The organism is Leifsonia tongyongensis (assembly GCF_010686705.1).
Lineage (GTDB): Bacteria > Actinomycetota > Actinomycetes > Actinomycetales > Microbacteriaceae > Diaminobutyricibacter > Diaminobutyricibacter tongyongensis.
In genome coordinates this window covers 283,837-398,430 of record NZ_JAAGWY010000002.1, presented here as the reverse complement: position 1 = coordinate 398,430, position 114,594 = coordinate 283,837, and the positions used below count along the sequence as shown (strand labels likewise).

General features: G+C 67.2%; 106 protein-coding genes and 1 tRNA gene (2 of these 107 cut by a window edge). 46 read left to right on the top strand and 61 right to left on the bottom strand.

All coding sequences use genetic code 11. The features are described 5' to 3' along the window. The 3 genes from G3T36_RS09875 to G3T36_RS09865 form a co-directional block, all read left to right on the top strand. Positions 1-112 carry the 3' end of a mechanosensitive ion channel family protein gene (locus G3T36_RS09875; protein WP_163289624.1) on the top strand. 707 nt of this gene lie to the left of the window's left edge, so the window shows 112 of its 819 coding nt (coding positions 708-819); its start codon lies beyond the left edge, outside the window; the stop codon is at positions 110-112. Between the two features lie 69 nt (positions 113-181). Continuing rightward, positions 182-2,011: a DEAD/DEAH box helicase family protein gene (locus G3T36_RS09870; protein WP_163289623.1), complete on the top strand. Its 1,830-nt coding sequence runs from the start codon at positions 182-184 to the stop codon at positions 2,009-2,011. Between the two features lie 142 nt (positions 2,012-2,153). Continuing rightward, positions 2,154-2,876, top strand: a complete 723-nt coding sequence (locus G3T36_RS09865; protein WP_163289622.1) for a VIT1/CCC1 transporter family protein — start codon at positions 2,154-2,156, stop codon at positions 2,874-2,876. Positions 2,877-2,887: 11 nt separating this feature from the next. On the opposite strand, the gene G3T36_RS09860 is transcribed toward G3T36_RS09865, so the two are convergent. From G3T36_RS09860 to G3T36_RS09830, 7 genes are all read right to left on the bottom strand, one after another. Further along, the gene (locus G3T36_RS09860; protein ID WP_163289621.1) at positions 2,888-6,364 is read right to left on the bottom strand and encodes an error-prone DNA polymerase; all 3,477 of its coding nucleotides are present in this window, start codon (positions 6,362-6,364) and stop codon (positions 2,888-2,890) included. Positions 6,365-6,397: 33 nt separating this feature from the next. Continuing rightward, positions 6,398-7,993, bottom strand: coding sequence for a DNA polymerase Y family protein (locus G3T36_RS09855; protein ID WP_163289620.1), 1,596 nt, complete (start codon positions 7,991-7,993; stop codon positions 6,398-6,400). Then, the gene (gene imuA' / locus G3T36_RS09850) at positions 7,993-8,739 is read right to left on the bottom strand and encodes a DnaE2-dependent mutagenesis accessory factor ImuA' (protein ID WP_338031536.1); all 747 of its coding nucleotides are present in this window, start codon (positions 8,737-8,739) and stop codon (positions 7,993-7,995) included. Before imuA' ends, G3T36_RS09855 begins: the two co-directional genes overlap by 1 nt. Positions 8,740-8,779: 40 nt before the next feature. After that, positions 8,780-10,423: an HNH endonuclease signature motif containing protein gene (locus tag G3T36_RS09845; RefSeq protein ID WP_163289619.1), complete on the bottom strand. Its 1,644-nt coding sequence runs from the start codon at positions 10,421-10,423 to the stop codon at positions 8,780-8,782. Between the two features lie 234 nt (positions 10,424-10,657). Then, positions 10,658-10,861, bottom strand: coding sequence for a cold-shock protein (locus G3T36_RS09840; protein ID WP_163289618.1), 204 nt, complete (start codon positions 10,859-10,861; stop codon positions 10,658-10,660). A gap of 223 nt (positions 10,862-11,084) precedes the next feature. Further along, positions 11,085-11,924, bottom strand: a complete 840-nt coding sequence (locus tag G3T36_RS09835; protein ID WP_338031535.1) for a DUF3097 domain-containing protein — start codon at positions 11,922-11,924, stop codon at positions 11,085-11,087. Between the two features lie 47 nt (positions 11,925-11,971). Further along, a complete protein-coding gene (locus tag G3T36_RS09830) occupies positions 11,972-12,262 on the bottom strand; it encodes a DUF6504 family protein (protein ID WP_163289617.1) in 291 nt (96 codons plus the stop codon). A gap of 125 nt (positions 12,263-12,387) precedes the next feature. Here G3T36_RS09830 and G3T36_RS09825 point away from each other — a divergent pair, with 125 nt between their 5' ends. Continuing rightward, positions 12,388-12,855 carry a DUF1707 SHOCT-like domain-containing protein gene (locus tag G3T36_RS09825; RefSeq protein ID WP_163289616.1) on the top strand — a complete coding sequence of 156 codons (468 nt, stop codon included), beginning with the start codon at positions 12,388-12,390 and terminating at the stop codon, positions 12,853-12,855. A gap of 24 nt (positions 12,856-12,879) precedes the next feature. Here G3T36_RS09825 and G3T36_RS09820 read toward each other — a convergent pair whose 3' ends face one another. The 3 genes from G3T36_RS09820 to G3T36_RS09810 form a co-directional block, all read right to left on the bottom strand. Next, a complete protein-coding gene (locus G3T36_RS09820; RefSeq protein WP_163289615.1) occupies positions 12,880-14,013 on the bottom strand; it encodes a VIT1/CCC1 transporter family protein in 1,134 nt (377 codons plus the stop codon). A gap of 192 nt (positions 14,014-14,205) precedes the next feature. Further along, complete coding sequence (locus G3T36_RS09815) at positions 14,206-15,204, bottom strand: helix-turn-helix transcriptional regulator (protein WP_163289614.1); 999 nt, start codon at positions 15,202-15,204, stop codon at positions 14,206-14,208. A gap of 24 nt (positions 15,205-15,228) precedes the next feature. Beyond that, positions 15,229-16,239 carry a cation diffusion facilitator family transporter gene (locus tag G3T36_RS09810; RefSeq protein ID WP_163289613.1) on the bottom strand — a complete coding sequence of 337 codons (1,011 nt, stop codon included), beginning with the start codon at positions 16,237-16,239 and terminating at the stop codon, positions 15,229-15,231. Between the two features lie 86 nt (positions 16,240-16,325). Between G3T36_RS09810 and G3T36_RS09805 the strand changes: the two genes are divergently transcribed. After that, positions 16,326-17,021 (top strand): response regulator transcription factor, encoded by a 696-nt coding sequence (locus tag G3T36_RS09805; RefSeq protein WP_163289612.1) that lies wholly within the window; start codon positions 16,326-16,328, stop codon positions 17,019-17,021. Further along, complete coding sequence (locus G3T36_RS09800) at positions 17,018-18,775, top strand: sensor histidine kinase (RefSeq protein ID WP_163289611.1); 1,758 nt, start codon at positions 17,018-17,020, stop codon at positions 18,773-18,775. The genes G3T36_RS09805 and G3T36_RS09800 overlap by 4 nt, the downstream gene beginning before the upstream one ends. Before the next feature lie 219 nt (positions 18,776-18,994). Here the strand turns inward: G3T36_RS09800 and G3T36_RS09795 are convergent. After that, a tRNA-Leu gene (locus G3T36_RS09795) sits at positions 18,995-19,079 on the bottom strand. A gap of 110 nt (positions 19,080-19,189) precedes the next feature. On the opposite strand from G3T36_RS09795, the gene G3T36_RS09790 reads away from it, so the two are divergent. Both G3T36_RS09790 and G3T36_RS09785 read left to right on the top strand, forming a co-directional pair. Further along, positions 19,190-20,503, top strand: coding sequence for a M20/M25/M40 family metallo-hydrolase (locus tag G3T36_RS09790; RefSeq protein WP_163289610.1), 1,314 nt, complete (start codon positions 19,190-19,192; stop codon positions 20,501-20,503). Between the two features lie 53 nt (positions 20,504-20,556). After that, positions 20,557-21,411 (top strand): undecaprenyl-diphosphate phosphatase, encoded by an 855-nt coding sequence (locus G3T36_RS09785; RefSeq protein ID WP_163289609.1) that lies wholly within the window; start codon positions 20,557-20,559, stop codon positions 21,409-21,411. 22 nt (positions 21,412-21,433) lie between these two features. Here the strand turns inward: G3T36_RS09785 and G3T36_RS09780 are convergent, their stop codons facing one another. Next, a complete protein-coding gene (locus tag G3T36_RS09780; RefSeq protein ID WP_193571146.1) occupies positions 21,434-22,357 on the bottom strand; it encodes a proteasome assembly chaperone family protein in 924 nt (307 codons plus the stop codon). Between the two features lie 100 nt (positions 22,358-22,457). On the opposite strand from G3T36_RS09780, the gene G3T36_RS09775 reads away from it, so the two are divergent. The 10 genes from G3T36_RS09775 to lnt all read left to right on the top strand — a co-directional run bounded on the left by G3T36_RS09775 (position 22,458) and on the right by lnt (position 32,777). Continuing rightward, complete coding sequence (locus tag G3T36_RS09775; protein WP_338031534.1) at positions 22,458-23,144, top strand: HAD family hydrolase; 687 nt, start codon at positions 22,458-22,460, stop codon at positions 23,142-23,144. Beyond that, entirely contained in the window at positions 23,141-24,193 is a 1,053-nt protein-coding gene (locus tag G3T36_RS09770; protein ID WP_163289607.1) for a tRNA (adenine-N1)-methyltransferase, read from the top strand. Before G3T36_RS09775 ends, G3T36_RS09770 begins: the two co-directional genes overlap by 4 nt. A gap of 6 nt (positions 24,194-24,199) precedes the next feature. Beyond that, the gene (locus G3T36_RS09765) at positions 24,200-25,207 is read left to right on the top strand and encodes an FKBP-type peptidyl-prolyl cis-trans isomerase (protein ID WP_163289606.1); all 1,008 of its coding nucleotides are present in this window, start codon (positions 24,200-24,202) and stop codon (positions 25,205-25,207) included. Positions 25,208-25,280: 73 nt separating this feature from the next. After that, the gene (locus G3T36_RS09760) at positions 25,281-26,276 is read left to right on the top strand and encodes a helix-turn-helix transcriptional regulator (RefSeq protein ID WP_420811040.1); all 996 of its coding nucleotides are present in this window, start codon (positions 25,281-25,283) and stop codon (positions 26,274-26,276) included. Further along, entirely contained in the window at positions 26,269-27,243 is a 975-nt protein-coding gene (locus tag G3T36_RS09755) for a helix-turn-helix transcriptional regulator (protein WP_163289604.1), read from the top strand. The genes G3T36_RS09760 and G3T36_RS09755 overlap by 8 nt, the downstream gene beginning before the upstream one ends. Before the next feature lie 10 nt (positions 27,244-27,253). Next, entirely contained in the window at positions 27,254-27,604 is a 351-nt protein-coding gene (locus G3T36_RS09750) for a hypothetical protein (RefSeq protein ID WP_163289603.1), read from the top strand. A gap of 4 nt (positions 27,605-27,608) precedes the next feature. Continuing rightward, positions 27,609-27,869, top strand: a complete 261-nt coding sequence (tatA, locus tag G3T36_RS09745) for a Sec-independent protein translocase subunit TatA (RefSeq protein WP_163289602.1) — start codon at positions 27,609-27,611, stop codon at positions 27,867-27,869. Between the two features lie 45 nt (positions 27,870-27,914). Continuing rightward, positions 27,915-28,667, top strand: coding sequence for a twin-arginine translocase subunit TatC (gene tatC, locus G3T36_RS09740; RefSeq protein ID WP_163290278.1), 753 nt, complete (start codon positions 27,915-27,917; stop codon positions 28,665-28,667). A gap of 56 nt (positions 28,668-28,723) precedes the next feature. Further along, positions 28,724-31,156: a DEAD/DEAH box helicase gene (locus tag G3T36_RS09735; protein ID WP_163289601.1), complete on the top strand. Its 2,433-nt coding sequence runs from the start codon at positions 28,724-28,726 to the stop codon at positions 31,154-31,156. A gap of 46 nt (positions 31,157-31,202) precedes the next feature. Further along, on the top strand, positions 31,203-32,777 hold the full coding sequence (lnt, locus tag G3T36_RS09730; protein WP_163289600.1) for an apolipoprotein N-acyltransferase: 1,575 nt from the start codon (positions 31,203-31,205) through the stop codon (positions 32,775-32,777). A gap of 37 nt (positions 32,778-32,814) precedes the next feature. Here the strand turns inward: lnt and G3T36_RS09725 are convergent, their stop codons facing one another. The 4 genes from G3T36_RS09725 to G3T36_RS09710 all read right to left on the bottom strand — a co-directional run bounded on the left by G3T36_RS09725 (position 32,815) and on the right by G3T36_RS09710 (position 35,586). Then, positions 32,815-33,180, bottom strand: a complete 366-nt coding sequence (locus tag G3T36_RS09725; protein ID WP_163289599.1) for an RNA polymerase-binding protein RbpA — start codon at positions 33,178-33,180, stop codon at positions 32,815-32,817. A 90-nt stretch (positions 33,181-33,270) separates the two neighbouring features. After that, complete coding sequence (locus G3T36_RS09720; protein WP_163289598.1) at positions 33,271-34,059, bottom strand: glycerophosphodiester phosphodiesterase family protein; 789 nt, start codon at positions 34,057-34,059, stop codon at positions 33,271-33,273. Then, the gene (locus G3T36_RS09715; protein ID WP_420811046.1) at positions 34,052-35,113 is read right to left on the bottom strand and encodes an SPFH domain-containing protein; all 1,062 of its coding nucleotides are present in this window, start codon (positions 35,111-35,113) and stop codon (positions 34,052-34,054) included. Before G3T36_RS09715 ends, G3T36_RS09720 begins: the two co-directional genes overlap by 8 nt. Positions 35,114-35,130: 17 nt before the next feature. Further along, the gene (locus G3T36_RS09710; RefSeq protein ID WP_163289596.1) at positions 35,131-35,586 is read right to left on the bottom strand and encodes an NfeD family protein; all 456 of its coding nucleotides are present in this window, start codon (positions 35,584-35,586) and stop codon (positions 35,131-35,133) included. A 128-nt stretch (positions 35,587-35,714) separates the two neighbouring features. Here G3T36_RS09710 and G3T36_RS09705 point away from each other — a divergent pair, with 128 nt between their 5' ends. Both G3T36_RS09705 and G3T36_RS09700 read left to right on the top strand, forming a co-directional pair. Beyond that, a complete protein-coding gene (locus tag G3T36_RS09705) occupies positions 35,715-36,494 on the top strand; it encodes an SDR family oxidoreductase (RefSeq protein ID WP_163289595.1) in 780 nt (259 codons plus the stop codon). Next, positions 36,481-38,481: a S9 family peptidase gene (locus tag G3T36_RS09700; protein WP_163289594.1), complete on the top strand. Its 2,001-nt coding sequence runs from the start codon at positions 36,481-36,483 to the stop codon at positions 38,479-38,481. The genes G3T36_RS09705 and G3T36_RS09700 overlap by 14 nt, the downstream gene beginning before the upstream one ends. Positions 38,482-38,555: 74 nt before the next feature. Here the strand turns inward: G3T36_RS09700 and G3T36_RS09695 are convergent, their stop codons facing one another. Further along, positions 38,556-39,182: an HdeD family acid-resistance protein gene (locus tag G3T36_RS09695; RefSeq protein WP_163289593.1), complete on the bottom strand. Its 627-nt coding sequence runs from the start codon at positions 39,180-39,182 to the stop codon at positions 38,556-38,558. Between the two features lie 241 nt (positions 39,183-39,423). Between G3T36_RS09695 and G3T36_RS09690 the strand changes: the two genes are divergently transcribed. Next, positions 39,424-39,684, top strand: coding sequence for a hypothetical protein (locus tag G3T36_RS09690; protein ID WP_163289592.1), 261 nt, complete (start codon positions 39,424-39,426; stop codon positions 39,682-39,684). An 80-nt stretch (positions 39,685-39,764) separates the two neighbouring features. Here the strand turns inward: G3T36_RS09690 and G3T36_RS09685 are convergent, their stop codons facing one another. Then, a complete protein-coding gene (locus tag G3T36_RS09685) occupies positions 39,765-40,781 on the bottom strand; it encodes an NADP-dependent oxidoreductase (RefSeq protein ID WP_163289591.1) in 1,017 nt (338 codons plus the stop codon). A gap of 319 nt (positions 40,782-41,100) precedes the next feature. Between G3T36_RS09685 and G3T36_RS09680 the strand changes: the two genes are divergently transcribed. Continuing rightward, positions 41,101-43,617: an Ig-like domain-containing protein gene (locus tag G3T36_RS09680; RefSeq protein ID WP_163289590.1), complete on the top strand. Its 2,517-nt coding sequence runs from the start codon at positions 41,101-41,103 to the stop codon at positions 43,615-43,617. Between the two features lie 39 nt (positions 43,618-43,656). Here the strand turns inward: G3T36_RS09680 and G3T36_RS09675 are convergent, their stop codons facing one another. After that, complete coding sequence (locus tag G3T36_RS09675) at positions 43,657-44,484, bottom strand: DeoR/GlpR family DNA-binding transcription regulator (RefSeq protein ID WP_338031532.1); 828 nt, start codon at positions 44,482-44,484, stop codon at positions 43,657-43,659. Positions 44,485-44,597: 113 nt separating this feature from the next. Between G3T36_RS09675 and melA the strand changes: the two genes are divergently transcribed. From melA to G3T36_RS09645, 6 genes are all read left to right on the top strand, one after another. Further along, positions 44,598-45,914, top strand: a complete 1,317-nt coding sequence (melA, locus tag G3T36_RS09670; protein ID WP_163289589.1) for an alpha-galactosidase — start codon at positions 44,598-44,600, stop codon at positions 45,912-45,914. Positions 45,915-46,121: 207 nt separating this feature from the next. After that, positions 46,122-47,003 carry an SIS domain-containing protein gene (locus tag G3T36_RS09665; protein ID WP_163289588.1) on the top strand — a complete coding sequence of 294 codons (882 nt, stop codon included), beginning with the start codon at positions 46,122-46,124 and terminating at the stop codon, positions 47,001-47,003. A gap of 100 nt (positions 47,004-47,103) precedes the next feature. Continuing rightward, positions 47,104-48,420, top strand: coding sequence for an ABC transporter substrate-binding protein (locus tag G3T36_RS09660; protein ID WP_163289587.1), 1,317 nt, complete (start codon positions 47,104-47,106; stop codon positions 48,418-48,420). Position 48,421: 1 nt separating this feature from the next. Beyond that, positions 48,422-49,321: a carbohydrate ABC transporter permease gene (locus G3T36_RS09655; protein ID WP_163289586.1), complete on the top strand. Its 900-nt coding sequence runs from the start codon at positions 48,422-48,424 to the stop codon at positions 49,319-49,321. Further along, positions 49,321-50,211, top strand: a complete 891-nt coding sequence (locus G3T36_RS09650; RefSeq protein WP_163289585.1) for a carbohydrate ABC transporter permease — start codon at positions 49,321-49,323, stop codon at positions 50,209-50,211. Before G3T36_RS09655 ends, G3T36_RS09650 begins: the two co-directional genes overlap by 1 nt. Then, entirely contained in the window at positions 50,208-51,149 is a 942-nt protein-coding gene (locus G3T36_RS09645; protein WP_163289584.1) for a carbohydrate kinase family protein, read from the top strand. The genes G3T36_RS09650 and G3T36_RS09645 overlap by 4 nt, the downstream gene beginning before the upstream one ends. A gap of 4 nt (positions 51,150-51,153) precedes the next feature. Here G3T36_RS09645 and G3T36_RS09640 read toward each other — a convergent pair whose 3' ends face one another. Next, a complete protein-coding gene (locus tag G3T36_RS09640; protein ID WP_163289583.1) occupies positions 51,154-51,768 on the bottom strand; it encodes a VOC family protein in 615 nt (204 codons plus the stop codon). 110 nt (positions 51,769-51,878) lie between these two features. Between G3T36_RS09640 and G3T36_RS09635 the strand changes: the two genes are divergently transcribed. The 4 genes from G3T36_RS09635 to G3T36_RS09620 all read left to right on the top strand — a co-directional run bounded on the left by G3T36_RS09635 (position 51,879) and on the right by G3T36_RS09620 (position 56,089). Further along, complete coding sequence (locus tag G3T36_RS09635; protein WP_163289582.1) at positions 51,879-52,529, top strand: 4a-hydroxytetrahydrobiopterin dehydratase; 651 nt, start codon at positions 51,879-51,881, stop codon at positions 52,527-52,529. Then, positions 52,505-53,491, top strand: a complete 987-nt coding sequence (locus G3T36_RS09630) for an alkaline phosphatase family protein (protein WP_163289581.1) — start codon at positions 52,505-52,507, stop codon at positions 53,489-53,491. Before G3T36_RS09635 ends, G3T36_RS09630 begins: the two co-directional genes overlap by 25 nt. 1 nt (position 53,492) lies before the next feature. Continuing rightward, entirely contained in the window at positions 53,493-54,353 is an 861-nt protein-coding gene (locus G3T36_RS09625) for an N-acyl homoserine lactonase family protein (protein ID WP_163289580.1), read from the top strand. 143 nt (positions 54,354-54,496) lie between these two features. Next, complete coding sequence (locus tag G3T36_RS09620) at positions 54,497-56,089, top strand: M23 family metallopeptidase (RefSeq protein ID WP_240148427.1); 1,593 nt, start codon at positions 54,497-54,499, stop codon at positions 56,087-56,089. Between the two features lie 15 nt (positions 56,090-56,104). Here the strand turns inward: G3T36_RS09620 and G3T36_RS09615 are convergent, their stop codons facing one another. Genes G3T36_RS09615 through G3T36_RS09605 form a run of 3 tightly spaced genes read right to left on the bottom strand, consistent with a single transcriptional unit; the run spans position 56,105 to position 59,119 of the window. Next, complete coding sequence (locus tag G3T36_RS09615) at positions 56,105-56,521, bottom strand: VOC family protein (protein WP_163289579.1); 417 nt, start codon at positions 56,519-56,521, stop codon at positions 56,105-56,107. 35 nt (positions 56,522-56,556) lie between these two features. Next, positions 56,557-57,699 (bottom strand): zinc-ribbon domain-containing protein, encoded by a 1,143-nt coding sequence (locus tag G3T36_RS09610; protein ID WP_163289578.1) that lies wholly within the window; start codon positions 57,697-57,699, stop codon positions 56,557-56,559. A 52-nt stretch (positions 57,700-57,751) separates the two neighbouring features. Beyond that, positions 57,752-59,119, bottom strand: a complete 1,368-nt coding sequence (locus G3T36_RS09605) for an amidase (RefSeq protein WP_205245047.1) — start codon at positions 59,117-59,119, stop codon at positions 57,752-57,754. Between the two features lie 116 nt (positions 59,120-59,235). Here G3T36_RS09605 and G3T36_RS09600 point away from each other — a divergent pair, with 116 nt between their 5' ends. The 3 genes from G3T36_RS09600 to G3T36_RS09590 are packed head-to-tail and all read left to right on the top strand — an operon-like array spanning position 59,236 to position 61,262. Then, positions 59,236-59,979, top strand: coding sequence for an SDR family oxidoreductase (locus G3T36_RS09600; RefSeq protein WP_163289577.1), 744 nt, complete (start codon positions 59,236-59,238; stop codon positions 59,977-59,979). Between the two features lie 28 nt (positions 59,980-60,007). Next, the gene (locus G3T36_RS09595; RefSeq protein WP_163289576.1) at positions 60,008-60,610 is read left to right on the top strand and encodes a DUF1214 domain-containing protein; all 603 of its coding nucleotides are present in this window, start codon (positions 60,008-60,010) and stop codon (positions 60,608-60,610) included. Between the two features lies 1 nt (position 60,611). Then, a complete protein-coding gene (locus G3T36_RS09590) occupies positions 60,612-61,262 on the top strand; it encodes a DUF1254 domain-containing protein (RefSeq protein WP_163289575.1) in 651 nt (216 codons plus the stop codon). Between the two features lie 21 nt (positions 61,263-61,283). Here the strand turns inward: G3T36_RS09590 and G3T36_RS09585 are convergent, their stop codons facing one another. Genes G3T36_RS09585 through trpD form a run of 5 tightly spaced genes read right to left on the bottom strand, consistent with a single transcriptional unit; the run spans position 61,284 to position 65,229 of the window. Beyond that, positions 61,284-61,730 (bottom strand): YdeI/OmpD-associated family protein, encoded by a 447-nt coding sequence (locus G3T36_RS09585; RefSeq protein ID WP_163289574.1) that lies wholly within the window; start codon positions 61,728-61,730, stop codon positions 61,284-61,286. A 10-nt stretch (positions 61,731-61,740) separates the two neighbouring features. After that, positions 61,741-62,484 carry a dihydroxyacetone kinase phosphoryl donor subunit DhaM gene (gene dhaM, locus G3T36_RS09580; protein WP_163289573.1) on the bottom strand — a complete coding sequence of 248 codons (744 nt, stop codon included), beginning with the start codon at positions 62,482-62,484 and terminating at the stop codon, positions 61,741-61,743. Next, positions 62,477-63,115 carry a dihydroxyacetone kinase subunit DhaL gene (gene dhaL / locus G3T36_RS09575; RefSeq protein ID WP_163289572.1) on the bottom strand — a complete coding sequence of 213 codons (639 nt, stop codon included), beginning with the start codon at positions 63,113-63,115 and terminating at the stop codon, positions 62,477-62,479. The genes dhaM and dhaL overlap by 8 nt, the downstream gene beginning before the upstream one ends. Before the next feature lie 48 nt (positions 63,116-63,163). Then, positions 63,164-64,165: a dihydroxyacetone kinase subunit DhaK gene (gene dhaK / locus G3T36_RS09570; protein WP_163289571.1), complete on the bottom strand. Its 1,002-nt coding sequence runs from the start codon at positions 64,163-64,165 to the stop codon at positions 63,164-63,166. 14 nt (positions 64,166-64,179) lie between these two features. Beyond that, complete coding sequence (gene trpD / locus G3T36_RS09565) at positions 64,180-65,229, bottom strand: anthranilate phosphoribosyltransferase (RefSeq protein ID WP_163289570.1); 1,050 nt, start codon at positions 65,227-65,229, stop codon at positions 64,180-64,182. A 102-nt stretch (positions 65,230-65,331) separates the two neighbouring features. Between trpD and ctaE the strand changes: the two genes are divergently transcribed. From ctaE to G3T36_RS09540, 5 genes are all read left to right on the top strand, one after another. Then, positions 65,332-66,000: an aa3-type cytochrome oxidase subunit III gene (ctaE, locus tag G3T36_RS09560; RefSeq protein WP_193571058.1), complete on the top strand. Its 669-nt coding sequence runs from the start codon at positions 65,332-65,334 to the stop codon at positions 65,998-66,000. A gap of 24 nt (positions 66,001-66,024) precedes the next feature. Next, complete coding sequence (qcrC, locus tag G3T36_RS09555; protein WP_163289569.1) at positions 66,025-66,873, top strand: cytochrome bc1 complex diheme cytochrome c subunit; 849 nt, start codon at positions 66,025-66,027, stop codon at positions 66,871-66,873. 37 nt (positions 66,874-66,910) lie between these two features. After that, positions 66,911-67,984 carry a cytochrome bc1 complex Rieske iron-sulfur subunit gene (gene qcrA / locus G3T36_RS09550; protein ID WP_163289568.1) on the top strand — a complete coding sequence of 358 codons (1,074 nt, stop codon included), beginning with the start codon at positions 66,911-66,913 and terminating at the stop codon, positions 67,982-67,984. Beyond that, on the top strand, positions 67,981-69,621 hold the full coding sequence (qcrB, locus tag G3T36_RS09545; protein WP_240148426.1) for a cytochrome bc1 complex cytochrome b subunit: 1,641 nt from the start codon (positions 67,981-67,983) through the stop codon (positions 69,619-69,621). Before qcrA ends, qcrB begins: the two co-directional genes overlap by 4 nt. A gap of 106 nt (positions 69,622-69,727) precedes the next feature. Then, the gene (locus tag G3T36_RS09540; protein WP_163289567.1) at positions 69,728-70,552 is read left to right on the top strand and encodes a putative RNA methyltransferase; all 825 of its coding nucleotides are present in this window, start codon (positions 69,728-69,730) and stop codon (positions 70,550-70,552) included. A 361-nt stretch (positions 70,553-70,913) separates the two neighbouring features. On the opposite strand, the gene G3T36_RS09535 is transcribed toward G3T36_RS09540, so the two are convergent. From G3T36_RS09535 to G3T36_RS09515, 5 genes are all read right to left on the bottom strand, one after another. Then, the gene (locus G3T36_RS09535) at positions 70,914-71,330 is read right to left on the bottom strand and encodes a cytochrome c oxidase subunit 4 (RefSeq protein ID WP_163289566.1); all 417 of its coding nucleotides are present in this window, start codon (positions 71,328-71,330) and stop codon (positions 70,914-70,916) included. A gap of 1 nt (position 71,331) precedes the next feature. After that, positions 71,332-73,086, bottom strand: coding sequence for an aa3-type cytochrome oxidase subunit I (gene ctaD, locus G3T36_RS09530; RefSeq protein ID WP_240148425.1), 1,755 nt, complete (start codon positions 73,084-73,086; stop codon positions 71,332-71,334). An 8-nt stretch (positions 73,087-73,094) separates the two neighbouring features. Beyond that, positions 73,095-73,982 carry an aa3-type cytochrome oxidase subunit II gene (gene ctaC / locus G3T36_RS09525; protein WP_163289565.1) on the bottom strand — a complete coding sequence of 296 codons (888 nt, stop codon included), beginning with the start codon at positions 73,980-73,982 and terminating at the stop codon, positions 73,095-73,097. A 142-nt stretch (positions 73,983-74,124) separates the two neighbouring features. Next, positions 74,125-74,481 (bottom strand): iron-sulfur cluster insertion protein ErpA, encoded by a 357-nt coding sequence (gene erpA, locus G3T36_RS09520; protein WP_163289564.1) that lies wholly within the window; start codon positions 74,479-74,481, stop codon positions 74,125-74,127. A 79-nt stretch (positions 74,482-74,560) separates the two neighbouring features. Further along, positions 74,561-76,012, bottom strand: a complete 1,452-nt coding sequence (locus G3T36_RS09515; protein ID WP_163289563.1) for a dipeptidase — start codon at positions 76,010-76,012, stop codon at positions 74,561-74,563. A 38-nt stretch (positions 76,013-76,050) separates the two neighbouring features. On the opposite strand from G3T36_RS09515, the gene G3T36_RS09510 reads away from it, so the two are divergent. Both G3T36_RS09510 and G3T36_RS09505 read left to right on the top strand, forming a co-directional pair. Continuing rightward, a complete protein-coding gene (locus G3T36_RS09510) occupies positions 76,051-76,653 on the top strand; it encodes a DUF3043 domain-containing protein (RefSeq protein WP_163289562.1) in 603 nt (200 codons plus the stop codon). 1 nt (position 76,654) lies between these two features. After that, a complete protein-coding gene (locus G3T36_RS09505; RefSeq protein ID WP_163289561.1) occupies positions 76,655-77,590 on the top strand; it encodes an RNase H family protein in 936 nt (311 codons plus the stop codon). A 148-nt stretch (positions 77,591-77,738) separates the two neighbouring features. Here G3T36_RS09505 and G3T36_RS09500 read toward each other — a convergent pair whose 3' ends face one another. From G3T36_RS09500 to hisD, 3 genes are all read right to left on the bottom strand, one after another. Continuing rightward, complete coding sequence (locus G3T36_RS09500; RefSeq protein ID WP_163289560.1) at positions 77,739-78,764, bottom strand: quinone-dependent dihydroorotate dehydrogenase; 1,026 nt, start codon at positions 78,762-78,764, stop codon at positions 77,739-77,741. A 78-nt stretch (positions 78,765-78,842) separates the two neighbouring features. Then, complete coding sequence (nrdR, locus tag G3T36_RS09495) at positions 78,843-79,328, bottom strand: transcriptional regulator NrdR (protein ID WP_163289559.1); 486 nt, start codon at positions 79,326-79,328, stop codon at positions 78,843-78,845. A 28-nt stretch (positions 79,329-79,356) separates the two neighbouring features. After that, on the bottom strand, positions 79,357-80,667 hold the full coding sequence (gene hisD, locus G3T36_RS09490) for a histidinol dehydrogenase (RefSeq protein WP_163289558.1): 1,311 nt from the start codon (positions 80,665-80,667) through the stop codon (positions 79,357-79,359). 92 nt (positions 80,668-80,759) lie between these two features. Here hisD and G3T36_RS09485 point away from each other — a divergent pair, with 92 nt between their 5' ends. Beyond that, a complete protein-coding gene (locus G3T36_RS09485) occupies positions 80,760-81,302 on the top strand; it encodes a flavin reductase family protein (protein ID WP_163289557.1) in 543 nt (180 codons plus the stop codon). Between the two features lie 28 nt (positions 81,303-81,330). Here G3T36_RS09485 and dnaE read toward each other — a convergent pair whose 3' ends face one another. From dnaE to G3T36_RS09380, 21 genes are all read right to left on the bottom strand, one after another. Beyond that, a complete protein-coding gene (dnaE, locus tag G3T36_RS09480) occupies positions 81,331-84,843 on the bottom strand; it encodes a DNA polymerase III subunit alpha (RefSeq protein ID WP_163289556.1) in 3,513 nt (1,170 codons plus the stop codon). A gap of 36 nt (positions 84,844-84,879) precedes the next feature. Continuing rightward, positions 84,880-85,800 carry an RluA family pseudouridine synthase gene (locus tag G3T36_RS09475; RefSeq protein ID WP_163289555.1) on the bottom strand — a complete coding sequence of 307 codons (921 nt, stop codon included), beginning with the start codon at positions 85,798-85,800 and terminating at the stop codon, positions 84,880-84,882. A gap of 8 nt (positions 85,801-85,808) precedes the next feature. Next, on the bottom strand, positions 85,809-86,504 hold the full coding sequence (gene lspA / locus G3T36_RS09470) for a signal peptidase II (RefSeq protein ID WP_163289554.1): 696 nt from the start codon (positions 86,502-86,504) through the stop codon (positions 85,809-85,811). Beyond that, positions 86,494-87,258: a DivIVA domain-containing protein gene (locus G3T36_RS09465; protein WP_163289553.1), complete on the bottom strand. Its 765-nt coding sequence runs from the start codon at positions 87,256-87,258 to the stop codon at positions 86,494-86,496. The genes lspA and G3T36_RS09465 overlap by 11 nt, the downstream gene beginning before the upstream one ends. A gap of 149 nt (positions 87,259-87,407) precedes the next feature. Further along, positions 87,408-87,707: a YggT family protein gene (locus tag G3T36_RS09460; RefSeq protein WP_163289552.1), complete on the bottom strand. Its 300-nt coding sequence runs from the start codon at positions 87,705-87,707 to the stop codon at positions 87,408-87,410. Positions 87,708-87,771: 64 nt separating this feature from the next. Beyond that, complete coding sequence (locus G3T36_RS09455) at positions 87,772-88,272, bottom strand: cell division protein SepF (protein ID WP_163289551.1); 501 nt, start codon at positions 88,270-88,272, stop codon at positions 87,772-87,774. 79 nt (positions 88,273-88,351) lie between these two features. Further along, positions 88,352-89,053: a YggS family pyridoxal phosphate-dependent enzyme gene (locus G3T36_RS09450; protein ID WP_163289550.1), complete on the bottom strand. Its 702-nt coding sequence runs from the start codon at positions 89,051-89,053 to the stop codon at positions 88,352-88,354. Further along, positions 89,019-90,188 (bottom strand): cell division protein FtsZ, encoded by a 1,170-nt coding sequence (gene ftsZ / locus G3T36_RS09445; protein ID WP_163289549.1) that lies wholly within the window; start codon positions 90,186-90,188, stop codon positions 89,019-89,021. Before ftsZ ends, G3T36_RS09450 begins: the two co-directional genes overlap by 35 nt. 150 nt (positions 90,189-90,338) lie before the next feature. Then, positions 90,339-91,544, bottom strand: coding sequence for an FtsQ-type POTRA domain-containing protein (locus G3T36_RS09440; protein ID WP_163289548.1), 1,206 nt, complete (start codon positions 91,542-91,544; stop codon positions 90,339-90,341). 13 nt (positions 91,545-91,557) lie between these two features. Continuing rightward, positions 91,558-92,955: a UDP-N-acetylmuramate--L-alanine ligase gene (murC, locus tag G3T36_RS09435; protein WP_338031531.1), complete on the bottom strand. Its 1,398-nt coding sequence runs from the start codon at positions 92,953-92,955 to the stop codon at positions 91,558-91,560. 59 nt (positions 92,956-93,014) lie between these two features. Beyond that, on the bottom strand, positions 93,015-94,091 hold the full coding sequence (locus G3T36_RS09430) for a UDP-N-acetylglucosamine--N-acetylmuramyl-(pentapeptide) pyrophosphoryl-undecaprenol N-acetylglucosamine transferase (protein WP_163289547.1): 1,077 nt from the start codon (positions 94,089-94,091) through the stop codon (positions 93,015-93,017). Further along, positions 94,088-95,377 (bottom strand): putative lipid II flippase FtsW, encoded by a 1,290-nt coding sequence (gene ftsW / locus G3T36_RS09425; RefSeq protein ID WP_163289546.1) that lies wholly within the window; start codon positions 95,375-95,377, stop codon positions 94,088-94,090. Before ftsW ends, G3T36_RS09430 begins: the two co-directional genes overlap by 4 nt. Positions 95,378-95,534: 157 nt before the next feature. Then, on the bottom strand, positions 95,535-97,064 hold the full coding sequence (gene murD, locus G3T36_RS09420; RefSeq protein ID WP_163289545.1) for a UDP-N-acetylmuramoyl-L-alanine--D-glutamate ligase: 1,530 nt from the start codon (positions 97,062-97,064) through the stop codon (positions 95,535-95,537). Beyond that, positions 97,064-98,173, bottom strand: a complete 1,110-nt coding sequence (mraY, locus tag G3T36_RS09415) for a phospho-N-acetylmuramoyl-pentapeptide-transferase (protein ID WP_163289544.1) — start codon at positions 98,171-98,173, stop codon at positions 97,064-97,066. Before mraY ends, murD begins: the two co-directional genes overlap by 1 nt. Continuing rightward, the gene (locus tag G3T36_RS09410) at positions 98,170-99,600 is read right to left on the bottom strand and encodes a UDP-N-acetylmuramoyl-tripeptide--D-alanyl-D-alanine ligase (RefSeq protein ID WP_163289543.1); all 1,431 of its coding nucleotides are present in this window, start codon (positions 99,598-99,600) and stop codon (positions 98,170-98,172) included. Before G3T36_RS09410 ends, mraY begins: the two co-directional genes overlap by 4 nt. Continuing rightward, positions 99,601-101,145: a UDP-N-acetylmuramyl-tripeptide synthetase gene (locus G3T36_RS09405; protein WP_163289542.1), complete on the bottom strand. Its 1,545-nt coding sequence runs from the start codon at positions 101,143-101,145 to the stop codon at positions 99,601-99,603. Positions 101,146-101,156: 11 nt separating this feature from the next. After that, positions 101,157-102,935, bottom strand: coding sequence for a peptidoglycan D,D-transpeptidase FtsI family protein (locus tag G3T36_RS09400; RefSeq protein ID WP_338031530.1), 1,779 nt, complete (start codon positions 102,933-102,935; stop codon positions 101,157-101,159). Between the two features lie 49 nt (positions 102,936-102,984). Continuing rightward, positions 102,985-103,605 (bottom strand): cell division protein FtsL, encoded by a 621-nt coding sequence (gene ftsL / locus G3T36_RS09395; RefSeq protein ID WP_240148424.1) that lies wholly within the window; start codon positions 103,603-103,605, stop codon positions 102,985-102,987. Then, positions 103,602-104,570, bottom strand: coding sequence for a 16S rRNA (cytosine(1402)-N(4))-methyltransferase RsmH (gene rsmH, locus G3T36_RS09390; protein WP_163289541.1), 969 nt, complete (start codon positions 104,568-104,570; stop codon positions 103,602-103,604). Before rsmH ends, ftsL begins: the two co-directional genes overlap by 4 nt. A gap of 101 nt (positions 104,571-104,671) precedes the next feature. Further along, complete coding sequence (mraZ, locus tag G3T36_RS09385) at positions 104,672-105,103, bottom strand: division/cell wall cluster transcriptional repressor MraZ (RefSeq protein WP_163289540.1); 432 nt, start codon at positions 105,101-105,103, stop codon at positions 104,672-104,674. 252 nt (positions 105,104-105,355) lie between these two features. After that, positions 105,356-105,745, bottom strand: a complete 390-nt coding sequence (locus G3T36_RS09380; protein WP_163289539.1) for an SCO2097 family morphological protein — start codon at positions 105,743-105,745, stop codon at positions 105,356-105,358. Positions 105,746-105,820: 75 nt separating this feature from the next. On the opposite strand from G3T36_RS09380, the gene G3T36_RS09375 reads away from it, so the two are divergent. Further along, on the top strand, positions 105,821-106,939 hold the full coding sequence (locus tag G3T36_RS09375; protein ID WP_163289538.1) for a polyprenyl synthetase family protein: 1,119 nt from the start codon (positions 105,821-105,823) through the stop codon (positions 106,937-106,939). A gap of 141 nt (positions 106,940-107,080) precedes the next feature. Here the strand turns inward: G3T36_RS09375 and G3T36_RS09370 are convergent, their stop codons facing one another. The 3 genes from G3T36_RS09370 to G3T36_RS09360 all read right to left on the bottom strand — a co-directional run bounded on the left by G3T36_RS09370 (position 107,081) and on the right by G3T36_RS09360 (position 110,056). Beyond that, a complete protein-coding gene (locus G3T36_RS09370) occupies positions 107,081-108,691 on the bottom strand; it encodes an HNH endonuclease signature motif containing protein (protein WP_163289537.1) in 1,611 nt (536 codons plus the stop codon). A 336-nt stretch (positions 108,692-109,027) separates the two neighbouring features. Next, positions 109,028-109,687 carry an MBL fold metallo-hydrolase gene (locus tag G3T36_RS09365; RefSeq protein ID WP_163289536.1) on the bottom strand — a complete coding sequence of 220 codons (660 nt, stop codon included), beginning with the start codon at positions 109,685-109,687 and terminating at the stop codon, positions 109,028-109,030. 27 nt (positions 109,688-109,714) lie between these two features. Next, a complete protein-coding gene (locus G3T36_RS09360) occupies positions 109,715-110,056 on the bottom strand; it encodes an Rv2175c family DNA-binding protein (RefSeq protein ID WP_163289535.1) in 342 nt (113 codons plus the stop codon). Between the two features lie 150 nt (positions 110,057-110,206). Here G3T36_RS09360 and G3T36_RS09355 point away from each other — a divergent pair, with 150 nt between their 5' ends. Together G3T36_RS09355 and pknB are read left to right on the top strand one after the other, a co-directional pair. Beyond that, positions 110,207-111,337 carry a LysM peptidoglycan-binding domain-containing protein gene (locus G3T36_RS09355; RefSeq protein WP_163289534.1) on the top strand — a complete coding sequence of 377 codons (1,131 nt, stop codon included), beginning with the start codon at positions 110,207-110,209 and terminating at the stop codon, positions 111,335-111,337. 71 nt (positions 111,338-111,408) lie between these two features. Next, complete coding sequence (gene pknB / locus G3T36_RS09350) at positions 111,409-113,325, top strand: Stk1 family PASTA domain-containing Ser/Thr kinase (RefSeq protein WP_163289533.1); 1,917 nt, start codon at positions 111,409-111,411, stop codon at positions 113,323-113,325. Positions 113,326-113,334: 9 nt separating this feature from the next. On the opposite strand, the gene G3T36_RS09345 is transcribed toward pknB, so the two are convergent. Beyond that, positions 113,335-114,594: the 3' portion of a class II 3-deoxy-7-phosphoheptulonate synthase gene (locus tag G3T36_RS09345; protein WP_163289532.1), read on the bottom strand. Its footprint extends 75 nt past the window's final position; only the last 1,260 of its 1,335 coding nucleotides appear in the window; its start codon lies beyond the right edge, outside the window — the gene reads right to left on this strand; it ends in the stop codon at positions 113,335-113,337.

Genomic DNA, 114,594 nt, shown 5'->3' with positions numbered 1-114,594 from the left:
GACGTCCAACGTCGTCGTGGCGGTGACGAACGCTCTGAAGGATGCAGGAATCGAGGCGACCGTCACCTCCCTGGAGATGGCCGACCCGATCATCCCGCAGCCGTCCGTCTGAGTCGGCCCGGACACCCGCCGAAGCTGGCGGTGCCGAAGGTGTCAGTGGGAGCCGGTAAATTGGTTCCAAGTGGATACACCGACCTCGCCGCCGACACCCGAACGCCCGGGTGCACATGTCGGTACCTTCGCCGCGGAGCACCTGTCACCGTCCTTCCCGGAGCGCGCGGCCTGGGGGACGGCACGCAAGCTGCGCGCGTGGCAGGCGGAAGCTCTCGACGCGTACTTCGTACACGAGCCTCGTGACTTCCTCGCCGCAGCGACGCCGGGGGCCGGCAAGACCACGTTCGCACTCCGGCTCGCTACGGAACTCCTCGCGCGACGCGTGGTGGAGCGCGTGACCGTCGTCGCACCGACCGAGCACCTCAAGAGGCAGTGGGCAGAGGCCGCCGAACGGGTCGGCATCCGGCTCGACCCGACCTTCAGGAACGCCGACGGCCGTTACGGGCGGCACTACAAGGGCGTCGCCGTCACCTATGCCCAGGTCGCCATGCGGCCGAGCCTGCACCGTGACATCACCGATTCGTATCGCACTCTGGTGATCCTCGACGAAGTCCACCATGGCGGAGACGCCCTCAACTGGGGCGACGGCATCCGCGAAGCGTTCGAGACCGCAACCCGGCGCCTCGCCCTCACGGGAACCCCGTTCCGGTCCGACACAGCGGCGATCCCGTTCGTGACCTACCTGCCCGACCGCCACGGCATCCGCACCTCGCAGACCGACTACAACTACGGGTACGGTCGCGCCCTCGAAGACGGTGTCGTGCGCCCGGTCATCTTCATGGTCTACGCCGGGCACATGCGGTGGCGCACCAAAGCGGGCGACGAGATGGAGGCGCGCCTCGGCGAAGGCAACACCAAAGACATCACCTCGCAGGCATGGCGGACCGCGCTCGACCCCAAAGGCGAATGGATCCCGGCCGTGCTGAGTGCCGCGAACCGTCGGCTGACCGAGGTACGCAATTCGATTCCGGATGCAGGTGGCCTCGTCATCGCCACCGATCACTACACCGCGCGTGCCTACGCCGACATCCTCCGCCAGCTCACGGGAGAGCCGGTGACGGTCGTCCTCTCCGACGAGAAGGAGGCCAGCGACCGCATCGAAGAGTTCTCGAAAGGCACGACGCGGTGGATGGTCGCGGTGCGCATGGTGTCAGAAGGTGTCGACGTGCCGCGGCTGTCCGTCGGCGTGTACGCGACCAGTGCATCCACCGCCCTGTTCTTCGCCCAGGCGATCGGGCGTTTCGTCCGAGCCCGCCGGCGCGGTGAGACCGCGTCGGTGTTCCTGCCGAACGTCCCGATGCTCATGAGTCTCGCGGCGCAGCTCGAACTCGAAAGGGATCATGCCCTCGACCGCATCCGCACCGGTGACGAAGAAGGTGACCTCTACAACCCCGAAGACGCCATGGTCGCCGAAGCGAACCGGGACGACAAGGCGTCGGACCGTCTGCAGGACCTCTTCGCGTTCGAAGCGCTGGCGTCTGAGGCGAACTTCGATCGAGTGCTGTACGACGGCGCCGAATTCGGCAGTTACGCGGTCCCGGGAAGTGACGAAGAACACGACTTCATCGGGCTGCCCGGCATTCTCGAACCGGAGCAGGTACACGAACTCCTCACTCAGCGGCAGGCCCGACAGGCTCGTCGGGGGTCGTCGCGACCGCAGCACGGAGGAAGCGCCGAGAATGCCGCACACCCGCCGGCGCCCCTGTACCGCAACCTCAAGGAGCAGCGCAGCCTGCTGAACAGCCTGGTCGGGCTGTACGCGAAAAACACCGGTGAAGCGCACGGCCTCGTGCACGCCGAGCTGAGGCGGGTGTGCGGGGGTCCTGCGGTCGCGCAGGCCAGCGTCACGCAGTTGCAGGCGCGGATCGACTTCCTCAGGCGGCGGCTGGGCTCCTAGGCCGGGCTCCTGGGCGGGGCTCCAGGGCTAGGGCTCCAGGGCCGGGCTCCAGGGCCGGGCTCCTAGGCCGGGCTCCTAGGCCGGGCTCCCAGCACCGGGCTCCGTGCGCGGAGCTGTCGGTGTCTCGTTCTAGGCTTGTGTCATGACGACTGAGAACGGTTTACACGACGACGAGCCGCACCGCGAAGGCCTCGCGCAGCGGCTCAACTGGTTGCGGGCGGGCGTCCTCGGCGCCAACGACGGGATCGTCTCCGTCGCCGCCATCGTCGTCGGTGTCGCCGGTGCCACCAGCGCCTTCGCACCCATCCTCACGGCCGGTCTTGCCGGGCTGGTCGGCGGCGCGGTCTCGATGGCCCTCGGCGAGTACGTGTCGGTGAGCAGCCAGCGCGACAGTGAGCACGCGCTCATCGCGAAGGAGAAACGTGAGCTCGCGGAGATGCCGGAGGAGGAGTTCGAGGAGCTCGCCGGACTCTACGAAGCGAAGGGACTCTCACCGGCGACGGCGCGGCAGGTCGCACACGAGCTGACCGAGCACGACGTTCTCGCCGCGCACCTGTCGGCGGAACTGAACATCGACCAGAACGACGTCGTCAGTCCGTGGCATGCGGCGTTCGCCTCGGCTATCGCCTTCACCATCGGTGGAATCCTTCCGCTGTTGTCGATCCTGTTTCTTCCTCCGTCGATCCGAATCATCGTCACGTTCGTGGTGGTTCTCATCGCTCTGGCGATCACCGGCTATGTCGCCGCGTACATCGGTGGAAGCTCGCGCGGCAGGGCGGTGGTGCGTGTCGTGATCGGTGGTGCGCTCGCGCTGATCGCGACCTTCCTGATCGGGTCGCTGCTCGGCACCTCGGGTGTGGTCTGAGGCGTTCAGCGCTAGCGGAAGTCGCGTGAGGCCGTCCGTATCCCGGTCGTGAGGGTTTCCAGGCGATCCGCGATCACGTTGACCACTCCTTCTTCTGACCGCTCGAGCATTCCGCGGATGATCATCGCCGGCGCTTCCCTCGCCACCCGACGGTAACGATTCCAGACACCCACCGGGCACACCACATTGACGAGCCCTGTCTCGTCTTCGAGGTTGAGGAAGGTCACCCCGCCTGCAGTAGCCGGGCGTTGCCGGTGGGTCACAACGCCGCCCACCTCGATGCGCCTGCCCGTTTCGGCTCCCATCAGCTGTTCTGCGCGGTACACCCCTCGTTCGCTCAGCTGCGGCCGGAGGAAACGGATGGGATGGTCGTCCGTCGAGATCCCCGTCGCCCACAGGTCGGACGCCAGCTGTTCGGGTGGAGTGAGCAGCGGCAGCAGCGGCGGCTGCACCGTGATCGTCGTCCCGTTGAGGTAGTCGGCTTTCTCCTGAGCGGCGTTGCCTGCCTCCCAGATCGCCTGGCGGCGGCTGAGTCCCAGGGTGTCGAATGCTCCCGCCGTCGCGAGTGCTTCGAGCTGGGCCACGTTCAGGCCGACACGGCGCACCAGGTCGCCCAGGTCGCGGTAGGCACCCGCGGTGGTGCGTTCGGCGACGATCCGTTCGGCGAGTTTCTCTCCGATGGAGGTGACCCCTGCGAGTCCGAGCCGTACCGCGAATCCGGCATCGCGCCGGTGTGCACTCTCATCGAGCGGCACGGAGCGGTCGAACGGCATGATCGGCGGCTGGTCGGCGTCCAGGCACCGGTCGGAACCCGTGGCCGCCGCGGGTTCGACGCCTGTCGCCGGCTCGATCGGTTCGAGCACCGGGAACACGTCGGATCGCAGGATGTCGGGTCGCAGTACTTCGACGCCGTGCCTGCGCGCATCCGCTGTCAACGTCCTCGGCGAGTAGAACCCCATCGGCTGCGCCCGGAGCAGCGCGGCGAGGAAGGCCCCGGGGTAGTGCAGTTTCATCCACGAGCTCACATACACGAGCAGAGCGAAGCTGATCGCGTGGCTTTCGGCGAATCCGAAGTTCGCGAACGCCTCGATCTTGCTGTAGATCGCATCCGCATCGACACCCGTGATGCCGTTGCCGGCCATGCCTTCATACAGTTTGTCTCGCAGCGTGCCGATCTTCTCCTGGCCGCGTTTCGATCCCATGGCTCTCCGCAGGAGGTCGGCGTCCTCTGCCGTGCAGTTTCCGACCGCGACCGCCATCTGCATCAGCTGTTCCTGGAACAGCGGCACCCCGAGGGTGCGTTCGAGCACCGGTTCGAGCGACGGGTGCAGGTAGGTCACCTTCTCTGTGCCGAGTTTGCGCCGGATGTACGGATGCACCGCTCCGCCCTGGATGGGCCCTGGCCGGATCAGCGCGATCTCGATGACCAGGTCGTAGAACTCGCGGGGCTGAAGACGGGGGAGTGTGCCGATCTGTGCACGGCTCTCGACCTGGAACACCCCGATCGAGTCCGCACGGCACAGCATGTCGTAGACGCCTTGCTCCTCTTTCGGGATCGTGTCGAGGGTCCAGTGCTCTCCTATCGCCGTCGAGATCGTCTTCATCGAGTAGTCGAGTGCGCTGAGCATCCCCAGCCCGAGCAGGTCGAACTTGACCAGGCCCATCCATGCGCAGTCGTCTTTATCCCATTGCAGCACCGTGCGGTTCTCCATGCGGGCGTGTTCGATCGGGCACACCTCGCCGACCGGTCGATCCGTGAGCACCATCCCTCCCGAGTGGATGCCCAGGTGCCGGGGGAAGCGCAGTACCTGTTGTGCCAGCTCGACCACATTGTCGGGGATGTCATGGTCGACGCTGGTCTGCACTGAACCCCAGGAGTCGATCTGTTTGGACCATCCGTCCTGCTGGCCCGGGCTGTAACCGAGTGCTTTCGCCATGTCACGCACCGCGTTCTTGGGGCGGTAGGTGATCACGTTGGCGACCTGCGCCGCGTTGAGGCGTCCGTAGCGACGGTAGACGTACTGGATGACTTCTTCGCGGCGATCCGAGTCGAAGTCCACATCGATGTCGGGTTCCTCTTCGCGCATGCTCGACAGGAACCGTTCGAACGGCAGGTTGTATTTGATCGAGTCGACGGCGGTGATGTCGAGGAGGTAGCACACCGCCGAGTTCGCTGCCGAACCCCGGCCCTGGCAGAGGATGCCCTGCGAGCGGGCGTATTTCACGATGTCGTACACGATCAGGAAGTAGCCGGGGAAGTCTTTCGCCTCGATCACGTCGAGTTCGCGCTGGATCCGTTCCCGTTTCGCGCTGTGTCTCGTCGAATCCAGGTCGGGGTATTTTCGTGCCGCCCCCTGCCAGGTCAGCTCGCGAAGCCAGCTCATCGGAGTGTGGCCATCGGGGACATCCTGTTTCGGGAGTTTCGGGCGTGCGCTGCGCAGCCGGAACGACAGGTCGTCAGCGATCTCGACCGTGCGCTCGACCGCTCCGGGGTAGCGCTGGAACCGTGTCGCCATCTCCCGTCCGCTGCGCAGGTGTGCACCATCGGATGCGGGCAGCCAGCCGTCCATCTCGTCCAGACTCCGGCGAGCACGCACGGATGCGAGGGCCGAAGCCAGCGGATATTGGGCAGGGGTCGCATAGTGGACGTTGTTGGTCGCCACCATGGCCAGCCCGTGCCGTGTCGCGATCTCCGCCAGCACATCGTTGTCGGTGCTGTCGAGAGGATTGCCCTGGTCGAACAGTTCCACGAGAACGTTCTCGTGTCCGAACCGTTCGACGAGCTTCATGACCTCGCGTTCCGTTGCTGCAGCATCCGGTGCCGCATTGCGTACCGAAGCGCCCGCCCCGTGCATGCCGCCCGCGAGCGCTTGCCGCACCGCCCCTTTGCGGCAGCCGGTCAGCACCATCCATTCGCCGCCGGCGCGGTCGGCCAGGTCGTCGAGGTCGTAGAGGGGTCGGCCTTTCTCCGCACCGGCCAGCTGGCCTGCTGTCAGGGCTCCGGCCAGGCGATGATATCCCTCTTCTTTTTTGGCCAGCACGACCAGGTGGCTTCCTTCCGGGTCGGCTTCGCCGTTCTGCGGTTTGCTCAGGTCGAGTGAAAGCTCTGCACCGAACACCGTTTTGACCCGGTCGTAGCCTTCGGCCGCCTCCGCGAGGTGCACGATGCCGTACAACCCGTCGTGGTCGGTCAGTGCCAGCCCGTGGAGGCGGAGCCTGGTGGCCTCTTCGAGCAGTTCTTCAGGGGAGCTCGCCCCGTCGAGGAAACTGAAGTTGGAGTGCGCGTGGAGTTCCGCATACGGAATGTGGTCCGCATCCGGTTGTTCATCCAGCAGTTTCGGCGGCTGGTATGGCTCGCGCTTACGGGACCAGGCCGGACTGTCTCCGCCGTCTCCGTCGCCGTCGTGCGGCGGCCCGCCCGTACGACGTGTGTCGGACAGGCGGCGTTCGAATTCCGCCCACGGGATCGGAGGGTTGTTCCAGCCCATCAGGCATCCCTTCCTACGGTTCCGGCAGTGACGTCAGTCATAGCGGCCCTCCGCCGTCCATTCGTCACCGTCGAGCATGAGCAGCCATGCCGTGCCGTCTGCAGCGACCACCTGGAATCGCTGGATGCTGCGGCTCTGCTGTGCATCCCACCACCGCTCGAGGATGGGCCACGGCCCCGCCCACGCACTGACCTCGCGTGCGTCGCGGATGGACCCCGTGGTCGAGAACAGCGCCATCTGCGCGGTGACCGTACCGCGGTCGTCGACCCGTACCGGTTGGCCGTCGGAGGCGAACACCCCCACACGACGCCGTGTCTCGAACACTGTCGCTGGTGCCGGTGCCGGCAGGCTTCCCGGCCACGGCTGTTTCGTGCCTGCAGCATGTGTCGCACGGTCACCCCATGGGACCAGCTGCTGGCGTTCGGCCAGCACACGGCCCCCACCGATTGTTGCGGTCAGAACTGCCTCATGGCCGAGCATGCTCTGCACCCGGGACAGGCCGTGGTGGATCCGTTCGTCGGCTCCACCGCCCCACAGTCCTTCTTCGTGATGGCCGATGTCGTCGACGCTTTCGGGGGTGACCCGCACACGCGCGATCGGGGAACCCAGCCCACTGTCGATCGCCCCGCTGCCCTGCAGTTGCCAGCGCACCCGGTCGACCACATCGGTAACGCTGAACAGTCGGGGGTGCAGCCACGTGCGTTCGCTGACCTGACCCGATTCGGCAGTCACCTCGATGCGGATGGAGGTGCACACCAGTCCCGCTTTCGTGAGCCCAGCGATGAACGTGTCGGCTGTCGCACGGAACGCGAACGTCACCTGGTCGATCCGGTCGAGTGGCGGTTCGAATTCGATGGTGCGGTCGAGCTGTTTCGGGGGAGTGCGTGGCACCACCCCGGCGCTGTCGAGTCCGCTCGCCAGCAGGTGACCTCGTGCTCCCTGCTCTCCGAACCGTTCCCGCACATCGGTCGTGTCGAGTGCCGCGAGGTCACCGAGAGTATGGATGCCGAGCCGCCGGAACAACGCCGTGAGTTCCGTCTGGGGGAGCAGCGTCACCGGGAGTGGTGCGAGGAAGGTCGGCGATTGTCCCGCCGGGATGATGCGGATGGCGTCGTACCCCGTGCTCCTGGCTGCCTGTTCTGCAGCGAACGGCCCGTCTGCGATACCCACTCGGCCGCCGGCGATGCCCAGTCCTTCGAGGCAGCGGAGAAGCTCCGCTGCAGCGCGTTCTTCGCTGCCGTAGTAGCGGCTCGGACCGCGTGCACGCAGTACGCAGGTTCCCGGACGCACGAGCTGTACGCCCGGCATGATCTCCTCGATTGCTGCCAGTACGGGTTCGAAGGTGCGTGTGTCGAGGATCGGATCGTACGGGAATACCTGTAGTTGTGTGCATCGTGCCTGGGCTTCGCGGATGCGCAGACCACGCTTGACCCCTTCGGCCCGCGCTGCTGCCGAGCAGGCGAAGACGAGGTTGCGGTCGACCAGCGCCACAGGGATGTCGTCTGCGATCTCGTGGGTGTGCATCGTCGCTGTGACCGGCCAGTCCGGGCACCACAGTACGATCGCCCGCGTTACCGTCGGCACGGTCGTGGTTGGCACGGTTGTGATCGGCACGGTTGTCGTCGCCATCAGCCCACCGCTTCCAGCGCTACGGAAGTCAGCGACTGCTGGTGTGGCTGCTGCGAGCGTGACGCCGTTCGTGTTTCTTCTTCTGTCGGCCGGAAGTGTTCACCCGGGTCAGGCAACCAGAGGCGCGCGCTGCGTGAAGCGCCCATACCGCCACGAGCCGTCGCTGTGACCGTGACCTGGCGTGATGAGAGGAAGCCGTTTCCCGAACCGAGCCCTTGCCATCCGCTGTCTGAGATGCTGAGCTTTGCTTCTGCCTGGGGCCAGTCGCCGACCACGATCAGGGTCGCATCACGTTGCCGGAGTCGTGCACCGAGCCGAGCGATGTCGCCGTCTTTGGCTCGCCCCGGAGGCGCGACGACCACTACCGTCAGCACGTCGACCACAGCAGCCGTGACGGTGAGCCATTGATCGCCCGGGTGAGGGACGAGCACCAGCCTTTCCAGATCGATACCGAACCGACCGGCTGCTTCTGCACCGAAGTCGGGCATTCCGACGACGCCACACCACGCGCCTGCCTTCGACGGACCGGCAAGCAATGCCATCAGAAGTGTCGTCGAGCCTTGTATCGAATAGGCGGCTCCAGCCCGCAGTGAGCCACCCGGGAGAAGGCTCGCAATAGCAGGGTGCGTCTGCAGGTTTCGGGTTTCGAGTTTCGTCGCCTGCATCTGCCGGATCCGTGCCTGCAGATCGCTCACCTGGGCCAGGTCTGGCCCCGGTTCGGTGAGGGTAGCTGCAATCGAAGACACACTTCAATTTTCGAACATATGTTCGAAGAACGCAAATGGTTTAACTCTTGTGTGGAGAGCTTGGCAGGCGGATGCGGCCGCCTTTGCGGGGCGTGCGGCTCGGGTCGAGGTGCGCCGGTGGCGTGAACCAGGGAATGTGTTCGCGGACCTGGATGTCCCAGCCGTCGTCGTGCACCCGATGATGGTGGTGCGAGCAGAGCAGGATCCCGTTCTTCAGATCGGTCGGTCCGGTATCCCGATCCCACCAGCGGATGTGGTGCGCCTGCGTGTAGGACGGTGGATGTGGGCAGCCGGTCCAGGCGCACCCGCCGTCCCGGTCGGCCAGGGCGTGCTTCTGCGCCGGGGAGAACAGTCGTTGCTTCCGGCCCAGGTCGAGAACTTCACTGTCACGCCCTAAGACCATGGGGATCAGGTTCGCGTCGGCGGCGAGCCGCCGGGCGGTCGCCGCGGAGATCGGGGTGGGTACCTCGTCGATCTCCGCCGCACCTTTCCCGGAGCGCAGGTCGGCCAACGCCACTCGGACGATCATGGTCACCGGCGGACTGCTGATACCGGACGTGCAGCCGGCCCGGTGCCGGAACACCTCGACCGCCCCATCCGACCGCAGCTGGGCCATACTCCGGGTCTCCGGCATCGCCGCCGTGTCCGGTGTGTCGGGTTCGGGGTCTTCGAACCGCACCCCCGTCGGCCGAGTCGACGCATTGCGGGCGTCACCGGTGTGACCGGAGTCGCCAATGTCGCCAGTGTCGCGAGAGTCGCCAGTGTCCCGAGAGTCGCCTACGTCGTGACCGTCACCGGTGTCGCGGGATTCGCCTACGTCGTGACCGTCGCTGGTGTTGCGGCCGTTGCGTTTGTCGTGGAGGTCGCGGGTGACGTAGGCGGTGATCTGCGGCACCACATGGCCGGCGGATTCGGCGTCGAGGCGCCAGTCGATCCGGGTCATCCCGTCCCGGGTGGTGGTGATCGTCAACGACCTCCGCCTGCGCTGGATCTGCTCGCGGGGTTCGGTGCCGTCCTCATCCAGCCGGTCGCGGAGCTGGATCGCCGACCGGCGCATCTGCTCGACGGTCAGGGCCGGCGCATGCTCGACCAACAGTCGCTCACCCATGCTGCGTTGCTCCAGGCTGCAGCCGTCGCCGGTCTTACCCAGCTCCCGGATAATCACTGCCGCCTGCTCCACCGACACGTGACCGGTGGGCGCAGCGCCGGTCTTCGGGTCGCCCGAGGCTTCCGGTTCTCCCGGGTCACCGGCATCGTTGGGGTCACCCAGCAGTGCGGCAGCCAGTTCGGGAAACTCCGGCGGTAGTTCTTCGCCGGTGAGCGTGTGTTTCGGTGCGGTCGCCCTGGCCACCGCACACAGTTGGCGGGCGTGCGGCAGGCTGGTGCGCCACAGTTCCGCCAGGAACGACCCGATATCACCGTGCCCGCCGGCCCGCACCGGATCCGTGGCTGGGTCCAGGCTGACGGCCCGGTCCAGGGCGGCGATCCGCCGCAACGCCACCCGCTCCAGCACCGCCCGCACTGCGCCGATCGCCGCCAGCGAGCGGGCGTGCAGTTGCGCTTCGCTCAGACCGGAAGCATCCGCATCCGCTACCGCCACAGCATCCGCATCCGCTTCGAGCGCGCGCAACGCGTCGAGCGCGGCAGCGACCGCGTCGAGATCGTCAGCGGCGGGGAAGGTCATGCACCAAGCCAACCAGCAACGCGAACACCAGCATTTGCCGGAGTTCTAATCGGTGGACAACTTCAATGACCCCACCAATGTGGAGGACAGTTCCAAGCCCTGCGGCGGTCACTCATCTGCCTACCAGTGGCTTCAAACAAAAAAGAGCCGGGCCCGAAGACCCGGCTCTCGCCTTGAACTATCCACCCCGGGGCGAACCCCGAAGCAGCGTGTTCAGAGACTCACTCAGTGAGCTCAGATGGGGCGGATGTTCTCCGCCTGCAGACCCTTGGGGCCCTGCGTCACCTCGAACTCGACCTTCTGGTTCTCGTCGAGCGAGCGGTAGCCCGAGCTCGCGATCGCGGAGTAGTGCGCGAACACATCGGCACTTCCGTCATCGGGAGCGATGAAACCAAAGCCCTTTTCTGCGTTGAACCACTTGACCGTACCTGTTGCCATGACAAACTCCTCCAGGAGCGTTAATTGACCTCGAACGCCGAGGCCTCGGTCGCGTGTTGTAAGCCTGCTCCTGAAAGGATCGCAACGTTCCGGGGGTTCCGGCACGCAACCGCTCCATACATGCAAAACACAACGACTTGCCCTAAGCCTACTCACAGGTAGCTGCGAATCCACAGTAAGCGCGCGTTTTGACAGGTTCGCCGTTGCCAAATCGTTAGTCTCGTCAGTCGGCCGTGACGAAGTCGATGAGCTGTTCGACACGTCCGAGAAGGTCCGGTTCGAGGTCGGTGAACGACCGCACGGAGCCGAGGATGCGCTTCCAGGCACGCGCGATATCGGCCTGGTCCGCGTGCGGCCATCCGAGCGTTTCGCAGATGCCGTGCTTCCATTCAATGGATCGGGGAATCACCGGCCACGCCTCGAGGCCCAGCCGAGCAGGCTTCACCGACTGCCACACATCGACGTACGGATGCCCGACAACGAGCACGCTCTTCCCGTACGGTCCGCGCACGACCTGCTCCGCGATCCTGCTCTCCTTCGACCCGGGGACGAGGTGGTCGACCAGCACTCCGATCCGACGGCCTGTCGCTGGGGCGAAGTCCCTGATGATGTCCTCGAGGTGATCCACGCCTTCCAGATATTCCACGACGACACCTTCGACACGCAGGTCATCACCCCAGACTTTCTCCACCAGCTCGGCGTCGTGCCTGCCTTCGACGAAGATCCGGCTCGCACGCGCGACCCGGGCGGGTGCGGCGGCGACACTGAAGGATCCGGATGCGGTCCGGGCTCGCGCACCGGCATCCGCCGACCGGGGGACGACCAGCGTCACCGGCTCACCGTCGATCAGGAAACCTCCACCGAGCGGAAACACGCGCTTCTTGCCGAGACGGTCCTCGAGCTCGACGGTCGAGCGTTCGAGACGTGTGACGGCACCGCAGAAACCACTCGCGGCATCCTCGACGACGAGGTCGCGCACCGCCTCCACATCGGGAACGGGTCTCTGGCCTGCGGTCTTCCACCCCGATGCGAGCACATCGGAGCCGTAGCGGTCGTATGTCACCCGGCGAGCGTAGTTCGCGAGTGCGGCGTGACCGCGACGGCACGCTGTCAGTCGAAGATCCGCACCAGATTCCAGCTGCGTCTCTCGTCGTCGTGCCGCACATCGAAGACGTGCGCTTCGCCACGATCGCTCGTCGCCTGGAACCTCCAGCCGCCGATTCGCCGCGGAACACTGCCGATTCCGTACTCGTTGGGTTCGAACGGTCGCCACCACTCACACGTGTCGGCCCAGACGGTCGGGGTGTCGGTGACACGGTAGCGTGTCGACCGCCACACGAGCCTCACGGGCACTCCGTCATCCGTCGTCCACACTGCGACGGCCTCATCGATCTCCGCCATGTCCACCCGCCTCACTCGCATGTTCGAACATATGTTCGATTGATCGAGTGTACGCCGCTAGCGACCCACGGTGAAAGTCGGGATCGACCGTTTCGGCGTGTCGCGACCGGGTCCACAATGAGTTCATGACCGACTTCACCGATCCGTCGGAGTCCCGGATCCGCCTGAGTCACGCCGAACGCGACCAGGCCGTCGCGGCTCTCGAAGCGCATGCCCGGGATGGCCGGCTCAGCGACTCCGAGCTGGCCACGCGCAGCGCTTCGGCTCGCGCCGCAGTCACACGGGGAGACCTTGCCCCGCTGTTCGCGGACCTTCCCGGCGGGCTTCCCGGTTCGAATGCGACAGCGACGTTCGCGCCGACCGGTGAGCCCAGTCGCTACAACGACCGTTATAGCGGGGGATCCACGGAGGGGTGGCGTTTGGTCTGGACATCCATCATCCCGTTCATCGCGCTGATCCTGTTCTTCCTCACCGGCTTGCTGTGGGGATTCGCTTACAGCTGGCTGTGGTTCTTTCTGATACCTGTCGTCGCGATCATCGCCTACGCGGATGGTGGCCGGGGCCGCGAGCGCAACAGGGACCGCTACCGCTGACCGTCGACGAACCGACGCCGCGACTCAGCCGAGCGCCGTACCGAACAACAGCCCGAGCAGGTATGTCGCAGCCGCGGCCCCGTACCCGATTCCGAGCTGGCGCAGTGCCCGTCGCAGAGGCGGTCCGCCTGAGAGCAGCCCGACGATCGCGCCGGTCGACAGGAGCACGACGCCGACGAGTACGGCCGCGACGATCACCGCGGTCGTGCCCTGCAGCCCGAAGAGGTAGGGGAGCACGGGCACCAAAGCGCCGGATGCGAAGAAGCAGAAGCTCGAGATCGCAGCACCCCAGGCGGTCCCGACCGTTTCGTGCCTGTCGACGCCCTCCTCGCGGGCCTCGTCGAGAGCGCCCGCATCGCCGCCATCGCGCTCGACGGTGAAATCGCGGAGCACCTCGGTCGCATGGGCGGCGGCTTCGTCCGGGCTCATCCCTCGCGCCCGGTAGACGAGTGTGAGCTCGTTCGCATCGACGTCCAGGTCGGGGAGCGCCGTGCGCGTCCGCGGATTCGGACTGGATGCTTCGAGCAGTTCCCGCTGCGACCGCACGGACACGTATTCGCCCGCACCCATCGACAGGGCGCCTGCGAGCAGCCCGGACAGTCCGGTCAGCAGCACCACGTGGGTGGGAACCCCGCTGGCGCTGATCCCCAGCACCAGCGCGAGGTTGCTGACGAGTCCGTCGTTCGCACCGAAGACGGCGGCCCGGAAGGTTCCCGAGAGGCGGTTGCGACCGCGTGCGGCGAGAGCGCGCACGACTTCTTCGTGGATCTGCTCGTCCGCGGCCATCGAGGGGGTCGCATCCGAGTCCGCGGCGTAGGGCGACCGGGCTTCGGCGCGCTGCGCGAGGGCGAGGACGAAGACGGACCCGAATCGGCGTGCGAGGAACCCGAGGATGCGCGTGCGCAGGTCGCCTCTGAGCGGTTTGCCCACGCGGTCGCCGAGCAGTTCGAGCCAGTGGGCTTCGTGACGGCCCTCCGCGTCTGCGAGCGCGAGCAGGATGTCCCGCTCCTCTCCGGTCCGCCGTCCCGCCAGGTCGCGATAGACGGAGGCTTCGGCCCGCTCGTCGGCCAGGTACTGTCGCCAGCGTTTGATGTCGGCTGCGCTCGGCTCGCGTGGGGGAGCGGCCGAGGGGTTGGCCGGCGTGGAGGGTGCGTTCATGTCCGTTCCTTCGGTCTCGACCGAAGCACGGTGAGTCCGACGCTTCGGCCATGGCAAGGAGACGCTTTCGCGTCGTCGTTTGTTGTGTGGCCGAAGGTCTCGTTCGCCCGGTTGACGGGTGGTGCACCGGGCTGTCACAGCCAGTATGTCGACACACCGCCGCCGGAGTCGCTGTACGCGGACCGGCGGGAACTACTCCCCTTCTCCTGACATTCTACGGGATGCGGCCGGCGCATCTTCTGCGGCCCGCACGAACCGAGCGCCCCACGAGCGTGCGCGCTCCGCGAACCCGGGTGGCGACACGACCGTGAATTCCGCATCGACGACACCGAGTGCGAAGAGGGCCCAGTCGTAGCCGTCCGAGGTGATCTGCGAGCGGGTGGTCGTGTCGTCGACGGCCTCGGATCGCGCCCATTGCCCGATCGTCGCCTCGACGTGGGCCAGGGGCGCATCGATGACGACCTCGATCTCGACCGGGGCCGGTGCGAGGCTGCCGAGCGATTCGCGGACGAACGAGGCGGCGTCGTCGGCCGGCAGTGCCCGTGGACGGAACCGCGACCCGGTCGGCCGGGGTCCGCTCACGCGGTCGAGCCGGAAGCTGCGCCAGTCGAACCGGCTGAGGTCGTAGGCGACGAGATACCAGCGACGGCCGACCGAGACGAGCCGGTGCGGCTCGACGTGTCGGCGACTGGACTGTCCGTCGCGGGCGACGTAGTCGAACTCGAGCCGCTCTTCGTCGCGGCAGGCCTGCGCGACCCCGGTGAGCACATCCGGGTCGACGCTGGGCCCGGGGCGCAGGGTTCCAGCCACAGTGGCGGAGCGGAGCGCATCCACTCGCCTGCGGAGCCGGGGCGGCATCACCTGCACGACCTTCGTCAACGCTCGCACGGAGGCATCCTCGATTCCGGCTATGCCGCCCTGCGCGGCTGTGCGGAGCCCCACGGCGAGCGCGACGGCTTCTTCGTCGTCGACCACGAGTGGGGGGAGGGATGCGCCCGCCGCGAGCTGGTAACCGCCGTCGACGCCCCGGGTCGCGTCGACCGGGTAGCCGAGGTCGCGGAGTCTGTCGACGTCACGGCGGAGGGTGCGGACGGAGATCTCGAGACGGTCGGCGAGTTCAGGCCCTGACCAGTAGCGGTGCGTCTGCAGCAGCGAGAGCAGCTGGAGCGTTCGTGAACCGGTGGTGGCCATGACTCCATTCTCGCCCGATTACGGTCAAAAACTGTCCGCTATCGTCTTCGCATTGCTGCGGTTCTCATCCGGATGCCCGGGCACCAGCGCCTTCGCACCGGGCAGGGACAGCGTCAGCACCGCACCCAGGATGTAGGGGCTCTTCTCCAGTTCCCGTCCGATGGCGAGGAATTCCGCAGCGACATCCGATTCCGGATGGTCGCCCGCGAGGTCGACGGCAGCGACCAGGTTGAACTGCTCGGGCCCGACGAACTCCAGGTGCAGGTACGTCACCTTCTCGATCTCGTCCCGCTCCAGCAGAACGGCGAGGACGCTGTCGGTGACCGCATCCGACGCCGGCTGGCCGACCAGGAAGCGCCGGTTGCGGTCGATGAGGATGATCGCGACGATCCCGAGCAGCACGCCGACCAGGATCGAGCCGATCGCGTCGTACACGGCGTTTCCGGTGAGCTGGTGGGTGAGCACGCCGAGGAAGGCGATGACCAGGCCGATGAGGGCTGCGGCATCCTCGGCGAAGACGGCACGGAGCGTCGTGTTGGAGGTGACGAGGACGTGCTCGAGGGTTCCGGTGCCGCGTTCGTCGGCCATCCGGTGCGCCTGAACGTACGACTGCGCGAACGAGATCCCTTCGAAGACGAACGAGACGGCCAGGACGACGTATGCCACCCCGAAGTTGTTCACCGGTTCGGCCCGCGTCAATTCGGCGAAACCGTGGTAGATCGATACCACGGCACCTGCCGTGAAGAGGCCGAACGCGGCGATCAGGGACCAGACGTATGCCTCGCGGCCGTACCCGTCGGGATGCGCGGAGTCCCGTGGCCGGACCGACCGTCGCTCCGCGAGAAGCAGGAAGACCTCGTTGCCCGTGTCGGCCCACGAGTGCGCAGCCTCGGCGACCATGGACGCCGAGCCCGTGATCACCGCAGCGAACGTCTTCGCCACGGCGACGAGGAAGTTGGCCGCAAAGGCGATGATCACCGTGCGGAGGCGTCCCGCCGCTTTCGTGGGTCCGCTCGTCCCGGGATCTTCGCTCATGCGGCACACACTAGACCGTCCTGCGGACCCGGGCGACTCGCCCGCGTCGAACCGGGCATCCGGGAGCCAGCAACTAACCTGAGGACATGTCAGCTGTATGGGTGCGCACGGCGCTCGTGGTCGAGGACCACGCCTTGATGCGAGCGCTCGTCTCGGATGCGCTCACGCACGCGGGGTTCGATGTGCATGCGCGGTCGTCGGCATCGGAGGCGATCGCCGATTTCGACGTCATCGACCCCGACGTTCTCATCACCGACATCGACCTGGGGGAGCGCCCCAACGGAATCGAGCTTGCCACCATCGTCCATGCCCGGGCACCGCATACTGCTGTCGTCTTCCTCACGAACTATCCGCGTACGGCGGCGTCGACGGGCGTCTCCGGGCTGGGGGCTCGTGCGTCGTTCGTCAACAAGTCGGCCATCGACTCCGTCTCGGACCTCGTCCGGGCCGTCGAGGAGACCCTCGCCGAACGGCCCGTCACCGTGGTCACCGACCATTCGTCAGCCGAAGCGCGCATCACGGGACTCAGCAGGACGCAGCTGGACACGCTGCGCCGGATCGCACTCGGTTGGTCGAACGTCGAGATCGCCCGCCAGCGCGGGACGAGCATCCGCGCCCTCGAACGCACCGTGACCCGCACCTACGAAGCCCTGGGTCTCGCGAACGACGCAGCGGTCACTCCACGCGTGGCTGCGGCGAATCTGTACGTGCGCGTCTTCGGCCTCCCCTCCGACGACGATGACCAGGCGGACGGTGCGGTCCGAGACCTGAATTCGGCATGACGGGCCGCTACCCCTGGATCGGTCGCGCCTTCGGAGACAACGCCATAACGGTCTGGTCATGGCTGCTGACACTGCCATTCGCCGTGACCGTGATGGCCGGCTATGAGTTCCTGCACGTCGGCCGGCCGCCCTTCCGCGCCTTCCTGATCGCGCTCTCGGTGCATGTGCTTCTCGGGGGAGTGCTCCTTGCGGCGCGATGGACTGTCCTCCGCCCGGGGCGAGGGCGGCATCGCGCGCTGACCGCGCTGCTCCTCTTCGCCGCCATCGGCGTCGTACGACCCCTGCTCGCGGTGGCCATCGCGGCGCAGACCGGACTCATGGCGACGCCGGGAGACGTGCTCTCCCGCGCCACGATCAACGTGGTCAGCGCTGTCGTGCTCCTGCCGCTGATCGCGGTGGTCGTCGACATCCTGCGCGAGCACGGGGAGGTGCAGCGCCGGCTGATCGCTGCGCGCGCCGCCGTGGAGGAACGCCGAGTCGACGCCGACCGTCGCGTGGATGTGCTGCGGGCCGAGTTCACGACCACCATCGCACAGCGCATCGACGCAACGATGGACACCGTGGGAGACGGGCTGGGGACGGCGGATGCGGCGCTGCTGCTCCGAAGGATCTCCGACGACGTCGTGCGGCCGATGAGTCACGAGCTGTTCCGTGATGCTGAGACGGCGGATGCGGATGGCAGCGATGCCGGCGACGGGCCGGCCGGCGACGCAACCTCTGCCGGCATTGTTCGCCCGGTCCGACTCACCGAGCGCCTGCGGAAGGTGGCCTCCGGGCTCCAGCCCGATCCACCGATCGTGATCGCCCTCGTCTACCTGGTCTTCGTCTTCCCGCATCTCCTGACGACGTACGGGGCGGCCGTCGCCGTCATCCTTACTCCGGTCATCGGAGGCATCTACCTGGCTGGAAACGCCGCAACCTATTCGATCGGGTCCCGCATCGGCAATGCGGCGTGGCGGATCACCGCGATCGTCACGTGTTACACCGCGGTGGCCCTCCTCGCCGCCCTGGAGAGCTCGGCGGCGCTGTCGGCCTTCGGTCACTCGGCCCAGTTCTACTGGGCCGAGGTCGCGAGCTACCCGTTCGTGGCGATCGTGATCGCGGTCATCCGCTCGGTCTCCGTCCAGCTCCACAGCGACGAGGATGCACTGGCCGGCTCGCTCCGCGAACGGGTCCGCGTGGCCTCGCGTGCCCAGCGGCGCCTGGCCGATGCGCGGCTTCGAATGTCGCACGTGCTGCACTCGGCGGTCCAGGCCGAACTGATCGCCGCGTCGCTCGGACTGCGCAGCGGTGCCGGGCCTGAGCGTGACGCGTCCGCTGTCGTCACCGAGACGGTCGCCGGCATCAAGACGGACCTGCTGGCGCGCATCCGCGAGGAACCAGCGCCTGCCCGCGCCGGGATCGAGGCGATCCTCACACTGTGGGGGAGCGCACTCCGGATCGAGGTGGGTGTGGAGGACGACGTGTGGGAGCTTCTCGACGACGATCCGGCACGGGCCGCCTCGGTCGTCGACGCGCTGTCGGAAGGGCTCACGAATGCTGTCCGCCACGGTCGTGGGACCGCGGTGGACTTGCGGATCATCCACGACGCCGAGCGCGATCTCGTGGTCGTCGAGGTCCGTTCCGAGGGACCCCTGGGCGAATCGCCGTCCTCCGACCCGGGAATCGGCCTGGACGCGCTGAGGCGCAGCGCGTCGGCTGTGAGTCTCCGATCGGACGACGAGCACGTCGTGCTCACCGTCACCGTCGGCTGAAACGCAGGCCTGTGTCGCATTTCCCGGCCATGGGGCGACTGTGGTCGGTGGCGGTTCGTATCCTCGAAACAGAACACCGGGGCCGCCTTCTTCACGACCCGAACGTGAAGAGTCGGCCCCGGATTCTTTTTGTGCGGAGAAGACAGCACAATCTCAAAGAAAGAATGCCCCGATCTCGAGGACCGGGGCATTCCCTGTTACTGCTGTCTCAACACAGTGTGTCCGAGGGGGGACTTGAACCCCCACGCCCTATACGGGCACTAGCACCTCAAGCTAGCGCGTCTGCCATTTCCGCCACCCGGACAGGTGAATCAGCCGCTGACGAATCAGCCGCCGACGTAAGACCTTAGCACGAAAATCGATGCCCGTTCGTCGCAGTGGTGGGCCCCGTTTCGCACCCGGTAGCGTTGGGGGATGACCAGCGCGCCCGACGATACGACCCTCGACGAAACGGCGGTCATCGCCCGCGACCTGATCCGTTTCGACACGACGAATTACGGCGAAGGGCGCTCGAACGGAGAGAGCGAAGCGGCCGCATATGTCGCCGCACGGCTCGAAGCGATCGGCCTCCGGACGCAGTCGTTCGACTCCGACCCCGGACGCACCAGTGTCGTCGCCCGGGTCGAGGGCAGGGACAGGTCGAAGCCGGCCCTCGTCGTCCACGGCCACCTCGATGTCGTGCCGGCGGACCCGCGCAACTGGACCGTCGACCCGTTCGGCGGAGTGATCAAGGACGGCATGCTGTGGGGCCGCGGTGCGGTCGACATGAAGAACATGGATGCGATGATCATCACCGCGCTCGGGGACATCCTGGGCTCGGGGCGGCTGCCCGAACGCGACCTGGTCGTCGCGTTCTTCGCGGACGAGGAAGACGGCGGCCGGCGAGGCTCCCACCACCTCGTCAGGAATCACCCCGAACTCTTCGCCGGGGCCACCGAAGCGATCAGCGAGGTCGGCGGCTACTCGATCGAACTCGACGGCCGCCGCGCCTATCTGATGCAGACCGGCGAGAAGTCGCTCGTGTGGATCAAGCTCGTCGCCCGCGGACGCGCCGCCCACGGCTCACGACTCATCCGCGACAACGCGATCACCAAACTGGCCGAGGCCGTCGTCGCGATCGGCCGTCGCGACTGGCCGATCCAGCTGACGGCGACGACCAGCCAGCTCCTCGCCGAACTCGCCCGGCTGCTCGACGTCGACCCTGAGCGTGTGGGTCCGGACGAACTCGTGCTCCGCACCGGTACGGCTTCGGGCTTCATCCTCGCCACCCTCCGGACCACCACCAACCCGACCCTGCTGAACGCGGGCTACAAGCACAACGTGATCCCCGACACGGCCGAGGCGCTCATCGACATCCGCACCCTCCCCGGCGAGGAGGATGCCGTCCTCGACCAGGTGAGGGACCTGATCGGACCGGACATCGAGATCGAGGTCATGCACCGGGACGTCGGTCTGGAGGCGGCGTTCGGCGGCCCGCTGATCGACGCGATCGTCGACACGCTCGCAACCCACGACCCCGGCGCACCGGTGCTGCCGTATCTCCTCTCCGGCGGGACCGACAACAAGGCGCTCAGCCTGATCGGCATCACGGGCTACGGCTTCGCGCCCCTGCGGCTGCCCGCCGAGCTCGATTTTCCCGGCATGTTCCACGGCGTGGACGAGCGCGTGCCACTCGACGCGCTAGTGTTTGGCAGGACCGTCCTGCGGGACCTCCTCCTGACGTACTGAGCCCGCGCTACTGAACCCGGCACCATGCCAGCGCCAGCCCCGGAAAGCCGCACATGAACTTCATCAACGCCCTGATTCTCGGTTTCGTGCAGGGACTCACGGAATTCCTTCCGATCTCTTCGAGCGCGCACATCCGCATCGTCGGGGAGCTTCTGGGCACGGGAGCGGACCCGGGGGCGCGCTTCACCGCGATCATCCAGCTCGGCACGGAGACCGCCGTCCTCATCTATTTCTGGAAGGACATCGCCCGCATCGTCAGCCGCTGGTTCCGGTCGCTGTTCGGGCGCGTGCCCCGTGACGACCCGGATGCGCGGATGGGCTGGCTGGTCATCGTGGGCAGCATCCCCATCGTCGTCCTCGGCGTGCTCTTCCAGAACCAGATCGAGACGACCCTCCGCTCGCTGTGGATCGTTGCGGCGACGATGATCATCTTCGGCATCCTGCTGGGCATCGCGGACTGGGTCGGCGCGAAGACGCGGCGCCTGAAGGACCTCACCTGGGGTCACGGCATCATCTTCGGCTTCGCACAGGCACTCGCGCTCATCCCCGGAGTCTCGCGCTCCGGCGGAACCATTACGGCCGGACTGTTCATGGGCTACCAGCGCCGGGCAGCGGCACGATATTCGTTCCTGCTGGCCCTGCCGGCGGTGTTCGGCAGCGGCTTCTTCCAGCTCTACAAGTCGATCAAGTCGCCGTGCGTGGCCGGTGCGACGAACTGCACGCCAGAGGTCTTCGGCCCTCTCGAGACGGCAGCGGCGACCGTCGTCGCCTTCGCGGTCGGACTCGCGGTGATCGCCTTCTTCATGGGCTACATCTCACGGCACAGCTTCCTGCCGTTCGTGGTCTACCGCCTCGTCGTCGGCGTACTGCTGATCGTGCTGCTCTCGACGGGCGTGCTGGCCGCCTAGGCAGCATCCTCGGAGGCGTCGCTCAGTTGCGCCACGGTTCGTCGGGCCGGCCGCCCGCAGGCCCGTCGCGCCCGTCCCCGCGCCGGCGCAGGTACCTCTCGAACTCCTGCGCGATCGCCTCACCGCTCGCTTCGGGGGAGTCGACCGTGTCGCGCGCCTGTTCGAGCTGCTGGATGTACTGAGCCATCTCGTCGTCGTCTGCGGCGAGCGCGTCGATGCCCGCCTCCCAGGCTGCGGCCTCCTCGACGAGGTTTCCCCGCGGAATGGTCACATCGACGAGCTCTTCCAGCTTGTCGATCAATGCGAGCATCGCCTTCGGGCTGGGTGCGTTGTGGACGTAGTGGGGCACCGACGCCCAGATCGAGACGGTCGGGATGCCGACAGCCTCCGCGCCTTCGGCGATCGCGCTCAGGATGCCGACCGGACCTTCGTAGGTCGAGCGCTCGATCTGCAGCTCGCTTCGCACCGCCGTGTTCTCACTCGACGCGAAGATCGAGATCGGACGGGTGTGGGGCACATCGGCGAGCATTGCACCGAGGAAGACGATGGCCGTGATGTCGGCTGCGAGCGCGGCGTCGAGGATCTCGGCGGTGAAGCTCTTCCAGCTACGCGACGGCTCGGTGCCGAGCAGGAGATAGATGTTCCCGACGTTGTTGCCGCTCACCTGCAAGTTCGCATCGTCGGCCAGTCCGGGGGCCGTCTCGCCGGGGCGGACAGGGCCGTACATGACGGCCGAGGGCCATTCGAGGCGACGGCGTCCGTCGTCGTCGGTGACGACGGTCGGCCGGTTGAACTGGAAGTCGAAGTACAGTTCCGGATCGACCTCGGCGATGGGCACGACGTCGAGCACGTCCTGCAGCGTCCTGACGGCGCCGCTTGCGGCCTCTCCTGCGTCGTTCCACCCCTCGAACGCAACGACCAGCAGCCGGCCGCCGAGGAAGTCCATGCCCTGTGTCACTATCCAGGTACCCCGTTCCGTCGCGACGACCGTGCGGCCGCCATCCTTCAAGGATAGGCCCGAGGCGCGCCGACTAGACTTTGACCCCGTGACCTCCCTGACTCCGCCCTCCCTTCCTGCCGCCGTTCTGTGGGACATGGACGGGACTCTCGTCGACACCGAGCCCTACTGGATGGCCGCAGAAGTCGAACTCGTCACGTCGTTCGGCGGGGTGTGGACCCACGACGACGGACTCGCCCTCGTCGGCCAGGGCCTGTGGATATCTGCCGCCATCCTGAAGTCGCGCGGCGTCGACCTGGAGCTCGACGAGATCGTCTCGTGGCTGACGGACCGCGTTCAGCGGCAGCTCGACGACGTCGGCGTGCCGTGGCGACCGGGTGCGAAGGAGCTTCTCGCCGACCTGCGCGAGCGGGGCATCCCGACCGCACTGGTGACGATGTCCGTGCGCCGCATGGCGGAGCAGATCGTGGCGAACATCCCGTTCGACGCGTTCGACGAGATGGTGACCGGCGATGAGGTCACGAACCCGAAACCGCATCCGGAGGCCTACCTCAGAGCCGCAGAGCTGCTGGGCGTCGAGCCGCAGCACTGCATCGCCATCGAGGATTCGGTGGCCGGCCTCGCATCCGCGGTCGCCTCCGGTGCCACCACGATCGGGGTCCCGCACGTGATCCCCCTGCCCGACACGGACGAGCACACGCTGTGGACCACGCTGGAAGACCGCACGGTCGACGACCTCATCGAGCTGGTCACGGCACGGACGGCTGCACGATGAGCGCCTCGGAGCTCCCGCAGAGCAGCGGGCCGTTCCGCGCCGGCGATCGCGTCCAGCTCACCGGCCCGAAAGGCAAGCTGAACACCATCACGCTCGAGCCGGGCAAGGTCTTCCACACGCATCGCGGCGTTCTGGAGCACGATGCGATCATCGGCCTTCCCGACGGATCGGTCGTCACCAACAACGTCGGGGTCGAGCACCTCGCCCTTCGCCCACTGCTGAACGATTTCGTCATGTCGATGCCGCGCGGCGCCGCGATCATCTACCCGAAGGACGCCGCGCAGATCCTGGCCCTGGCCGACATCTTCCCTGGCGCGACCGTCGTGGAGGCCGGCGTCGGGTCGGGCGCGCTCTCGCTGTGGCTCCTTCGTGCCATCGGGCCGACCGGATCGCTCCGGTCGTTCGAGCGGCGTGACGAGTTCGCGGACGTCGCGCGAGGAAACGTCGCGACGTTCCTCGGGCGCGACCCCGCCAACTGGTCGGTCACGGTCGGCGACCTTCAGGACACGCTGCCCGAGACGGTCAGGGCCGAGACGGTCGACCGGGTCGTCCTCGACATGCTCGCGCCGTGGGAGTGCCTGGACGCGGTCACGGAGGCACTGAAGCCGGGTGGCGTCGTGCTCTGCTACGTCGCCACGGTCACCCAGCTGTCGCGCGTCGCCGAGGCGATTCGCGCATCCGGTCACTACACGCATCCGCAGTCGAGCGAGACGATGGTCCGCGGCTGGCACGTCGAAGGCCTGGCCGTGCGCCCGGATCACCGGATGATCGGCCACACCGGTTTTCTCATCACGGCGCGACGACTCGCACCGGGCACGGTCCTTCCTGAGCTCAAGCGACGCCCGTCGAAGAGCGACTACAGCGACGACGATGTCGAAGCGTGGACGCCGGGCGCGCTGGGCGAACGCCAGGTCAGCCCGAAGAGCCTGCGCAAGCGGGTGCGCGCGGCGGGCACGGGCGCCGAACTCTCCAAGGCGAGGAATCTCGCCGGAGACGACGCTACCGAAGCCGATCCGGGCGCGCAGGGGACTCCTTCGTCCATCAACTAGCATGGGATGCCGGAGGCCAGCCCTCCCTTTCCCGTCGACCGCACCGAAAGAGGACTCGTGCATCGCGCATCCGCACTGTTCGTAGCCGCAGGACTGCTCCTTGTCACGCTCACGGCGTGTTCCACCGACCCGAACGCGAACTGCGACACAGCACTCACGTCGGGGAGCGCGTCGGATGTCATCCACGTCTCCGGGAAATTCGGCGAGCAGCCCACGGTGAAGTTCCCCACGCCGGTCCGCACGTCCACCTCGCAGCGCACGACGGTGATCACGGGATCGGGCCCTGAGGTCCACACGGGGCAGGAGGTCGTCGTCGACTTCTCCATCTACAACGGGACGAACGGTCAACTGATCCAGACGACGAAGTACGACCCCACGTCCGCGTCGGCCCTCGTCGTCGGCAAGACCATCCCCGGCCTCGACAAGGGCCTGCAGTGCGCGACGGTCGGCTCACGGCTCGCCATCGCCGTCTCACCCAAGGACGGCCTCGGCGCGAGCGCATCCAGTGTCGGTGTCTCCCCGACGGACACCGTCGTGATCGTCGTCGACGTGAACAAGGCCTACCTGCCGGCCGCGAACGGCGCACCCCAGCCGGGTCGCCCCGGATTCCCGACGGTCGTCATCGCGCCCGGCGGTCGCCCCGGCGTGACGGTGCCGACGACGAATCCTCCGACCTCGCTCGAAGTCGCCGTGAACAAGCAAGGCGACGGCAAGACGGTGACGAAGTCCGACACCGTGGTCATCCACTACACCGGAGTGCTCTGGAAGGAGCGCACCGTGTTCGACAGCACCTGGGATTCTGGCACGCCCGCCACCCTCCAGCTGTCGACCGGTCAGACGGCCGCAGGCACCTCGCTCCCGAAGGGCCTTGTCGAGGGTCTCATCGGGCAGAAGGTCGGTTCGCAGGTGACGATCATCGTGCCGCCCAGCAAGGCGTTCGGCTCGCAGGGCAGCGGCCCTGTGCCGCAGAATGCGACGCTGGTCTACGTCGTCGACATCCTCGGCATCGTCTAGCAGCTTCCGCGTCCGGCCGGGCGAGCGGCCTTAGGATGAGAGAGTGCCTTCCTCGTCTTCGTCGCCTCCGCGCGTGCCTGTCGAAGAACGCCTCTTCAGCCTCGTCCTCGCCCTGCTCGCCACCGAGACGGGGCTGACGAAGAGCGAGGTCCTGTCGACCGTGCAGGGCTACCGTCAGCGCTACTCGGCGTCGGGCGACAACGCCAGCCTCGAGCGCCAGTTCGAGCGCGACAAAGACGACATCCGCGAGCTCGGCGTTCCGCTCGAGACGGTGGAGTCACCCGGTGATGCGGGCAACAACCAGACCCTTCGGTATCGCATTCCGAAAGGCGCATACGATCTCCCCGCCGACGTCGTCTTCTCGGCCGAGGAGATCACCCTGCTCGGCCTCGCCGCGACGGTCTGGCGGGAAGGCTCGCTCTCCGCGGAGTCGCGGCGCGCGATCATGAAGCTGCGATCCCTCGGTGTCGAGTCCGACGAGCCGATCCTCGGCTACGCGCCGAGGCTCCGCGTGCGTGAGAGTGCTTTCGAGCCGCTCAGCGTGGCCCTCGAGCGCCGCACGATCGTGCAGTTCCCCTACCTGAAGCCGGGTGAGTCCGCATCCCGCCTCCGTACGGTCGCGCCGCTGGCGCTCATCCAGCACCAGGGTCGCTGGCACCTGCACGGCACCGACCAGGACGCCAACGGACCGCGAACGTTCCTGCTGTCGCGCATGGTCGGCCGCGTCACGCTCACGAACCGCACGTTCGAGCCCGTCGGCACCGATTTCGCGGCGCACGCGCTCGACGAGCTGGAGCGGATCTGGCGGAGCAATCTGGCCGAGATCGAGGTCGTGCCCGGCACCGATGCCGCGACGCGGCTCAACAAGCGGTACGGCGACCACGCACCCGGCAATACGCGCCTCAGCGTGAACTACTCCGACCTGAACATCATCGCCGACGAACTCGCGAGCTACGGCCCGGAGGTCGTCGTGCTGTCGCCGCCGCACCTTCGCGAACGGGTCAGGTCGCGGCTCGCGGCCACGTTCGCCGCCCACGACGACACGGCGGGGGAGGGATCCGATGGCTGAGCGGCGACGCCCGATGCAGGCCCAGGACAAACTCGCCTTCCTCCTGGCGCTGGTGCCGTACCTCATGGATCGCGATCGCGTCAGTGTTGCGGAAGCGGCCGAGCATTTCGGTGTCGAGAAGTCCCAGCTCCGTGAGGCCGTGCGGCTCATCGCCGTCTCGGGCGTGCCGGGGGAGACCAGTTCGTACCAGCACGGCGACCTGTTCGACATCGCGTGGGACGATTTCGAGGAGAACGACCAGATCGTATTGACCCACCTGGTCGCGATCGACGATTCGCCCCGGTTCTCGGCCAGGGAGGCTGCCGCGCTCATCGCGGGGCTGCAGTACCTGTCGGCGCTTCCCGAGAATGCGGATCGGGACGTGATCGGCTCCCTGATGGCGAAACTCGCCCGTGGCGCATCCGCCGTCCCCAGCCAGCTCGCCGTGGCGGGTTCCGCGACCGACGAGTCGCTGCACCTGATCCGGGATGCGGTCGCCGACGGCACCCAGCTCGAGTTCGACTACCTCAACTCACGTGGTGAGCACGAACGGCGCCGCGTCGACCCCTTGCGGATCGAGTCGGTCGACCAGGACTGGTACCTGCGCGGCTGGTGCCATCTGCGCAAGGCGATCCGGACGTTCCGTCTCGACCGGATCAGCGATCTGCGCGCAACAGACGAGCCGATCACCTACCGTCCTGCCGACGTCACCCTCCCGGAGACGCTGTTCGAGGGCTCGCCCGACGACCTGATCGTCGACATCCAGGTGTCCGCCTCGGCGCTTCCGCTCATCGCCGACTACATTCCCGAGGGCGCGGACCTCACGGAGGACGGCAGCTTCGTGCGCACCAACGTGCGGGTGGCGCACTATCACGGTCTCAAGCGGCTCGTCGCCGGGCTCTCCGGCATGGTGACCGTCCTCGGGCCGCCCGAGGCGAGGGCCGCCGTGGCCGAGTGGGCTGCAGCGGGCGCCGCCCGCTACGCATAGAATCGCAGGCATGCCGTGGTGGTCGTGGGTCGTCATCTGGGTGGTGCTCGTCCTGGCGCTGCTCGGGATGCTCGCACTGTTCGGATTCCGCCTCTTCCGCAAGCTCATGGCGGCTCTCGATGAACTGGGCAAGCTCGCCGACAAGACCGAGCTCCTCCAGCGACGCGCGGAGGAACTCGGCGAGCAACGGTTCCGGCCGGCGGTCTTCGCCGACGCAGGCGCCCTGCGCGCCGCCCGCGACCAGGACCTCGCCGATCGTGAGCGCCGTCGGCAAGCTCGCAGGGATTCACTGGTGAAGCGCGGTAAACTTCTCGTGAAAGCGGATCCGCAACAGTTTTCGCACCTGACCCGAAGGACCTGATCCCATGTTCGGCAACCTCACCGGATGGCACCTGCTCGTCATCCTCGCCATCGTCCTGTTGCTGTTCGGTGCGCCGAAGCTTCCGGGCCTGGCGAAGAGCCTCGGCCAGTCCATGCGGATCTTCCGTGGCGAGGTCAAGGCGATGAAAGAAGACGACTCTGCTCCCGGCGCGACCCCGCCCGTGGATGACGCTGCCGCCGCTCCGACCGACGCCTCCGTTTCGCGCCCCGCCACGACCTCGACCGAGCCGCACCCGAAACCCTAGGTCGTGGCCTCCTCCGTCAAGCGAGGCAAGAACCGCGAAGGCCGCATGACGTTCGGCGAGCACTTCGTCGAGCTTCGCAAACGTCTCTTCCGCTCCGCGCTCGGCCTTCTGGCCGGTTCGGTCGTCGGGTGGTTCCTCGCCGGCTGGGTGCTCGACGCGCTGCGTGAGCCGATCGTCCAGATCGCGAAACAGCAGGGCAGGCTCGCCGAGCTGAACTACGACAACATCACGGGCGCTTTCGACCTGAAGATGCAGATCGCGATCACCATCGGTGTCGTCATCTCCAGCCCCGTGTGGCTCTACCAGATCTGGGCGTTCCTCGTGCCCGCCCTGAACCGCAAAGAGCTCAAGTACGGCCTGGGCTTCTTCTTCACGGCCGTGCCTCTCTTCCTCGCCGGATGTGCGGCGGGCTGGTTCGTCGTTCCGCACATCGTGCAGCTGCTGACCAGTTTCGCGCCCAGCCAGGACACGGCCTTCATCCAGGCGAAGGACTATTTCGATTTCGTCCTGAAGCTCGTGGTCGCAATCGGCGTGGCCTTCGTGCTGCCGGTGTTCCTGGTGCTGCTCAACTTCGTGGGGGTGCTGAGCGCGAAATCGATCCTGCGCTCCTGGCGCTGGGCGCTCCTGGTGATCGTGCTCTTCACCGCGATCGCGACTCCCTCGGCGGACGTCGTCTCGATGTTCCTGCTGGCCATCCCGATGGTCGTCCTCTACTTCGCAGCGGCGGGAGTGGCCTGGCTGCATGACCGGAGGGCCGCGCGCAACGCGGTTCGTCTCGAGACGGAACTCGCCACCTGACCTTCGGCACCGCGCCCCACGGCACTGTGCCCATCCGAGGCACCTAAGCTGGGACGGTGACCGACCAGCTCTCCCCGGCCGAGCGCTACGCTGCTTCGCGGTCGCGCGCCACCCAGCCGAAACTCGAGGCCTTCCGCAACCGGTTGCGGTTCGAACTCGACCCGTTCCAGCGCGAGGCCTGTGCGAGCCTGGAAAGCGGCCGGAGCGTGCTGGTCGCAGCTCCCACGGGAGCAGGCAAGACGATCGTCGCCGAGTTCGCCGTCTTCCTCGCCATGCAGGAGCCGTACGCGAAGGTCTTCTACACGGCGCCGATGAAAGCACTGAGCAACCAGAAGTTCCAGGAACTCGTCGGCGAATACGGTCCGGAGAGCGTCGGGCTCCTCACCGGCGACACCAACATCAACTCGCACGCCAGGATCGTCGTGATGACGACCGAGGTGCTGCGCAACATGCTGTACGCCGACTCGGACCTGCTCGCCGACCTCGCCTTCGTCGTGATGGACGAAGTGCACTACCTCGCCGACCGGTTCCGGGGCGCTGTCTGGGAGGAGGTCATCATCCACCTTCCGCAGGAGGTCCGCATGGTCTCCCTCAGCGCGACCGTGTCGAACGCCGAGGAGTTCGGCGACTGGCTGCAGGCTGTACGCGGCGAGACGGATGTGGTCGTCTCCGAGGAGCGTCCGGTGCCGCTCGAGCAGCACATCCTGATGCGCACGAAACTGATCGACCTCTTCGATTCGTCCGGGCTCGCCGCGACCAACCGGGTCAATCCCGAGCTCGTGCAGATGGCCCGCTACGGCGGTCGCCCGATCAGCGCTCGTCAGATGAAGGATGTGGGCCGCTACCATTCGAAGGGCGGCCGCCCCGAGTCCTTCAGGATGGATCGCGCCGACCTCGTCGACCTGCTGCAGGAGCGCAACCTGCTGCCCGCGATCTTCTTCATCTTCAGCCGGGTCGGCTGCGACCAGGCTGTTCGCCAGGTGCTGAGGGCCGGAGTACGGCTGACCGAGGCGCATGAGCGCGACGAGATCCGCGCGATCGTGGAGGAACGCTGCAGGACCCTCCTCGATGAGGACCTCGCCGTGCTCGGCTACTGGGAGTGGCTCGAAGGGCTCGAACGCGGCGTCGCGGCGCATCACGCAGGCCTGCTTCCGGCGTTCAAGGAGGTCGTCGAGGAGCTCTTCCGGCGCAAGCTCGTCAAAGTCGTGTTCGCGACCGAGACCCTCGCGCTCGGGATCAACATGCCCGCGCGCACGGTCGTGCTCGAGAAGCTGGAGAAATTCAACGGTGAGGCGCGCGTGCCGATCACGCCGGGGGAGTACACCCAGCTGACCGGGCGGGCCGGCCGTCGGGGCATCGACGTCGAGGGCCATTCGGTCATCCAGTGGCAGGACGGCCTCGACCCGCAGTCGGTCGCTTCGCTCGCATCCCGGCGCAGCTATCCGCTCAACTCCAGCTTCCGGCCGACCTACAACATGGCCGTCAACCTCATCGACCAGTTCGGCCGGGAGCGCACCCGGGAGATCCTCGAGTCGTCGTTCGCGCAGTTCCAGGCCGACCGTGCCGTTGTCGATTTGGCCCGCAAGGTGCGGCAGCAGGAGGAGTCCCTCGCCGGATACGAGCAGGCTATGACCTGCCACCTCGGCGATTTCAAGGAGTATTCGGCGATCCGCCGCCAGCTGAGCGACCTCGAGCGCCAGGGCGCGCGGCTCGAGGGACTGAGCCGGGGCGAGCGGGAGAAGCGCCAGCGCCAGCTGAACGCGCTCCGCAAGCGCATGAAGGACCATCCCTGCCACCGGTGCCCCGACCGCGAGCAGCACGCGCGGTGGGCGGAACGATGGTGGAAGCTGAAGCGGGAGACGGATGCGCTCAGCCAGCAGATCCGTTCGCGCACGGGCGCCGTCGCCAAGGTCTTCGATCGCGTCACCGACGTGCTCGTCGAACGCGGCTACCTCTCCATCGACGACGACGGCGGTACGTCTCTGACCGTGCACGGCGCGACGCTGAAACGCATCTACGGCGAACGCGACCTGCTCGTCGCCGAGTGCCTCCGCCGGAACGTCTGGAACCAGCTCGACGCTCCGAGCCTGGCGGCGATGGCGTGCGCGCTGGTCTTCGAACCGCGTCGCGACGAGGGCCTGGTGTCCGACCGGTATCTGCCGAAGGGCGCATTCCGTCCCGCGCTCGAGAAGACCACCGAGCTGTGGAGTGTCCTCGACGACCTCGAGCGCAACAACCGCCTGCCGGGGAGTGAACCCATCGCCACCGGGCTGTCCCTGGCGATGCACGGCTGGGCGCGTGGAGGCAGCCTCAACAAGGTTCTCGAGGATGCGGACATGGCAGCGGGCGATTTCGTTCGCTGGACCAAGCAGACCATCGACCTGCTCGACCAGCTGTCACTCGTCGCCCAGGGTCCGGTGGGGCGGACAGCGCGGCAGGCGCTCGAGTCGATCCGGCGCGGCATCGTGGCGTATTCATCCGTTGCCTAGCTGGCTGTCGGCGCGCACCCACACGGATGCCCTAAGCTCTCACGACGTGAGTCCTGCTGTGCGCCCGCCGCTGCCCCTCTGGCTGGCGCTGATCGTCGCCGCCGGGGCGGGGCCCATCCTGGATGCCGGGTTCCCCGACCGCGACTGGTGGCCGCTGGCGTTCGTCGGCGTCGCGTTGATCCTGTGGAGCCTGCGGGGGAGGAGCACCCGCAGTTCGCTGCTCGTCGGCTTCGTCGCCGGACTCTCGTTCTACCTCTTCCATGTGCAGTGGACGGCCCTCTACCTCGGCCCCGTGCCCTGGATCGCACTGTCGGTGCTCGAAGCGCTGTTCTTCGCTCTCGGCAGTCTGCTGATCACGCTCGCCTACCGCTGGGTTCCGGTCGCCTGGCCGACGAGACTCGGCCGGCTCGGCCTGCTCCCCGTCGTCGTAGCCGGCCTGTGGACGCTCCGCGAGTACGTGGCGGGCAACTGGCCGTACGGCGGATTCTCGTGGGGGCGTGTCGCCGAGTCGCAGTCGCAGAGTCCGTTCGCACCCCTCGTCGCCTGGTTCGGGATGTCGGGCCTCACCTTCGTGATCGTGTGGCTCGTGGCCCTCGCGCTGGAGTGCGCGTTCGAGCTCGAGGTCCGGCGCGCGTGGCGGGTCTCGATCGCCGTCGGCGCGATCGCGCTGGTGCTGGTCATCCCGGCGTGGCCGGCGACCACCCACGGGACCACCAGGATCGCCGCCGTGCAGGGCAACGGGCCGGCGGGCTACTTCGACGGCGCGGCCCCCGGCGATGTGATGCAGACGCAGGTGGATGCCACCCGGAAGATCATCGACGAGAAGGCCGACATGGTCGTCTGGCCCGAAGGCTCGGCCGACATCGACCCGACGCGCGACCAGGATTCCGCGAACACGATCAACGATCTCGCGACCGCGATGAACGCGCCATTCATCGTCGGGACGATCACCTACCGCAACCGCGAGTACTTCAACACCTCGCTCCTCTGGGAGCCCGGAAAAGGTGTCACCGACTACTACGACAAGAAGCACCCGGTACCGTTCGGCGAATATGTCCCCGACCGGTCGTTCTGGCGGATGTTCGCGCCGAGCCTGATCGACCTGATCGGCCGCGACTACACGCCGGGAACCCGCGACAACGTGTTCGACGTCAACGGGGTGAAGGCCGGGATCTCGATCTGCTTCGACATCGTCGACGACCAGCTCCTCACCGACATGATGAACGGCGGCGCGCAGGTCATCCTGGCCCAGACCAACAACGCGGACTTCGGGCGAACGGATGAGAACATGCAGCAGCTCGCGATCGCCCGGCTCCGCGCGATCGAGGCCGGTCGCTCCCTGGTGAACATCTCCACGGTCGGCAGCAGCCAGATCATCGGTCCCTCGGGGGGCACGATCGCGAGTATTCCCGCGTACCAAGCCGGTTCGATGATCGCCGATGTTCCGCTCGGCACGGCGACGACGCCGGCGACCCTTCTCAGCCGGGGGATCGAGTGGCTGGTCTCCGGACTCGGACTCGCGGCCCTCGTGATCGCGTTCTTCGCCGTCCGGTCGGGGCGGTCGCCACGCACAGCTTCCACCGTGGCTCGCACAGAGAAAGCCGCCTCACACTCGGTGTGAAGCGGCTTCGTCGGTCAGGCGGCGGCGCTTGGTGTTCTCAGGCGCCGATCTTGTGCTCGCCGCGACGTGCGCGCAAGTAGGCGAGGCGCTCCTCGAGGAGTTCCTCCAACTCGGCACGGGTGCGGCGCTCCAGCAGCATGTCCCAGTGGCTGCGGGGGGTCTTCGCGTCGGAACGGTCGACGACGACAGGCGTGTCATCGACGAGCAGTGTCGCCTCATGGCCGCAGTGCTTGCACTCCCAGGTCTCCGGTGCCTCGGCCTCTGCCGAGAAGATGACCTCGGTCTCCTTGCCGCACTGTGCGCACAGGTAGGTGTAACGGGAACGCGGGGAGTAAACGACGCCTTCTTCGCTCTGTAAGCTCTGGGCGCCAAGTCTCATTCCGCGCAAACTGCGATCTGCCATTGTGTGGTCTCCTTCTCGCGATGCATCCACAGTTATAAACCGTCAAGCTGGGTTTTCTCTTTCCGTTTGCGAGTTCTTCCCAGCAGGCTCTCAGATGCGGGCGTCGACGAGTGCTTTCATGACGTCGCAGCGATCGGTGACGATGCCGTCGACGCCGAGGTCGAGGAGGCGCGTCATGGCGGCCGGATCGTTGACCGTCCACACGTGGACTTCCCGTCCTGCCGCGTGGATCGCCTCGACGGTCCGCCGCGTCACGACGCGCAGGGGGCCGGAGCGTTCGGGCACCTGGACGGCGACGAGCCCTCGCAGTGCCCGACGGACGAGCGGCGCGATCGCGAGCTTCCCGCCGACGACGGCTGCGAGCACGCGGCTGACGGATGCACTGCTCGCCACCCCCGGGAGGGCATCCGCCGTCCGTCGCCTGCGCCCCTCGTCGAACGACGTGATGAGCACGCGGCCGGTCGCGCGTGCCTCCAGGATCGCGTCGGCGGCCGGGGCCGCGGCGGCCGCATCCTTGATGTCGATGTTGAAGCGCGCAGCCGGAAACGCATCCAGCGCCTCGGCGAGGGAGATGAAGCTCTGGCCGCCGCCCAGGTCGATCCGCCGCAGTTCCGACATCCTCAGCTGACCCACACCGACCTTGCGCCCGACGAGGCGGTTCAGGTCGGAGTCATGGCTGATCACGGCGACACCGTCGGCGCTCGCGTGCACGTCGGTCTCGAGGTGCGTCGCGCCCGCGCTCAGCGCCTTCAGGAAGGCGAGGAGCGTGTTCTCGGGGGCGTCCAGCGCGAGACCACGGTGTGCGATGATCCGGGGGTACGAGGTGGAGAAGTAGTCGCCCTCGTACCCCTGGACATGCGGGGAAGCAGGGCTAGGCATCCGCCCCGGGCGATGCCGGCGCGGACGATTCGGACACCGACGTCTGCGCCCCTGAGGTCTCCGGCGCTGCCGGGGAGGCCGGAACGCTCGGTGTCGCGGGCACGGGCGGGGAGGCCGGCGGGGGAGCGGCGACCGAGGACATGGCCGGTGGCGCGGGCGGTGTCGGCTGCGGAGCCGTCGCATCCGGACCGCCGAACGCCTTGCCGATGCCCTGGAGTGCCTCCGTCAGCTCACTGGGGATGATCCACAGCTTGTTTGCCGCGCCTTCCGCCAGCTTCGGCAGCGTCTGCAGGTACTGGTAGGCGAGCAGCAGATTGTCCGGTCGCCCTTCGTGGATGGCGCTGAACACCGTGGTGATGGCTTTCGCTTCGCCCTCCGCGCGCAGCACAGCCGCCTTGGCGTAGCCTTCCGCGCTGAGGATGGCGGCCTGCCGCTGGCCCTCGGCGTTCAGGATCTCGGACTGCTTGCCACCCTCCGCGGTCAGGATCACCGCGCGGCGATCACGCTCGGCGCGCATCTGCTTCTCCATCGAGTCCTGGATGGAGAGGGGCGGGTCGATCGCCTTCAGTTCGACGCGCGATACTCGGATGCCCCACTTGCCGGTGGCTTCGTCGAGCACGATGCGGAGCTGCCCGTTGATCTCGTCGCGCGACGTCAGCGCTTCTTCGAGGTTGAGACCGCCGACGACGTTACGGAGTGTCGTGGTGGTGAGCTGTTCGACGGCACCCAGGTAGTTGGCGATCTCATACGTCGCCGCCCGCGCATCCGTGACCTGGAAGTAGACGACGGTGTCGATCGAGACGACCAGGTTGTCCTCGGTGATCACGGGCTGCGGCGGGAATGACACCACCTGCTCGCGCATGTCGATCAGTGGACGCACGCGGTCGACGAACGGCACGACGATGTTCAACCCCGGAAGGAGTGTCTTGTGATAGCGCCCCAGTCGCTCGACAACGCCCGCCGTCGCCTGGGGGATGATCCGGATCGACCGGAACAACGCGACCAGAACGAAGATCGCGATGACCGCGACGATCACGAACACCACGATCTGTATGACGAGTTGCGTGGCGTTCAATGGACGCTCCTTTCAGCGGGCGCGACCACGGCGGTCGCCCCCTCGATGGACACAACGGTGACGTGCTGGCCAGGGACGATGTCGGGTGTGCCGGGGGCCGTGCGTGCGGTCCAGGTCTCGCCGACAGCGAGCTTGACCTGGCCTCCGACCGGGGTAACGGTTGAGACGACGGTCCCGGACATGCCGATCAGTGCATCCACCAGCGTCTTGGCGGGGTCGCCGCCGCGCCGGAGCACTTTCAGCAGCGGTGGCCTGATCGTGAACAAGAGCAGGACCGAGAGCACGGCGCCGATGATCAGCTGGAGCCACCACGGCGCACCGAAGAGCCCGCTGATCAGGCCTCCGACGCTCCCGATCGCCAGCATCAGGAAGACGAGATCGACTGTCAGCATCTCGATGATGACGAAAATCAGTATGAGAACGAGCCAGACGATCCAGGCGAATTCGTCCATCTCCGCTCCCTTCTTCAGTTGATCTGACGCTATCAGTTCCGAAGGCGGTGGAGGCGGAACGCACTTGGTAGTCTCAGGGAGGAAATCCCGCTCTCTGCGGGTTGAAAGACGATCCCTAGGAGTGCTCCGTGTCCAACCCGCTCGCCCCCGGTTCCCTCGAAGGCAGACGCGTCCTGGTGACGGGTTCGTCACGCGGGATCGGAGCCGACACCGTGCGCTACTTCGCCGAGGCCGGCGCTCGGGTCGTCATCAATTTCCGCAACAAGGAGGCGCGCGCCGTCAAGCTCGCCGACTCCATCCGCGAAGCCGGCGGAACCGCGATCACCGTGGGCGCCGACCTGACCGATCCGGCTTCCGTCGCCGCCATGTTCGACACGGTGGAGGACGAATTCGGCGGGCTCGACATCCTTGTGCTGAACGCTTCGGGCGGCATGGAGTCGGGCATGGCTGCGGACTATGCCATGCAGCTGAACCGCGATGCGCAGGTCGACGTCCTGACGTCCGCTCTGCCGCTGCTCGCCCCCGGCTCGCGCATCGTCTTCGTCACCAGCCACCAGGCGCACTTCATCCGCACGACGCCGACGATGCCCGAGTACGAACCGGTGGCGCTGAGCAAGCGGGCCGGTGAGGATGCGCTGCGTGCCCTCATCCCGTCGCTCACGGAGAAGGGCATCGAATTCGTCGTCGTCTCCGGCGACATGATCGAAGGCACCATCACGGCTACGCTGCTCGAACGCGCCAACCCCGGTGCCATCAGCGCCCGCAAGGACGCCGCGGGCAAGCTCTACAACGTCAGCGAGTTCGCCGCCGAAGTGGCCTCGGCGGCCGTCGACCCTGTACCCGAGTCGCACACCCGCTACGTGGGCGACACGTCCGACTTCGTGCCGGTGGACGATGAAAGCAACTGACCTCGACCTCCTGACCGGGGTCTCGGCTCCGACGATCCATCCGAACGGCGGCCGCGCCGTCGTCTCGGTGACGCGGCCCGATCTCGGCGCAGATGCCTATGTCGGCCAACTCTGGGCGGTGCAGCTCACCGGGCACGCCGCCCCGAGGCGGTTCACCCGCGGGTTCCGTGACACCGCGCCGAAGTTCTCGCCCGACGGCCGGCTCATCGCCTTCCTGCGAGCGCCGGTCAAAGGCCCTTCGCAGCTCTACGTCGTGGATGCCGCCGGCGGCGAGCCCATGCCGGTCACCGATCGCAAGCTCGGCGTCAGCGAGTTCGCCTGGTCGCCTGACGGTCGTCAACTCGCGTTCGTCAGCCGCGTGCCGGAGGCGGGGCGGTACGGATCGGTCGAAGGCATCGAGGCGAATGCGGAACCGCCGCGACACATCACCACACTGAAATATCAGTCGAACGGCCTCGGTTACATCACGGACCGGCGGGCGCATGTCTTCATCGTCGCGGTCCCGGATGTCTGGGGCGAGCCGGTCGTCCAGTCGGCAGCGACCGCCGAAGGCGCCGCAGCGGTCGTCCCGACGGTCGCCGAACCGAAACAGCTGACCACGGGGGAGTGGGACGACTCATCCATCGACTTCTCGCCGGACGGCCGAACGGTGACGTTCGTTTCGGCCCGCCACAAGAGCAGTGACGATGACCTGCGGTCGGACGTGTACGCGCTCCGTCTCGACGGCAGGGGAGCCGAACCGACGAACCTGACGGGGGAGTACGGCGACTGGTCCATGCTCGACGCGGCATATGGACTGAACGGCGCCCTGTACTTCACGGCTCAGGATGTCGGCCCCGGCGGACGCGACTTCGTCGCTCGCAACGCCGCCCTGTACGTCATCGACCCGGATGGGGGAGCGCCGAGACTCCTGACCGACCCGGAGACCATCGATCTCAGCGAATCGGACATCGTCGCGTACCACGACGACGCCGTGCTGGTGCGCGACCGCAGCCGCGGCGCGCTCCGGCTCCTCGTCGTCAGCCAGGCGGGCGAGCTGCGCGAAGTGACGGACCGGACACGCGAGATCACCGGCGCGGCAGCGGCCGGCGACACGCTCGTCGTGAGTTTCGCGGATGCGACCACCAACGGCGATGTCGCCGTCGTCGACGACGGTAGCCTGCGAAAGCTCACCGACTTCTCGGCGCGACTGCGTGCCAGCGGTGTGCTGCCGGCGCGCGAACTGGTCGTCCCGGCGCGCGACGGGTACGACATCCACGGGTGGGTGGTCGCGCCCCCGGGCGACGGACCTCATCCGGTGCTGCTCAACATCCATGGCGGTCCCTTCGCACAGTATTCGGTGCGCATCTTCGACGAGGCGCAGGTGTACGCGAATGCCGGCTACGCGGTCGTCATGTGCAACCCGCGGGGTTCGGCCGGGTACGGCCAAGAGCACGGGCGGGTCATCCGGCAGCAGATGGGTACTGTCGATCTCACCGACGTGCTCGACTTCCTCGACGGCGCGATCGCCGACAACCCGTCCTTCGACCGGGACCGTCTCGGCATCATGGGCGGCTCGTACGGCGGATACCTGACGGCGTGGACGACGTCGCACGACCATCGCTTCGCCGCCGCCATCGTCGAACGCGGCTACCTCGACCCCGAGGCGTTCATCGGTACGAGTGACATCGGCAGCTTCTTCAGCGACGAGTACACCGGTACCGAACAGGGCCGGATGCGCGCCCAGAGCCCGCAGGCGCATGTGGACGCCGTTGAGACGCCGACGCTCGTGCTCCACTCGGCGAGCGACCTGCGGTGCCCGCTCGGCCAGGCCGAACGGTACTACGCGGCCCTCAAGCGCAGGGGAGTAGCTGCCGAGCTCCTGGTGTTCCCCGGCGAGGACCACGAGCTCAGCCGAAGCGGTCGGCCACGCCACCGCCGTGAGCGCTTCGACGCGATCCTCGACTGGTGGGCGCGCTACCTGCCGAGTCAGGCGAACGCGCGCTGACCGTCCCCACGGTCGCGACCTCGACGACGAAGGCCCCGGTCAGCTCGACCGGGGCCTTCGCATTGATGGGAGAACTATTTGGGCTGCGCCGACAGGTCCTTGAGAGCCTGACGCCCGAAGGTGAAGGCGCGGACGATGCCGATGATACCGAGGACGATCAGCGCGATCGCGACGATGAGCACCAGCCAGAACGCCGACCATCCGGGGATGACCAGCACGATGATCCCGGCGATGATGCTCACGATGCCGAAGGTGATCGCCCAGCCTCGTGAGGCCGCGCGTCCCGATTCCGCCAGCGCGATCACACCCTCGATGATCCAGCCGATGCCGATGATGGCCACGATCAGGATCAGCAGCGCCGCAGCGGCGGTCTGCGAGTTCTTGATCGCGATGATTCCTGCGACGACCAGCAGCAGTCCGAACAGGATGTCGAGCGTGCGGTGGCCGCCGCTGATGCCGCGGCTGAAGATACCGAGCGCGAGCCGTACGATTCCGGCGATCAGGAAGTAGATTCCGAGGAAGATCGCGAGAACGGACAGGGTGCGGTCGGGCCAGAACAGCAACACGATTCCGAAAATGAGCGCGACGATGCCGCTAACCGCGAACGCCGCGCGGATGCCGTTGATGGCGGATCGTGTCAGGTCCCGCGCATCAAGGTCGAAGTAGCTTGGTTCGGCATCCAGAGGATCAACAGATGTCATGGGTACGCACCTTTCTCCGACGAGCCGGCTGGCTCGACTGCATGTAACGCTGACGATAGCGCTGTCTCACACAGGTTGCACTCAGTTTTCTCGCCGTGTTTCAAGAACGGCTCAGGGCGCGGGAGCGCCGGGGGACTGCGTTATGTCAAGTAAACCCTTCGCCGGCCGTCGAATATGAGAGTCCCTTCAGGCTGGACGCAAACGTGAACCGCCGAGCCACCGTTCTCCGTGTGAAGGGCGGGTGGCCGCAGTGGCGCCGCTGCCGACTCGCGCCGTACGACTGCGGAACGGTGACACCCTGATCAGCGACCAGTTCAACGACCGCGTGATCGAGGTCAGCCCCGCCGGTCACATCGTCCGCCAGGACGGAATCCTTAACATGTCCGGTTTCAGCACGACGACCACAAACGCCGAGCTGTATGCCCCGTACGACGCGAAAGTCGTCGGTGACTACACCGGGCTCACGCCGCCGTTCGGGTTCGAGTTCTCCTCGAGCCGCTGACCGGCGATATGACACCATCGCCACGCTGATAATGCACATTATGTCAAGTCATGCTTCGGAGCCCACACATGGCCGCTCCCCTACGCATCGAAGGTGAGAAGCACCTTGCCCTTGGCCCGACGTGACTCGACCCGCGCAAATGCGTCGGCGAACTGCTCCAGCGGAAAGCTGCTGTCGATCTCGACCTTCAGCAGTCCCTCGTCGATGAGTCCGGCAAGCTCGGCGAGCCCGTCGCCGTCGGGGTGCATGAAGAAGTACTGATAGTCGACTCGGGCAGCTCGTGCGCGCCTCCGGATACCGCGACTGCGGCTGCGAAGCGCTGCATTGATCGCGAGCCGCTTGATCCCCCGCACCTCGTCGTCGAGGCTTCCGGATGTGAGCGGACCGGCGACCGACAGGATGCTCCCACCCGGCACCACTGAATCGACGAGATCATCGAGGGTCGGTCCCCCGACGAGATCGAACACCTTGTCGAAGCGCTCCGAACCGGAGGAAATCGAGCGCGCCCGGTAGTCGATGACCTCGTCAGCGCCGAACCTGCGAACAAGAGCATCGCCCTCAGCAGAGGCGGTCGTCGTCACGTGCGCTCCAGCATGCTTCGCCAGCTGGATAGCGAACAACCCGACTCCGCCTGCGCCGCCCGTGATGAGCATCCGGTCTCCCGTGCCGACCGCAAGGTGCGCGCGGCCGAGTCCCTGGAGCGCGGTGAGTCCGGCAAGCGGAACGGCCGCGGCCTCGATCAGGGAAAGCGTGCGCGGAGCCTCTGCGACGAACTCTTCTGCGACGCTGGCCTCCTCGGCGAAAGCGCCGAGAAGCCGCTTGTCCACGCGGGCGAAGACACGATCGCCGGCCGTGAACGCCGTCACGCCCTCACCGACGCCTGCGACGATTCCGCTGAGCTCATTGCCGGCGATCTTCGGGAACGTGTAACGGATGACGCTTCGAAGTGCACCGTCGCGCTGGTGGACGTCGATCGGGTTGAGGCCGGCTGCGTCAACCCTGATCAGCACCTCCCCCGCGGCCGGACGGGGTGCGGGACGGTCCGTGAGCGTCGTCGTCTCCGGACCGCCGTAGCCATTGTAGACGATCGCTCGCATCGTCTCAGCGTATGCGCAGCACAGCTCCCCGACCACCCGGATCCATTCACAATCGAACATGAGAATCGCTCGCCACGTCGGGGGGTTTGTGTTTCAATGGCCTGTGGCAGGCGCCTTCCGTCAGTCGGCGCCGTGTGCCGTCGAGGAACGGGGGTTTCTCATGGCCCAGAACAATTCTCACGAAGGCCTTGGCTCCGGCCGTGCACCGACGCGTCGTCGCGTCCTGAGATCGGCGGGCGGCGCAACGGTTCTGGTGACGCTCGTAGCGAGCCTTCTCCTGCCCGGGGTGGCGCGAGCGGCGACCCTGACACTCCCGGACATGAAGATCATCGTGCCGACCAACCTCATCTCGGTCGCCGTCGACCCGGTCTCAAACCATCGGATGCTCCGCTATACGCACATCACTGAGGATGCCGGCACCGGTCCCTTCCAGATCAATCCGACGTACAACCCCTCCACGGGATTGGCCACGTTCACCCAGACACTGTTCAACAGTTCCGCGCCCGGCGTGTGGGCGGTGGACCACACGGTCCCGCTCGCCGTCAACGGTGCCTTCGTCGGCGGATCCGACTACCGGTTCCCGCTGACGAAATTCACTCTCAACTCCCGGAACGCCGACGGGACGATCGGCGCGGTCGTAGCGACGAGTCCGAAGACGGACTACTGCATGACCGGGGATACGCGTGTCGGTGATGTGCCGAACACGCCGTCACAGACCTTCATCCCCGTCTCGAACTGCGACGATCCCACCAAACCGCTCGGATGGAGCGTCGGATGGGGCGACCAATACGACCAGACCGACGCCGGCCAGCCGATCGACATCAACGCACTCCCTAACGGCACCTACGTACTGAAGGCCACGGTCGATCCAGAACACGTCCTCACCGAAGGCGATCGAACGAACAACGTGACGACGACCGTCCTCACGATCAGCGGTACCACCGTCACGGTCGGAGCGCAGGCTCGGCCGGTCACCGTTCCTCCGACGGTGTCGCTCACGAGTCCGGCGCCGTCGTCGACGGTTTCCGGCACAGCACAGCTGACGGTCGCCGCAGCTGCCACCGCCCCCGCCACGGTCTCGTCGGTGCAGTATCTGCTCGACGGCAACCCGCTCGGTCCGGTGCTGACGTCATCGCCCTTCGCGTACACGTGGACGATCGGCAGCACGTCACCCGGATCGCACGATCTCAGCGCTCGCGTTACGGACAGCGCCGGAAACGTGGCCACAGCCGCGGTGGTCGGCGTGAACGTGGCCGCCTCGGGCACTCCCCCGGGTTTCACGGTCGATCGATCGATCTCCGCTACGGGCCATGGAACGGTATCGACAGCGTCCTTCTCTCCACGATTCGCAGGTGAGACGTTCGTCGCGTTCGTCTCCGCCGACGGCCCCGCCCTCGCTGCCGGACAATCCGCGACGGTCAGCGGAGGCGGCTTGACCTGGCGGCGTGTTTCGCAAGCGCACACGCAATTCGGCGACAGCGAGATCTGGACGTCGACAGCATCGGGAACACTCGCCTCTGCGGTGACGTCGACCCTGTCCCAGGCCGGTTTCGATCAGCAGCTCGCGGTGCTGACCTTCGCCGGCGCGGGCGGAACGGGAGCGAGCGCGACCGCATCGGCCGCCTCCGGTGCCCCGAGCGTGAACATCGTCCCGTCGAAGACCGGTTCGCTCGTCTATGCGGTGGGAAACGACTGGGACGCCGCGATCTCACGGGTACCCGGCACCGGTCAGGCACTCGTCGCGCAATGGGCTGACAGCGCGACCGGAGACACGTTCTGGGTGCAGGGTTCGACCACGGGAACCCGCGTGAGCGGCGCGAGCATGCCCGTCGGCGATACCGCACCCACGGCGGATCGCTGGAACCTCGCCGCGGTCGAGGTCGTCCCGAGCACGTCGACACCGCCCGACACGACTCTGCCGACGGTGGCCATCACGAACCCGGCGCCGGGACAGACCGTGTCCGGGACCACTCCGGTAGCGGCGACCGCCACGGACAACGTCGCAATCCGGTCGGTGCAATTCCTGCTCGACGGCAACGCCCTCGGCGCTCCGGTGACGACCTCGCCTTTCGCGCTCCAGTGGAATACCACCACCGCCAGCGCGGGGGGTCACACGATCTCGGCCGTCGCGACCGATACCAGCGGCAACCAGGCCACCTCAGCACCCGTAGCGGTCACCGTGACGAATCCCGCGCCTCCTATGACCTGCTTCGTCATGCAGGCTCAAACGTCGGTCCACGGAACCGGTGCGGTCACCACTCCGGCATTCCACACGGCCATGGCGGGCGAGCTGCTCGTCGCATTCGTCGCCTCCGACGGACCGGCCGCAACAGCCTCGCAGACGGCGACAGTATCCGGTGCGGGCCTCACCTGGACGCTCGCACGGCGCGCGAACGGACAGTACGGGGACAGCGAGATCTGGACTGCTCCCGCCCCGGCCATCCTGACGAGTGCGACCGTGACCTCCACCCCATCCGTCGGTGGATTCGACCAGGCGCTGACGGTCATCGCGATGGAGGGCACGAGCGGAATCGGTGCGTCGGCAGCCGCATCCGCCGTCTCCGGAGCAGCCGCAGTGAGCCTCACGACGACGTCGGCGACGTCCCTCGTGTTCGCGGTCGGCAACGACTGGGACAACGCGACCGCCCGGGCGTTCCCGACCGGTCTGGTTCTTCTCGACCAGTGGACGGACACGCGGACCGGCGACACGATGTGGAGCGAGTACACGAACCAGCCGACCGGGGCCGCGGCCTCCAGGATCACCATCGGGACGACCGCGCCCACCACGGATCGGTGGAACTTCGTGGCGGTCGAACTGAAGAACGACGATTCCTGAGGCGCATTATCGTCGCGCCGAACGATCAGGCATGAGCGGCTAAGCGGTCTGTGTGCCGCCGTCGACGACGACGACCTCCACTCCGGCGGCCCGCAGGCGGTCGAGCTCGGTGGGATCGGCCGTGCTGTCGGTGATCAGCATCGCCACCTGCTGGATCTCGGCCATCTGGGCGAGCGCGACCGCTCCGATCTTCGAACCGTCGGCCACGACGACCGTGCGCTGAGCCTTGGCCACCATCGCCCGGTTGGTGCGCGCCTCCGTCTCGTCGTGCGTGGTCACCCCGCTCGACGCGCTGATTCCGTCGGCTCCGAGGATGGCCGTACCGACGTTGACGGAGTTGAAGGTGCTCTCGGCAAGTGCTCCGACCAGCTCGAGCGACTGCGGGCGCAGGAATCCGCCGGTCATCACGACGCGCACGCCGGCGTATCCGGAGAGCAGGTTGGCGATCGTGAGCGAGTTCGTGACCACAGCGATGTCGCGATGGTCGGCCAGCGCGCGTGCGACGCTCGCGGTCGTGGTCCCGCCGCTCAGCGCGATGACGTGACGCTCCGCCGGGAGCCGCTGCACCATCGCCTTGGCGATCGCCCGCTTCGCCTCCTGGAAGCGGGTGTCTCTCAGCGCGACCGGGATCTCCCGTCCTCGCTCCAGCGCCGACACTCCCCCGTGCGTTCGGACGACCAGGCGCTGGTCGGCGAGGTCGGTGAGGTCGCGCCGGGCGGTTGCGGCAGAGATCCCGAGGGTGCCGGAGAGTTCGGCCAGGCTGATCGATCCGCGCTCCGAAACGAGGTCGAGGATGGCGACCAGGCGTTTCGCACGGCGTCCCGACGTGACGTGCGCGATCACGGTCTGCGCTGCAGGAGCATCCACGACAACAGTCCTTTCGGAGATTCTGATCGAAAGTGATCAATGTTTGTGATCACTTTATCGGCAATACGCTCATTTTATTGCGCGGGGTCGACAAAGTGTCGCAAGATCGCTCCATGCCTCAGATTGTTTTCCTCGGAGCGGGGAGCGTCGTCTTCACCCGCCAGCTTCTCGCCGACCTGTTCCGTTTCGACGACCTGCCGCCCCTGCGCGTCGTCTTGCACGACATCAATCCCGAACGTCTCGAGGTCGCCCGGGGAACGGCCGAACAGGTCGCCGCCCGCTTCGGGCGCACCGCCGAGGTGGTGGCGACCCTCGACCGGCGTGAAGCGCTCAGCGGCGCCGACTTCGTGATCAACATGATCCAGGTGGGCGGCATCGACGCCACCCGCATCGATCTGGAAGTGCCTGCCGCCGCCGGGCTGCTCCAGACGATCGGCGACACGACCGGCGTGGGAGGCGTCTTCCGCGGCCTGCGCACCTTCCCCGTGCTCTCCGGCATCGCCTCCGACATGCGCAACCTGTGCCCGGATGCGTGGTTCCTCAACTACACCAACCCGATGGCGATGAACGTCTGGTGGATGTCGGTCGTCGCTCCCGACATCAAGACCGTCGGCCTCTGCCACAGCGTCTACTGGACCGTGCACGACCTCTGCGAGCTGATCGGCGTGCCGATGGAGGGCACCCACTACCGGGCGGCCGGCGTGAACCACCAGGCCTGGCTCGTCGAGTGGTCGCGCGACGGTGAAGACCTGTACCCCCGCCTGCGCGAGGCGATCGAGCGCGACCCGGAGCTCCGCCGCCGCGTGCGCGTCGAGATCTTCACCCGTATCGGCTTCTATCCCACCGAGACCAGCGAGCACTCATCCGAGTATCTCTCCTGGTTCCTCCGCTCCCCCGAGCAGATCGAGAAGTTCCGCCTCCGGCCGCTCGAATACCTCGGCATCTCCGAGGAGAACGTCGCCGAGTTCGAGCACGCCAAAGCCGCTCTTGCCGCGGGTGATCCGCTGGAGCTGGAAGACGGTGCCGCCGAGTACGCGCCCCAGATCATCCACTCGGTCCTGACCGGCACGGAGCGCATGATCCACGCCAATGTCGTCAACCGCGGCCTCATCGACAATCTGCCCGAGGGCGCTGTGGTCGAGGTCCCGAGCCGGGTCGACAGCACGGGCGTGCATCCGCTGCCCTTCGGCGCGATCCCGACGCAGGGCGCCGCGCTCAACCGCACCTACCTCTCCGTGGCGGAACTCGCCATCGAGGCAGCCCGCACGGGCGACCCTGAGCTGGTACGCCGCGCCGTGCTCACGGACCCCAACGCAGCCTCCTCCCTCACGCCGGATGAGATCTGGGCCCTGTGCGACGAACTCACCGCCCGTCATGCACCGCTCCTGCCCGTCGCGCTCGGCGGAACGCTCGAGACCCCGGCACGGTGACGCGGCGACGGTTCCGCACGGCCATCGCCGCGCAACGCCTCGCCGCGTAGAGCGGGATAGCCCGCCGGGCATTCTCCCGCTGCAGCGATCGATCAATCAAAATGAGCGATTTGCACAATTCCTTGCTCAAACGCTCACTCTGCGCCAATGATAAGTCCAACGCGCAACGACACGCGCAGCACCATCCACGACCCTCAGGAGCCCCTTGTGACACTGACTTCCCGCGAAATCGCCAGCCAGCCGGCCATCTGGCGCCAGGCGCTCGAAAGCCGCACCGCCCGCGCAGCCCAGCTCCTGGTCCAGCCGGGCGCGCGGATGCTCGTCCTCGGCTGCGGAACGTCCGCCTTCGTCGCCGAATCGTTCGCCGCGCTCCGCGAGCAGGCCGGCTTCGGCGTGACGGATGCCGCTTACGCTTCCGAACCGTGGACGTGGCGCGACTACGACGTCGTCCTCGTGCTCAGCCGCTCCGGCACCACCACCGAAGTCATCGAGGCACTCGAATCCCTGCCTGCCGGCGTTCGCACGATCGCCGTGACCGGTGTCGCCGACTCCCCCGTCGCCGGGCTTGCCGACGATGTGCTGCTGCTCGACTTCGCCGACGAGGAGTCGGTCGTCCAGACCCGCTTCCCGACCACGTTCCTCCTGCTCGCACGTGCGGCACTCGGCGAAGAGATGGGCAGCGTCGCCGCCGAAGCGCAGACTGTGCTGTCCCGTCCGCTCGACATCGACCTCGAGGGCCTGACGCACTTCGTCTATCTCGGCAGCGGCTGGACCTACGGGCTGGCCCAGGAGGCCGCTCTGAAGATCCGCGAGGCCGCGCAGGCGTGGGCGGAGTCCTATCCGATGCTCGACTACCGCCACGGGCCGCTCGCCGTCGCCGACAGCCGATCACTCGTGTGGATCATCGGCCGCGCCGAGCCGACGCTCGTCGCCGATATCGAGCGCACCGGCGCCACGGTGCGGGTCGGCACGGCCGATCCCCTCGTCGAACTCGCCCAGGCGCAGCGCCTCGCGGTGGCCATCGCGGAGCGGAGCGGACTGAACCCCGACGCCCCCCGGCACCTGACCCGTTCGATCGTGCTCAGCTGACCACCAGCCTCGGCAGGGCAGAATCCGATATACCAGCAATGTACATTCCAGCAGAATCAATCCGGCTGAATTCCGTAGAACCCGAGAAGAGGAACCAAAGATGTTGACTCCACTCCGCAAGCGCGTGCTCCGCGCCTCAAGCGCCCTGGCCGCCACAGCCGTGCTCGTCGCGCTGGCGGGATGCAGCGGATCCCCCGGCGCGACGACCCTCGATCCGAAGGCCAAAGTCCAGATCGACGTGTGGTCCGGCCAGTCCGACGCCGCCGAGAAGGCGATCGAGAGCCTCGCGAAAGAGTTCGAGAAGGCGCATCCCAATGTCACGGTCAACCTCTCCCCCGGCGCCTCGTCCACCGACCAGCTGCTCCAGAAGCTGTCGGCGGGTTTCGCCGGCAACCAGTACCCGGACGTGTCGTACGCTTTCGGCTCCTGGGCGGGCCAGCTGGAAGCATCCGGCCGCACACTCGACATCTCGAGCGAGGTGAAGAAGCCCGAAGTGAAGTGGGATGAGTTCACCGCCGCAGCCCGCGGCACGGCCCAGCCCTCGGGAAAGAAGGTCATCGGCTTCCCCGCGGTCGTCGACAACATCGGCCTGCTCTACAACAAGACCCTCTTCGACAAGGCCGGCCTCGCCTACCCCACCGCCGACTGGACGTGGGATGACTTCCGCACTGCAGCGAAGAAGCTGACCGACGCGGCCAACCACATCTACGGCTACGGCTACTCCGTGTCGGGCAGCGAGGAGACAACGTGGCAGTTCTGGCCGCACCTGTGGCAGAACGGCGGCTCGATCCTGAACGACGCCGGCACGAAATCCGAATTCGCCTCGTCCTCCGGCACCGACGCGCTCTCGTTCCTGCGTTCGATGGCTGTCGATGACAAGAGCGTCTACCTCGACCAGACCGACGAGAAGTTCGGCCAGCTCTTCGTCAGCAACCGCATCGGGATGATCACGTCGGGCCCGTGGGAGCTCTCGGACCTGAAGACCGGCGGCACGAAGTACGGCGTGGTGCAGCTCCCGGGAACGAACGGCGACCACCAGACGGTGTCCGGTCCGGACATCTGGGCGCTGTTCGACCACCACGACGCGAACCGCGCGTACTGGGCCACGCAGTTCGCCGAATGGCTGACGTCCGACACCCAGGATGAACGCTTCAACGTCGCGCTCGGCAATCTGCCGCTGCGCTCCTCGGAGGCGTCCTCCGCGGCCGTCGCGGCAGAGTCTGCGCAGTACCCCGGCTACAACGTGTTCGTCGCAAACTCCCAGAACGTCAAGCAGACCCGCCCCACCAGCAAGGGCTATGCGGCGCTCTCGGTCGCGATCGGCAAAGCGATCTCCTACGTCCTGCAGGGTCAGGGCGAACCGAAGTCGTCTCTCGAGCAGGCGGCCAAGACGGCCGACGCCGGACTCGGCAAGTAACATGCCCTCCCGCACAGTCAAACGGCGGCAGGGGGTTCTGTCAGCCCTCACGGGCTGGGGCTTCGTGGCTCCAGCCACGGTGATCATCCTGGGGCTTTCGATCTTCCCCGCGCTCTGGGCTTTCGTGTTGTCCTTCCAGAGCTGGGACGGCTTCAGCGAGGCCACGTGGGTCGGCGGCCAGAACTATGCCGCCCTGGTCGGGGATGCGGACTTCTGGAACGCCGTCTCGAACACGGCCGGTTTCACCCTCCTGTTCGTCCCGTCGTCCGTTCTGCTCGGCCTCTTCCTCGCGGTCGCGCTGAACCGGCGCATCCGCTGGATGGGCTTCTACCGCACAGCGATCTTCGTTCCGTTCGTTGCCTCGGCCGCATCCACAGGAATCCTCTCGACCTACCTGTTCAGCCCGCAGTTCGGTCTCGTCAACAACGTGCTCCGGGTGCTGCACCTGCCGCAGCAGGGCTGGCTGGACGACCCCCACCAGGCGATGCTGGTCATCGCGATCATGTCGCTGTGGGGTTCGGCGGCCTTCACCACCGTGATCTATCTCGCGGCGCTTCAGGATGTTCCCTCGGATCTCATCGAGGCCGCACGGATCGACGGGGCGAACCGGTGGCAGACCTTCTGGCGGATCGTGTGGCCGCAGCTGGCGCCGGTCACGGTCTTCGTGGTCATCTGGCAGACGATCGAGGCCATCCAGCTCTTCGACCTCGTGTACACGACGACACGCGGCGGCCCGCTGGACGCCACCAAGACGATCGTCTACTTCCTCTACGACAAAGCGTTCCACGCGTTGCAGTTCGGCTACGGCTCGGCCGCCGCCTATGTACTCTTCGCGGTCACGCTGCTCATCACGATCGGCGTCGTCGTGTTCTCGCGGCGCCGGGGATCGGAGGCCTTCTGATGGCGACGGTACTCGACGAGGTCTCAACGGCATCCCTGACGGTGTCGCGGGAGGCGGGAACACGCGGTGGCCGGCGGAGGCGACGGATGAGCGGCTGGCACTTCGTGCTGTTCCCCGTGGCCATCCTGTTCCTCGTGCCATTCCTGCAGATGCTGCTGGCCTCGTTCTCGCCGGCGAAGGATCTGGTGGCGTTCCCGCCGCCGTTCATTCCTTCACGACTGACGCTAGACGGCTACGTCAGGCTCTTCGGCCAGACTGACATCCTCCTCTGGCTGGGCAACACCGTGATCGTCTCTGCGACAGCGATCGTGTCGAACATCGTCCTGTGCTCGGTGGCCGGCTACGGGTTCGCGCGGCTGAAGTTCGCCGGGCGCAACTTCGGCTTCCTGATGATTCTCGCGACCATCATGATCCCGACCCAGCTGCTCATGATTCCGACCTACATCCTGTTCGCGAAGCTCGGGCTGCTCAACGGTCTCGGAGCTGCGATCGTCCCGTGGCTGGCGACAGCGTTCGGCATCTTCCTGATGCGCCAGTTCTTCCTCTCCCTGCCCGCGGAGCTTGAGGAGGCCGGCGCGATCGACGGCTGCAACCGGTGGCAGATCTTCTTCCGGATCGTGCTGCCGCTCGCGCGTCCCGCGATCGCGACGCTCGCGATCTTCACCCTGCTCGGCGCCTGGAACGATCTGGTCTGGCCGCTCATTGCAATCAACAACCAGTCGGCGTTCACGCTGCAGCTGGGCATCGCGAACTTCCAGGGCATGCACCAGACCGACTGGAGCCTGATCATGGCCGGCAACGTCGTCGCGACGATGCCGCTCATCCTCTTCTTCCTGTTCGCCCAGCGGCAGTTCATCGCCACGATGACCTTCTCAGGTCTGAAGGGATGAGCGGAATCGACGTTCTCGTCGTCGGCGATGCCAACCCGGATCTGGTGCTCACCGGCGACACGGTCCCCCGCTTCGGCCAGGCGGAGCAGCTGCTCGACTCGGCGGACCTGCTGCTCGGCGGCAGCGCAGCGATCGTCGCGTGCGGGCTCGCCCGGCTCGGCGTGCGCACGGCGCTCGCCGCGGTGATCGGGAATGACCGGTTCGGCGCGCTCGTGCTCGATCGGCTCTGCGAGAGCGGTGTCGACTGCTCGGCTGTCGCGGTGGATGCAGAGCGGCCCACCGGTCTTTCCGTCATTCTCTCCGGGCCGGACGACCGGGCGATCCTCACGCTGCCGGGGACCATCCCGGCACTGACGGCGGATGCAGTGCTCGAGGCCGTCAGGCGCCTGCGACCCCGACACGTCCACTTCGCGTCGTACTTTCTGCAGCCGGCGCTTGCCGCAGCGCTGCCGGGGCTGCTCGATGAACTCTCTGCGCGCGGTGTGACTCTGAGTCTGGACACCAACTGGGACCCGGCCGAGCGGTGGGCCGGCGTTGCCGATGTGCTGCGGCGAGTCGATGTCTTCCTGCCCAACCGCGAGGAAGCGCTCGCGATCGCGTCTGCGGTGCGGGGTGCCCCCGCGACCGACATCGACGACGCCGCCGCGTTGTCGGCACTCGGCTGCCGAGTCGTCGTGAAGGCCGGCGCTGAGGGTGGGCTGGCCTTCGAGAACGGCGCGCGGATGGCGGATGCGCCGGGACTGGTCCTCGACGTGGTCGACACGACGGGCGCGGGCGACAGCTTCGACGCAGGGTATCTCGCCGCGTATGTCGACGGGGTGGGCGACGAAGGCGAGCGCTTGCGATGGGCGGCCGTGGCCGGCTCGCTGTCCGTGCGCGGACGCGGCGGGACCGGCGCTCAGGCCACGCGGGCTGAACTCACGCGCGCCCTTGGCTGACCACTTACGCTCCCGTCGCGGCCTCCCACGCGAAGCCGTCCGGGTCGGTGAACGGTCCCGCGTCGCTGCCGATGACGATCCGGTGCGAACCGCTTCCCTCCGGCGCGACGCCCGCATCCTTCGCCAGGGCGCGGCGGGCGTAGAGTCCCAGGCCGATCGGGCTCGACGGGGTCGAGAACTCGATGTACTTGCCGAAGCTCTTGCCCACGGCGAGACCGTGGTCGACATAGAACTGCTTGCTGGCGGACACATCTTCCGCCGCGAGAAGGAGCACGATCTGGTCGATCTGCCGGGTCTGCGGGCCGTCGTCCTTCTTGGCCGACGTCGCGACCTTCCAGATCGACCCGTCGGGCGACTGGACGACCCCGCCGACTCCCCACAGCGATTTCGAGACCGGTTTGAGCGCGGTCGCGCCGGCGGCGACAGCCGAATCGATCAGGCTGCTCACGGTCGAGGGCTGGGACACGATGAGTGAGAGGGTGAACCCGCGAAACCCCGAGGTCGCCGCGTCAGACGACTGCGCCCGGACCTGGTCGCCCAGACCGAACGCGGCGTTGTAGAACTCTTCTGAAGTTGAAGGGTCAGCCGATTCGAGGCTGACGTAGTCGATGGATGTCATGGTGCTCACGCTAATTCGGCCCGACGGATCGGGGCTTCTCGATTCCTGCTCGATCGGGACGGCGCTTCGCCGCTCTGGAATGGGAAGCCCTCCACGGGTAACGTCGCCCTATGGCCAAGCAGATCTCGGATGCTGAATTCTCCGCCGCAGATGGCGTAGCCGAATGGCGTGCACTCTTCTGGGGCGCGAAAACGCTCTACGAAACCGGCGACTTCGCGACGGGCGCAGCGTTGGTCGCCGCTATCGCGGAAGAGGCGGATGCGTTGGGTCACGCCCCTCTGATCGACCTGCGTCCTGACACGGTCACTGTGCAGGTCATCACGCCCGGGGTCGGACTGAGCGACCTCGACCTCGAGCTGGCGCGACGTGTCTCCCTCGTCGCGGCTCGGCTCGGACTCAGGGCCGATCCGGCAGCCGTCCAGCATGTGCAGCTCGCATTCGACGCGGCGGACCCGTCTGCGGTGATGCCGTTCTGGCGCGCAGCACTCGGCTACGTTGCCGTCGGACCCCAGGACCTCGTCGAGCCCAATCTCATCGGCCCGACCGCGTCGTTCGCGGAGAAGCAGTATGTTCCGCCTCGGAACCGCATCCACGTCGACGTCTCGGTCCCTCACGACCAGGCGCAGGCCCGCGTGGATGCCGTTCTCGCGGCCGGCGGCCGGATGCTCGGTGACACGTATGCGCCGGCCTGGTGGTCGCTAATCGATCCCGAAGGCAACGTCGTCGACATCGCAACGTGGCAGGGTCGCGACTGGCCATGATCCTGCGTGCCGTGCTGGCAGGATCGTGGGCAGCGATCGCGCTCCTGCTCACGGGCTGCGTCGGCAGCACGGGCTCCCCGCCCACACCGGCGGCGTCGCCGACCGCAGCATCCGCGCCCGCCACCGGCACGGTCGGACGACCGTCGCCGACGCCGACGGCGGCAGCCGCGGCGCCCCTGCAGCACGTGGTCATCATCGTCGAGGAGAACAAGCCGGCGACGGAGATCCTCGGAAACCCCGCTGCGCCCTACCTGAACGCGCTCTCGCGCCAGTACGCGACCGCCACCCGGTACTCTGCGGTCGCGCATCCGAGCCTCCCGAACTATCTCGCCCTGACGAGCGGGACGACCGCCGGCATCACGACCGACTGCAACCCGCCGGGCGGCTCATGCCTGGTCACCGGTCCGAACATCGCGCAGTCCCTGGACCGCTCGGGCCGCACGTGGAAGATGTACGCCGAAAGCATGCCCGGCCCCTGCCAGACGGGCAACACGACCCTCTATGCGGTGAAGCACAATCCGTTCCTGTACTTTCCGAGCGTCACCGGCGATGCCGCGTATTGTGCGTCGCACGTCGTTCCGTTCACCCGGTTCGCGGCAGACCTGGCGTCCTCGGCATCCATTCCGAACTATTCGTTCATCAGCCCGAACCTGTGCAGCGACATGCACGACTGCTCGGTGGCGACCGGCGACGCCTGGCTCGCTGCGACAGTGCCGGGCATCCTTCGCTCCCCCGCCTTCACACAGCAGCGCTCCCTGCTCGTCGTCACGTTCGATGAGGGTGACAGCTCGGACAATGTGGTTGCGTGCATATTCGCCGGCTCGGCGGCCGCCGTGCACGTCAGCTCGTCGACGCCGTACACGCACTACTCGCTGCTACGGACGATCGAGTCGACGTGGAGCCTGGCCCCGCTGACCGCGAACGATGCCAATGCGCAGCCGATGACCCCTATGCTTCGGTGACATGGGGCCCATCACCCGCGTCTCCGTCATCAGCACCGGGCAGGTGCGCATCCGACCGCAGCACGAGCGATCCAACGGCACTCCGCTCGCCTGGTGGCTCTTCACGTCGCGCACCTGGACGGCTCCCCGGCCGATCAACGTCTACGTGATCGAGCATGAGCGCGGGCTCGTACTCTTCGATACCGGACAGGACCGGCACTCGGTCACCGACCCGGACTACTTCCCCGGTGGGATGACCCGGCTTCCCTATCGCCGCCTCGCTCGCTTCGAGATCGAACCGGATGAGACACTCACCGCCCAGCTCGGCCGACTCGGCTATGCACCGGGCGATGTGGCGGTGGCCGTCCTGTCCCACCTGCACCAGGACCACATCGGCGGCCTTCCTGAACTGACCGGGACGCGCATTCTGGTCGGGGCCGCAGAATGGGCCACCCTGGATGCACCGTTGCCGGAGTTGAACGGTCTGATGAGGAATCACATCCGCATCCCCGGCCTGAACTGGGAACAGGTCCAGTTCGGCCCGCTCGGCGACGAATCGCTCCGCCCCTTCGAGAGCGGGCACGACCTGTTCGGCGACGGCAGCCTGGTGCTCCTCCCTACCCCGGGCCACACCCCGGGATCACTGTCTCTGCTCCTCCGGCAGGAGGGGCTGGCGCCGATGCTGTTCGTCGGCGACCTCACCTACGACATCCACCTGTTCGACGATGACCACGTGCCCGGCGTCGGCCGCAGACGTGACCTGCTGGCGTCCACGCAGCGGGTGAAAGCCCTGCGCGACGCCCAGCCGGGCCTGATCGTCGCGGCAGCTCACGACCCGGGGGCGGCGGATGCCGTGCGCCGTGCAGTCGAAGGGCCGTTCTAGATCGGACGGCTTAGATGACAAATCCTCAAGTTTGCTGTGCACCGCTCCCCCGGCCTTGTGAACCGGATGCCGCGGTGAAAGACTCGAAACGACGTCCGGGTCTCTGAATCGGGCCGTCACCTGGGGCGGTGGATGGTTCACCGATGTCACACACGAGCAGAATCAGCCGAGAAGGTCTGACGACTCCACGACGGGGGTACCCTCGCCGCGCGGGAGCGGTGTGTGCGATCGCATCCCTCTGCCTGCTCGGATTCGCCGATCCGAGCGCCGAAGCCTCGAGCTGCGAATCCCCGCCAGGCTCGACCTCGCAGACCGATCCGGTGACGACGCCGACGCCGGCAGCGACGCCGGCGCCGACAGCGACGCAGCCACCCGCTGGGTCCTCCGACGACACCGGCACCACGGCCGACCACTGCGATTCGACCACACCGCCGACCCGAGCGCCCGGCTCCGGCACCACACCCGACCCGATGAAGTCCCCCGACCCGGGCGATCCGCTCACAACGCCGACACCGACTCCTACCCCAACGCCAACGCCAACGCCAACACCGACTCCAACGCCAACCCCAACGCCAACACCGACCCCAACACCGACCCCAACGCCAACACCGACCCCAACACCGACGCCGAAGCCGACGCCACACCCGAACCCGACGCCACACTCGTCGGTCGACGACGAGCCGATCGCTCCGACCGCAGCGGCTCCGCAGCCGAACACGGCGCTGACTCAGAACGCGGCGATCAGCGCACTCGCTGCACGTTTCGAGGCCGAACTGGCCGCGTCGACCGCCAAGGTCGCCGACGCTCGTGCGCACTACGCGAACGTTTCGGCTGAGTACAACGCGGCGAAGGGCGAGTTCGATCAGGCGACCGAGCTCGCAGCGGATGCCGAGAAGCGTGCCGAGGCGGCCGAGGCGACAGCGACCGCATCAGCCCGGCTGCTGGTGCGCGAGGTGCGGGCGGGCGGCAATCCGCTCGCCTCGGCCGACCCGCTCGCGGCGATCCTCGCCGGAAGTGGCGGCAATCTCCTTCAGCGGCTCGGCTCGCTCGACCAGCTGGCACGCGAGACGGCCTCTCCGACGGAGGCGGCAGCTCGCGCCGAACACGACGCCATGTCGGCGCGAACGCTGCGGGCACAAGCCGACAAGGCGAAGGATGCTGTTGGCGCGATACCCGTCGACAGCCGGAAGCAGGCTGCGGCGACGGCATCGGCAGCGGTCGACGCGGCGGAGGCGAGCCTCGCCTCCGTGCAACTCCAGATCGCGTCGACCGGCACGGTGACCCGGTTCCCGAACTTCGTGGACGACGGCCGACTGGGCGGTCTCGGATGGGTCGACCCGGTTCGCGGCCCCATCACCGACGGCTATGGTCCGCGACCGTCACGCCCACTGGGCACCGGCCCCTTCCACTACGGCGACGACATAGGCGCCGCGTGCTCGACCTGGATCGTTGCCGCGGCCGCGGGGACCGTTGAAGCCACCGGTCCGAACGGCTCATACGGCAACTGGGTGATGATCGATCACGGACATGGAGTACAGACCGTCTATGCGCACATCAAGGACGGCGGCACGATCGTGCACGTCGGTGAAGCCGTGGTCGCCGGTCAGCCGATAGCACTTGTCGGCTCGACCGGCGCATCCACGGGCTGTCACCTGCACTTCGAGGTGCGGGTCGATGGTCAACGCATCGACCCGCAACCCTTCCTCGCAGCGCGAGGCGTGATCGTCGGACAGTAGGCCCGAGCGCAACGCCTACGGTTTGGGCCCGGCGATGTTCACGAGCCAGGTGATGCCGAACTTGTCGTTGAGCATGCCGAAGCTGTCGCCCCACGGCGCCTTCTCGAGCGGCTGGGTGACCGTTCCGTCGACGGCCAGCTTGTCCCAGTACCCCCGAAGCTCGGCCTCATCGTCACCGCTCAGCGAGATCGAGAAGTTGTCGCCGGGGGTGTAGTCCATGCGGTTCGGGGTGTCGGCGCCCATGAGAACAAGACCGCCTGGCGAGGTCAGCTGACCGTGCATGATCTTGTCGTTCTCGGCCGGGTCGTCGCTCGCCTGGAACTCGGCGAAGGTGCTCAGGTTGAGCTCACCTCCGAACACCGTCTGGTAGAACTCCATCGCCTGCTTAGCGTTGTCTCGAAAGCTGAGGTAGGGGTTCAGAATCGTTGGCATGTCGCGCCTCCTTGTTCATCGAATTGCGTTTCAGGCTACCGACGACCGCCGACATGCGCACCGGTCGATTCCACAACGGAACGTGCGGTCGCGGCCCCGCCGGCGCCATGCCGGTATGCGTCGACGATGAGGTCTCCCCGGATCTCTGCAAGACGATCGACAAGCCGCGCGATCAGCTGGTCGTTCATTCCGGAAGCCGTGAGATCGAAAGGGCCGATGGGTAGTAGTTTCCCGACGCGAATCCGTACGATTTCCCATCCGGCGCCCCTCAGGAGCCGGTCCTTGCGGCGGTCCGACTCCTCGCGTCGCCCGACGTGCTCCAGGCCGTCACGGCCCGTGGTGTCGTACTCGATGGCCACCTTGAGCTCGTCGATGACGATGTCCGGCCAGACTTCGACCTGCGAATAGAAGGGCCTGGCGATCTTCACGGCGTTCAGGCTCAGGTCGACGTCGAGGACCTGTCCGAGGAGCTGCCGGAGCTTCGCCTCCACGGCGGATGCGGGTTTCGGGGCCCACGGGCTCACGAATCCGGCCCCGACCGGGTAACGGTCGGCCGCGGCCGCGGCGTGACGGCAGGTCGGGCATCCCCGTCCGCGGAGGACGGAATCGATGGTCGCTTCGAACGACGGGTGCCCTTTTGCGCAGATCCACCGGTAGCGCTTGTCGGTTCGTGTCTCCGATTCCAGTTCGCTCCGACGGCCGGGTACGGCTCTCGCCACGAGTTCGGCGCGCGTGATCCCGACCTCGGCGAGTCTCCGGCACACGGCGCACCGCTCCCCCGGCGCGAGATCGCCGATCGCGCGGGGATCACGAGGGTGCCCGCACGCGAACAGGGTCGCGGGCTCCCGCACCGCGCCGATCGGCGACCGTCGGCGCTGTGCGAGCTCGCTGCATTCCGGGCACCAGGTCGAACGCCGTCGCGACCCTCCTGGCCGGCTGCGCTGCTCGTCGGGCGTGGCCACGAAACGGTGTCCTGTGTCGCACTCCCAGACGAGGAAGACGTCAGCGCCAGGCGGTACCTGGCTGAGGACGATCCCGCCGTTCAGGTCGGGATGGTACTGGCGGATGAGTGTCGGGTAGCGTTCCCAGTCCGTGCGGTAGGTACCGACCGGGTACGGCACCGCCGTTCCCTTCGTCCACTGGCGGCGCGCCCACCACTGCTGCACGCTCTCCGGCACGGTCCCGTCCTCCTCCGTCCATTCCCTTGAGGAACTGTACGTCCGACGACCGTCATCCGGCGAAGATCGGCGGCTCGCGGTCCGCCCACGGCATGGCCTGCTCGAGCTGCGCCGCGACCTGCAGCAGGCTGTCTTCCCGGCCCATCCCCGCGACGAGCTGCACTCCGATCGGCATCCCCGAGCGGGACTGACCGAGCGGCAGGCTGATCGCGGGATGCCCCGAGACGTTGGACGCCGCGGTGAAGGGTCCGAATTCGAGGATGCGCTCGAGCCAGGTCCGCGCCGTCCAGCGTGGATCGTCGTAGTCGAGTGTCCGATGAGCGAGCGGAAGCTCGGCCGTCACGGGGGTGACCAGGACGTCGATCCGGTCGAACACGTCCTCGACCGATCCGGTCACCCGACGCTGCGCCCGAACCCACGAGTCCAGGTCCGCATCCGTCATCGACGCTGTCTCCGAGACGATGGACCGGGAGACTGCCTCGAGCAGCCGTGTGTCCGGCCGGCGCGGCGCGAGCAGCAGCGCCTTCCCGGCCGCATGGATCGCGAGAAGAAGCGCATCGACGACGTCCCTCTGGTCGAAGCCCGTTGCGACCTCGGAGACGTCGTGTCCGATCCAGTCGAGCATCTCTGCTGCGCCCCGCGCTACCGCTGCCACCTCCTCGTCGACATCGACCGTCGACCCGGCGAGCGTGGTGAACCCGATTCGGAGCCGCCCTGGGTCGATCTGCGCGAGCTCTCCGTAGGGCCGCACAGGTCGTGGCAGTCCGCTCGGCGCCGCTACGGCGTCCAGCAGTGCCGCCGTGTCCCGCACCGTGCGGGTGAGTGCGAAGTCGACACCCATCGGCATCCCTCCGAACACGTCGGGCCCGGAGGTCGTCCTGCCGCGGCTGGGCTTGAGCCCGACGACACCGCAGCAGGCAGCCGGAATCCGGATCGACCCGGCACCGTCACTGCCGTGGGCGACCGGGACCGCACCTGCCGCGACGAGCGCCGCCGCTCCCCCGCTCGAACCGCCTGTGCCGCGCTCGAGGTTCCAGGGATTGCGCGTGACGCCGTGGAGACGGGACTCCGTCGCGAAGTTGAGGCTCAGCTCGGGAGCGCAGGTCTGCCCGACGGCCATGAGACCAGCGCGGCGGAAGCGGCGCATGAGCTCATGGTCCTCGTCGGCCACCCCGCGGATGGCCCGGCTGCCGTAGGCGAACGAGACGCCCCGTGCAAACGGTCCGCTGTCCTTGATCACGAACGGCACGCCGCCGAACGGGCCATCCTCGTCTGCGACGAGCGACGTTTCGAAGAGCGGCTGAGCCAGGGCTCCCAGATCGTCGGCGACGCCCATGATCGCCTCCCTGGCGACCGTGTCGACGTCGGCCGCGCTCACCTGACCGTCGGCGATCAGCTGCCGGAGCGCGACGGCGTCCAAGCGCGCGTAGTCGGTGCGGTCCAGGCTGCCTCCTCCGTCGGGCGTGTCCGTGAAGCTCCCTCCAGTCTTGCATCCGGTCGGCGTAGGCTCGCAGCAGTCGGCTGAGGAGGTTCAGGATGCGCGTCGAAGGCAGTGTGGCGCTGGTGACCGGAGCCAACCGCGGCCTGGGGAGTTCGTTCGCGACAGCACTGCTCGACGCGGGCGCCCGCACCGTCTACGCCGGAGTCCGCGACCCGTCGTCGGTGTCCGACCCGCGCCTCGTCCCCATTTGGCTGGATGTGACGGACCCGGCCCAGGTCGCAGCGGCCGCAGAGAGCTGCGCCGACGTCGACATTCTCGTCAACAATGCGGGCGTCATGCGCGCGAGCCCGTTCATTGCCGCCTCCAGCATCGACGGTGCGCGGGACGAGATGGAGGTCAACTACTTCGGGATGCTCACCCTCTGCCGCGCGTTCGCCCCGGTGCTCGACCGCAACGGTGGCGGCGCCATCGTGAACATGCTCTCGGCCGCGAGCTGGGTGACGCCGACAGCCACGGGCTCCTACGCGGGGTCGAAGGCTGCAGCGTGGGCGCTGACGAACGGAGTCCGCGTCGAGCTCAGGAGCCAGGGAACCCTGGTCGTCGCCGTGCACGCCGGGTTCATCGACACCGATATGGCCGCTCGCGTGCACGTCGCGAAGCTCGACCCGGGCGTCGTCGCGCGGATGGTCGTGGACGCCCTCCGCTCGGACACCGAGGAAGTGCTGGCCGACGACGAGACACGGGCTATCAAGGCAGCCCTCCCGCACGCGCTCGAGACGTTGTATCCGCCGATCCAGGCACGCTGGGACGAGCGGCACCCGCGCCCGCCTCGGCCGTGAGATGCGCATCCCCCACTAGTCTGCGGATATGGCACATGTGCTCACGTGGCTCACGCAGTCCGGTGTCGTCCAAGGGATCATCATCGGCGCCACGCTCGCCTTCCTGACGGCCATCCTGATCATGAACGTCGTCGCCAGGACGCTGACCACGACCGTCGACGGCTGGAGCAGTATCCGGGCCTCGGGCCGCCCGGGCAACGGCGTGCTCGCGCGAGCGGCCACCGCCAAAGCCCTTCCCGTGGTCAACGTGTTCGAAGAGGCCGCGTACTGGACGACCACCAGGGACGGCTCAGGGCAGAGGCTCAGCGGCAGATTCGACTACATCCTCCGTTTCCCGGCCGGGCAGCTGCCGCCGAATGACGCCTTCTGGTCGCTGACCGTGACGGATGTCGTCGGGTACATGGTGAGCAATCCGATCGGCCGGTCGAGCTTCGACGATCGTTCCGATCTCGTGAAGAACGACGACGGTTCGATCGACATCCACCTCGGGCACGCGGCTCCGCCCGGCCTCGAACGGAACTGGCTCCCCACTCCCTCCGGCGCCTTCAAGCTGATGCTCCGCGCCTACCTGCCCGGACCGGCGATTCTCGATGGCACCTACCGCGTGCCGCCGGTCGAACGGGCGGCCTGACATGAACCGCCTCATCCTGAAATACGCGACCCCTCTGACGGCGCTCGTCCTGGTGGTCTTCGCCTGGGTCGTCTACCGGCGCGTCGCGACCGGCAGCGACATCGTCGTGCTGGCTGTGACAGGGGTCGTCGTGTGGGCGATCGTCACGCCGGCCTTCATCATCCTGTGGCCGCGCCTCACCGTCGGAGGCTTCAAGAGAGCGATCCTCCGCCGCGGTCTCGGCGGCGGCCCCATCCCCGTCAACACCCTCTACGCCGAGCCGAGCGTGTCGTCCGCGTCGGCCTCGAACGGGAGCCTGATGGGAACAGGAACCGACGACCTTCTCTACATCGCCGGATGGCTCGACCTGAGGAACGGGCCGCGCGTACTGCACGTGCCGGAGATGGCGGGCCGGTACTACAGCGTGCAGTTCACCGATCCATCGAGCGGCGCCAATTTCGCGTACGTCGGCACACGGACGACGGGAACGGAGGCGGGCGACTATGTTCTCTGCGGACCCGGCTGGACAGGCACGGCACCGAGCGGCATGACCCGGATCGCTTCGCCGAACCACTCCGTGCTCGTCATCGGCCGCGTCTTCGTTGCGAGCGAGCGCGATCAGCCGGTCGCCTACGCGCTCGCGCAGCAGATCCAGCTTTCGCCACTCGCGTAGCCGACGGCCGGCATTCCGCTCCTAAGCCGTCCCCGCTTCGAGGTCGGCGATCGTCTTCAGGATGCGCCGTTGCCGGGTCTCGGCCGCTTTCGCAGCGTCGACAGCCATGACCAGGCGCCGCCTGTTGCTGTAGTTCAGTGCTCCGAAGGCCGCCTGCGCCTCCGGGCTGGACGACAGCGCGCCGGCGAAATCGGCCGGCACCTCGACCTCGCGGGGCGCGGTGTCCAGTTCGAGGTCGACATCGATCCGATTGCCCGCGGTGACCCCGGTGCTCTGCCTGACCTCCGCGCTGATCCCGAGCAGGTAGCGTCCGCCCATGAAGGCGACGCTGCTGCGATAGGTGTAGCCGTCGATAGTGACACTGACCGGCGGTCGCCGCCCTCCCCCGAGGGCCTCGACGACGTCGGCGGGAATCTCGATGCCGGTCGCCGTCTTACCGTGCGATTCGACGGTCGCCTGGATTCTCATCGCCAGTCCTTCACGTGTCTGCCAGCGCTTCGCCGAACCCCGACTCGACGAGGTCGGCCAGCGCGTTGACCGCTGCCTCCCCATCCGGATCGTTGCTGACGATCTCGGCCGATGCGCCGACATTGAGGCCGAGGGACATGATCCCGAGGAGGCTCCGCGCATCCTTGCCGTTCACGGTCACCTTGACGTCGAAGGTGTTCGCCAGCTTCACGAACTCGGCGGCGGGCCTGGCGTGCAGTCCGTCCTTGTTCCGAAGCGTCACATCGCGGACGAATCGGACCTCGGATGAAGGCCCCGACCCGGCAGACCCAGCACCGGATGCGGGTGGGGACGCGCTCTCGGCCATCCCCTCCCACGCCTGCCTGGCTCCCTCGGCCGCAGCCACGACCGCAACGAGGTCGCCTCCGGTCTCGGCGGCGACAGCAGCGGCGACGCCTCCTTCGACGAACGGCGCGTCCACGATCGCGACGCGTAACCGTTGATCGTCCGGAAGCTGGTCGTGCACCGTCTCCGCGATCATCAGGGCGGAGCCGAGGTCGCTGAGGACGACGGCGCCGGCGCCGGCATCCGCCTCGTCGATCGCCGAGGTGACCTTGACGAAGCTCGTACCGATGCCCCCGCCGTCGGTGCCGCCGGCCGCGACGAGCGCGACCGACGGTGCCATCTGTCCCGCCACCTCGGCGATCCCGTTGGCGAGCTCGGCACTGTGCGACACGAAGACGATTCCGACGCGAGCCGGGTCGCCGTCAGTCATCGTCGGCCACCACAGCAGCGGCACGGAGGATGATCGCCGTGGACTGGGCGCCCGGATCACGGTGCCCTGCGGAGCGCTCGCCGAGATAGCTCGCCCTCCCCTTGCGTGCGACCAGAGGCTCCGTGGCGACGGCTCCCGCCTCGGCGGCGGAGGCCGCCGCAGCGAGTATCGCGGCAGGCGACGCGCCATCCGCCGCCGCAGCCTGGGCGGCCTCGACAGCCGGTGTCCACGCATCGATCATGGTTTTGTCGCCGAGTTCCGCTTTGCCACGCGACACGATCCCGTCGCGCGCCGCGGTGAGCATCGACACCACCACGGCGCCGTCGAGCTCCGTCGCGGCTCCCAGCGGGTCCGCCGCCTTGAGGAAGGCCGTGCCGTAGAGCGGTCCGGACGCCCCGCCCACCGTCGAGATGAGTGTCATCGCGATCGAGCGCAGCGCCGCCGACGGCGTCGCGTCGTCCGGAAGCGCAGCAAGCGCGGTGACGACGGCGGAGAGGCCGCGGTCCATGTTCTCGCCGTGGTCGCCGTCGCCGATCTCCCGGTCGAGGTTGTTGAGCAGCGCCTTGTTCTCGGCGATCGCCGCCGCCGAGGCGCCCATCCAGCTATCGACCCAGCCCGTGTCCAGCTTCATGCCGTCACTCCCATCGTGTGTGCTGCGCCCATCGTGTGTACCGGTGCCTCAGACGCCCCAGCGGAGCGCAGGCGTGTTCACCGGCGCATCCCAGAGGGCGGTCAGTTCGTCGTCGAGCTTGAGCACCGTGATCGACACGCCCTGCATCTCCAGGGAGGTGACGAGGCTGCCCACCAGCGAACGCTCGAGCGTGATGCCGCGCTCGTCGAGGATCTCGGCCGCGCGCCGGAACACGATGTACAGCTCCGACTGCGGGGTTCCGCCCATCCCGTTCACGAACAGCAGGACTTTGTCACCGGATGCGAACGGCAGGTCGTCGAGGATCGCCGACATCAGGCGGTCTGTCAGTGCATCCGCCGGCTCGAGCTTGATGCGCTCTCGCCCGGGCTCACCATGGATGCCCACACCGAACTCGATCTCGTCGTCGGCCAGCTCGAACCCCGGCTCCCCTGCGTGAGGGACCGTGCCCGCCGCGAGTGCGAGACCCATCGAGCGGACCTGTCCGTTGACTTTCTCAGCGATCGCCGTCACTGCATCCAGATCGTCGCCGCGCTCCGCTGCTGCTCCTGCGATCTTCTCGACGAGCACCGTCCCGGCGACGCCGCGCCGCCCGGCCGTATACAGCGAGTCCTGCACGGCGACGTCGTCGTTGACGACGACAGCTCGCACCGTGGTCCCTTCCGCTGCCGCGAGGTCGGCTGCGGTCTCGAAGTTCAGAACGTCGCCCGTGTAGTTCTTGACGATGTGGAGGACCCCCGCGCCCCCGTCTGCCGCCTTGGTCGCACCGACGATCGGCATCGGTGTCGGTGATGTGAACACCTCACCCGGGACCGCGGCGTCGAGCATGCCGAGCCCGACGAAGCCGGCGTGCAGGGGCTCATGGCCGCTGCCACCACCGCTGACGAGGCCGACCTTGCCCTGGACGGGACCGCCGGCTCGGGAGACGAACCGCGGATCGTGGGACACCATGACGATGTCGGCGTGCGCTCGGGCGAACCCGTCGAGGGTCTCGTCCACGACGTCGGGGACGTCGTTGATGAGCTTCTTCATTGAAACCCTACCTTTCAGCGTGTGGCCGCAACCCACTCCTCGAGCTTCGAGGCAGCCGCCCCGGAGTCGATCGCCTGGGCGGCGACCGCCATTTTCGAACGGAAACGATCCAGGATGGCATCCTGAACCCTCGACGGGTCGAGCGCGAGCTCGTACGAAACGAGCCCCGCTGCCGCGTTGAGCAATACGATGTCGCGCACGGGGCCTTCCTGCCCGGCGAGCACGGCACGGACGACGTCGGCGTTGTGGGCCGCGTCGCCTCCCAGGAGGTCGGCGATCGTCGCCCGGGGAATACCGAGATCCCGCGGATCGATGTCGTGTTCGGTGACCAGGCCGCGTGAGACCTCCCACACGTGGCTGTGACCGGTGGTCGAGAGCTCGTCGAGCCCGTCGTCACCGCGGAACACGAGCGCCGTCGCGCCGCGCGTCTGGAAGACGCCGACGATCAGCGGTACACGGTCGAGCTGGGCCACCCCGACGGCGGACGCCTCGGGGCGCGCCGGGTTGCAGAGCGGACCGAGGAAGTTGAAGACGGTGGGGATGCCGAGCTCGGCACGCGCGGGGCCGGCGTTCGCGAATCCCGGATGGAACGCGGATGCGTACGCGAACGTGATCCCGGTGCGCTCGAAGACCTCCGCGACCTTCTCCGCAGGCAGGCCCAGGTCGATTCCGAGGGCCGCAAGCACATCCGACGACCCCGAGGACGAACTCGCGGCGCGGTTGCCGTGCTTGATGACCGGCACTCCCGCAGCCGCCGCGACGATGGCAGCCGTCGTCGAGACGTTCACGGTGCCGAAGCGGTCTCCACCGGTACCCACGATGTCGAGGGCCATCGGATTGACCGGCAAGGGGATGGCGTGGTCGAGGATCGCGTCGCGGAACCCGACGATCTCGTCGACGGTCTCGCCTTTCGCGCGCAGTGCGACAAGGAACCCGGCGAGCTGCGCAGACGTCGCCTTGCCGGTCATGACCTGCTCCATCGCCCACGCCGCATTGGCGACGCTCAGGTCTTCGCCGCCGAGCAGCGACGTAAGGGTGGACGACCAGCTCGGAGATTCCGTCATACAGCGATCCTACTGAGGCGGTGCAGTGCTGTGCCCAACCGCGTTCGAGCCTGCAAACTAAGGCAAGCCTAACCGGAAATCCGGCGCAGACTGGCCCGACGAATGAGAAAACCCCGACTCCTTTTCGGCCATAATGGAACCGTGACGAGCACCTCAATATCTCCTACGGCGAGTGCGCCCTCAATCAACCGGCCCAACGTCGTGGCTGTCGGCACCATTGTCTGGCTGGGCAGTGAGGTCATGTTCTTCGCGGGGCTCTTCGCGATCTACTTCACGCTGCGGTCGACATCGCCCGCACTGTGGGCCGCTGAGACCGCGCACCTCAACATTCCGTACTCGCTGACGAACACGATCATCCTGGTGTCGAGCTCGTTCACCTGCCAGTTCGGGGTGTTCGCCGCAGAGCGTCTTCAGCCCCGTTCCGTGGGCTGGAAGCCGAGCCAGTGGGGCATGGTCGAGTGGTTCACGCTCACCTACGCGCTCGGTGCGGTCTTCGTCGCGGGCCAGATCATGGAGTACGCCACGCTCGTCACCGAGGGCATCAGCCTGAGCTCCAACTCCTACGGTTCCGCCTTCTACCTCACCACCGGCTTCCACGGTCTGCACGTCACAGGCGGCCTCATCGCCTTCCTCCTCGTCATCGGCCGCGCGTTCGCGGTCAAGACCTTCGGTCACAAGGAGGCGACGAGCGCCATCGTCGTCTCCTATTACTGGCACTTCGTCGACGTCGTCTGGATCGGGCTCTTCCTGGTCATCTACGTTCTCAAATAGGAATCAGGAGCAGACCTCACCACCATGCGCGCCAACACGCACACCACGGCCCGACCGAGTCGACAGGCCCGTTCGAGCCGGCCGGCCGGTCCGAATCGCAAGGCCGGGCGCCGGCACCCGCTGGCGACGATCGCACTGATCGCGATCGGCCTCGGCCTCACCGGCGGAGCCTATGCGGCATTCAACACGTCGACCGCATCCGCAGCACCGACGGTCGCGTCGCAGGAGTCCGTCGACCAGGGCAAGAAGCTCTTCCAGGCCAACTGCGCGACCTGTCACGGTCTGAACGCGACCGGAACCAGCAACGGCCCGAGCCTCATCGGCGTCGGTGCGGCGGCCGTCGACTTCCAGGTCGGCACGGGCCGCATGCCGATGGCCATGCAGGGGCCCCAGGCACCCGAGAAGCCGGTCCAGTTCACCGAAGCCGACATCAAGGCGCTCTCCGCCTACGTCGCATCGCTCGCCCCCGGGCCGGGGATTCCTGACGCGTCGCTGCTCGACGGCAAAGGCAACGCCGCCAACGGCGGTGAGCTCTTCCGCGTCAACTGCGCCATGTGCCACAACGTCGCCGGCGCGGGTGGCGCACTCACCGAGGGCAAGTACGCTCCGCCGCTGAAGGGCGTCAGCGCCCAGCACATCTACGAGGCGATGGTCACAGGGCCCCAGAACATGCCCGTGTTCAACGACCTGAACATCTCGCCGTCCGACAAGCGCGACATCATCACCTACCTCAAGTACATCGAGAAGAACCAGTCCCCGGGCGGATTCGAGCTCGGTTCGCTCGGCCCCGTCGCCGAGGGCCTGTTCCTCTGGATCTTCGGTGTCGGCGCCGTCATTGCGCTGACCGTCTGGATCACAGCGAAGTCGAACTAGCCGGTACTTGACATGACACAGCGCACGAAGGAGAACAATGGCACAGGACGATAACGGCGGCACCGAGCTGACTCCGGCCGGCTCGTCGGCCGTCGAAGTCCACAGGGAGGGCGACCCCGGTACGGCGGTCATCCTGCACGACCCTGTCGAGAACCCGGGATTCCCGCCGCACCGATTGCGTGTGACGGACATCGACCCGAAGAAGGCACGCCGGGCCGAACGGGTGATCTACACCTTGTTCTACCTGTCGATCGCCGGAAGCGTCTGGGCCATTGCCGCCTACATGGCATTCCCGATCGAGGACAACGACCCCGGTTCGGTCCACCTAAACAACATGTTCATCGGTCTCGGCATCGCGCTCGCGCTCCTCGCCATCGGCATCGGCGCCGTCCACTGGGGCAAGGCCCTCATGCACGAGCGCGAGGGCATCGACCTGCGCCACCCGACCCGTGGCAAAGCACAGACCACCGAACGTGCGGCCGAGATCTTCCGCATCGCCGACGAGGAGTCCGGATTCAACCGGCGCACGCTCATCCGCAACAGCCTCATCGGCGCGCTCGTCGTCTTCCCCCTTCCCGCCGTCGTCCTCTTCCGCGGTCTCGCGCCGCAGAACGAGAACCCGGTGACTCTCCTCTCCCACACCATGTGGAAGAAGGGCCTGCGTCTCACGCGCGACCCGTCCGGTACGCCGATCAAGGCCGCGGACGTCACGCTCGGTTCCGCTTTCCACGTGATCCCCGAGGGGCTCAACGAGAGAGAGGACGCCCTGGAGCAGAAGGCGAAAGCCGCAGTGCTGCTCATGCGCCTCAAGCCGGAGGACCTCCACGTCTCCCCCGGCCGCAGGGACTGGAACTACGACGGAATCGTCGCCTACTCCAAGATCTGCACCCACGTCGGCTGCCCGGTCGCACTGTACGAGCAGCAGACCCACCACCTGCTGTGCCCGTGCCACCAGTCGCAGTTCGACATCACGCACGAGGCCGAAGTCATCTTCGGGCCGGCCAAACGCCCGCTGCCCCAGCTGCCGATCACGGTCGACTCCGAGGGCTACCTCATCGCACGCAGTGACTTCACCGAGCCAGTCGGACCGAGCTTCTGGGAGCGCAGTTGAGCACGTCAGCAGCCGCATCGTCTGCGGCACACTTCGAAGGGCCCACCACGGTGGCCCCCGCCAAGAAGGGCGGGTTCACGGCGGCCGCCGCGAACTACATCGAAGACCGCACCAGCATCTCCGGCGCGGTCAAGGAGTTCGGTCGCAAGATCTTCCCCGACCACTGGTCGTTCCTCCTTGGTGAGGTCGCCCTCTACAGCTTCATCGTCATCCTGCTGACGGGGACGTTCCTGACGTTCTTCTTCCAGGCCTCGATGGCCGAGGTCGTCTACAACGGCTCGTACGTCCCCCTCAAGGGCGTATCCATGTCTGCTGCGATGTCGAGCACCCTGAACATCTCGTTCGAGATCCGCGGCGGTCTGCTGATGCGCCAGATCCACCACTGGGCGGCCCTGCTGTTCGTGGCTGCGATCGGCCTTCACATGCTGCGCGTGTTCTTCACCGGCGCCTTCCGCAAGCCGCGCGAACTCAACTGGGTCATCGGCTTCACGCTGTTCATCCTGGCGATGGCCGAGGGCTTCACGGGATACTCGCTTCCTGACGACCTGCTCTCGGGCAACGGCCTCCGCATCATCGACGGACTGATCAAGGGCATCCCGGTCATCGGGACCTGGACCTCGTTCCTCCTGTTCGGCGGCGAGTTCCCCGGCACGGCGATCGTCGGCCGGCTGTACACGCTCCATATTCTGTTGCTGCCGGCGCTGGTGGTCGCCTTCATCGGGCTCCATCTGGTCTTCGTCGTCATCCACAAGCACACCCAGTACGCGGCGCCTGGCCGAACCGAAGGCAACGTCGTCGGCTATCCGGTCCTCCCGGTGTACGCCGCGAAGGCCGGCGGCTTCTTCTTCATCATCTTCGGTGTGATCGCACTGATCGCCTCGCTGTTCACGATCAACCCGATCTGGAACTACGGTCCATATGACCCATCGCCGGTGTCGGCGGGCACACAGCCCGACTGGTACATCGGCTTCGCCGACGGTGCACTGCGCCTGATCCCACCGGGCTGGGAGTTCGTCTGGCTGAATCGCACGTGGTCGTTCAACATCATCGTCCCGCTCGTGGCGATCGGCGTCTTCATCGTGCTGGTCTGGTTCTACCCGTTCATCGAAGCCTGGATCACGGGCGACAAGCGTGAGCACCACCTGCTGGACCGCCCGCGCAACGCGGCCACCCGCACGGCGATCGGTGCAGCAGGCGTGACGTTCTATGCGGCCCTCTGGGCTGCGGCGAGCTCGGACATCATCGCCGTGCACTTCAAAGTGACCATGGAAGGCGTGATCCACGCGATCCAGGCCATGGCGATCCTCGGACCGTTCATCGCCTACTTCCTCACGAAGCGCGTCTGCATCGCCCTTCAGAAGAAGGATCGCTCGATCGCGCTCCACGGCTTCGAATCGGGTCGTATCGTCAAGCTGCCCGGCGGCGAGTTCATCGAGGTGCATGAGCCGCTCGACGAGTACGAGCGCTGGCGCCTGGTGAGCTTCGAAACGTACGAGCCTCTGATGGTCCGCCCGAACGACAAAGGCAAGATCACCTTGGGCACGCGGATGCGCTCCGGGCTGTCCCGCTGGTTCTTCGAGGACCGGATCGTTCCGCCGAGCAGGGGCGAGCTCGAGTCGAGTTCCGGTCACCACTAGGTCCGGACGTCCAGCTCACGGTACGAATGCGCCGGCCGCGATTTCGATCGCGGTCGGCGCATTCGCCTTCTCGGACCGGTACGGCAGCCCGCGACAGGAGGAACGAATGTCTGCTGAGACGCTCGCAGAGTGGCTGACGTGCCCGGTGTGCAGGGAGCCTTTGGCCGCGGTCTCAGGCAGCATCCTGGGCTGCACGACCGGGCATCGCTACGACGTCAACAAGCGCGGCTACGTGTCGCTGCTCGGTCCGCGCTCGCGGGTCGTCGGAGACACCGCTTCGATGCTGGATGCTCGTGCGCAGGTTCTCGATCGGGGAACCTATGCGCCCATCGTCGACGCCCTCAGCAGGATCCTGAACACGGCCCCGGGGGCCAGCCGCATCGTCGACACCGGCACCGGCACCGGCTACTACCTGCGGTCGCTCCTCGCGACTCGCCCAGGCGTTCGCGGTCTCGCGATGGATCTCTCCCCCGCCGCCGTCTCACGAGCCGTCAGAGGTTCGGGCGCTGTCGACGGTCTGGTCGCCGACACGTGGCGGCCGCTTCCGATCCGGGACGGCATCGCCGACCTCGTGCTCAACGTCTTCGCTCCGCGCAACCTGCCGGAATTCCACCGCATCCTGGCACCGGGCGGCCTGCTTGCAGTCGTCGTGCCGCGCCCGGAGCACCTGCAGGAACTCCGCGAAGGGGGGCGGATGCTCGACGTGCCCGCCGACAAGGCTGCCACGCTGATCGAATCCGCCGATTCGCTCTTCGGGCTCGCAGCGGAAACCGCTGTCGTGTTCGACATCGCGTACGACACTGCTGTCGCGGACTCCTTGGTGACGATGGGTCCGTCAGCACATCATGTGACGGGGCCCGCCCCGTCGCAGCCGGCCGCGAAGTCCACGGTCACTGCGGCTGTCGACGTTCTCGCGTTCAGGTCGCGTTAGCCAGGTCGCGTTAGCCAGGTCGCACGAGCCAGGTCGCGTTAGCCAGGCCCCAGGAGTCAGGTCGCGTTAGCCGGGCCGCACGAGTCAGGTCGCGTTAGCCGGGCCGCACGAGCCAGGTCGCGTTAGCCGGGCCGCACGAGCCAGGTCGCGTTAGCCAGGCCCCAGGAGTCAGGTCGCGTTAGCCGGGCCGCACGAGCCAGGTCGCGTTAGCCAGGTCGCACGAGCCAGGTCGCGTTAGCCAGGCCGCACGAGCCAGGTCGCGTTAGCTAGGCCGCACGAGCCAGGTCGCACGAGCCAGGCCGCACGAGCCAGCCAGGGACACGCTCGCCGCGATCCCTACCCAGCGGTCACCAGCCAGCCGTCAGCGAGCGAAGTATCCGCGGTAGTACTCGTAGGTCCAACCGACCAGGCAGACGATCGTGAACGCCACTCCGATGTACGCGAGCCAGAATCCCACGGCGATTCCGAGTACGACGAGGCCCGCGCCGAACGCGAGGGCGATCGGCCACCAGCTCCACGGGCTGAAGTGCCCGAGCTCAGGATCGCCGTCGTCGATGTTGGCGTCGAGGAGGTCCTCCGGCAGTTCGCCGCCCTGCGACCTGTGCGACCGACTGATGTAGAAGGCGAGGAAGGTACCCAGGATCGTGCTCAGCGTGAGCGCTACCGTACCAACCCACTCGACCTTGCCGTAGTAGAGAAGGCTCCACACCGTGTAGAGGACCGCCGAGAAGAGGAAGAACCCCGCAAGGATCCAGAACAGGTTCGCATTGGCCCTCATGTCACTTCACCTTCTCGCTGTCGAGGTCGTAAACAGGTCCATCCGGTGCGTCTTTGCCCGCTCCGATTCCGAGGGGGATGCCCGCCTCGGGGTGGTTGAGGTCGAACGCGGGCGACTCGCTGCGGATGCGCGGAATCGACGTGAAGTTGTGGCGGGGCGGCGGGCAGCTGGTCGCCCACTCGAGGGACCGGCCGTAACCCCACGGGTCGTTCACCGTCACTCGCGGTGCGTTGCGCGCGGTGAGGTAGACGTTCACGAAGAACGGGATCATCGAGATGGCGAGGATTCCAGCGCCGATGCTCGACACCTGGTTCATCCAGGTGAAGCCGTCTTGCGGCAGGTAGGTCGCATACCGTCGCGGCATACCGATGACGCCCAGCCAGTGCTGAATCAGGAACGTCGTGTGGAAGCCGATGAAGAGCAGCCAGAAATGCCACTTCCCGAGCCGGTCGTTCAGCATCTTGCCGGTCCACTTGGGCCACCAGAAGTAGAAGCCGGAGAACATCGCGAACACGACCGTTCCGAACACCACGTAGTGGAAGTGGGCGACGACGAAATACGTGTCCGAAACGTGGAAGTCGAGCGGCGGCGATGCGAGGATCACACCGGTGAGGCCACCGAACGTGAACGTGATCAGGAAGCCGATCGCCCAGAGCATCGGCGACTCGAACGTCACCGAGCCACGCCACATGGTTCCGATCCAGTTGAAGATCTTCACACCGGTCGGCACCGCGATGAGCATCGTCATCAGCGAGAAGAACGGCAGCAGGACCGAGCCGGTCACGTACATGTGGTGGGCCCACACGGTAACGGACAGGGCAGCGATCGAGATCGTCGCGTAGATCAGGGTCTTGTACCCGAAGATCGGCTTGCGGCTGAAGACGGGGAACACCTCGGAGACGATGCCGAAGAACGGCAGCGCGATGATGTACACCTCGGGGTGGCCGAAGAACCAGAAGAGGTGCTGCCAGAGGAGCACACCGCCGTTACCGGGATCGTAGATGTGCGCATCGAAGACGCGGTCGGCCGCGAGGGCGAACAGCGCCGCCGCGAGGACGGGGAACGCCATCAGCACCAGGATCGAGGTGACGAGCGCGTTCCACGTGAAGATCGGCATGCGGAACATGGTCATGCCCGGGGCGCGCATCGTGATGATCGTGGTGATGAAGTTGACTGCACCGAGGATCGTGCCGAAACCCGACAACCCGAGGCCGAGGACCCAGAGGTTGCCTCCGACGCCTGGTGAGAAGGTGGTGCTCGACAGCGGCGCGTACGCGAACCATCCGAACGATGCGGCGCCTTGCGGAGTCAGGAACCCTGCGACGGCGATGAGCGAGCCGAAGCTGTAGAACCAGTACGCCAGGGCGTTCAACCGCGGGAATGCGACGTCAGGGGCGCCGATCTGGAGCGGCATCAGCACGTTCACGAAGCCGGCGAACAGAGGCGTCGCGAACATCAGCAGCATGATCGTGCCGTGCATGGTGAACAGCTGGTTGTACTGTTCCTTCGTCTGCACGACCTGGAGGCCGGGCTCGAAGAGCTGGGCGCGGATGATCAGGGCCATGACGCCGCCGATCAGGAAGTACAGGAACGAGGTCACCAGGTAGAGGTAACCGATCGTCTTGTGGTCGGTCGAGGTGATGTAGCTGACCAGGAGGTTGCCCTTGCGCTCCACATTGCCGGCGTTGAACGCCTGCGTTGCCTTGGGGAGCGGGGTAACCGTCGATGCGGGAGCGGGTGCTGTCGTCGTAGTCATGGATGCCCCTACTGGTTGACCTTCGGCGCGGTGGTGCCGGGCAGGTTGTTGTTGCGGTCGTACTCGATGCCGAGCTGGCCTTCAAATCCCTTGTCACGCAACGACTGGATGTGTGCGTCGTACTCCGCCTGCGACACGATCTTCAGGTTGAAGAGCATCGACGAGTGGTACTCGCCGCAGAGTTCGGCGCACTTGCCGACGAACGTACCCGTGCGGTCGGTCGTGCTGAAGTACATGTAGTTGGTCTTGCCGGGGATGACGTCTTTCTTGTAGAGCATCGCCGGCACCCAGAACGAGTGGATCACGTCGCGCGAGTCGAGCTGGATGGTGACCGTCTTGTTGACCGGCAGGTACAGGACCGGGATCTGGCTCTCCTGGACGGCTCCGGGCTGCGCGCTCTTGTCGTCGGGCTGCGCCTGGATTCCCGGGTCGTAGACGTTCTCGTTCACGTAGTTGAAGTCCCACGCCCACTGCTTCGCGAGGACGTGGATCTTGATGTCGGGGTTGGCGTACGGGTGCTCCTCGGCCTCCTGGTCGCGCGCCGTGAACGCGAAGAAACCGAGGATGAGGATGAGCGGGACGATCGTGTAGAAGATCTCGATCGGCATGTTGTAGCGCAGCTGCGGCGGAAGGCCGGTCTGCCCCTTGCGCCGGCGGTAGACGATGACGGCCCAGATCACGAGGCCCCAGACGATCACACCCACGATCAGCAGCACGATCCAGCTCGTCACCCAGAGGCCGCTGATGCTCTCCGTGTGGTTCGTAACGGGAGGCTGACCAGCGACGAAGCCGGGCAGGAATCCGTGGAGCTGGGCCTCGGTGCACCCTGCCAGTACGAATGCAAGTGTCGCTGCGACCGGAATAGCAGCCCATCGGAGACGACGATTGTGACGCACCGGTGACCTTTCGAGAGACTCGTGAACAGTTCAGAACCAACTGTATTGACCGGTACTACCCTACTCCGAGACACACGCCGGAACGAACCAGAAAGGCCGCCCCGAAGGGCGGCCTTTACGGGATTCTTGTGGTATTTAACGGCTAGTGGAACGAGTCTCCGCAGGCGCAGCTGCCGGATGCGTTCGGGTTGTCGATCGTGAAGCCCTGCTTCTGGATCGTGTCCTCGAAGTCGATGGTCGCGCCGTCCAGGTACGGGACGCTCATCTTGTCCACGATGACCTCGACGCCGTCGAAGTCGACCGTCGCATCGCCGTCGAGCATGCGCTCGTCGAAGTACAGCTGGTAGATGAGGCCGGAGCAGCCGCCCGGCTGCACTGCCACGCGCAGGCGCAGGTCGTCACGACCCTCCTGCTCGAGCAGGCTCCGGACCTTGCCGGCGGCCGTGTCGGTGAGGCCCACGCCGTGGGCTTTGGTCTCAGCGAGTGTCGTGTCGGTCATTGCGCTCCTGACGAGGTGTGAAGGATATCGATCGAAATCTAACGCGATTCTACGTCGGAAAACTCGAAAGACGCCGTGATCATTCCGTTGTGCGGCGATCCAGCCGGGAGAGCAGGAGCGCCTCGGTGAGGACGGCCCGCTTGAAGACACCGAGATGCAGCGACTCGTTCGGGCTGTGGGCCCGCGAATCCGGGTCCTCCACACCTGTCACGAGGATCTGCGCGCCGGGGAAGACGCGCACGAGGTCGGCGATGAAGGGGATGGAGCCGCCGACGCCCATCTCGACGGGTTCGGTGCCCCATGCATCCGCCATCGCACGCTTGGCCTCGGCGACCGCCCAGCCGGACGTGTCCACGAGGAAGGGGTCGCCCAGGTCGACGTCGTCGATCTCGATGTGGGCGCCGAACGGGGCGTTGTCGCGCAGGTGCCGCTCGATCGCCACGTAGGCGTCCGACGCCCGCTGCCCCGGCGCGATCCGCGCACTGATGCGCACAGCGACCGAAGGGGCGAGGGTATTGGATGCGTTGGCCACGCTCGGTGCGTCGATTCCGGTCACCGTGATGGAGGGCTTCGACCAGATCCGGCTCAGGATTGTCCCCGACCCGATCGGAGTCACTCCGTCGAGGAGTGCGGCCTCCTGGCGCAGCTGCTCCTCGTCGTAGGCGGGGGTCTCCCCGTCGTGCTCGGTCAGGCCGTCGACGCCGACGGAGCCGTCCGGGGCGTGCAGGGTCGAGAGGAGGCGGACCATCGCGAGCATCGCATCCGGCACTGCCCCACCGAACATGCCGGAGTGCGACGCGTGGCCGAGGGTCTTCACCGTCAGCCGGAACGTCACATTGCCGCGCAGGCCGACCGTGAGAGCCGGGGTGTCGAGATCCCAGTTGTCGGAGTCGGCGACGACGATGACGTCGGCGGCCAGCGCGTCACGGTTGAGCTCGAGGAAGTTGGCGAACGAGCGCGAACCGAACTCCTCCTCCCCTTCGATGAAGACAGCGAGTCCCAGGTCGAAGTCGGGCCCGTGAGCCTCGACCAGGGCACGGATCGAGGCGACGTGCGCCATCACGCCTGCCTTATCGTCCGCCGCCCCGCGCCCGTAGAGGCGGTCACCGCGCACCGTCGGCTCGAACGGGGAGGTGTCCCAGTCCTCGTCCTGGCCCGGCGGCTGCACGTCGTGGTGGGCGTACAGGAGAACGGTCGGGCGGCCGTTGCGGGCGGCACGCGTAGCGAGGATCGCCGGCTGGCCGAGTTCCGGTCCGTCACCGATCGGGGCCTGGGCGATGCTCACTCCGTCGAACGCGCCGGTCGCCTCGAGAAGTGCGGCCACGGCCGTCGCGCTCGCGGCGACGTTCTCCGGGTCGAACGCCGACCACGAGACCGACGGGATGCGCACCAGGTCCGAGAGATCGGCGATCGTCGAGGGGATACCGCGCTCGACTGCAGCGCGCACTCCCGCCTCGAGTCCGACCGACCCGGCTCCGTTCGTTCCCGGCGTAGCCGACTGTGCATCATTCGTCTGTGGGGGGTTCGTCATGCAGGTAATCTTAAGCGGACATCAATCGAGGGTTTACCGTGGCAAAACGAGACACAACGCCGGGCGCGACCGTTCCGGCGAACCAACCGGTCGCAGAGACGGCAGAAGAAACGGCAGCGCGGATCGCGGGCAAAGGTGCCCCGACGCCGACGCGTCGCGAGCAGGAGGCTGCGCGAAAGCGCCCGCTCGTGCCCGACGACCGCAAGGAGGCGGCGCGCCAGGCCCGCCAGAAGACCGCTGAGGCGCGCGAGCGGGCTCGCGTCGGCATGGCCGCCGGCGACGACAAGTACCTCACGGCGCGCGACCGGGGGCCGCAGCGTCGGTACGTCCGCGACTACGTCGACGCGCGTTTCAACATCGGCGAATTCATGATCCCGGTCATGCTCCTCGTCATCGTGCTGACGTTCTTCCCGCAGCGCGATGTGCAGACGTACGGCATCATCGCCCTGTGGGCGTTCTTCGTGATCGCCGTGCTCGACTGCTTCTTCCTCGGCTACCTGGTACGCAAGGGCCTCGCGACGAAGTTCGGAAAGTCGAAGGTGGAGAAGGGCGTGCGCTGGTACGCGGCGATGCGCGCACTGCAACTGCGCGTCATCCGCCTGCCGAAGCCGCAGGTCAAGCGCGGACAGTACCCCAGCTGACGTGACGATCGTCGCTGCTGCGGACGGCTCCGCCCTCGGCAACCCCGGTCCCGCCGGTTGGGCGTGGTATGTCGACGAGAACACGTGGGCTGCGGGCGGCTGGCCGCGCGCCACGAACAACCAGGGCGAGCTGATGGCCGTCATCGACCTGCTCGACTCGACCGCGCACCTCGATGATGACCTGCGCATCCTGTGCGACAGCCAGTACGTGATCAACGCGGTCACCAAGTGGATGCCCGGCTGGAAGCGCAAAGGCTGGCGCAAGGCCGACGGCAAGCCGGTGCTGAACCGGGAACTGCTCGAACGCCTCGACCGCGCGACGATGGGCCGGCGCTACACGTTCGAATGGGTGAAAGGTCACGCGGGTCACGAGCTGAACGAAGCGGCGGATGTGCGGGCACGGGCCGTCGCGACCGCCTACCAGAACGGGTCCCCCATCCCGATCGGGCCGGGGTGGCCAGGGCGCGGGGACGAGACGCGGAGGGCCGAATACGGGGATCTGACGGCGCCGGTTGTGCCGGCCGGCCCTGCAGCATCCGTCGCGCCGGCCGCGGTGGAGCTCGACCTGTTCGGCGAGGACGACGTCCTTGACGCACCAGACGACCGCGAGCAGGTGATGCTGCTCGAACGCGAGCTCCTCAGCCCGGCGGTTCGGGCCGATTCGTCGCGTGTGGCAGCGATCCTGCATCCGGATTTCGAGGAGATCGGGAGTTCCGGCCGCATCTGGAGCCGCGACGCGATCGTGAACGAACTGGCCGGTGAGGACACTGAGAGTGCCGACATCGAGGTTCTCGGATGCGAAGTGCTGGCTCAGGATGCGGTCCTGCTGACAGCGCGCACGTCGGACACGCGCGGTTCGGCCCTCCGCAGCTCCCTCTGGCTTCGTGTCGACGGCCGCTGGCGTCTGCGGTTCCACCAGGGAACGCCCGAGGCCTGACCGGCGCGGTCGCGGATTGCGGTCCCCGTCGCTTGGTTGCCAAAAGAGCGCGGCCCGATCGATTGGTTGCCAAAAGAGCGCAGTCCCGATCGATTGGTTGCCAGTATTTTGGCGCCCAATCGCGCCAGCGTTCGGGGCGGCGGCCCCGTCAGGGGCGGCGGGCGAGTCCGCGGTTGATCTGGCGCGCCCAGAGCGGTCCGCGGTAGAGGAAAGCCGTGTATCCCTGCACGAGCGTGGCGCCTGCGGCGAGGCGTTCCGCCACGTCGGCCGACGTCTCGACGCCGCCCACGGAGATCACGCACAGTTCGGGCGGCACGACCGTGCGGATGAGCCGCAGCACCTCCAGGGACCGCGCGGCGAGTGGCGCACCCGACAGGCCACCGGCCCCGGCGGCTTCGACCACTGCCGGGTCGGTGCGCAGGCCGTCGCGGGCGATCGTGGTGTTCGTCGCGATGATGCCGTCGAGTCCGATCCGCACCGCGAGCCCGGCGATCTTCTCGACCTGGTCGTCGGTGAGGTCGGGGGCGATCTTCACCAGGAGCGGAACGTCCCCGGCTTCGACTTTGACTGCGGACAGGAGCGGTTCCAGCTGTTCGAGTTCCTGCAGCCCACGCAGGCCCGGCGTGTTCGGTGAGCTCACGTTGACGACGAGATAATCCGCGACAGGCGCGAGAGCGCGCGCGCTGGCCAGGTAGTCCCCTGTCGCGTCTTCGACCGCGACGACGCGGCTCTTCCCGATGTTGACACCCAGGACCGGCCGATTGCTCCGGTGCGCGACCTTCGCCAGTCGAGCGGCGGCCGCCGCCGCTCCCCCGTTGTTGAATCCCATGCGGTTGATGACAGCGCGATCCGGAATCAGCCGGAACAGGCGGGGCTTCTCGTTTCCGGGCTGGGCGATCGCCGTGATCGTACCGACTTCGACGTGCCCGAAACCGAGTTGCCCGAGACCGATGACGGCCTTCCCGTCCTTGTCGAATCCGGCCGCCACGCCGAACGGGGAGTCGAACTCGCGCCCGAGTGCCCGTGTCTTGAGCGACGGGTCCGGGCGGGTGAAGCGTCGCACCAGGCTGCCGATCCCGAGGGCCGGAAGAGCCTGGATGACGACGAAGGCCAGATGGTGGGCCCGCTCAGGGTCGAGCTTCGACAGGATGAGGGAGAAGAGTGTGCGATACATGCCTGTGCAAGCGTACCGGCAGGCGGCGCGACGGAAGCGTGCGCCGCGGACGACTCAGTTGCGTGCGCCGCGGACGACTCAGGTGCGTGCGTCGACAGTCTCCGACGCGTGGTCGGATGCGTGCTCGACACGCAGCTGGGTGATCGCGTCTTCGAAGTCGTCGAGCGAGTCGAACCCCTGGTAGACGCTGGCGAATCGCAGGTACGCGACCTCGTCGAGCTCGCGGAGCGGCGGCAGGATGGCGAGCCCGATGTCGTTCGCATCGATCTGGGAGGCGCCCGTCGACCGGATCGTCTCCTCGACCTTCTGCGCGAGGACGGCGAGATCGGAGTCCGTGACCGGGCGTCCCTGGCAGGCTTTGCGCACGCCGGTGACGATCTTCTCCCTGCTGAACGGCTCAGCGACGCCGCTTCGTTTGATCACACTCAGGCTGGCCGTCTCGGTCGTGCTGAATCGTCGCCCGCACTCGGGGCACTGGCGTCGCCGCCGGATCGACATCCCGTCGTCGCTCGTGCGGGAGTCGATGACGCGGGAGTCCGGATGGCGGCAGAAGGGGCAGAACATAGTGCTCGAATCCTAACCGAGTTCGCTTCTAAAGCGCCCTGAAGCGGGCGGTGACAGCCTCACCGTGGGCCGGAAGGTCTTCGGCGTTCGAGAGCGCGACGATCTTCTCGGCGACGTCTCCGAGTGCGTCACGGTCGTAGCGGATGACCTGCTGGGGCCGGAGGAACGAATATGCTCCCAGGCCGGGCGAGAATCGGGCCTGGCCGCCGGTCGGCAGCACGTGGTTCGAACCGGCGAGGTAGTCGCCGAGGCTCACCGGAGAGTTGGCCCCCAGGAAGATCGCCCCGGCGTTCTCGATGCCGACCAGGACCGCGTCGGGATCGGCCGTCTGGATCTCGAGGTGCTCCGGCCCATAGGCGTTGCTGAACACCGCGGCGGCGGCAAGGTCGTCGACGAGCACGATCGCCGACTGCTGGCCCCCGAGGGCGACAGCGACCCGCTCCGCGTGACGTGTGACGCCGGCGAGCCGGGTGAGCTCTTCGGCGACACGGGCGGCGAGCTCCGCACTGTCGGTGACGAGCACGGCCGCCGCCGCCTCGTCGTGTTCGGCCTGGCTGATCAGGTCCGCGGCGACCAGGGCTGCGTCTGCCGTGTCGTCCGCGATCACGAGGATCTCCGTCGTGCCCGCTTCCGAGTCGATCCCCGCCTGCCCGCGCACCACGCGCTTGGCGGCGGCGACGTAGATGTTGCCCGGCCCGGTGATCACCTGGACGGGCTCGAGCCCGATCTCCTCGACACCGTACGCGAGTGCGCCGATCGCGCCAGCGCCGCCCATCGCGTAGACCTCGTCGATGCCGAGCAGACCGGCAGCGCCGAGGATGGTCGGGTGCACTCCCCCGCCGAACGCACGCTGCGGGGGGCTGGCGAGCGCGATGGAGCCGACGCCGGCCACCTGCGCGGGCACGGCGTTCATCACGACGCTCGACGGGTAGACGGCCTTGCCTCCCGGGACGTACAGCCCCGCGCGGGCCACAGGCTGCCATCTCTGGACGATGGTGGCGCCTGGGCCGATCGTCGTCTGCACCTCGGCGGGTACCTGGGCGGCCGTGGCCTGCCGTACGCGCGCGATGGCTTCTTCGAGGGCCTCGCGCACGTCGGCGGGAAGCCCGCGCACCGCCGCATCGATCTCGGGGGCAGGAACGCGGATGCTCGCAGCGCGGCCTCCGTCGAACGTCTCGGCCTGTTCGTCGAGGGCGGCACGGCCCCGCGCGCGGACGTCGTGGATGAGCTCGGTGGCGACATGAAGCGCAACAGAGACGTCGACGGCGGGTCTCGGCACCAGACTGGTGAAGACGGCGCGATTAGGCTGGATTCCGCGAAGGTCGATGGTCTGCATCATGGCCCGTCAAGCCTATCCGTTCCGCCCTTCGCGCCCTGATCCATCCACAGGCAAGGAATAACGATGGAGCGAACATCGCTTTATGCAGACGTATGAACACCTTCGCGAGCCCCGAGCGCCGGTACCCCTCAGACCGAGTGGAACCCGACGTCACCCCTGACCTTGCGGCGTTCCGGCAGTCGTTCCGGCGTCACGCGGCCGGTGTGGCGATCATCACGGCGCTCAGCACGAGTGGTGACCCGGTGGGCTTCACGGCCACCTCCCTCGCGTCGCTCGCGGCTGTGCCGCCACTGGCCACGTTCAACATCGCCAGGAGCGCATCCAGCTGGCCCGCCCTCGCTGAGACGGAGCGGCTGGTGATCCACACGCTCGGCGTGCGCAACCGCACCGTGGCGCAGAAGCTCGCCGCGGCCAACAGCCAGCGATTCGACGGCGATCACTGGTACCGGGGGCCGCACGGTCTCCCGATCATCAAGGATGTGACGAGCTGGATGATCGGGCGGATCGTCGAACGCTTCCCGGTGCACAACAACGCAGTGGTCGTCGTGCAGATCGAGCAGGGCGAACTGGGCGACGACGACCTGCCGCTGCTGTATCACGAGCGCACGTATTTCGCACCGGGCGAACCGGCCTGACGCTCGGCACACGCACGATCCCGGGGATTCAGCTCAGGCAGTTCGGACCGAGAAGACCTTTCAGCTCACCGTACAGATCGGCGCTGACCGAGACCGGGTACGGAACTTCGAACACACGCGCGGTCTGGCCCTTGATCAGGCGGAGCCGCACCTCGTTCTTGCCGGCGTGGCGGATGAGGACGTCGTTGAGCGCCTTGACCGTGTCGGTCGTCGCCCGCTGGTCCGGCAGGGAGATCACGAGCGGTCCAGAGCCGAGGCTCTGACCGAGGTCGGGCGTGAACAGGCTGAACGCATGGAGGTTCATGCCGTCGTCGCGCATGCTGACCCGGCCGCGGACGACCACGATCGAGTCGCCGACGAGAGCAGGAGCGAACTCCTGGTAGGCCTTGCCCATGAACATCACGGTCATCTCGCCGCCGAAGTCCTCGACCGTGATCATGCCGTACTGGTTGCCCGAGTTCTTGGCCGTGCGGTGCTGCACCGAGGTCACCAGGCCCGCGATCGTGACCGTGTCGCCGTCCTGGGTCGACTCCGACGCGATCAGATCGGCGATGCCCGTGCTGGCGTGCTTCGCGAGCTGGAGTTCGAGGCCGGCCAACGGGTGGTCGGAGACGTAGAGCCCCAGCATCTCGCGCTCGAACGCGAGCTTGTCGCGTTTCGCCCACTCCGGCCGGTCGGGCACGCGCTCGTGCACTTCGTCGAATTCGAACATCCCCGCGAAGAGGTCGACCTGTCCGTTCGCCTCGTTGCGCTTGAGGCTCACCGCCGACTCGACGGCGTCTTCGTGGATCTCGACGAGTGCACGCCGGGTCGCGCCCAGCGAGTCGAAGGCGCCCGCCTTGATGAGCGATTCCATCGTCCTCTTGTTGGCGACGTGGATGGGAACCTTGGCCAGGAAGTCGTGGAACGACTCGAAGCGGCCTTTCGACTCGCGTGCAGAACGGATCCCGTCGACGACGTTGCTGCCGACATTGCGCACCGCACCGAGTCCGAAGCGGATGTCGGAACCGACTGCGGCGAAGAAGCCGATCGACTCGTTCACGTCGGGCGGCAGCACCTTGATCCCCATGCGGCGGCATTCGTTGAGATAGATGGCCATCTTGTCCTTGGAGTCGCCGACGCTCGTCAGGAGCGCGGCCATGTACTCCGCGGGATAATGCGCCTTCAGGTAGGCCGTCCAGTACGAGACGACGCCATAGGCGGCCGAGTGGGCCTTGTTGAAGGCATAGTCCGAGAACGGAAGCAGGATCTCCCAGAGCTTGGTGACGGCTCCCATGGAGTAGCCGTTCGCCTGCATCCCGGATGCGAAGCCCTCGAACTGCTTGTCGAGCTCGGACTTCTTCTTCTTGCCCATCGCCCGCCGGAGGATGTCAGCCTGGCCGAGCGAGAACCCGGCGACCTTCTGGGCGATCGCCATCACCTGCTCCTGGTAGATGATGAGGCCGTAGCTGGTCGACAGGATCTCGGCGAGCGGCTCTGCGAGTTCCGGGTGGATCGGAGTGATCTCCTGGATGCCGTTCTTGCGCAGCGCGTAGTTCGTGTGGGAGTTCGCACCCATCGGACCGGGCCGGTAGAGCGCGATCAGAGCCGAGATGTCTTCGAAGTTGTCGGGCTTCATCAGGCGCAGGAGCGACCGCATCGGGCCGCCGTCGAGCTGGAACACCCCGAGGGTGTCGCCGCGCGAGAGCAGGTCGTAGGCGGCGCGGTCGTCCAGTTCGAGCTCTTCGAGCACCGGGCGGATGCCGCGGTTGGCCTCGATGTTGTCGAGTGCGTCATTGATGATGGTGAGGTTGCGCAACCCCAGGAAGTCCATCTTGATGAGCCCGAGCGACTCGCACGCCGGGTAGTCGAACTGCGTGACGATCTGGCCGTCCTGCTCCCGCTTCATGATCGGGATAATGTCGATGAGCGGATCGGACGACATGATCACGCCGGCAGCGTGCACGCCCCACTGCCGCTTGAGGTTCTCGAGCCCGAGAGCAGTGTCGAAGACCGTCTTCGCCTCGGGGTCCGTCTCGACCACACCCCGGATATCCGCCGCCTCTTTGTAACGGGGATGCTCGCGGTCGAAGATGCCGGTGAGCGGGATGTCCTTGCCCATCACGGGCGGCGGCATCGCCTTGGTCAGCTTCTCGCCCATACCGAACGGGAAGCCGAGGACCCGTGAGGAGTCCTTCAGCGCCTGCTTGGCCTTGATCGTTCCGTACGTCACGATCTGCGCGACGCGCTCCTCGCCGTACTTCTCGGTCACGTACTTGATGACCTCACCACGGCGGCGGTCGTCGAAGTCGACGTCGAAGTCGGGCATCGAGACGCGGTCGGGGTTGAGGAACCGCTCGAAGATCAGACCGTGGCGGAGCGGGTCGAGGTCGGTGATCTTCATCGCGTAGGCCGCCATGGACCCCGCTCCCGATCCACGGCCCGGCCCCACACGGATGCCGTTGCGCTTGGACCAGTTGATGAAGTCGGCGACGACGAGGAAGTACCCCGGGAACCCCATCTGGGAGATGACGCCGATCTCGTAGTCGGCCTGCTTGCGCACCTCGTCGGGGATGCCCGCCGGATAGCGCTCGTGGAGTCCGGTCTCGACCTCCTTGATGAACCAGGTCTCCTCGGTCTCGCCGGCGGGCACGGGGAAGCGCGGCATGTAGTTCGCCGAGGTGTTGAACTGGACGTCGCAGCGCTCCGCGATCAGCAGCGTGTTGTCGCAGGCCTCGGGGTAGTCGCGGAAGAGCTGGCGCATCTGGTCGGCCGATTTGAGGTAGAACTCCTCGGAGTCGAACTTGAAGCGGTTCGGATCGTCGAGGGTGGAGCCGGACTGCACGCACAGCAGCGCCGCATGACTCGTGGAGTCGTGCGCGTGCGTGTAGTGGAGGTCGTTCGTCGCCACCAGCGGCAGGTCGAGGTCTTTGGCGAGCCGGATCAGATCGCTCATGATCCGGCGCTCGATGCCGAGACCGTGGTCCATGATCTCGCAGAAGAAGTTCTCTTTGCCGAAGATGTCGCGGAACTCCGCCGCCGCCTTCTTCGCCTCGTCGTACTGGCCCAGTCGCAGCCTCGTCTGCACCTCGCCGCTCGGGCAGCCGGTGGTCGCGATCAGCCCCTCGGAGTACTGGCTCAGGATCTCGCGGTCCATGCGCGGCTTGAAGTAGTAGCCCTCGATCGACGCCCTCGACGAGAGCCGGAAGAGGTTGTGCATGCCCTGGGTGCTCGCCGAGAGCAGGGTCATATGCGTGTACGAACCGGCGCCGGAGACGTCGTCTTCGCCGCCGTCACCCCAGCGCACCCGGGTGCGATCCTGGCGCGCCGTACCCGGCGTGAGGTAGGCCTCGGTGCCGATGATCGGCTTGATGCCGGCGTCCGTCGCCGTCTTCCAGAAGTCGAACGCACCGAACACGTTGCCGTGATCGGTGATGGCGACGGCGGGCATCCCCTGCTCGACCGCCGCATCGATCAGCGGCTTGACGCGCGCCGCACCGTCGAGCATGGAGTACTCGCTGTGGACATGGAGGTGAACGAACGAGTCGCCGCTTGATGGCACTGTTTCTCCGTCTGGCGCTGGGGATGTATGTCTAGCCTAATTGTCACGGAGGACATCGAGCGCGTGCTGGAGGTCGGCCGGATAGTCGGTTGTGAAGCTCACCCAGTCGCCTGTGGAGGGATGGTGGAACGCCAGCTGGACGGCATGCAGCCACTGCCGGGTGAGTCCCAGCCGAGCGGACAATGTCGGGTCGGCGCCGTACATCGCATCGCCGACGCACGGATGGCGCTGGGCGGCCATGTGCACCCGGATCTGATGCGTCCGGCCGGTCTCGAGGTGGATCTCGAGAAGGCTCGCGGACGGGAAAGCCTCGATGGTCTCGTAGTGGGTGATCGACGGCTTCCCGTCGACGATCACGGCGAATTTCCAGTCGGAACGCGGATGGCGGCCGATCGGCGCGTCGATGGTTCCGGTGAGGGGGTCGGGATGGCCCTGGACGACCGCGTGGTAGATCTTCTCGACCTCGCGATCGTGGAAGGCGCGCTTGAGGGCCGTGTACGCCCGCTCGGATTTCGCGACGACCATCAGCCCGCTCGTCCCGGCGTCGAGCCGGTGCACGATCCCTGCCCGTTCGGCCGCTCCCGAGGTGGAGATGCGGAAGCCGGCGGCCGCCAGGGCGCCGAGCACCGTCGGTCCGGTCCAGCCCACGGACGGATGCGCGGCGACGCCGACGGGCTTGTCGATGACGACGATGTCGTCGTCGTCGTAGACCACCGTGAGCTCGGGTACCGCGATCGGCACGATGACCGCCTCGCTTCGGGGCTCCCAGAGGACCTCGAGCCAGGTACCGGCGCGCAGGCGATCCGACTTGCCGACGACGGCGCCGTCCATGGTGACCCCGCCGCGCTCGGCGATCTCCGCCGCGAAGCTGCGCGAGAAACCGAGCAGCTTTGCCAGGCCCGCATCGACCCGGGTGCCGTCGAGGCCGTCCGGCAGCGGGAGGCTACGAGACTCCATCGCGCGGCCTACGCTGCGTCGGAGCGCGACTCCGGCCTGAGCGGTGCCTCGCCGTCGGTGCTGCCGGTGTCCGCTTTGGGGCTGTCGGTGTCCGCTTCGGGGTTGTCGGTGTCCGCTTCGGATCGGGTCGGGGTCGACGAGGACGCGGATCCGTCGCCATCCGCCGTCGTTCCGGTACCCGTGCCGCCGTCGCCGGTGTGGCGCCTGCCGTCGAGACCCACACCGCGGATCGTGAGGATGATGAACAGCACCATGCTCGAGACGATGGCGACGTCGGCCATGTTGAAGATCGCCGGAAGCAGCGGGATCTGGATGAAGTCGACCACGTGACCAACGCCGAAGCCGGGCTCGCGCAGGAGCCGGTCGGTGAGGTTGCCCAGCAGCCCGCCGAGCAGCAGTCCGAAAAGGACGGCCCAGGCGACGGACCTGATCTTCGGGGCGTACCAGATCACGAAGATCAGGACACCGACCCCGACGATGGAGAAGATCCAGGTGGACCCGCTCCCGATGGAGAAGGCCGCACCCGAATTCTTCACGAAGCGGAACTGGAGAAGTTGACCCAGGACCTGGACCTGCTCGCCTTCGACCAGGTTCTTGACGACGAGGAACTTCGTGACCTGGTCGATCGCGTACACGCACAGTGCGACGATGGCCAGAACGACGAGCGCCCGAACGCTGACCTTCGCCTTGGCGCTAGCCTCCAAAGCCCTGGAACGTCGGCGGCTGCGGAGCCGACTCCTGCGAACCGTCGTTCGACGGCCCTGCGGGAAGCGCGGTGGCCGGGGCCGACGCTACGACCGGGACCTGGCCGGAGGACGACGACTGGTTCGCGGACGCCGGGGCGGCGTAGCTTCCCGTGCCCGAGACACTCGACGTCTCGAGGTCGCGCAGCTGGCCCTCGATGTAGTTCTTGAGCTGCTGGCGGTACTCGCGCTCGAACGTACGCAGTTCGTCGATACGGTGCTCGAGGAGTGCGCGCTCCTGGTCGAGCTGGCTGATCTGTGCGCGCTGCTTCGACTCCGCCTCGGCGACGACACGTGCCGCGGTGGCATGACCCTCGGCGATGAGGGCGTCGCGCTTCTCGACGCCTTCTCGAACGTGCTCTTCGTGGAGGCGGCGAGCCAGCTGAAGGAGGTTGTTGGTGCTCGACGGGTCGACGGTGTCGACCGGGGTCGGGGCGGCGTAGGCGGGCGCTGCCGCCGCGACGACGGGAGCTGCCACGGTCGCAGCCTGCTCAGGAGCCGCCTGCGCTGCCTGCGCGCCACTGCGCTGGAGTTCGGCGATACGCGACTCGCTCGCGACCAGGCGCTGCTTCAGCTCATCGTTCTCCTGATTGAGCCGGCGAAGTTCGACGACGACCTCGTCGAGAAAATCGTCGACCTCGTCCTGGTCGTAGCCCTCACGGAACTTCGTCGGTTGGAAACGCTTGTTGACTACATCTTCCGGAGTCAGCGCCATGTCAAGCCACCTTAGATCTTGAAATGCGAACAGAAATCGTGTTGCGCCAACGCTAGCAAAGTCGAACCGAGGTCCGCACGCCGCACGACACGCGAGCGTCGGCTGCGACCAACATTACAGTGCGGTCCCTTGCGCAACGCCGAGCGACCTCAGCGAAATAGCACAGTGACGTACAGGCCGACGATGCATACGAGCATCGTGAGGCTCCAGCCGAAGTCGATCGCGACCGGGCCCATGGACAGCGGTGGGATCAGTTTGCGGAAGAACTTGATCGGCGGATCGGTCACGACGTACATGGATTCGGCGAGCACGAGGCCGAAGCCGTGCGGACGCCACGACCTGCTGAACGCCCGCACCAGGTCGACGACGAACCGCGCCCAGAGGAGGAAGAAATAGAGCAGCAGGAGGTAATAGACGATGGTCGCGAGGATGGAGACGACGGTGGACACGTCTTAAGTATGAGGGAGCACGCGCGTAGCCCGGTCATCGACCGGTCTGCCGAAGTGTGCCCGCTCAGCCCTGCGCGAAGAAAGAGGCTTCGACTTCGGCGTCCTGGCCGCCGTGCTCGCCGGAGACGACGACGTGCGACGGCGAGAGGAGGAACACCTTGGCCGTGACACGCTCGATCTTGCCGTAGAGGCCCTGCGAGAGGCCGCTCGCGAAGTCGATGAGACGCCTGGCGTCGCCTTCGCTCATCTGCGAGAGATTGATGATGACGGGGACACCTTCGCGGAACGACTCGGCGATGACCTGGGCATCGCGGTACTGGCGGGGGTGGACCGTGAGGATCTCGTTCATTTCTTGGACCGTCGCATTCCGTGCGGAGTTCGACTTGCGCAACGGGGTGACCGGTGCGCGTCCGGCCACAGGGGCGACCGGAGCGGGATGGGGAACGGGTGCGACGGGCGACGGGTGCGCCGGCGGCTGGTGTTGCTGCGGCGGCTGCTCGTCGTATTCGAGCTCTTCGTCGGCCAGGCCGAGGTAGACCATCGTCTTCTTCAGCGGATTGGTCATCGCATCCTCCGTGTAAACCTTCGCGCGTGTGAACCGAGGTCGATGCGCTGCCGCACCGAACGGAACCTTCTCTTCGAGATTAACCGTGCGCCGGTCGATTCCCGGTAATGGCGGTCCCAATTCGTAGGTGTGTCGCCCCTTCGGCGATGGCTTCGGCATAATCCTGGCTCATCCCCGCCGAGATCGCCGTCGCCCCCGGCGAGAGGCGCCGCACCCGTTCGGACGCGGCGCGCACCCGGGCGAAGGCCGCGCGCGGGTCCTCATCGAGCGGCGCCACCGCCATCACGCCGAGGAGTCGTAGGCCCGGCGTGTCGAGCACGTGCTCGACGAGTGGTTCGAGGTCCCGCTCGGCGACCCCGCCTCGCCCAGGGTCCGGGGTCAGATTGAGCTGGACGAAGCAGTCGACGGTGGCGTCCTCCGAGCGGAGCGCGTCCACCAGTGACAGCCGGTCCACAGAATGGATGACCTGGGCGTACGCACGCACCTGACGCGCCTTCTTGCCCTGCAGCTGTCCGACGAAATGCCAGGTGAGATCAAGGTCCGAGAGCTCCGCCGCTTTCGCCTGCGCTTCCTGGTGCCGGTTCTCGCCGACGTCCGTGACCCCCAGTGACGCGAGTTCGCGGATGAGGGACGCCGGGTGGAACTTAGTCACGACGATGGTCGTCAGCTCCCCCGGGTCACGCCCCGCTTCACGCGCGGCATCCTCGATGCCGTGCCGTACCGCTGCGAGTCGCTCCGCGAGGGGGCTACTTGAGGAAGTCGGGGATGTCGAGGTCGTCATTCTCGTCGTCGAAGGCAGGATCGATGGGAGCGGCGTCGCCGACGGGGCTCTCCGCAGCCGACCAGGTCGGTGCGGGGGCTGGCATGTCCGCAGGGTCGAGAGCCTGGGTGTCGGGAAGCTCGGCGGCAGCAGCACCTGAGGCGACGAACGTCGTGCGACGCGTATCCGCACCCGCGTGCCCGCCGGGCTCGCCGCCGTCGAAGCCGGCCGCGATCACGGTCACACGCACCTCGTCGCCGAGAGTGTCGTCGATGACGGCACCGAAGATGATGTTCGCCTCCGGGTGCACGGCCTCCTGCACGAGTCGCGCTGCATCGTTGATCTCGAAGATGCCGAGGTTCGAACCGCCCTGGATCGAGAGCAGCACGCCGTGGGCTCCGTCGATGCTCGCTTCGAGCAGCGGTGACGCGACAGCGAGCTCGGCGGCCTTGATTGCGCGGTCGGCGCCCCGGGACGAACCGATTCCCATGAGAGCCGAGCCCGCGCCCTGCATGACCGACTTGACGTCGGCGAAGTCGAGGTTGATGAGGCCGGGGGTGGTGATCAGGTCGGTGATGCCCTGGACACCGGCGAGCAGGACCTGGTCTGCGGTGGAGAACGCCTCGAGCATGCTGATGCCGCGGTCGCTGATCTCGAGGAGGCGGTCGTTGGGGACGACGATGAGGGTGTCGACTTCTTCTTTGAGTCGCACCACGCCGGCTTCCGCCTGCTCGGAGCGCCGTTTGCCTTCGAAGCCGAACGGTTTGGTGACGACACCGATGGTGAGGGCGCCGATCGATTTCGCGATGCGGGCGACCACGGGTGCGCCGCCTGTGCCGGTTCCGCCGCCTTCACCGGCCGTGACGAAGACCATGTCGGCCCCCGCGAGGGCCTCCTCGATCTCCTCCGCGTGGTCCTCCGCAGCGCGACGCCCGACTTCGGGGTCGGCCCCGGCTCCCAGACCGCGGGTGATCTCGCGACCCACATCGAGCTTCACGTCTGCGTCGCTCATCAGAAGAGCTTGAGCATCCGTATTGATGGCGATGAACTCGACGCCGCGAAGCCCGAGCTCGATCATCCGGTTGACAGCGTTAACGCCGCCACCGCCAATGCCGACGACCTTGATCACGGCGAGGTAGTTCTGGTTTGATGTCACGTCCGGCCTCCGGTGGGAACCTTCAACCTCAAGTCGAGGCTTAAAGTTATGCTCAGTATGCAATTCCTGACTCGACGTTAGGTGTCGCCCGCTCCCGACCCGGTAAGCGCCCCGCGTGTCGCCAAAGTCCAGTGTGCACGGACCTGCTGATCACTTCCTGACGACGCTGTGCGGCGACGATACATCGAAGACGCTTCCCGAGGTCGCGCCCGCCGACTTCATGATCGCAGCGAGATCCGCGGCCTTCAGCTCGGACTGGTCCGGGCTCCCCCACACGACCTTCGCTCCACTGCCGCTGAGCGTGAACGTGACGTCGTCCTTCGTGGCCGCCGTGATCGTGTCGACCGACCCGAGCACGTGCGCGGGCAGCGCCTGCAGGACCGCGACGGCGGCGTCGAAACCGCTCTTCGCATCCGTACTGCCCGCCGCGCCCGACGCGCGGATGACCGGGAACCCGGCCGGACGGGTGGCGCTCGTGCTGATGGTCACCTTCGCGGCGTCCACCAGCCGGAACGTCGTGCCGACGGCGATGACCCCGACCGGGACACGCTCGACGATCCGCACGACGAGGGTGCTCGGGGGGTGGCTCTCGACGCTGAAGCTGCGGATGAGCGGAAACGCGGCAAGGTCGGACCGGATCGCGCCGAAATCGACCAGCGGAAGGGGTCTGCCGAGCTGGTCCTTCAGGGCCGCCGTCACATCGGACGCCTTGACCCGACTGGTGCCGACGACATCGATCGTGCGCAGGGCCATCAGGGGCGACAAAGCGGTGAGCGTGACGGCGACCACGAGCAGGGCGGCGGTTCCGAGGGCGCCGAACCAGAGCATCCGCCGCCGTCTCGTGCGCTTGGTGAAACGCCGCACCTCGCCGCGCTCGATGCGCGCACGCTCCTGGCGGGCGCGGCGGAGCGCAGTGCGTATCTGCCGGTTCGACGGTGACCGGCCCGGGTCATCGGGGGTACCGCGGCCCGCACGCTTCGCCGCCGTGGCTGTTGCATCGGCTGTTACAGAGGCAGTGACGGGGGCCGTGGAGGACTTTGCGGGCGCGGACGGAGACGCCGAGTCGGATGCCGACCCGGCCCGCTCCGAAGAAGCGGTCGCATCGGACGAGGCGGTCGCACCGGATCCCGACCAGAATCCCGCCGGCGCACTCGGCGTGCTCGCCGGCGCTTTCGGTCCGACCAGAGGGATCGGTTCGGTGGTGCTCCGATCATCCGCTGCCGAGTGGACGGGCGGAGTGTTCGATTGCGGCGTGGCCTTCGGCGGCCGTGACGGAGCGGATGAACGCGCCGTCGTTCCGCGTTGCGACGTCGACGGCGGCTGCGGCGGCCGGTCGAACCCCTGGGGACGCTTCATGCCGATCGCGGTGTCATCCGCGGACGCGCCGCAGCGAATCGAGGAGCTGGGGGACGATGCGATACACGTCCCCGCAGCCGAGGGTGATCACGAAGTCGCCGTCGCGGGCGATCTCGGCGGTGTGGTCTGCCGCGTCCTGCCAGTCGGCGATGAACGCGACATGCTCGGGATGCTCGAACCGCTCCGACACGAGCGCGCCCGTCACGCCCGGCTCCGGATCTTCTCGCGCTCCGTAGACGTCGAGCACCACCGTCTCGTCGGCGTACTTCTCGAGGGTCTCGGCGAATTCCCTGGCGAACAGACGGGTACGGCTGTACAGGTGGGGCTGGTGCACCGCGATGATACGGCCGTCGCCGACCACCGTGCGCGCTGCGGACAGTGCTGCAGCGACCTCGGTCGGATGGTGCGCGTAGTCGTCGTAGACACTGACACCGCCGACGGTCCCGTGCAGTTCGAATCGCCGCTCGGTGCCGCCGAAGGTCGCGATGGCTTCGAGCGATGCCGCTGGGTCGAAGCCGAGCCCGACGAGGACGGCGAACGCGCCTGCGGCGTTGACCGCGTTGTGACGGCCGGGGATGCGCAGGCGTGCGCTGTACTCGCTGCCCCCGTAGGCGAGTGAGAACGACACCGGGCCGTCGGTGACGATGGAGTGGACGCGCACGTCCGCATCCGCCGCCTCACCGAAGGTGATGATCCGCTTGTCGGTGAGCCGCGACGTGACGTGCACCGCTCCAGCGTCGTCGGACGACACGACGACGAACTCGCTCGACGCCTGCGCGAAGGTGACGAACGCCTGCTCGAAGGCTTCGAGGGAGCCGTAGTGGTCCAGGTGGTCGGGGTCGACGTTGGTGATGAGGGCGACCGACGTGTCGTAGAGCAGGAAGCTGCCGTCCGATTCGTCGGCCTCGACGACGAACAGCTCACCGGAGCCGGTCGCGGAGCTGACCCCGAGCGACTCGATGACCCCGCCGTTGACGAAGCTCGGATCCTCGCCGATGCCCAGCAGGCCGGTGATGATCATGCCCGTCGAGGTCGTCTTGCCGTGGGCGCCGGCGACCGCGATGAGCCGCTTGTGGTTGATCAGCCAGGCGAGCGCCTGCGACCGGTGCAGCACCGGCAGGCCCTTCTCTTTCGCGAGAACGTACTCGGGGTTGTCCAGCCACAGGGCACCCGTGACGACGAGCGTGTCCGCATCGCCGACGTTCGCCGCATCGTGGCCGATCGTGATCGTCGCACCGAGGTCGCGCAGAGCCTGCACGTTCGACGAATCGCGCACGTCCGACCCCGTGACCGTGTATCCCGCCTCGAGGAACAGGCGCGCGATTCCGCTCATCCCCGATCCGCCGATGCCCACGAAGTGCAGAGCGCCGAGCTCGTCGGGGATGGTCATGGTCAGGTCGGGCTTGATCACGTGTACTGCTTTCCTTCTCGGTTCAACCGGCCGCTCTCACGGCACCCTCCAGTATGACGCTACGCGCTCGGGAGCGAAGTGTGGATGAGCGACACCATGCGGTCCGAACCGTCGCGGACGCCCACGCTCGCCGCCCTCTCCCCCATGGCGCCCACGCGGTCGCGGTCGCGCAGCAGCGGGACGAGCTCCTGGTCGACCCATGCGGGCAGGAACCGGGCGTCGTCGACGAGGATCCCCCCGCCGGCGCCCACCACTCCGGCAGCGTTGAACCGCTGTTCGCCGTTGCCCACCGGGAAGGGTACGTAGACGGCGGGGATGCCGAGCGCAGCGAACTCGCAGACCGTAGCGGCGCCGGCGCGCGCCACGGCGAAATCCGCGATGGCGAGAGCGAGATCCATCCGGTCGCAGTAGTCGAGCAGCCGGTAGTGCTCGATGCCCGGGTCGGTCAGTTCGCCGCGGCCGCCCTGGATGTGCAGCACCTGGTAGCCCGCATCGACCAGCTCTGCGACGCGATCGAAGACGGTCTGGTTGATGCGCCTCGCGCCGAGCGAGCCGCCCGTCACCAGCAGGGTGGGGCGATCCGCGGCGAGACCGAACTCGGCCGCGGCGGCAGGCCGGGACGCAGCCCGGTCGAGGTCTTCGATCTCCACCCGCAGCGGCATCCCGACGAAGTGCGCGTGCGGAAGGCGGGTGCCCTCGAACGCGACGCCGACGTACGGGGTGTATCGCGCACCGAGGCGATTGGCGAGGCCGGGCCGCGCGTTCGCCTCGTGGAGCACCTGCGGGATCCGTGCCTTCCGTGCCGCCGAGTATGCGGGCGCCGCCGCGTAGCCGCCGAACCCGACGACGACGTCGATCCTCCGCTCGCCGATCAGGTCCACGACCCTCGAGATCGTTCTGCGGTACTCCGCAGGAAAACGTGCGGCGGCCGCGTTCGGGCGACGCGGGAACGGCAGGCGCGGGATGACGGCAAGTTCGTAGCCGCGCTCGGGCACGAGCCGGGCTTCGAGGCCTTCCTGCGTGCCCAGCACGAGCACGTTCGCGTCGGGGTCGTCACGGCGGAGCCGGTCGGCCACAGCGAGCAGAGGGTTGACGTGGCCGGCGGTTCCGCCGCCGGCAAGGAGGTAGTTCGTCATGCGCGCGACGTGATCCCGTGTGCGGCGCGCTCGTTCTCGCGAGTGGTCTCTCGGGCGAACGACAGGACGATACCGATAGCGATCATGGAACTGATCATCGCAGTTCCACCTGCGGAGATCAGGGGAAGGGGCACACCGAGGACGGGGATCACCCCGAGCACGACAGCGATGTTCACGAAGGCCTGGGCGATCAGCCACACGAGGATCGCTGCGGTCGTGACCTTCGCGAACGGGTCGCTGCTGGCGTGGATGATCCGCAGGAAGGTGATGGCGAGCAGCACGAACAGGACGAGCACCACAACCGCACCGATCAGACCGAGCTCCTCACCGATGATGGCGAAGATGAAATCGGTGTCGGCTGCGGGCAGCCACGACCACTTGGAGTGCGAGTTTCCGAGCCCGACCCCGAAGACGCCCCCGGACGCCAGCGCGTAGAAGCCGTTGTTGATCTGCCAGGTGACATCGGGGTTGGCGGCGCTGTGTCCTCCGAAGAACGCCATGATGCGGCCGACGCGACTCTTGCTCGACAGCGCGACCAGCACGGCGAGGACCGAGATCACGATGCTGCCGACGGCCAGGTGCCGCAGTTTGACGCCCGCGAAGAAGAGGGCGCCGAGCACGATGCCGGCCATGATCACCGTCGTGCCGAGGTCGCCGCCCAGCGTGACGAGGAGGATCGAGCCGCCCGCGACTGGGACGACGGGGATGACGAGATGCTTCCAGTTGCCGAGAAGGTCCTTCTTGCGCGCGAGAATGACACCGAGCCAGACGACGAGAGCGACCTTGATCGCTTCGGACGGCTGCCCGGTGAAGCCGCCGACGCGCAGCCAGTTGCGGTTGCCGCCGATCTCGACGCCGAGCGGAGTGACCAGCACCAGGACCTGGAAGAAGCAGGCCAGCCCGAGCAGGACCCAGACGGACCGCTTCCAGAACGCGCTCGGCAGCCGCGAGACCAGCAGCATCAGCGGCAGGCCGACCAGTGCATAGATCCCCTGCGACCAGAACCGCGAGAAGAAGTTGTCGGTGTCGGTGTGCGATTCGACGGAGGACGACGACAGCACCATCACGAGGCCGAACACCACCATGAACAGCGTGATGCCGAGCAACATGAAGTAGTTCGCGGATTCGGCCTGGAAGACGCGACCGAGCGAGATGCGGGCAGACGACCCCGCATCAGAGTCTGCGTTTTCCCCCGCGCTCTGCTGCGCCTGCGGCATAGGCCGGGGAAGCGGGCGGGACACGCCACCCACCCGGGGAGCGCGAACGCTGCGGGGCGGGTTTGTCATCCGGTCACCTGCTTTCTGAGGAGCGCGAGACGCCGTCGCGACCGTCTCCCATCCGGAAGACTAAACGCATGATGCGGGCAATCAGCGACGACCCGTCGGGCAGCGGCGATTTCACGGTGCGGCAGGTGGATTCAGCGCCCACAGGCGGTGGGCGGGCTCAGTCGTCCGTCTCGTCGCCCAGCAGCTCGTTGACCGCCTCCTGGAAGCGCCTGCCCCGTTCGGCATAGTCGGTGAACTGGTCCATGGAAGCCGCCGCCGGCGCCAGGAGGACGGTGTCGCCCGACTGCGCCACCTCGGCCGCGAACTGCACCGCTGCGCGCATGACCTCGGCCGGGGTGTCCGCCTCGACCTCGAAGACGGGCAGGTCGGGCGCGTGGCGTTGCAGCGCATCCCGGAGCTGCGCACGGTCGACCCCGATCAGGACGACGGCGCGCAGATGATCGGTGTGTCCCTTCACCAGCTCTTCGACCTCGACGCCCTTGAGCAGTCCGCCGGCGACCCATACGACGGACCGGAACGCGCGGAGGGAGGCGTCGGCGGCATGCGGGTTGGTCGCCTTCGAGTCGTCGACCCAGCTGACACCGCCCTCGATGCGGATGAGTTCGATGCGGTGCGCATCCAGCCGGAAAGCGGTGAGCACTTCGCGGATGACGCCAGGCTCGACGCCGTACGAGCGGGCGAGGGCGCTCGCGGCCAGCACATTCGCGACGACGTGCGGGGCGCCAAGCCCCGCCTCGCGGAGATCCTCGAGTGTGGTGAGCTCGATCGCGCTCGTGAACCGGTCTTCGAGGAAGGCACGATCGCAGAGGATGCCGTCGACGATCCCGAAATCACTCGGACCGGGGACGTCGAGCCCGAAGCCGATGGCGCGCGCGCCTTCGATCACCTCGGCCTCCTGCACCATCAGCTCGGTCGCGTGATCGGCGCGGTTGTAGACGCACGCCACCTGGGTGTTGTCGTACACCTTCGCCTTCGCCGCCCGGTAGGCGTCGAACGAGCCGTGCCAGTCGAGGTGGTCGTCGGCGATGTTCAGGCACACACTCGAGAACGGCGAGAGCTCGCCTCCCGGGTTGCGGTTGATCCAGTGCAGCTGGTAGCTGGAGAGCTCCACCACGAGCACGTCGAAACCCTGGGGGTCGCGGATGGCGTCCAGCACCGGGATCCCGATGTTCCCGCACGGCGCGGCGCGGTATCCGGCCGCCGCGAGCATGGTCGCCGTCAGCTGCACCGTGGTCGTCTTTCCGTTGGTGCCGGTGACCGTGATCCAGTCCGCGGGCTCCCCCACTTTGTCGCGCAGGCGCCAGGCGAGCTCGACGTCACCCCAGAGCGGGATCGCGCGCAATTCGGCCCACCGCAGCAGCGGGTGGTCGTAGTGGAAGCCCGGTGAGACCACGATCAGTTCGGCGTCGAACTCGAGCAGGCGCTCGGGCGGGTTCGCGAGATCGGGATCCTCGACCAGCTCGGCGCCGATCACACCCAGGAGCATGGCGCGCTCGTCGTCGGCCTTGGCCGTGACCACGAGGACCGTCGCTCCGAGCTCGGTCAAGGTGTCCGCGACCGAGAAACCCGTGACGCCGAGGCCGAAGACCGCGACCCGCAGGCCCGACCAGTCGGACCGCCAGCTCGTGAGACCGGCCAGCCGGTCGGCGGGAGACTCGGCCGGCTCCGGGGACGGGACGTCGCTCATCAGCGCGCAAGCCATTCAAGGTAGAACGTTCCCACACCGGCGGCGACGAGCAGGCCGCCGATGATCCAGAAACGGACCACCACGGTGATCTCCGCCCAGCCTTTCAGCTCGAAATGATGATGGATGGGACTCATCAGGAAGATGCGTTTGCCGTGCGTGAGTTTGAAGTAGAGGCGCTGCACGATCACCGACCCGGCCTCGATCACGAACAGGCCGCCGATCAGGAGCAGCAGCAGTTCCGTGTGGCTCAGGATGGCGAGGGCGGCGACGGCCCCGCCGAGGGCCAGCGAACCGGTGTCGCCGAGGAAGATCTGGGCGGGCGACGTGTTCCACCAGAGGAAGCCCACGATGGCGCCCACGATCGCGGTCGCGACGATCGCCAGGTCGAACGGATCGCGCACGTCGTAGCACTTGTAGAGGTTCGCCGGGTCGATCTTGCTCGCGAAGCACGACTGGATCGACTGCCAGAACCCGATGATGATGTACGAGCCGATCGCGAGGATCGAGGCTCCCGCGGCCAGGCCGTCCAGCCCGTCCGTCACGTTCACGCCGTTCGACGTGGCGGTCACGATGAAGTTGATCCAGATGAGATACAGCGCGTACGCCAGGATCACGCCGATCACCCCGAACCGGGTGAGCGACATGAAGTCGATCGGTATGTCGCGGATCACGGACACGCTCGTGGATGCGGGCGTCACGCCGTTGCGCGGGAAATTGATGGCGAGGATGGCGAAGACCGTGCCGACGACGACCTGGCCCGCCACCTTCGCCCACCCGCCGAGACCGAGGCTCCGCTGGTTGCGGGTCTTGAGGAAGTCGTCGATGAAGCCGACGAGCCCGAGTCCCACCATCATGAACAGCACGAGCAGCGCCGAGACCGAGGTCGGATCGCCGTTGATCAGCAACGCGGCGAAGTACCCGAACAGCGTCGCAAGGATGATGATGATGCCGCCCATCGTGGCGGTGCCGCGCTTCGCGTGGTGGCTCTGCGGACCGTCGTCGCGGATGAACTGACCCCACTGCAGGCGCCGGAAGAGCCGGATGAACAGGGGCGTGAGGAAGAGCGTGAAAGCCATCGACAGGGCACCGGACGTCAGAAGATCTCTCACGAGAACAATTCTCCCAGTCGATCGCCCAGAAACCGGAGGCCGGCGGAGTTCGAGGACTTCACCAGCACCGTGTCGCCCGGTTTCAGGGCGGATGCGAGGTGCTCGTAGGCGGCATCCGGCGTGTCGAAATAGAGGGACTCGCCATCCCACGATCCTTCGTTGATCGTCGAGATGTGCATCCGTCGCGCGGCCGGTCCGACGACGACGAGCTGACCGATGTTGAGGCGGACGGCCAGCAGGCCGATCCGGTCGTGCTCCTCGCCCGAGAATTCGCCCAGTTCGCTCATCTCGCCGAGCACGGCGACCGTGCGTTCGCCCGGCCCTGCGATCTGCGCCAGCGTCTTCAGTGCGGCGGCCATCGAGTCGGGGCTGGCGTTGTAGGCGTCGTTGATGATGGTGACGCCGCGTGCGCCCCCCATCACCTCCATCCGCCAGCGTTCCGCCCGCTGGACCGACTCGAGGGCCGAGACGATGTCGTCGATGCCGACCCCGAGGGTGTGGGCGGCCGCGGCTGCTGCAAGAGCGTTCATCACGTGATGTTCGCCCAGCACGCGGAAGTTCACCGGCCGTTCGACGGTGTCCGAGCCGCCATCCTGCGCGGGCAGGACCAGGGTGAACGAGGTTCCCCTGGCGGTCGACACCACTCCCGTCGCGCGCACATCGGCACGCGGGTCCAGACCGAACCACAGGACGCGGGCCACGGTCTTGTCGGCCATGGATGCGACCCGCGGGTCGTCGAGATTGAGGATGGCGACGTCGGTCGGGAGCAGGTCGGTGACCATCTCGGTCTTCGCCTTCAGAGTCGCCTCGATGCCGCCGAATTCGCCGGCGTGTGCGAGACCGACCTTGAGCACGACCCCGATGTCGGGGCGGGCCATCCGCACCAGGCGGGTGATCTCGCCGATGCCGCTCGCACCCATCTCGGCGACCAGGAATTCGGTCTCGTCCGTGACCTCGAGCATCGTGACGGGCGCGCCCACCTCGTTGTTGAAGGACGCGCGCGGAGCGATCGTCGGTCCGCGCTGCTCCAGGATCGCACGCAGCAGGTTCTTGGTTGTCGTCTTGCCGTTCGAACCGGTGATGCCGACGATCTTCAGCAGACCGTCCGCGCGCACCCGGGCGATGACCTCCGTCGCCAGGGCACCGAGCGCGACGACGGTGTCGTCGACGACGAGCTGGGGAACCGGCAGATCGAGTTCATGGTCGACGACGATGAGCGCGGCGCCGTTCTCCACGGCCTGTGGCGCGAAGAGGTGTCCGTCGGTGAATTCGCCGGGCTTCGCGAAGAAGATGGAACCCGCCGTCACGTCGCGGGAGTCCGTGTGGGACAGTCCGGAGACCGTCGTCGCGGGCGTCGCGCCGGTGTTGCCGAGCACAAGCCGCCCAGCAGTCGCTGCAGCGATCTCCTCCAGGGTGAGTGCGATCATCTACAGCCACCCCGCCTCGCGGAGCGCAAGGCGGGCGTCCTCACGCGCGGAATACGGGATCCTCTCCCCCGCGACCTCCTGGTAGTCCTCGTGACCCGGGCCGGCGTAGAGGACCACATCGCCCTCGCCTGCGAGCGAGAGCGCCTTGCGAAAGGCGGCACGCGGATCCGGAACCTCGTAGAGCTCGAGGTCGGGCACCGCGTGGCGGGCGCCCTCGAGCAGGGCGGCGCGGATGGCGGCCGGGTCTTCATAACGCGGATGGAAGTCCGTGATGACCACGGCATCCGAGCCGCGCGCAGCGATCGCCCCCATGTCGGTTCGTTTCGTGGTGTCGCGATCACCGTCGGCACCGAACACCATGACGATCTTGCCGTCGGTGACCTTGCGGAGAGCGCCGAGCGTCGACAGGAACGCGTCAGGGCTGTGCCCGTAGTCGATGAAGACGACCGGTCCCGTTTCGCCGGAGATGCGCTCGGCGCGGCCCGGGATGAACGCATCGATCCCGCCGTCGCGGTCGAGTGCCTGCGCGATGGCGCCGAGGTCGTAGCCGGATTCGACGAGCATGACGATCGCGAGGGCGGCGTTCGCAGCCATGTACCAGCCGAGCAGGGGAACGCGGGTCTGCAGGTGACGTCCGTCGGGGCCCTCGAGCACGAACTCCGTGTGGTCGACACTCTCGTCGACCACGGTCATCGTCCACTCCGCGTCGCCGCCCGCCGAGCTCGACAGCGTCGTGACGGGAATGCGCGACCGTTCGACGAGCGTGCGCCCCCAGTCCGAATCCACCGTGACGACACCGCGGCGCGCACGGTCGGGCTGGAAGAGCTCGAGTTTCGCGGCGAAATAGTCGTCCATCGCCGCGTAGTCGTCGAGGTGGTCGTGACTCAGGTTCGTGAAACCGACAACGTCGAACACGATGCCGTCGACGCGGTGACGGGTGAGCGCCTGGGCCGAGACCTCGATCGCGACGGCGCGGACCGCCTCTTCGCGCATCCGGGCCAGGAGAGCATGGAGTTCGCTCGCCTCCGGCGTGGTCAGCTTGCTGGAGATCGCCGTCGATCCGATGCGGCGTTCCGCGGTCGAGCTCAGCCCCGAGACGACGCCCAGCTGGCCGAGGATCGCGTTGAGCAGGTAGACGACACTCGTCTTGCCGTTCGTCCCCGTCACCCCGAACAAGGTGGCCGCGTTCTCGTCGGTGCGGTAGATCCACGCAGCGACGGCACCGAGGGCGGCACGCGCATCCTGGGTCACGATGACCGGAAGGCCCGAGTCTGCGGCGATGGCCGCGCCCTCCTCGTCGGTGAGCACGGCAACGGCCCCGGACTCCGCCGCAGCGGCAGCGAAGCGTGCGCCGTGCGCATTCCGCCCAGGCACCCCGACGTACAGGTCGCCGGGTTCGACGGCCGCCGAGCTGAGGGCCACGCCGGTGACCTCGACGCCGTCGAGATCGCCACGGCTTTCGAGCCCGAATTCCGCCACGAGTTGTGCGAGCGGTCGGGCGACGGGATGCTCGGGGCGCAGTGCAGAGGGCGCCGATCCTGTCACGGGGCTCACTTTCAGTAGTACGGGTTGTAGTTCGCGGGGGCAGTCGTCGACGGCTTGACCCGGAACGTCTTCAGCACCTGGCTCATGATCGTTTTGAACAGTGGCGCCGCTGCTGCCGACGAAGTAATCGTAGTCGGGTACCCGATGTTGACCGAAACGACATATTGGGGATCGTCGACGGGAGCGACGCCCATAACAGACACGTAGTAGTTCGGCAAATAGCCGCCTTTTCCGTCCGGCTGCTGGGCCGTACCGGTCTTCGCGGCCACGCGGTATCCGGGGATGTTGAGCTGCTTGGAGAGCTCGCCCTGCTGCACCACCGACTCCATCATCCCGAGTGTCTGCTGCGATGCGGAGGTGCTGATCACCCGCACCGGCTTCGGCTTCGGTACGTCGCTCATCGTGCCGTCGGCCTGCCTGCAGCCGTCGATGAGCTGGAGCGGGATGCGCTTGCCGCCGTTCGCCAGCGCCTGGTACGCACCGACCATCTGGATCTGTGTCGCCGAGACGCCCTGGCCGAACATCGTCGCGTACTTGGTCTGGTCGTCCCACGAACTGACCGGATGCAGGATGCCGGACGACTCGCCGGGGAAACCGATGCCCGTGTCCTGGCCGATACCGAACGCCTTCAGGTAGTTGTACCTGACTGTGTCGTCCATCTTGCTGCCGAGGATCGACATGCCGGTGTTCGATGAATTCATGAGCACGCCGGTCAGCGTGAGCCGCTCGGTGTCGTGGAAGCCCGAGTCGTGCAGATCGGCGCCGTGTCCGCTGACGAAATGGTAGGGCGCGAGCACTTGCGTCTCCGGGGTCGCCTTGCCGTTGTCGATGAGGGCGGAGGCCGTGAGCGCCTTGAACGTCGAGCCGGGCTCGTACGGGTTCGCGAACGGGAGGGCGCCCCAGTAGGTGGAAGGCGTTCCGTCGACGTTGTTCGGGTCGACCGAGGGGTACTGGGCGACCGCGCGGAGCTTGCCGGTCTTGACCTCCGCCACGGTGACGAAACCGAACTTCCCGCCGAGCGCCGGGACCACCTGGGCGAGCTCCTGCTGGGAGAACCACTGCAGGTCCATATCGAGAGTGGTGACCAGCTGGCCGCCGTTCTTCGCCGGCTTCTCGACGACCGTGCTCCCCGGGATGGCGACGCCGTCGGCGCCGAGCTGTGAGGTCTCCTTGCCGTTCTGGCCGGCCAGGCAGGCGTTCTCGCTCAGCTCGAGGCCAGCCTGCGCGTTGCCCTCGCCGCTGACGAACCCGATCAGGTTGCCCGCGACCGCGCCGTTCGGGTAGGTGCGCGACGGGGTCTTCGTGAAGCTCAGCCACGGAATGTTCAACTTGTCGAGCTGGTCGAACATCGTCACGTCCATATCCGACTTCACGAGGGCGTACTTGGACCCAGGGTCGGACTTCAGAGCGTTCTGGATGAGCGCGAGGATCGCCGGGCCGCCGCGACCGGTGATCCGGCCGATGTCGTTCACAGCCTTGGTCAGCGACTTCTGGCCGTCCTGCTTGCCCGATTCGTTCGCGTCGAACGGGGACAGGGCGGCCGTGTAGCGCCAGACGCTGCCCGCGAGGGTGTTTCCCGCCTCGTCGACGATGTTGCCGCGGATGCCGTAGAGCGGCTGCGAATACGACTTGGCGTTCACCGACGCCCGCTGGAGCTCGTCGGCGCGCACGATCTGGATGTCGACCAGCTTCGCGCCGAGCACTCCGACGGTCACGAAGATCGCAGCGACGGTGACGGCCGTGCGCCGCCGCATCGACTTGCGCGTCATCACCGTGCTGGCCGCCCTCACTACTGGTCGTATCGCTGGTCGTATCGCTGCTGGTCGTATAGCTGTCGGATCAGTGCGTCACCGGGGTCGGCAGCGCTCCGTTCAACGGTACGGTCGGCGGTGTGGCATGTGCGGCAGGCACGCTCGCGGTCGACGGATTCACAGTCTTGGGCGACTTCGCAGCCGACGGGTGCAGGGACACCAGCGGAACGCCTTTCAGCAGGGCGTTCGGCACCAGGTTGCCCTGGCCGCCGGTGACCGTGCCCGCCGCCGGCGACGCGGCCTCCGGCGCCCCGAGGATGGCGCCGTCGGAGAGGCGGAGATAGGCGGGGCTGCTGTTGCTCACCATGCCCAGCGCGTTGGCGCTCGCTGCGAGGTACTGCGGGGATGCGAGGCGGTCGAGGTCTTCGGAGGCGGCCTGGTAGTCGCGCTGCAGCTGCTTCTGGCTGTCCTGCAGCGTGTTGAGCTGGTAGGCGCCCTGCGAGATCGTGATGCTCAGCAGCAGCTGCGCGATGACGATGGCGAGGAGTGACGCCACCGCGACGATCGCGTACACGGTTCGGGGGCGTGCACGACGCTGGCCGCGGGTCGAGACGACCTCGAGATGGCTGGTGTGCTCCTCATCGTGCGTGAGAGGCGCAGTTCTGCCGACCCACAGTGCCCGCCGGTCCTCGGCCAGGTTCGTGCTCATGAGCCCCTCCTCACACGTTCGGCTGCTCGCAGGCGAACTGATGTCGCCCGCGGGTTTGCCGCCTTCTCGTCGTCATCCGCGAGCTCGGCGCCGCGGATCAGCAGTTTCAGTTCAGGCCGGTGCTCGGGCAGTTCCACCGGAAGGCCGGCCGGCGCACTGGAGGTCGATTTCGCCTGGAGGATGCGCTTCACGATGCGGTCCTCGAGCGACTGGTAGGACTCGACGACGATGCGGCCGCCGACCGTGAGAGCGTCGATCGCCCGGGGGATCGCTCGTTCGAGCACCGCGAGTTCCTGATTGACCTCGATGCGCAGCGCCTGGAAGACGCGCTTCGCCGGGTGGCCCTGGCGCTGCACCGCTACGGGGGTCGCCTGCGTGATCACGTCGACGAGCTGGGCGGAGCGGACGAACGGATGCTCCTGCCGCGCCTCCACGATGCGGTGCGCGTACCGCTGCGCCAGGCGTTCCTCGCCGTAATCGCGGAAGATCCGGCGCAGGTCGGCTTCGCTGTAGGTGGCGAGGACGATCTCTGCGGTGAGTTCGCTCGTGGAATCCATACGCATGTCGAGCGGCGCATCCTTCGAGTACGAGAACCCCCGGTCGACGCGGTCGAGCTGCAGGGAGGACACACCCAGGTCGAAGAGGGCGCCGTCGATCTGGTCGAACCCCAGCCGATGCACCGCGTCGGCGATCCCGTCGTAGACGGTGTGCACCAGGTGGACCCGGTCGCCGAAACGGGAGAGCCGCTCCCCCGCGATGGCGAGAGCCTCCGGATCGCGATCGAGACCGACGAGCACCAGGTCGGGGAATCGTTCGAGGATCGCCTCCGAGTGTCCGCCCATGCCGAGCGTCGCATCCACGAGCACCGCGCCGGGCGCCTGGAGCGCCGGCGCGAGGAGTTCCACGACGCGCTCGAGGAGCACAGGCGTGTGCAGGCGATCCGCTGGAGTGTTGTCGTCGGTCATGGCATCCGGTGCTGCTCCTGGATCCTGATCCCCATCCATTCCGACCTGGCACCGGGGAAGTGTGTCAGGGCGGCGAATGGCTGGGAGTCGGGCGCCAGGGGCTAGAAGAGTCCCGGGATCACCTCCTCCGTGGTGTTGGCGAAAGATGCTTCCTGTTCGGCGAGGTAGGTCTCCCACGCCTCTGCGTCCCAGATCTCGGCGCGGCTGCCCGCACCGATCACGATCAGTTCGCGGTCGAGGCCGGCATAGGTGCGGAGGGACTGCGGCACGGTCACCCGGTTCTGCTTGTCGGGTGTCTCCGCGCTGGCGCCGGAGAGGAAGACGCGCAGATAATCCCGGGCCTGCTTGCTGGTGACCGGCGCCTGGCGGATCTTCTCGTGCAGCGACTCGAATTCGCGCTGGCTGAACACGTAGACGCAGTGCTCCTGGCCGCGGGTCATGACGATGCCGGACGCGAGCTCATCCCGGAATTTGGCCGGCAGGATGATGCGCCCTTTGTCGTCGAGCTTCGGGGAGTACGTGCCAAGGAACATCGGCTTCTCCCCCCACTCTTCCGGCCAAGGTTGCGGTGTGCCTCCACTTTACTCCACTACCATCCACGATTCAATGAAATATGCTCGGTTAGCCCCACATTGGGGTCAAAGAGGCCCGGAAAATCAAGGAATTCGTCGGTGGAGGGAAATGGAGGGGTTCGGAGTCCCCGCGCGCGTTGGCAGGCATAAAAAAAGGGCCGATCCGAAGATCGACCCATATGTGTTCCGCCGGTGGTGGCGGGTGGAGGAAGGCTAGTTGTGCCCGTCCTGCCTCTTGTCCCACCGGTCGTTGAGTTTGTCCATGAAACCTGGCTGCGCTGAACCGGATCCGCCGCTGCGATTCGCGGGACGATCGGCCACATCCTCCGGAGCGGCTGCGTTGCGCCGCGGGGGTGCGATGGCGAGAAGAACGCCGCCGAACATCAGGACGAAGCCCAGAACTCCGACGATCGGCACCTGTATGAACACACCGGTGATGAGCACGCCCACGCCGACGACGGCGAGAAGGATGCCGAGGACGATCGACCGGTATGCCGGTCGGCCCCGTCGGCCGCCCACCGTGGCGACGAAGTCTGCATCGTTGTGATAGAGGCTGCGCTCCATCTCTTCGAGGAGGCGCTGCTCGTGTTCTGAAAGCGGCATCCAGGTCCCCCTCTGCTCGGGTTCGACGCGTTGTGAAGCTGATTCTAGCCCCGCCGCGGTGGCTAGGCTAGGCGTGTGGGAGAAAGCATACGATTCGTCGACCTGGTGCAGTCCAGAATCGATGATTTCCTCGACGCCCGCTCAACTATTCTCGTCTCGATCGGTACCGAACTCTCCCCGATCCAAGCGTTCTCTCGGGACTTTCTCAGCGGCGGAAAGCGGTTCAGGGCGCTGTTCTGCTACTGGGGCTGGCAGAGCGCCAGATCGGTCGGTTCAGACGCTCTTTCACCGGTCGTCGAGTCGACCGGAGCACTCGCTCCGGTCGTTTCCGCAGCGAGTGCGCTCGAGTTCTTCCATGCTGCGGCGCTTGTCCACGACGACATCATCGACAACTCGGATACCCGCCGTGGGTCGCCGGCTGCCCACCGCCGGTTCGAGGCGCTCCATCGTGACGAAGGCTGGGCCGGCAGCCCCGGCGATTTCGGCTCGGGCGCCGCACTTCTCTTCGGCGATCTGCTGCTCAGCTGGAGCGACGAGCTCTTCGACGAAGGGCTCCAGGAGCTTCCCAGCGTGGCCGCCAGACGTGCAGCGCGTGCCGAGTTCAACCGGATGCGTATCGAAGTCACCGCCGGCCAGTACCTCGACATTCTGGAAGAGCGTGCATGGAACACCCAGGACGAGGCAGAGCACCTTTCCCGTGCGGAACGTGTCATCGTCTACAAGTCGGCCAAGTACAGCGTCGAGGCGCCTCTCGTGATCGGGGCGCAGCTTGCGGGAGCCACCGTCGGTCAGATCGACTCCTTGCGGAGCTTCGGACTCCCTCTCGGCATCGCCTACCAGTTGCGTGACGATCTTCTCGGAGTGTTCGGGGATGCATCCGTCACGGGAAAGCCGAGCGGAGACGATCTGCGCGAGGGCAAGCGCACCGTGCTGATCGCTCTGGCCCGCAAGGCCTTGTCGAACGGGCAGCGCAGGCTCCTCGACGAGTTGCTCGGCGACCCGGACCTCACCGCGCAGCAGGTGGACATGCTCCAGCGCACTATTCGGGAGAGCGGTGCCGTCGACGCGATCGAGGAGATGATCGGCGTCAACGTCGAGCGGGCGATCGTTGCCGTCGATGGTGCCCCGCTGGCACCACAGGCCCGCGCCCAGTTGCGTGAACTGGCGACCACGGTTACCCGGCGCGACTATTGAGGCGCTGCGTCACGTCCGCGTCGGGTCGTAGCGCTCAGCGGATGCGGCGCGCTCGGTGGATGCGGTGCGCTCACTGGATGCGGCGCGCTCAGCGGATGCGTGGAACTCGGTGGAGGCGGCGCGCTCACTGATGCGGCGCGCTCACTGATGCGGCGCGCTCAGCTGATGCGTGGAACTCGGTGGAGGCGGCGCGCTGGGTGGACGCGTGGCGCTCGGTGGATGCGCCGCGGTCGGTGGCGCCGAAGTGGGCAGCCGGCGTCGGCGCAGTGGCATCGGGCGGGGTCGCGCAGCCGCATCGACGTTACGCGGCGGGATGAGCGAGAACCGGCCGGAAGCGCCGCCTCGAACAACCTTCCACCCGTTGTTGTGCAGCAGTAGGTGATGGTGTCGGCAGAGCAGGACGCCGTCGGCGAGGTCGGTGCGGCCGCCTGCCGACCACGGATCGATGTGATGCGCCTCCGTCCATGAGGGCGGTCGATCACAGCCCGGCCAGCGGCATCCCCCATCGCGCGCTGCTAGTGCGACCCGTTGCGGTCCGGTGAAGAGCCGACGGGTACGCCCGACGTCGAGCACTTCGCTTGGACCGCCGAAAACGATCGGGAGGATCCCCGCGTCGCATGCGATGCGTCGTGCCGTCGATGCGCTCACCGGCACCGCCGACGTCTCGAACCACGCAACCCCGTCACGACGGTCACGGCCCTCGGCCCGACCCTGCCGCCCGACCTCGCCGAGTTCGCCGACCTCGCCGAGTTCGGCGAGTTCGCCCAGTTCGCCCATGAGGTCGGCATAATCGATCGACACCCGAACGGCGGGCCTGGCGGTTCCGAAAACAGTACCGGGGTCCGCAGCGCCGGCGATGCGGATCATCTCGACGACAGAGTCGAGCGCGAGCTGCTCCGCCGATCGTGTATCAGCCATGACCCTCTCGGCGCGGGCCTTCTCGGCGGGGTCGACGAACCGCGGTCCGCCGCGCCGGGGCGCCGTGACCGCATCGATGGCCGAGACGATGATGGCTGAAGACTCCGGGTCGAGGAGGCCGCTCAACCGGCGCATCCCATCGATCTCCGGCCCGACGCGCAGGAACCGCTTCGATCGCAACAGCTCCTCGCGCTCTGAGACTCCGGCACGGTCGAGCGTGTCGCGTGCCGCGCCCGCCATACGCGCGACGGCATCGCTATGCGCAGTTTGCGACTCGCGGACGAGCGTCTCGACGACAGGAGCGACCTGGTCGGCGTCGTATCGGCCGATGATCGGGCTGAGGGACCTCAGGATGCCGTCCGCCGAATCCAGCGCGATCGCGCCACTCGTGAGACCGTCGAGAACCGGCCCGAAACTCGCCGACGGAGGGGCTTCGTCCAGCGCTCCCGAACTCGGATCATCGCCACCGTTCGCGATGTCGTCTGCGTGCGGTCTCGATGCCTCGGCGATCGCGGACCCAACCCGGACAAGCGCGGCCGCGTGGCGATAGCTCGACCCGCACAGCTGGCGTACCAGCGTCTGCGGATTGCGATGCCCCAGCCGCGCGGCAAGGCCTGAGTGACCTGCAATCTGCCCGGACCGGGCCGCGATCTCGCCCGCAAGCTGCGCAGACGCCGCATCCACCATGCGCCCGAGCCTCGACACAGCGACCAGCCGCTGCTGCAGCACTTCGTCATCGATCGCACGGACGCCGTCGACCATCGTGCCGAGCAGACCGGCCAGGCGCTCCCCAACACCTTCCAGGTCATTCGCATCGTGCAGGTCGGTCGCCATGCATCGAGTCAATCAGCGATAGCCGCGGCGATGGCCGACGGCCACCGGATCTGTGGACAGCCTTGTCGCGAGCCCCGTTGTGGAGGAACCGCAACGCTCCGCCTGAGCCCGTCACGCTGAGCCCGTCACGCTCAGCCCGTCACGCTCAGCCCGTCAACGCGCACCGATTGCGCGGAGCGGATCGCCACGACGAACGCAAAGGCGCTCCTGCTATCGATCGCTGCCGCTTCGATCGCTGCCGCTTCGATCGCCGCCGCTTCGATCGCCGCCGCTTCGAGCGCCGCCGCTATCGATCCGCTGCCGCTATCGATCCGCTGCCGCTATCGAGCGCTGCCGCTATCGATCGCTGCCGCTGCGAAGTCGCCGGATGACGTCGTCGATCCTGCTGCGTGCATCCGATTCGTCGACCTCGAAACAGTACGGATCCGTCTCGCCGACTCCCCAGGGGACGAGGATGTCGAAATCGACCTCGCGGAGGATGGCGAGGCTGTCGAGGTAGTCGGCGCGGCTTCCCGGATCGAGCACGACTGCTTTCCATTCCCCGTTCTCGACCCAGAGAGAGTCGCCGGTGAACAGGAACCGGTGCTCGCCGCTGTCCCACAGGTAGCACGTGCTGCCGGGCGTGTGGCCGGGTGCAGGGATGACCTCGAGGTCTCCATCGATGACGGCGTGCTCGGAGAACGTACCCGCGACAGGCATGGAGCGGGCGGTCGCCGCGCTATCCCGCTCGTGGACGAACGTCGGGGTTCCCGACTGGGGCGCCCCGTACATCGCCTCGTGGTGGTGATTGATCAGCAGGCGGGTAGCCCCTCCCAGCGCCCGAATCATGTCCGCGTGCGAGTTCACCGCAGGCGAGTTGTAGACGAGCACGTTTCCGGCTGGACGCCGGATCAGGAAAGAGCGCACCAGGACGTTCGCCTGGTACGGGAGCCGTGAGGGCGGCAGAACGTACAGCCCCGCGAACGGTGTCTCAGGACTCCCGCTCGACGTGGGCATGAAGGCTTCCGGTGGATACCGGCCGGCTCAGGCGAGCGCCTGCGCGACCCGTCGCACTTCGGCCTTGCGACCGGCCCGAAGGGCGTCGATCGGCGCAACCCCGAGCGTGTCGTCGTACTCGAGCAGCCACGCGACCGCTTCGTCGTCGTCGAATCCGTCATCGCCCAGCACGATCAGGGTCCCCCGCAATTCGGTCAGGGGCTCATCGTCTTTGAGGAAGGCGGCCGGAACCTTCAGCACGCCGTCGACGCGCACGGCGGCAAGGTGCCGGTCTTCGATGAGTCTGCGAACGCGGCTGACGGACAGGCCCAGGCGTTCGACGAGATCGGGGATGGTCAGCCACTCTCTGGCGGCGGATTGCTCGGTCACCCTCCTAGAGTGCCACGTGCAGCGCCGGGTGACGAACGCATTCGATTGTTACGATTGTGTAAACCCCAATCACTTCAGTCACACTAATTGACTCCTTATACATTGTGTGTCAGCGTGGAAGACCGACGGGGCAAACGGACGGGGGTCACCATGTCACGAGCAGTTCTCGCCACCGTGCCCATCGCCATCGCGAGTTCGCTGGCGATGACGCTGACGCTGATCACTCCGGCTCAGGCGGCCGCACCCGACAAGGGCGGGACCGCCCCTTCCGGGGCGAAGACGCCGGATGCGGCGGGAGCAGCGACAGGAACCGTCACGCCGCCGAGCGCGGCTTCGGACACCGCATCCGAGCCCCGATTCGATGAGGCCGCCGTCCCCGCCAACGCTGTACCCGCCAACTACACCGTGGTCTCCGGCGACACGGTCAGCGGAATTGCGGGGCGCTACGGATTGTCGACCGCGAGTGTGCTGGCACTCAACGGATTGAGCTGGAAGAGCCTCATCTTCCCCGGGCAGGTACTCGCACTCGGCGGCTCGGCCTCACCGAGCCCGATCGCGCCGAAACCGGCCACCGCACCGCGGCACGCGACCCCGCCGGTCCACGCTCCCACCACCGCCCGCCACATCGTCGTCGCAGGCGACACCATCAGCGGAATCGCCGAGGAACACGGCGTCTCCACGCAGGCTGTGCTCTCCGCAAACGGACTCGACCGGTCGAGTCTCATCTTCCCCGGCCAGTCCATCACGATTCCGCTCGGGAGCACCGCCGCACTCCGTCACGCGGCTCCCGCTGCCCGCATCCCTTCCCCGTCAGCTTCGAAGCCGGTCGCTCCGGCACCGAGCGCGCCCGCCCCGGCTCCCTCGCGGGTTATCGCCATGACCGACGAGATGCGCGCCAACGCTGCGATCATCGTCTCCGTGGGCCGGCGGGAGGGTGTCGACGACTACGGTCTCGTGATCGCTCTCGCCGCTGCCATGCAGGAGTCGCGTCTCCGCAATGTCCACTACGGCGACCGCGACTCGCTCGGGATCTTCCAGCAGCGCCCGAGCACGGGATGGGGAACCCCCGCTCAGGTCATGGACCCGTATCGTGCGGCGCGGGCCTTCTTCGGCGGCCGCGACAACCCCAACCCGGGGCGCACGCGCGGGCTCCTCGACATCCCCGGCTGGCATTCGATGCCCGTCACCCGAGCCGCCCAGGCCGTTCAGCTCTCGGCCTTTCCGAACGCGTACGCGAAGTGGGAGGCGTCGGCACGTGCGTGGGTCGCACAGTTGCGCTGACCCAGCCTTCTCCCCCGCCGTTCACGGTGTTTTGTCCGGTTCGTGAGCATCCCCGTCCCTAGACTCAGAGGGTGACCACGAGCCAGACCGATCCGATGATCGGCCGTCTTATCGACGGCCGATATCAGGTGCGTTCGCGGATCGCCCGCGGGGGCATGGCGACGGTCTACCTGGCCACCGACCTGCGCCTCGAACGCCGTGTCGCCATCAAGGTGATGCACGGTCATCTCGCCGATGACAACACGTTCAAGAGCCGCTTCGTGCAGGAGGCACGGTCGGCGGCGCGCCTCGCGCATCCGAACGTCGTCAACGTCTTCGACCAGGGCCAGGACTCCGACATGGCGTACCTGGTGATGGAGTACTTGCCGGGCATCACGCTGCGCGACCTCCTGAAGGATTACGGCAAGCTCACACCCGAGCAGACGATCGACATCATGGAGGCGGTGCTCAGCGGGCTCGCCGCCGCGCACAAAGCCGGAATCGTGCATCGGGACCTCAAGCCCGAGAATGTGCTGCTCGCCGACGACGGGCGCATCAAGATCGGCGACTTCGGTCTCGCGCGTGCCGCCTCCGCGAATACGGCCACCGGTCAGGCTCTCCTCGGCACGATCGCCTACCTCTCACCCGAACTCGTCACCCGCGGCGTCGCCGACGCACGCAGCGACATCTACGCGCTCGGCATCATGATGTACGAGATGCTCACCGGCGAGCAGCCGTTCCAGGGTGAGCAGCCGATGCAGATCGCCTACCAGCACGCCAACGACACGGTGCCGACACCGAGCAGCAAGAATCCGGCGGTTCCACCGGAACTGGACGAGATCGTGCTCTGGGCGACGGCGAAAGACCCCGATCACCGTCCAAAGGATGCCCGGGAGATGCTCGACCGCGTCATCGAGGCCGAGAAGTCGATCCGCGGTGAGACGGCCCCATTCCAGCAGACGATGGTGATGCCGCCGGCGCTCGGCGCGGGTCTGGGGGACGCGGACACGCAGATCATCAACCCGGCCATCCGCCAGCAGGTCGCCGCTTCGGCTCCCGACAACGTCAGCCGCCTCACCAGGACTGCCGAGAAGCGGCGCGCCAAGGGGTGGTGGCTGTTCATCCTCGTGCTGCTGCTCGCGGGCGTGGCCGGTGGGACCGGGTGGTATTTCGGCTCGGGCCCGGGTTCGATGGTCGCGATCCCGGATGTGTCGGCGAAGGCTCCGGATGCGGCAGCCACCACCCTGAAGAACCTCGGCTTCGAGACGAAGCAGGGCGCCGCCTACAGCACGACGATCGCGAAAGGTCTCGTCGCGAGCACAGATCCCGCGGCGGGCGCGCACGCCAACCGCGGAAGCACTGTGACCATCAACGTCTCGCAGGGTCCGCGCCCGATCCAGGTACCGAAACTCGCCGGCCTGTCGCAAGACACCGCGATCGAGCAGATCACCGGCCTCAAAGCCGTCGTCGGAACCGTGGACAAACAGTTCAACGCCACCGTGCCGAGCGGCACCGTCATCTCCGCATCGTCGGCGGACGGCAAGGATCTCTCGAACGGCGGGCCGTACTTCGAAGGCATGAAGGTCAACCTCGTGGTCTCGGTCGGTGCGATCCCGAACGTCAAGGGCTCATCCGTCAACGACGCGACCGCGAAGCTCACGGCCGTCGGGCTGCACACGACGCCGGGACCGCAGTCGTACAGCGACACCGTCCCGAAGGATGCGGTGATCTCGGCGATCCCACAGAAGGATGGTCCCGTGCGCCCCGGCGACACGCTCGCACTGGAAGTGTCCCGCGGGCCGGCGCCCGTCCCGGTGCCCGACGTCGTCGGCAAGACGTGGGATGTCGCGAAGAAGGCCCTCCTCGACGCGGGCTTCAAGCTTAACTATGACGCGACGGCCGATCCGTTCCAGGCGATCGTCAAAGTTGCAAAGACCGACCCTGCTGGAGGCATAGATGCACCAAAGGGATCAACTGTGACGGTGACGTTCCAGAGCCTGTTTGGCTGAGCCCGGCTTTCAGCTGTGCCGGCCGCCGAGCTCCTCGGCGACGAGGAACGCGAGCTCGAGCGACTGCATGTGGTTCAGGCGCGGGTCGCAGAGCGACTCGTAGCGGGTGGCGAGGGTGGCCTCGTCGATCTGCTCGGAGCCGCCCAGACACTCGGTGACGTCATCCCCCGTCAGCTCGACGTGGATGCCGCCCGGGTGCGTTCCGGCCGCCCGGTGCGCTTCGAAGAAGCCTTTGACCTCGTCGACGACGTCGTCGAACCGTCGCGTCTTGTAGCCGTTCGGCGTGGTCAGCCCGTTGCCGTGCATCGGATCGGTCACCCAGAGCGGGTTGGCGTCGCTCGACTTGATGGCTTCGAGCAGCGGGGGCAGCGCATCGCGGACCTTCCCCGCGCCCATCCGCGTGATGAACGTGATGCGGCCCGGCTCCCGCTCGGGGTCGAGCTTGTCGATCAGCCGGAGCATGTCGTCGGGGCTGGTCGTCGGCCCGAGCTTGACGCCGATCGGGTTGCGGACACGGGAGAGGAAGTCGACGTGGGCGCCGTCGAGGTCACGGGTGCGCTCGCCGATCCAGATGAAATGGGCCGACGTGTTGTACGGCGTGCCGGTTCGCGAGTCGATGCGGGTCATCGGGCGCTCGTAGTCCATCAGGAGACCCTCGTGACTGGAGTAGAACTCCACGCGCTTGAGCTCGTCGAAGTCGGCGCCCGCCGCCTCCATGAACTTGATGGCGCGGTCGATCTCGCCCGCGAGTCCTTCGTAACGCTGGTTGGCCGGGTTGGCCGCGAATCCACGGTTCCAGCTGTGCACCTGGCGCAGGTCGGCGAAACCACCCTGCGTGAAGGCGCGGATGAGGTTCAGGGTGGATGCGGCGGTGTGGTACCCCTTCACCAGCCTGCTCGGGTCGGCGACCCGCGATTCCGGGGTGAAGTCGTATCCGTTGACGATGTCGCCCCGGTAGGCCGGAAGGGTGACACCCCCACGTGTCTCGGTGTCGCTCGACCGCGGTTTCGCGAACTGGCCGGCCATGCGCCCCATCTTGATGATGGGCATCGACGCACCGTAGGTGAGCACGACGGCCATCTGCAGCACGGTCTTGACCCGGTTGCGGATCTGGTCGGCTGTGGCACCCGCGAAGGTCTCAGCGCAGTCGCCGCCCTGCAGGAGGAAGGCCTTGCCGTCCGCCGCACGCGCCAGCCGCTCACGCAGCTGATCGACCTCACCGGCGAACACGAGAGGCGGAAGCGTCGCGATCTCGGCGGATGCGGCGCG

Bases quoted from the DNA above. Each gene is read 5' to 3' on its own strand.
- tatC (WP_163290278.1), top strand. From the start codon at position 27,915: ATGACGTTCGGCGAGCACTTCGTCGAGCTTCGCAAACGTCTCTTCCGC.
- G3T36_RS09515 (WP_163289563.1), bottom strand. From the start codon at position 76,012: ATGACGAACCCCCCACAGACGAATGATGCACAGTCGGCTACGCCGGGA.
- G3T36_RS09635 (WP_163289582.1), top strand. From the start codon at position 51,879: ATGGCCAAGCAGATCTCGGATGCTGAATTCTCCGCCGCAGATGGCGTA.
- dhaL (WP_163289572.1), bottom strand. From the start codon at position 63,115: ATGAAGCTGGACACGGGCTGGGTCGATAGCTGGATGGGCGCCTCGGCG.
- G3T36_RS09800 (WP_163289611.1), top strand. From the start codon at position 17,018: ATGACGGGCCGCTACCCCTGGATCGGTCGCGCCTTCGGAGACAACGCC.
- G3T36_RS09465 (WP_163289553.1), bottom strand. From the start codon at position 87,258: ATGGCGCTGACTCCGGAAGATGTAGTCAACAAGCGTTTCCAACCGACG.
- melA (WP_163289589.1), top strand. From the start codon at position 44,598: ATGCCTCAGATTGTTTTCCTCGGAGCGGGGAGCGTCGTCTTCACCCGC.
- G3T36_RS09750 (WP_163289603.1), top strand. From the start codon at position 27,254: ATGCCGTGGTGGTCGTGGGTCGTCATCTGGGTGGTGCTCGTCCTGGCG.
- G3T36_RS09785 (WP_163289609.1), top strand. From the start codon at position 20,557: ATGAACTTCATCAACGCCCTGATTCTCGGTTTCGTGCAGGGACTCACG.
- G3T36_RS09700 (WP_163289594.1), top strand. From the start codon at position 36,481: ATGAAAGCAACTGACCTCGACCTCCTGACCGGGGTCTCGGCTCCGACG.
- erpA (WP_163289564.1), bottom strand. From the start codon at position 74,481: ATGACCGACACGACACTCGCTGAGACCAAAGCCCACGGCGTGGGCCTC.
- G3T36_RS09855 (WP_163289620.1), bottom strand. From the start codon at position 7,993: ATGGCGACGACAACCGTGCCGATCACAACCGTGCCAACCACGACCGTG.
- ctaD (WP_240148425.1), bottom strand. From the start codon at position 73,086: ATGACTACGACGACAGCACCCGCTCCCGCATCGACGGTTACCCCGCTC.
- G3T36_RS09585 (WP_163289574.1), bottom strand. From the start codon at position 61,730: ATGAGAATCCAGGCGACCGTCGAATCGCACGGTAAGACGGCGACCGGC.
- G3T36_RS09845 (WP_163289619.1), bottom strand. From the start codon at position 10,423: ATGACCTTCCCCGCCGCTGACGATCTCGACGCGGTCGCTGCCGCGCTC.
- G3T36_RS09815 (WP_163289614.1), bottom strand. From the start codon at position 15,204: ATGGCCACCACCGGTTCACGAACGCTCCAGCTGCTCTCGCTGCTGCAG.
- hisD (WP_163289558.1), bottom strand. From the start codon at position 80,667: ATGATGCAGACCATCGACCTTCGCGGAATCCAGCCTAATCGCGCCGTC.
- dhaK (WP_163289571.1), bottom strand. From the start codon at position 64,165: ATGAAGAAGCTCATCAACGACGTCCCCGACGTCGTGGACGAGACCCTC.
- G3T36_RS09645 (WP_163289584.1), top strand. From the start codon at position 50,208: ATGAGCGGAATCGACGTTCTCGTCGTCGGCGATGCCAACCCGGATCTG.
- qcrA (WP_163289568.1), top strand. From the start codon at position 66,911: ATGGCACAGGACGATAACGGCGGCACCGAGCTGACTCCGGCCGGCTCG.
- ftsW (WP_163289546.1), bottom strand. From the start codon at position 95,377: ATGACAAACCCGCCCCGCAGCGTTCGCGCTCCCCGGGTGGGTGGCGTG.
- G3T36_RS09660 (WP_163289587.1), top strand. From the start codon at position 47,104: ATGTTGACTCCACTCCGCAAGCGCGTGCTCCGCGCCTCAAGCGCCCTG.
- G3T36_RS09365 (WP_163289536.1), bottom strand. From the start codon at position 109,687: ATGCCCACGTCGAGCGGGAGTCCTGAGACACCGTTCGCGGGGCTGTAC.
- ctaE (WP_193571058.1), top strand. From the start codon at position 65,332: ATGAGAAAACCCCGACTCCTTTTCGGCCATAATGGAACCGTGACGAGC.
- G3T36_RS09450 (WP_163289550.1), bottom strand. From the start codon at position 89,053: ATGACGACCTCGACATCCCCGACTTCCTCAAGTAGCCCCCTCGCGGAG.
- G3T36_RS09615 (WP_163289579.1), bottom strand. From the start codon at position 56,521: ATGCCAACGATTCTGAACCCCTACCTCAGCTTTCGAGACAACGCTAAG.
- dhaM (WP_163289573.1), bottom strand. From the start codon at position 62,484: ATGACTGACGGCGACCCGGCTCGCGTCGGAATCGTCTTCGTGTCGCAC.
- G3T36_RS09725 (WP_163289599.1), bottom strand. From the start codon at position 33,180: ATGGCAGATCGCAGTTTGCGCGGAATGAGACTTGGCGCCCAGAGCTTA.
- G3T36_RS09595 (WP_163289576.1), top strand. From the start codon at position 60,008: ATGGCACATGTGCTCACGTGGCTCACGCAGTCCGGTGTCGTCCAAGGG.
- G3T36_RS09590 (WP_163289575.1), top strand. From the start codon at position 60,612: ATGAACCGCCTCATCCTGAAATACGCGACCCCTCTGACGGCGCTCGTC.
- G3T36_RS09650 (WP_163289585.1), top strand. From the start codon at position 49,321: ATGGCGACGGTACTCGACGAGGTCTCAACGGCATCCCTGACGGTGTCG.
- G3T36_RS09755 (WP_163289604.1), top strand. From the start codon at position 26,269: ATGGCTGAGCGGCGACGCCCGATGCAGGCCCAGGACAAACTCGCCTTC.
- G3T36_RS09865 (WP_163289622.1), top strand. From the start codon at position 2,154: ATGACGACTGAGAACGGTTTACACGACGACGAGCCGCACCGCGAAGGC.
- G3T36_RS09440 (WP_163289548.1), bottom strand. From the start codon at position 91,544: ATGAAGCGTCCCCAGGGGTTCGACCGGCCGCCGCAGCCGCCGTCGACG.
- G3T36_RS09765 (WP_163289606.1), top strand. From the start codon at position 24,200: ATGCCGGAGGCCAGCCCTCCCTTTCCCGTCGACCGCACCGAAAGAGGA.
- G3T36_RS09455 (WP_163289551.1), bottom strand. From the start codon at position 88,272: ATGACCAATCCGCTGAAGAAGACGATGGTCTACCTCGGCCTGGCCGAC.
- G3T36_RS09860 (WP_163289621.1), bottom strand. From the start codon at position 6,364: ATGGGCTGGAACAACCCTCCGATCCCGTGGGCGGAATTCGAACGCCGC.
- ftsL (WP_240148424.1), bottom strand. From the start codon at position 103,605: ATGAGCACGAACCTGGCCGAGGACCGGCGGGCACTGTGGGTCGGCAGA.
- G3T36_RS09540 (WP_163289567.1), top strand. From the start codon at position 69,728: ATGTCTGCTGAGACGCTCGCAGAGTGGCTGACGTGCCCGGTGTGCAGG.
- G3T36_RS09500 (WP_163289560.1), bottom strand. From the start codon at position 78,764: ATGTATCGCACACTCTTCTCCCTCATCCTGTCGAAGCTCGACCCTGAG.
- murD (WP_163289545.1), bottom strand. From the start codon at position 97,064: ATGAGCGACGTCCCGTCCCCGGAGCCGGCCGAGTCTCCCGCCGACCGG.
- G3T36_RS09710 (WP_163289596.1), bottom strand. From the start codon at position 35,586: ATGGACGAATTCGCCTGGATCGTCTGGCTCGTTCTCATACTGATTTTC.
- G3T36_RS09475 (WP_163289555.1), bottom strand. From the start codon at position 85,800: ATGGAGTCTCGTAGCCTCCCGCTGCCGGACGGCCTCGACGGCACCCGG.
- mraZ (WP_163289540.1), bottom strand. From the start codon at position 105,103: ATGTTCCTTGGCACGTACTCCCCGAAGCTCGACGACAAAGGGCGCATC.
- nrdR (WP_163289559.1), bottom strand. From the start codon at position 79,328: ATGTTCTGCCCCTTCTGCCGCCATCCGGACTCCCGCGTCATCGACTCC.
- G3T36_RS09355 (WP_163289534.1), top strand. From the start codon at position 110,207: ATGTCACGAGCAGTTCTCGCCACCGTGCCCATCGCCATCGCGAGTTCG.
- trpD (WP_163289570.1), bottom strand. From the start codon at position 65,229: ATGACGGAATCTCCGAGCTGGTCGTCCACCCTTACGTCGCTGCTCGGC.
- G3T36_RS09720 (WP_163289598.1), bottom strand. From the start codon at position 34,059: ATGCCTAGCCCTGCTTCCCCGCATGTCCAGGGGTACGAGGGCGACTAC.
- G3T36_RS09680 (WP_163289590.1), top strand. From the start codon at position 41,101: ATGAAGATCATCGTGCCGACCAACCTCATCTCGGTCGCCGTCGACCCG.
- G3T36_RS09625 (WP_163289580.1), top strand. From the start codon at position 53,493: ATGGGGCCCATCACCCGCGTCTCCGTCATCAGCACCGGGCAGGTGCGC.
- G3T36_RS09805 (WP_163289612.1), top strand. From the start codon at position 16,326: ATGTCAGCTGTATGGGTGCGCACGGCGCTCGTGGTCGAGGACCACGCC.
- G3T36_RS09780 (WP_193571146.1), bottom strand. From the start codon at position 22,357: ATGGACTTCCTCGGCGGCCGGCTGCTGGTCGTTGCGTTCGAGGGGTGG.
- G3T36_RS09485 (WP_163289557.1), top strand. From the start codon at position 80,760: ATGAACACCTTCGCGAGCCCCGAGCGCCGGTACCCCTCAGACCGAGTG.
- qcrC (WP_163289569.1), top strand. From the start codon at position 66,025: ATGCGCGCCAACACGCACACCACGGCCCGACCGAGTCGACAGGCCCGT.
- G3T36_RS09380 (WP_163289539.1), bottom strand. From the start codon at position 105,745: ATGCCGCTTTCAGAACACGAGCAGCGCCTCCTCGAAGAGATGGAGCGC.
- G3T36_RS09825 (WP_163289616.1), top strand. From the start codon at position 12,388: ATGACCGACTTCACCGATCCGTCGGAGTCCCGGATCCGCCTGAGTCAC.
- G3T36_RS09535 (WP_163289566.1), bottom strand. From the start codon at position 71,330: ATGAGGGCCAATGCGAACCTGTTCTGGATCCTTGCGGGGTTCTTCCTC.
- G3T36_RS09655 (WP_163289586.1), top strand. From the start codon at position 48,422: ATGCCCTCCCGCACAGTCAAACGGCGGCAGGGGGTTCTGTCAGCCCTC.
- G3T36_RS09430 (WP_163289547.1), bottom strand. From the start codon at position 94,091: ATGACGAACTACCTCCTTGCCGGCGGCGGAACCGCCGGCCACGTCAAC.
- G3T36_RS09770 (WP_163289607.1), top strand. From the start codon at position 23,141: ATGAGCGCCTCGGAGCTCCCGCAGAGCAGCGGGCCGTTCCGCGCCGGC.
- G3T36_RS09620 (WP_240148427.1), top strand. From the start codon at position 54,497: ATGTCACACACGAGCAGAATCAGCCGAGAAGGTCTGACGACTCCACGA.
- G3T36_RS09640 (WP_163289583.1), bottom strand. From the start codon at position 51,768: ATGACATCCATCGACTACGTCAGCCTCGAATCGGCTGACCCTTCAACT.
- G3T36_RS09685 (WP_163289591.1), bottom strand. From the start codon at position 40,781: ATGCGAGCGATCGTCTACAATGGCTACGGCGGTCCGGAGACGACGACG.
- G3T36_RS09830 (WP_163289617.1), bottom strand. From the start codon at position 12,262: ATGGCGGAGATCGATGAGGCCGTCGCAGTGTGGACGACGGATGACGGA.
- rsmH (WP_163289541.1), bottom strand. From the start codon at position 104,570: ATGACCGACGACAACACTCCAGCGGATCGCCTGCACACGCCTGTGCTC.
- G3T36_RS09695 (WP_163289593.1), bottom strand. From the start codon at position 39,182: ATGACATCTGTTGATCCTCTGGATGCCGAACCAAGCTACTTCGACCTT.
- G3T36_RS09410 (WP_163289543.1), bottom strand. From the start codon at position 99,600: ATGATCGCACTCACCCTGGAGGAGATCGCTGCAGCGACTGCTGGGCGG.
- tatA (WP_163289602.1), top strand. From the start codon at position 27,609: ATGTTCGGCAACCTCACCGGATGGCACCTGCTCGTCATCCTCGCCATC.
- G3T36_RS09600 (WP_163289577.1), top strand. From the start codon at position 59,236: ATGCGCGTCGAAGGCAGTGTGGCGCTGGTGACCGGAGCCAACCGCGGC.
- G3T36_RS09370 (WP_163289537.1), bottom strand. From the start codon at position 108,691: ATGGCGACCGACCTGCACGATGCGAATGACCTGGAAGGTGTTGGGGAG.
- G3T36_RS09820 (WP_163289615.1), bottom strand. From the start codon at position 14,013: ATGAACGCACCCTCCACGCCGGCCAACCCCTCGGCCGCTCCCCCACGC.
- G3T36_RS09790 (WP_163289610.1), top strand. From the start codon at position 19,190: ATGACCAGCGCGCCCGACGATACGACCCTCGACGAAACGGCGGTCATC.
- G3T36_RS09840 (WP_163289618.1), bottom strand. From the start codon at position 10,861: ATGGCAACAGGTACGGTCAAGTGGTTCAACGCAGAAAAGGGCTTTGGT.
- G3T36_RS09810 (WP_163289613.1), bottom strand. From the start codon at position 16,239: ATGAGCGAAGATCCCGGGACGAGCGGACCCACGAAAGCGGCGGGACGC.